General features: G+C 33.6%; 104 protein-coding genes and 2 tRNA genes. 56 read left to right on the top strand and 50 right to left on the bottom strand.

Annotation, left to right across the window (positions count from 1 at the left end):
* Positions 1-43 precede the first annotated feature (43 nt).
* The 11 genes from BUB42_RS09930 (at position 44) to BUB42_RS09885 (ending at position 7,122) form a co-directional block, all read left to right on the top strand.
* Positions 44-571: a hypothetical protein gene (locus BUB42_RS09930; protein WP_073019737.1), complete on the top strand. Its 528-nt coding sequence runs from the start codon at positions 44-46 to the stop codon at positions 569-571.
* On the top strand, positions 568-780 hold the full coding sequence (locus BUB42_RS09925) for a hypothetical protein (protein ID WP_073019727.1): 213 nt from the start codon (positions 568-570) through the stop codon (positions 778-780). Before BUB42_RS09930 ends, BUB42_RS09925 begins: the two co-directional genes overlap by 4 nt.
* Positions 780-1,481: a hypothetical protein gene (locus BUB42_RS09920; protein WP_073019735.1), complete on the top strand. Its 702-nt coding sequence runs from the start codon at positions 780-782 to the stop codon at positions 1,479-1,481. Before BUB42_RS09925 ends, BUB42_RS09920 begins: the two co-directional genes overlap by 1 nt.
* A 73-nt stretch (positions 1,482-1,554) precedes the next feature.
* Positions 1,555-1,695, top strand: coding sequence for a hypothetical protein (locus BUB42_RS16430; RefSeq protein WP_170857215.1), 141 nt, complete (start codon positions 1,555-1,557; stop codon positions 1,693-1,695).
* Entirely contained in the window at positions 1,695-2,396 is a 702-nt protein-coding gene (locus BUB42_RS09915) for a hypothetical protein (RefSeq protein WP_073019733.1), read from the top strand. The genes BUB42_RS16430 and BUB42_RS09915 overlap by 1 nt, the downstream gene beginning before the upstream one ends.
* A 216-nt stretch (positions 2,397-2,612) precedes the next feature.
* The gene (locus BUB42_RS09910) at positions 2,613-3,314 is read left to right on the top strand and encodes a hypothetical protein (RefSeq protein ID WP_073019731.1); all 702 of its coding nucleotides are present in this window, start codon (positions 2,613-2,615) and stop codon (positions 3,312-3,314) included.
* A gap of 367 nt (positions 3,315-3,681) precedes the next feature.
* A complete protein-coding gene (locus BUB42_RS09905) occupies positions 3,682-4,179 on the top strand; it encodes a hypothetical protein (RefSeq protein WP_073019729.1) in 498 nt (165 codons plus the stop codon).
* Positions 4,176-4,388: a hypothetical protein gene (locus BUB42_RS09900; protein WP_073019727.1), complete on the top strand. Its 213-nt coding sequence runs from the start codon at positions 4,176-4,178 to the stop codon at positions 4,386-4,388. The genes BUB42_RS09905 and BUB42_RS09900 overlap by 4 nt, the downstream gene beginning before the upstream one ends.
* Entirely contained in the window at positions 4,388-5,089 is a 702-nt protein-coding gene (locus tag BUB42_RS09895; RefSeq protein WP_073019725.1) for a hypothetical protein, read from the top strand. Before BUB42_RS09900 ends, BUB42_RS09895 begins: the two co-directional genes overlap by 1 nt.
* Positions 5,090-5,690: 601 nt before the next feature.
* Complete coding sequence (locus BUB42_RS09890) at positions 5,691-6,695, top strand: virulence RhuM family protein (RefSeq protein ID WP_073019724.1); 1,005 nt, start codon at positions 5,691-5,693, stop codon at positions 6,693-6,695.
* Between the two features lie 205 nt (positions 6,696-6,900).
* Positions 6,901-7,122, top strand: a complete 222-nt coding sequence (locus BUB42_RS09885; protein ID WP_139257341.1) for a hypothetical protein — start codon at positions 6,901-6,903, stop codon at positions 7,120-7,122.
* A gap of 127 nt (positions 7,123-7,249) precedes the next feature.
* Here BUB42_RS09885 and BUB42_RS09880 read toward each other — a convergent pair.
* A tRNA-Leu gene (locus BUB42_RS09880) sits at positions 7,250-7,329 on the bottom strand.
* A gap of 218 nt (positions 7,330-7,547) precedes the next feature.
* Here BUB42_RS09880 and BUB42_RS09875 point away from each other — a divergent pair.
* Positions 7,548-8,999 (top strand): ATP-binding protein, encoded by a 1,452-nt coding sequence (locus BUB42_RS09875; protein ID WP_073019720.1) that lies wholly within the window; start codon positions 7,548-7,550, stop codon positions 8,997-8,999.
* Between the two features lie 130 nt (positions 9,000-9,129).
* On the opposite strand, the gene BUB42_RS09870 is transcribed toward BUB42_RS09875, so the two are convergent.
* A tRNA-Leu gene (locus BUB42_RS09870) sits at positions 9,130-9,209 on the bottom strand.
* Positions 9,210-9,498: 289 nt separating this feature from the next.
* Between BUB42_RS09870 and BUB42_RS09865 the strand changes: the two genes are divergently transcribed.
* From BUB42_RS09865 to bioB, 7 genes are all read left to right on the top strand, one after another.
* Positions 9,499-10,440, top strand: a complete 942-nt coding sequence (locus tag BUB42_RS09865; RefSeq protein WP_073019718.1) for a ribose-phosphate pyrophosphokinase — start codon at positions 9,499-9,501, stop codon at positions 10,438-10,440.
* A gap of 177 nt (positions 10,441-10,617) precedes the next feature.
* A complete protein-coding gene (locus BUB42_RS09860; RefSeq protein WP_073019716.1) occupies positions 10,618-11,229 on the top strand; it encodes a 50S ribosomal protein L25/general stress protein Ctc in 612 nt (203 codons plus the stop codon).
* Positions 11,230-12,198: 969 nt separating this feature from the next.
* Complete coding sequence (pth, locus tag BUB42_RS09855; RefSeq protein WP_073019715.1) at positions 12,199-12,825, top strand: aminoacyl-tRNA hydrolase; 627 nt, start codon at positions 12,199-12,201, stop codon at positions 12,823-12,825.
* 149 nt (positions 12,826-12,974) lie between these two features.
* A complete protein-coding gene (locus BUB42_RS09850; protein WP_170857214.1) occupies positions 12,975-15,029 on the top strand; it encodes a M43 family zinc metalloprotease in 2,055 nt (684 codons plus the stop codon).
* A gap of 98 nt (positions 15,030-15,127) precedes the next feature.
* Positions 15,128-16,054 carry a bifunctional riboflavin kinase/FAD synthetase gene (locus BUB42_RS09845; protein ID WP_073019711.1) on the top strand — a complete coding sequence of 309 codons (927 nt, stop codon included), beginning with the start codon at positions 15,128-15,130 and terminating at the stop codon, positions 16,052-16,054.
* Between the two features lie 100 nt (positions 16,055-16,154).
* Entirely contained in the window at positions 16,155-16,619 is a 465-nt protein-coding gene (locus tag BUB42_RS09840) for a hypothetical protein (RefSeq protein ID WP_073019710.1), read from the top strand.
* Positions 16,620-16,879: 260 nt separating this feature from the next.
* A complete protein-coding gene (gene bioB / locus BUB42_RS09835; protein ID WP_073019708.1) occupies positions 16,880-17,968 on the top strand; it encodes a biotin synthase BioB in 1,089 nt (362 codons plus the stop codon).
* A gap of 120 nt (positions 17,969-18,088) precedes the next feature.
* Here bioB and BUB42_RS09830 read toward each other — a convergent pair whose 3' ends face one another.
* Together BUB42_RS09830 and BUB42_RS09825 are read right to left on the bottom strand one after the other, a co-directional pair.
* Positions 18,089-21,955: a T9SS sorting signal type C domain-containing protein gene (locus tag BUB42_RS09830; RefSeq protein WP_084118317.1), complete on the bottom strand. Its 3,867-nt coding sequence runs from the start codon at positions 21,953-21,955 to the stop codon at positions 18,089-18,091.
* A 217-nt stretch (positions 21,956-22,172) separates the two neighbouring features.
* Positions 22,173-26,750 (bottom strand): T9SS sorting signal type C domain-containing protein, encoded by a 4,578-nt coding sequence (locus BUB42_RS09825; RefSeq protein WP_170857213.1) that lies wholly within the window; start codon positions 26,748-26,750, stop codon positions 22,173-22,175.
* A 305-nt stretch (positions 26,751-27,055) separates the two neighbouring features.
* Here BUB42_RS09825 and BUB42_RS09820 point away from each other — a divergent pair, with 305 nt between their 5' ends.
* Entirely contained in the window at positions 27,056-27,526 is a 471-nt protein-coding gene (locus BUB42_RS09820; protein ID WP_073019704.1) for a regulatory protein RecX, read from the top strand.
* Between the two features lie 3 nt (positions 27,527-27,529).
* Here the strand turns inward: BUB42_RS09820 and BUB42_RS09815 are convergent, their stop codons facing one another.
* From BUB42_RS09815 to BUB42_RS09775, 10 genes are all read right to left on the bottom strand, one after another.
* Complete coding sequence (locus BUB42_RS09815) at positions 27,530-28,702, bottom strand: beta-ketoacyl synthase N-terminal-like domain-containing protein (RefSeq protein WP_073019702.1); 1,173 nt, start codon at positions 28,700-28,702, stop codon at positions 27,530-27,532.
* 101 nt (positions 28,703-28,803) lie between these two features.
* On the bottom strand, positions 28,804-30,075 hold the full coding sequence (bioA, locus tag BUB42_RS09810; protein WP_073019699.1) for an adenosylmethionine--8-amino-7-oxononanoate transaminase: 1,272 nt from the start codon (positions 30,073-30,075) through the stop codon (positions 28,804-28,806).
* Positions 30,076-30,134: 59 nt separating this feature from the next.
* The gene (locus tag BUB42_RS09805) at positions 30,135-30,722 is read right to left on the bottom strand and encodes a Uma2 family endonuclease (protein ID WP_073019697.1); all 588 of its coding nucleotides are present in this window, start codon (positions 30,720-30,722) and stop codon (positions 30,135-30,137) included.
* A 233-nt stretch (positions 30,723-30,955) separates the two neighbouring features.
* Positions 30,956-31,543: a Uma2 family endonuclease gene (locus BUB42_RS09800; protein ID WP_073019695.1), complete on the bottom strand. Its 588-nt coding sequence runs from the start codon at positions 31,541-31,543 to the stop codon at positions 30,956-30,958.
* Positions 31,544-31,580: 37 nt separating this feature from the next.
* Positions 31,581-32,198, bottom strand: coding sequence for a dethiobiotin synthase (gene bioD, locus BUB42_RS09795; protein WP_073019693.1), 618 nt, complete (start codon positions 32,196-32,198; stop codon positions 31,581-31,583).
* A 52-nt stretch (positions 32,199-32,250) separates the two neighbouring features.
* Positions 32,251-32,865, bottom strand: coding sequence for a hypothetical protein (locus tag BUB42_RS09790; RefSeq protein ID WP_073019692.1), 615 nt, complete (start codon positions 32,863-32,865; stop codon positions 32,251-32,253).
* Positions 32,855-33,358 carry an RNA polymerase sigma factor gene (locus BUB42_RS09785; protein WP_073019690.1) on the bottom strand — a complete coding sequence of 168 codons (504 nt, stop codon included), beginning with the start codon at positions 33,356-33,358 and terminating at the stop codon, positions 32,855-32,857. Before BUB42_RS09785 ends, BUB42_RS09790 begins: the two co-directional genes overlap by 11 nt.
* 7 nt (positions 33,359-33,365) lie before the next feature.
* Positions 33,366-34,061 (bottom strand): TraB/GumN family protein, encoded by a 696-nt coding sequence (locus tag BUB42_RS09780; RefSeq protein ID WP_073019688.1) that lies wholly within the window; start codon positions 34,059-34,061, stop codon positions 33,366-33,368.
* Positions 34,062-34,112: 51 nt separating this feature from the next.
* Positions 34,113-34,313: a hypothetical protein gene (locus BUB42_RS16425; RefSeq protein ID WP_170857212.1), complete on the bottom strand. Its 201-nt coding sequence runs from the start codon at positions 34,311-34,313 to the stop codon at positions 34,113-34,115.
* A 73-nt stretch (positions 34,314-34,386) separates the two neighbouring features.
* Positions 34,387-35,523: an aminotransferase class I/II-fold pyridoxal phosphate-dependent enzyme gene (locus BUB42_RS09775; protein ID WP_073019686.1), complete on the bottom strand. Its 1,137-nt coding sequence runs from the start codon at positions 35,521-35,523 to the stop codon at positions 34,387-34,389.
* A 402-nt stretch (positions 35,524-35,925) separates the two neighbouring features.
* Here BUB42_RS09775 and BUB42_RS09770 point away from each other — a divergent pair, with 402 nt between their 5' ends.
* From BUB42_RS09770 to BUB42_RS09755, 4 genes are all read left to right on the top strand, one after another.
* Complete coding sequence (locus tag BUB42_RS09770; RefSeq protein ID WP_170857211.1) at positions 35,926-36,492, top strand: hypothetical protein; 567 nt, start codon at positions 35,926-35,928, stop codon at positions 36,490-36,492.
* Positions 36,493-36,988: 496 nt separating this feature from the next.
* A complete protein-coding gene (locus tag BUB42_RS09765; RefSeq protein ID WP_139257337.1) occupies positions 36,989-37,705 on the top strand; it encodes a transporter in 717 nt (238 codons plus the stop codon).
* Positions 37,695-39,251 carry a vanadium-dependent haloperoxidase gene (locus tag BUB42_RS09760; RefSeq protein WP_073019683.1) on the top strand — a complete coding sequence of 519 codons (1,557 nt, stop codon included), beginning with the start codon at positions 37,695-37,697 and terminating at the stop codon, positions 39,249-39,251. The genes BUB42_RS09765 and BUB42_RS09760 overlap by 11 nt, the downstream gene beginning before the upstream one ends.
* Before the next feature lie 308 nt (positions 39,252-39,559).
* Entirely contained in the window at positions 39,560-40,102 is a 543-nt protein-coding gene (locus tag BUB42_RS09755) for a GNAT family N-acetyltransferase (RefSeq protein ID WP_073019681.1), read from the top strand.
* A 52-nt stretch (positions 40,103-40,154) separates the two neighbouring features.
* Here BUB42_RS09755 and BUB42_RS09750 read toward each other — a convergent pair whose 3' ends face one another.
* The 7 genes from BUB42_RS09750 to BUB42_RS09720 all read right to left on the bottom strand — a co-directional run bounded on the left by BUB42_RS09750 (position 40,155) and on the right by BUB42_RS09720 (position 51,638).
* The gene (locus BUB42_RS09750; RefSeq protein WP_073019863.1) at positions 40,155-40,436 is read right to left on the bottom strand and encodes a F0F1 ATP synthase subunit delta/epsilon; all 282 of its coding nucleotides are present in this window, start codon (positions 40,434-40,436) and stop codon (positions 40,155-40,157) included.
* Between the two features lie 76 nt (positions 40,437-40,512).
* Positions 40,513-42,024, bottom strand: a complete 1,512-nt coding sequence (atpD, locus tag BUB42_RS09745; protein ID WP_073019679.1) for a F0F1 ATP synthase subunit beta — start codon at positions 42,022-42,024, stop codon at positions 40,513-40,515.
* 256 nt (positions 42,025-42,280) lie between these two features.
* Positions 42,281-43,807, bottom strand: coding sequence for an SGNH/GDSL hydrolase family protein (locus BUB42_RS09740; protein WP_073019667.1), 1,527 nt, complete (start codon positions 43,805-43,807; stop codon positions 42,281-42,283).
* Between the two features lie 26 nt (positions 43,808-43,833).
* Complete coding sequence (locus tag BUB42_RS09735) at positions 43,834-46,650, bottom strand: TonB-dependent receptor (RefSeq protein ID WP_073019666.1); 2,817 nt, start codon at positions 46,648-46,650, stop codon at positions 43,834-43,836.
* 639 nt (positions 46,651-47,289) lie between these two features.
* Positions 47,290-49,137 (bottom strand): glutamine--fructose-6-phosphate transaminase (isomerizing), encoded by a 1,848-nt coding sequence (glmS, locus tag BUB42_RS09730; protein WP_073019664.1) that lies wholly within the window; start codon positions 49,135-49,137, stop codon positions 47,290-47,292.
* Between the two features lie 9 nt (positions 49,138-49,146).
* On the bottom strand, positions 49,147-50,811 hold the full coding sequence (locus BUB42_RS09725; RefSeq protein ID WP_073019663.1) for a BamH family beta-barrel-assembly machinery protein: 1,665 nt from the start codon (positions 50,809-50,811) through the stop codon (positions 49,147-49,149).
* Positions 50,812-50,831: 20 nt separating this feature from the next.
* Positions 50,832-51,638, bottom strand: a complete 807-nt coding sequence (locus BUB42_RS09720; RefSeq protein WP_073019661.1) for a glycogen/starch synthase — start codon at positions 51,636-51,638, stop codon at positions 50,832-50,834.
* Positions 51,639-51,746: 108 nt separating this feature from the next.
* Between BUB42_RS09720 and panC the strand changes: the two genes are divergently transcribed.
* The 4 genes from panC (at position 51,747) to radA (ending at position 55,752) form a co-directional block, all read left to right on the top strand.
* On the top strand, positions 51,747-52,595 hold the full coding sequence (gene panC / locus BUB42_RS09715) for a pantoate--beta-alanine ligase (RefSeq protein ID WP_073019660.1): 849 nt from the start codon (positions 51,747-51,749) through the stop codon (positions 52,593-52,595).
* Between the two features lie 14 nt (positions 52,596-52,609).
* Positions 52,610-52,960 carry an aspartate 1-decarboxylase gene (gene panD / locus BUB42_RS09710; protein ID WP_073019658.1) on the top strand — a complete coding sequence of 117 codons (351 nt, stop codon included), beginning with the start codon at positions 52,610-52,612 and terminating at the stop codon, positions 52,958-52,960.
* Between the two features lie 282 nt (positions 52,961-53,242).
* The gene (locus tag BUB42_RS09705) at positions 53,243-54,391 is read left to right on the top strand and encodes an alpha/beta hydrolase (protein ID WP_073019656.1); all 1,149 of its coding nucleotides are present in this window, start codon (positions 53,243-53,245) and stop codon (positions 54,389-54,391) included.
* Complete coding sequence (gene radA, locus BUB42_RS09700; RefSeq protein WP_073019655.1) at positions 54,391-55,752, top strand: DNA repair protein RadA; 1,362 nt, start codon at positions 54,391-54,393, stop codon at positions 55,750-55,752. The genes BUB42_RS09705 and radA overlap by 1 nt, the downstream gene beginning before the upstream one ends.
* Positions 55,753-56,111: 359 nt before the next feature.
* Here the strand turns inward: radA and BUB42_RS09695 are convergent, their stop codons facing one another.
* Positions 56,112-56,468 (bottom strand): hypothetical protein, encoded by a 357-nt coding sequence (locus BUB42_RS09695; RefSeq protein WP_073019653.1) that lies wholly within the window; start codon positions 56,466-56,468, stop codon positions 56,112-56,114.
* Positions 56,469-57,023: 555 nt separating this feature from the next.
* On the opposite strand from BUB42_RS09695, the gene BUB42_RS09690 reads away from it, so the two are divergent.
* Complete coding sequence (locus BUB42_RS09690) at positions 57,024-57,191, top strand: hypothetical protein (RefSeq protein WP_244533917.1); 168 nt, start codon at positions 57,024-57,026, stop codon at positions 57,189-57,191.
* A 92-nt stretch (positions 57,192-57,283) separates the two neighbouring features.
* On the opposite strand, the gene BUB42_RS09685 is transcribed toward BUB42_RS09690, so the two are convergent.
* Together BUB42_RS09685 and BUB42_RS16575 are read right to left on the bottom strand one after the other, a co-directional pair.
* Positions 57,284-57,664, bottom strand: coding sequence for a hypothetical protein (locus BUB42_RS09685; protein ID WP_073019652.1), 381 nt, complete (start codon positions 57,662-57,664; stop codon positions 57,284-57,286).
* An 11-nt stretch (positions 57,665-57,675) separates the two neighbouring features.
* Positions 57,676-58,482, bottom strand: coding sequence for a hypothetical protein (locus BUB42_RS16575; RefSeq protein ID WP_073019650.1), 807 nt, complete (start codon positions 58,480-58,482; stop codon positions 57,676-57,678).
* Positions 58,483-58,754: 272 nt separating this feature from the next.
* Between BUB42_RS16575 and BUB42_RS09675 the strand changes: the two genes are divergently transcribed.
* On the top strand, positions 58,755-60,722 hold the full coding sequence (locus BUB42_RS09675) for a transglycosylase domain-containing protein (protein WP_073019648.1): 1,968 nt from the start codon (positions 58,755-58,757) through the stop codon (positions 60,720-60,722).
* 224 nt (positions 60,723-60,946) lie between these two features.
* Here the strand turns inward: BUB42_RS09675 and BUB42_RS09670 are convergent, their stop codons facing one another.
* Both BUB42_RS09670 and BUB42_RS09665 read right to left on the bottom strand, forming a co-directional pair.
* Positions 60,947-61,126 carry a hypothetical protein gene (locus BUB42_RS09670; protein WP_073019647.1) on the bottom strand — a complete coding sequence of 60 codons (180 nt, stop codon included), beginning with the start codon at positions 61,124-61,126 and terminating at the stop codon, positions 60,947-60,949.
* A gap of 176 nt (positions 61,127-61,302) precedes the next feature.
* On the bottom strand, positions 61,303-61,794 hold the full coding sequence (locus BUB42_RS09665) for a DUF2237 family protein (RefSeq protein ID WP_317614898.1): 492 nt from the start codon (positions 61,792-61,794) through the stop codon (positions 61,303-61,305).
* 318 nt (positions 61,795-62,112) lie between these two features.
* Between BUB42_RS09665 and BUB42_RS16420 the strand changes: the two genes are divergently transcribed.
* Positions 62,113-62,289, top strand: coding sequence for a hypothetical protein (locus BUB42_RS16420; RefSeq protein WP_170857210.1), 177 nt, complete (start codon positions 62,113-62,115; stop codon positions 62,287-62,289).
* 435 nt (positions 62,290-62,724) lie between these two features.
* On the opposite strand, the gene BUB42_RS09655 is transcribed toward BUB42_RS16420, so the two are convergent.
* The 4 genes from BUB42_RS09655 to BUB42_RS09640 form a co-directional block, all read right to left on the bottom strand.
* Positions 62,725-63,171, bottom strand: a complete 447-nt coding sequence (locus tag BUB42_RS09655; RefSeq protein ID WP_073019643.1) for a hypothetical protein — start codon at positions 63,169-63,171, stop codon at positions 62,725-62,727.
* A gap of 475 nt (positions 63,172-63,646) precedes the next feature.
* Positions 63,647-64,684, bottom strand: coding sequence for an aldo/keto reductase (locus BUB42_RS09650; RefSeq protein ID WP_073019641.1), 1,038 nt, complete (start codon positions 64,682-64,684; stop codon positions 63,647-63,649).
* A 159-nt stretch (positions 64,685-64,843) separates the two neighbouring features.
* Positions 64,844-65,785 (bottom strand): OmpA/MotB family protein, encoded by a 942-nt coding sequence (locus tag BUB42_RS09645; protein ID WP_073019639.1) that lies wholly within the window; start codon positions 65,783-65,785, stop codon positions 64,844-64,846.
* A gap of 147 nt (positions 65,786-65,932) precedes the next feature.
* Positions 65,933-66,694, bottom strand: coding sequence for an exodeoxyribonuclease III (locus BUB42_RS09640; protein ID WP_073019638.1), 762 nt, complete (start codon positions 66,692-66,694; stop codon positions 65,933-65,935).
* A 113-nt stretch (positions 66,695-66,807) separates the two neighbouring features.
* Between BUB42_RS09640 and BUB42_RS09635 the strand changes: the two genes are divergently transcribed.
* On the top strand, positions 66,808-68,610 hold the full coding sequence (locus tag BUB42_RS09635) for a GNAT family N-acyltransferase (protein ID WP_073019636.1): 1,803 nt from the start codon (positions 66,808-66,810) through the stop codon (positions 68,608-68,610).
* A 53-nt stretch (positions 68,611-68,663) separates the two neighbouring features.
* Here the strand turns inward: BUB42_RS09635 and BUB42_RS09630 are convergent, their stop codons facing one another.
* Both BUB42_RS09630 and BUB42_RS09625 read right to left on the bottom strand, forming a co-directional pair.
* Positions 68,664-68,942, bottom strand: a complete 279-nt coding sequence (locus tag BUB42_RS09630) for a TM2 domain-containing protein (RefSeq protein WP_073019634.1) — start codon at positions 68,940-68,942, stop codon at positions 68,664-68,666.
* 62 nt (positions 68,943-69,004) lie between these two features.
* A complete protein-coding gene (locus BUB42_RS09625) occupies positions 69,005-69,955 on the bottom strand; it encodes a 2-hydroxyacid dehydrogenase (protein WP_073019632.1) in 951 nt (316 codons plus the stop codon).
* A gap of 143 nt (positions 69,956-70,098) precedes the next feature.
* On the opposite strand from BUB42_RS09625, the gene nhaA reads away from it, so the two are divergent.
* The gene (nhaA, locus tag BUB42_RS09620; RefSeq protein WP_073019630.1) at positions 70,099-71,259 is read left to right on the top strand and encodes a Na+/H+ antiporter NhaA; all 1,161 of its coding nucleotides are present in this window, start codon (positions 70,099-70,101) and stop codon (positions 71,257-71,259) included.
* Positions 71,260-71,475: 216 nt separating this feature from the next.
* Here the strand turns inward: nhaA and BUB42_RS09615 are convergent, their stop codons facing one another.
* From BUB42_RS09615 to serS, 9 genes are all read right to left on the bottom strand, one after another.
* Entirely contained in the window at positions 71,476-71,859 is a 384-nt protein-coding gene (locus tag BUB42_RS09615; protein WP_073019628.1) for a Dabb family protein, read from the bottom strand.
* A gap of 55 nt (positions 71,860-71,914) precedes the next feature.
* Positions 71,915-72,691 carry a pyrroline-5-carboxylate reductase gene (proC, locus tag BUB42_RS09610; protein ID WP_073019616.1) on the bottom strand — a complete coding sequence of 259 codons (777 nt, stop codon included), beginning with the start codon at positions 72,689-72,691 and terminating at the stop codon, positions 71,915-71,917.
* Positions 72,692-73,218: 527 nt separating this feature from the next.
* Positions 73,219-73,626, bottom strand: a complete 408-nt coding sequence (locus BUB42_RS09605; RefSeq protein WP_073019614.1) for a hypothetical protein — start codon at positions 73,624-73,626, stop codon at positions 73,219-73,221.
* A gap of 192 nt (positions 73,627-73,818) precedes the next feature.
* The gene (gene mgtE, locus BUB42_RS09600) at positions 73,819-75,171 is read right to left on the bottom strand and encodes a magnesium transporter (protein ID WP_073019612.1); all 1,353 of its coding nucleotides are present in this window, start codon (positions 75,169-75,171) and stop codon (positions 73,819-73,821) included.
* Positions 75,161-75,940: a 16S rRNA (adenine(1518)-N(6)/adenine(1519)-N(6))-dimethyltransferase RsmA gene (rsmA, locus tag BUB42_RS09595; RefSeq protein ID WP_073019610.1), complete on the bottom strand. Its 780-nt coding sequence runs from the start codon at positions 75,938-75,940 to the stop codon at positions 75,161-75,163. The genes mgtE and rsmA overlap by 11 nt, the downstream gene beginning before the upstream one ends.
* 57 nt (positions 75,941-75,997) lie before the next feature.
* Positions 75,998-76,528 carry an ORF6N domain-containing protein gene (locus tag BUB42_RS09590; protein ID WP_073019608.1) on the bottom strand — a complete coding sequence of 177 codons (531 nt, stop codon included), beginning with the start codon at positions 76,526-76,528 and terminating at the stop codon, positions 75,998-76,000.
* 216 nt (positions 76,529-76,744) lie between these two features.
* On the bottom strand, positions 76,745-77,056 hold the full coding sequence (locus BUB42_RS09585; protein ID WP_073019606.1) for a DUF4286 family protein: 312 nt from the start codon (positions 77,054-77,056) through the stop codon (positions 76,745-76,747).
* An 81-nt stretch (positions 77,057-77,137) separates the two neighbouring features.
* Entirely contained in the window at positions 77,138-78,916 is a 1,779-nt protein-coding gene (locus BUB42_RS09580; RefSeq protein WP_073019604.1) for a tetratricopeptide repeat protein, read from the bottom strand.
* A 93-nt stretch (positions 78,917-79,009) separates the two neighbouring features.
* Positions 79,010-80,281, bottom strand: coding sequence for a serine--tRNA ligase (gene serS / locus BUB42_RS09575; protein WP_073019603.1), 1,272 nt, complete (start codon positions 80,279-80,281; stop codon positions 79,010-79,012).
* Between the two features lie 370 nt (positions 80,282-80,651).
* Here serS and BUB42_RS09570 point away from each other — a divergent pair, with 370 nt between their 5' ends.
* Both BUB42_RS09570 and BUB42_RS09565 read left to right on the top strand, forming a co-directional pair.
* Positions 80,652-82,460 (top strand): DUF1800 domain-containing protein, encoded by a 1,809-nt coding sequence (locus BUB42_RS09570; RefSeq protein ID WP_170857209.1) that lies wholly within the window; start codon positions 80,652-80,654, stop codon positions 82,458-82,460.
* 12 nt (positions 82,461-82,472) lie between these two features.
* Positions 82,473-84,083, top strand: coding sequence for a DUF1501 domain-containing protein (locus tag BUB42_RS09565; RefSeq protein ID WP_073019599.1), 1,611 nt, complete (start codon positions 82,473-82,475; stop codon positions 84,081-84,083).
* 15 nt (positions 84,084-84,098) lie between these two features.
* On the opposite strand, the gene BUB42_RS09560 is transcribed toward BUB42_RS09565, so the two are convergent.
* From BUB42_RS09560 to BUB42_RS09550, 3 genes are all read right to left on the bottom strand, one after another.
* Positions 84,099-84,638 (bottom strand): DMP19 family protein, encoded by a 540-nt coding sequence (locus BUB42_RS09560; protein WP_073019597.1) that lies wholly within the window; start codon positions 84,636-84,638, stop codon positions 84,099-84,101.
* A 75-nt stretch (positions 84,639-84,713) separates the two neighbouring features.
* Positions 84,714-84,893, bottom strand: coding sequence for a hypothetical protein (locus tag BUB42_RS09555; protein ID WP_073019595.1), 180 nt, complete (start codon positions 84,891-84,893; stop codon positions 84,714-84,716).
* Between the two features lie 145 nt (positions 84,894-85,038).
* A complete protein-coding gene (locus BUB42_RS09550; RefSeq protein ID WP_073019593.1) occupies positions 85,039-85,923 on the bottom strand; it encodes a YitT family protein in 885 nt (294 codons plus the stop codon).
* 262 nt (positions 85,924-86,185) lie between these two features.
* On the opposite strand from BUB42_RS09550, the gene BUB42_RS09545 reads away from it, so the two are divergent.
* From BUB42_RS09545 to BUB42_RS09530, 4 genes are all read left to right on the top strand, one after another.
* Positions 86,186-86,638, top strand: a complete 453-nt coding sequence (locus BUB42_RS09545) for a hypothetical protein (protein ID WP_073019591.1) — start codon at positions 86,186-86,188, stop codon at positions 86,636-86,638.
* Between the two features lie 44 nt (positions 86,639-86,682).
* Positions 86,683-88,464, top strand: coding sequence for an adenylate/guanylate cyclase domain-containing protein (locus BUB42_RS09540; protein ID WP_244533916.1), 1,782 nt, complete (start codon positions 86,683-86,685; stop codon positions 88,462-88,464).
* Positions 88,465-88,653: 189 nt separating this feature from the next.
* On the top strand, positions 88,654-89,514 hold the full coding sequence (locus BUB42_RS09535; protein ID WP_073019587.1) for a hypothetical protein: 861 nt from the start codon (positions 88,654-88,656) through the stop codon (positions 89,512-89,514).
* Complete coding sequence (locus BUB42_RS09530) at positions 89,505-90,083, top strand: hypothetical protein (protein WP_073019585.1); 579 nt, start codon at positions 89,505-89,507, stop codon at positions 90,081-90,083. Before BUB42_RS09535 ends, BUB42_RS09530 begins: the two co-directional genes overlap by 10 nt.
* Before the next feature lie 119 nt (positions 90,084-90,202).
* Here the strand turns inward: BUB42_RS09530 and BUB42_RS09525 are convergent, their stop codons facing one another.
* Genes BUB42_RS09525 through BUB42_RS09520 form a run of 3 tightly spaced genes read right to left on the bottom strand, consistent with a single transcriptional unit; the run spans position 90,203 to position 91,047 of the window.
* On the bottom strand, positions 90,203-90,508 hold the full coding sequence (locus BUB42_RS09525) for a hypothetical protein (protein WP_244533914.1): 306 nt from the start codon (positions 90,506-90,508) through the stop codon (positions 90,203-90,205).
* Positions 90,509-90,557: 49 nt separating this feature from the next.
* On the bottom strand, positions 90,558-90,716 hold the full coding sequence (locus tag BUB42_RS16415) for a hypothetical protein (protein ID WP_170857208.1): 159 nt from the start codon (positions 90,714-90,716) through the stop codon (positions 90,558-90,560).
* A gap of 19 nt (positions 90,717-90,735) precedes the next feature.
* A complete protein-coding gene (locus BUB42_RS09520; RefSeq protein ID WP_073019581.1) occupies positions 90,736-91,047 on the bottom strand; it encodes a hypothetical protein in 312 nt (103 codons plus the stop codon).
* A 1,155-nt stretch (positions 91,048-92,202) separates the two neighbouring features.
* Between BUB42_RS09520 and metG the strand changes: the two genes are divergently transcribed.
* From metG to BUB42_RS09480, 8 genes are all read left to right on the top strand, one after another.
* Complete coding sequence (gene metG, locus BUB42_RS09515) at positions 92,203-94,272, top strand: methionine--tRNA ligase (protein WP_073019579.1); 2,070 nt, start codon at positions 92,203-92,205, stop codon at positions 94,270-94,272.
* Between the two features lie 257 nt (positions 94,273-94,529).
* On the top strand, positions 94,530-95,132 hold the full coding sequence (locus tag BUB42_RS09510; protein ID WP_073019577.1) for a transposase: 603 nt from the start codon (positions 94,530-94,532) through the stop codon (positions 95,130-95,132).
* Between the two features lie 56 nt (positions 95,133-95,188).
* Positions 95,189-96,079 carry a DMT family transporter gene (locus tag BUB42_RS09505; protein ID WP_073019575.1) on the top strand — a complete coding sequence of 297 codons (891 nt, stop codon included), beginning with the start codon at positions 95,189-95,191 and terminating at the stop codon, positions 96,077-96,079.
* A gap of 21 nt (positions 96,080-96,100) precedes the next feature.
* Positions 96,101-96,793 carry an HAD family hydrolase gene (locus tag BUB42_RS09500; RefSeq protein WP_073019573.1) on the top strand — a complete coding sequence of 231 codons (693 nt, stop codon included), beginning with the start codon at positions 96,101-96,103 and terminating at the stop codon, positions 96,791-96,793.
* Between the two features lie 279 nt (positions 96,794-97,072).
* Positions 97,073-98,329: an OmpA family protein gene (locus tag BUB42_RS09495; protein WP_073019571.1), complete on the top strand. Its 1,257-nt coding sequence runs from the start codon at positions 97,073-97,075 to the stop codon at positions 98,327-98,329.
* Positions 98,330-98,486: 157 nt separating this feature from the next.
* The gene (locus BUB42_RS09490) at positions 98,487-99,110 is read left to right on the top strand and encodes a chloramphenicol acetyltransferase (RefSeq protein ID WP_073019569.1); all 624 of its coding nucleotides are present in this window, start codon (positions 98,487-98,489) and stop codon (positions 99,108-99,110) included.
* A gap of 94 nt (positions 99,111-99,204) precedes the next feature.
* Positions 99,205-100,584 (top strand): hypothetical protein, encoded by a 1,380-nt coding sequence (locus tag BUB42_RS09485; protein ID WP_073019567.1) that lies wholly within the window; start codon positions 99,205-99,207, stop codon positions 100,582-100,584.
* 3 nt (positions 100,585-100,587) lie between these two features.
* Entirely contained in the window at positions 100,588-101,487 is a 900-nt protein-coding gene (locus BUB42_RS09480; protein ID WP_073019565.1) for a histone deacetylase family protein, read from the top strand.
* A gap of 431 nt (positions 101,488-101,918) precedes the next feature.
* On the opposite strand, the gene BUB42_RS09475 is transcribed toward BUB42_RS09480, so the two are convergent.
* Entirely contained in the window at positions 101,919-102,245 is a 327-nt protein-coding gene (locus tag BUB42_RS09475; RefSeq protein WP_073019563.1) for a single-stranded DNA-binding protein, read from the bottom strand.
* Between the two features lie 182 nt (positions 102,246-102,427).
* Between BUB42_RS09475 and BUB42_RS09470 the strand changes: the two genes are divergently transcribed.
* The 5 genes from BUB42_RS09470 (at position 102,428) to BUB42_RS09450 (ending at position 108,790) form a co-directional block, all read left to right on the top strand.
* Positions 102,428-103,957: a bifunctional GNAT family N-acetyltransferase/carbon-nitrogen hydrolase family protein gene (locus BUB42_RS09470; protein ID WP_073019561.1), complete on the top strand. Its 1,530-nt coding sequence runs from the start codon at positions 102,428-102,430 to the stop codon at positions 103,955-103,957.
* Positions 103,954-104,301: a hypothetical protein gene (locus tag BUB42_RS09465; protein WP_073019559.1), complete on the top strand. Its 348-nt coding sequence runs from the start codon at positions 103,954-103,956 to the stop codon at positions 104,299-104,301. Before BUB42_RS09470 ends, BUB42_RS09465 begins: the two co-directional genes overlap by 4 nt.
* Before the next feature lie 24 nt (positions 104,302-104,325).
* Positions 104,326-106,719, top strand: a complete 2,394-nt coding sequence (locus BUB42_RS09460) for a M28 family peptidase (protein WP_073019557.1) — start codon at positions 104,326-104,328, stop codon at positions 106,717-106,719.
* Between the two features lie 285 nt (positions 106,720-107,004).
* Complete coding sequence (locus tag BUB42_RS09455; RefSeq protein WP_073019555.1) at positions 107,005-107,847, top strand: Rossmann-fold NAD(P)-binding domain-containing protein; 843 nt, start codon at positions 107,005-107,007, stop codon at positions 107,845-107,847.
* Between the two features lies 1 nt (position 107,848).
* Positions 107,849-108,790, top strand: coding sequence for a DMT family transporter (locus tag BUB42_RS09450; RefSeq protein WP_073019553.1), 942 nt, complete (start codon positions 107,849-107,851; stop codon positions 108,788-108,790).
* 54 nt (positions 108,791-108,844) lie between these two features.
* Here BUB42_RS09450 and BUB42_RS09445 read toward each other — a convergent pair whose 3' ends face one another.
* Positions 108,845-110,899 carry a M13 family metallopeptidase gene (locus BUB42_RS09445; RefSeq protein ID WP_139257333.1) on the bottom strand — a complete coding sequence of 685 codons (2,055 nt, stop codon included), beginning with the start codon at positions 110,897-110,899 and terminating at the stop codon, positions 108,845-108,847.
* Positions 110,900-111,161: 262 nt separating this feature from the next.
* Between BUB42_RS09445 and BUB42_RS09440 the strand changes: the two genes are divergently transcribed.
* The 4 genes from BUB42_RS09440 (at position 111,162) to BUB42_RS09425 (ending at position 114,828) form a co-directional block, all read left to right on the top strand.
* Positions 111,162-111,827 (top strand): SCO family protein, encoded by a 666-nt coding sequence (locus BUB42_RS09440; RefSeq protein ID WP_073019549.1) that lies wholly within the window; start codon positions 111,162-111,164, stop codon positions 111,825-111,827.
* Positions 111,828-112,553: 726 nt separating this feature from the next.
* The gene (locus BUB42_RS09435; protein WP_073019547.1) at positions 112,554-113,567 is read left to right on the top strand and encodes an adenine-specific methyltransferase EcoRI family protein; all 1,014 of its coding nucleotides are present in this window, start codon (positions 112,554-112,556) and stop codon (positions 113,565-113,567) included.
* The gene (locus tag BUB42_RS09430; RefSeq protein WP_073019545.1) at positions 113,564-114,646 is read left to right on the top strand and encodes an HNH endonuclease family protein; all 1,083 of its coding nucleotides are present in this window, start codon (positions 113,564-113,566) and stop codon (positions 114,644-114,646) included. The genes BUB42_RS09435 and BUB42_RS09430 overlap by 4 nt, the downstream gene beginning before the upstream one ends.
* Positions 114,643-114,828, top strand: a complete 186-nt coding sequence (locus tag BUB42_RS09425; protein WP_073019543.1) for a hypothetical protein — start codon at positions 114,643-114,645, stop codon at positions 114,826-114,828. The genes BUB42_RS09430 and BUB42_RS09425 overlap by 4 nt, the downstream gene beginning before the upstream one ends.
* Here the strand turns inward: BUB42_RS09425 and BUB42_RS09420 are convergent.
* Positions 114,820-115,343 (bottom strand): transposase (locus BUB42_RS09420; protein WP_244533913.1); only part of this gene is annotated, 524 nt, incomplete at its 5' end. The genes BUB42_RS09425 and BUB42_RS09420 overlap by 9 nt on opposite strands.

Below are 115,343 nucleotides of genomic sequence, written 5' to 3'. Positions count from 1 at the left end.
GAGATAAAATTCTAAATATGCCAGAAAATTAAATGCAGATAACATGAAATTAATAAAAGGATTTGATTGCATACAAAAAGAAATATATGGAAATGGAACAGAAAAAATACTGTCAAATAAGATAGTTAAAATACAAACCGAATTAATAAGACCAAGTTTAATATTTAAAAATAAAGCGAATAAGGTTATAGATTTAAATTCAATAAAACAATTTACATACAGCAAGCAGCTTCGCTCTAACGCTTTATACCCAGACGAATATTTTAGTGCAAACGAATTAAAATTTTTATCCGAAATTTATGCTTTTTCAGTAGTTGAAAGTAATCGGCATAAAGGATTTTTTCATAGCAAATTAAGCATCAATCCATTATACACATCACCAGGGACAATTGAGTTTATAGAATATCAAGATAAAGAATACCTTATTATTAAATTTACTCGATGGCAGCATGATTATCAACCACGTGGAGCGGGCGAAGATCAATTAGGGGAAGACATCACTTACATACACGGGATTTGGGAAGACCCTTTATTAACAGATGAAATCATAAAAAAAATAAAAGCACAATGACAATTATTGATAAAATAACATTTGTTCTACTCTTACAATTTTTTTTTCATCTAGTAAAAGAATTAGGAGAGTGGATTCTTAAAACTGGCCTCAAAGACGCAATTATAGGAAAAAGCATTGTAGCTCTTTTAAAAGATTCTAAAATCATGAAAGACGGTTCTTTGATTAAATTATATTATGAAAACGGTACTCCAAAAACAATTAGATAATGGCAAAAATAGAGCGAATAACATTTGAAAAAATATCTAGATATTTTGAGAATTTATATTTTGTAGATTTATTTTTCGATGAAAATTCTAAAAGTTTTGAATTTATCAAAAGTTGTAATGATATAAAATATTTTATAAGGATTACTTATTTCTTAGATAAAGGTAAAATTAGCTTAAATAGTAGAATACCATATTATATTTTTTCAAACAAAGTTAATTGCATTTTAGAAAAGTTTACATATACAAAAGGCGTTTACGAAGATACATTACTGGCTTTTCCCAATTACAATAAAAACATTGATGACGAAACTCTCAATCAACTCAAAAACCTACCCATACAAACCGAAGAAGATTTTCAGGTTGCGTTAGGCATTATTGCAACACATATAGAAACTTATGTTTTGCCTTTTTTTGCCAAAGTACCCAACCTACAAACCATCAATGATGAAGTTATAAATAAAGTTCCTCAACAAGATTATACTGAATTTATTAAAGGCAGAACAACTTACAAAGTATTAATAATTATGAAATTATGTCATAATACTAAATATGATGAATTTAAAAATTGGGCTTTAGACGCTTACGAAAAAGAAATTCCTAAAAATCCTGAAAAATGGACAGAGGCATTAGCGGATTTAAAATCTCTCGTAATGTATTTAGAAAGTGGTCAATATCACGAATGTTTAACATTAAAAGAATAGGATGTACTACATTAGTTTGAGCAGAACATAACTGTTTGACGATTAATAACAAAAAAATGCTCAAAAATTAGGTGTGTGGATTCTTAAAACTGACCCCAAAGGCGAAATTATAGGAAAAAGCATTGACGCTCTTTTAAAAGATTCTAAAATCATGAAAGACGGCTCATTTAATAAATTATATTCAGAAAACGGTACTCCAAAAACAATTAAATAATGGCAAAAATACAGCGATTAACATTTGAAAAAATATCTAGATATTTTGAGAATTTAGATTTTAAAGATTTATTTTTCGATGAAAATTCCAAAAGTTTTGAATTTATCAAAAATTTTAATGATGTAAAATATTTTGTAAGGATTACTTATTTCTTAGATAAAGGGAAAATCAGCTTAAATAGCAGAATACCATATTATATTTTTTCAAATAAAGTTAATAGCATTTTAGAAAAGTTTACATATACAAAAGGCGTTTACGAAGATACATTATTTGCTTTTCCTAATTACAATAATAACATTGATGACGAAACTCTCAATCAACTCAAAAACCTACACATACAAACCGAAGAAGATTTTCAACTTGCGTTAGGCATTATTGCAACACATATAGAAACGTATGTTTTGCCTTTTTTTGCCAAAGTACCCAACCTACAAACCATCAATGATGAAGTTATAAATAAAGTCGCTCAACAAGATTATACGGAATATATTGAAGGCAGAACGACTTACAAAGTATTAATAATTATGAAATTATGTCATAATACTAAATATGATGAATTTAAAAATTGGGCTTTAGACGCTTACGAAAAAGAAATTCCTAAAAATCCTGAGAAATGGACAAAGGCATTAATGGATTTAAAATCTCTTATAATGTATTTAGAAAGTGGTCAATATCAAGAATGTTTAACATTAAAAGAATAAAGATGTACCACATTAGTTTGAGCAGAACATAACTGTTTGACGATTAGTAACAAAAAGATACTCAAAAATTAGGTGAGTGGGCCCTTAAATCGATTTCAGATAATTCTAAAATTATTGGAAATCCAATTACTAGTTTTACAACAAATATTATTCTAAAGAAAGACGGCTCATTTAATAAATTATATTCAGAAAACGGAATCCCAAAACAGTACAGTAATGAGAAAAGAAATGAAAATTAATTTTGAAAGATTAAAAACCTATTTTAATTCCATAGGGTTTAATGAAAGTATTCATTACGAACATAATTATGATTTTGATTTTTATAAAAAAACGGATGACTTAGTTTACTTAGTAACTCTTAGATATGGAATAAGAAATAGATTTTTTTATGTGGGTAGTACATTTTTTGCATCGATAAATTCAAATAAAGTTAATTGCATTTTAGAAAAGTTTACATATATAAAAGGCGTTAACGAAGATACATTACTTGCTTTTCCCAATTACAATAAAAACATTGATGACGAAACTCTCGATCAACTTAAAAACCAACCCATACAAACCGAAGAAGATTTTCAGGTTGCGTTAGGCATTATTGCAACACATATAGAAACTTATGTTTTGCCTTTTTTTGCCAAAGTAACCAACCTACAAACTATCAATGATGAAGTTATAAATAAAGTTCCTCAACAAGATTATACGAAATATATTAAAGGAAGTACAACTTACAAAGTATTAATAATTATGAAATTATGTCATAATACTAAATTTGATGAATTTAAAAATTGGGCTTTAGAAGCCTATGAAAAAGAAATTCCTAATGATCCTGAAGGTTGGACAGAGGCATTAATGGATTTAAAATCTCTTATAATGTATTTAGAAAATGGTCAGTATCAAGAATGTTTAACATTAAAAGAATAGGGATGTACTGCATTAGTTGGAGCAGAACATAACTGTTTGACGATTAGTAACAAAAATATTTAAAACAGGAGTATAGTAATTTTAAAAGTAAGGAGATAAACATCAAAAATAAACGTCTACATAAACTAAAAACGAAGTGGTTGATGAAAAAAAGAGATATAAAAACTGTAAATGGAAAAAGCAGTATTGCAGTACATGGTCAAAAAATTACATAAAGTTACGCAGTGTTACAATAGCATTTGCATTTTAAAAAGCAACAAAACCTATTCTAGATTATTCCGCTAGCTATCGGAATCGCAAAGCTCTGGCCATTTGCGCAATGGTGAGATAGAATTCTAAATATGCCAGAAAATTAAATGTAATTAAAATGAAAGCAATAACACAATTTGATTGTATACAAAATGAGATTTATAGTAATGGATGTGTAAAAATAATTACTGACGGTATTGCAGATATTAAAACTGAATTGTTAAGACCTCAGCTAAAATTAAATTGGATATTTGATAATGAAAAGACGATTTTCACAAAAGAATTAAGCACATGGACATCTTACTTAGGTCCTCGATTTTCAAAAAAAGAATTTCTTTTTTTAAAAAACACCTACGATTTTGAACTTGAAGAGTTTAAAGATAATTTGTATAGCAAATTAAGCATCAATCCATTATACACATCACCAGGGACAATTGAGTTTATAGAATATCAAGATAAAGAATACCTTATCATTAAATTTAATCGGTGGCAGCATGATTACCAACCACGTGGAGCGGGCGAAGATCAATTAGGGGAAGACATCACCTACATACACGGTATTTGGGAAGACCCTTTATTAACAGATGAAATCATAAAAAAAATAAAAGCACAATGACAATTATTGATAAAATAACATTTGTTCTACTCTTACAATTTTTTTTTCATCTAGTAAAAGAATTAGGAGAGTGGATTCTTAAAACTGGCCTCAAAGACGCAATTATAGGAAAAAGCATTGTAGCTCTTTTAAAAGATTCTAAAATCATGAAAGACGGTTCTTTGATTAAATTATATTATGAAAACGGTACTCCAAAAACAATTAGATAATGGCAAAAATAGAGCGAATAACATTTGAAAAAATATCTAGATATTTTGAGAATTTAGATTTTGTAGATTTATTTTTTGATGAAAATTCTAAAAGTTTTGAATTTATCAAAAATTGTAATGATGTAAAATATTTTGTAAGGATTACTTATTTTTTAGATAAAGGGAAAATCAGCTTAAATACCAGAATACCATATTATATTTTTTCAAACAAAGTTAATTGCATTTTAGAAAAGTTTACATATACAAAAGGCGTTTACGAAGATACATTACTGGCTTTTCCCAATTACAATAAAAACATTGATGACAAAACTCTCAATCAACTCAAAAACCTATACATACAAACCGAAGAAGATTTTCAACTTGCGTTAGGCATTATTGCAACACATATAGAAACTTATGTTTTGCCTTTTTTTGCCAAAGTACCCAACCTACAAACCATCAATGATGAAGTTATAAATAAAGTTCCTCAACAAGATTATACTAAATATATAAAAGGAAGTACAACTTACAAAGTATTAATTATAATGAAATTATGTCATAATACTAAATTTGATGAATTTAAAAATTGGGCTTTAGACGCTTACGAAAAAGAAATTCCTAAAAATCCTGAGAAATGGACAAAGGCATTAATGGATTTAAAATCTCTTATAATGTATTTAGAAAGTGGTCAATATCAAGAATGTCTAACACCAAAAGAATAGGATGTACTGCATTAGTTCAATCAGAACATAACTGTTTAACGATTAATAACAAAAATATTTAAAACAGGAGTATAGTAATTTTAAAAGTAAGGAGATAAACATCAAAAATAAACGTCTACGTAACTAAAAACGAAGTGGTTGATAAAAAAAAGAGATATAAAAACATTAAATGGAAAAAGCAGTATTGCAATACATGGTCAAAAAATTACATACAGTTACGCAGTATTACAATAGCATTTGCATTTTAGAAAGCAACAATACCGCTCCGCAAAGTTTCCAACTTTGAGGATGTGAATTTCAGTTTTAAACTGACCTTAATATTCAAGTACACGAAATGCTTTTTTACTGATACCTTCTTAAAAATTCAAAGACAAATGAAAATTTATGAGCCTTCACGTTGATTATTGTAGACAGCTTTTACTAATTGAAAAATCCAAAAAAGAATTTGTGCCCTTACTATTTTAACAAATTTTCATCAATCCAAACAAATCGCTATGGTACCCATTTAACAATAATATCCTATTTTTACCCAACTTAATATAACCGAATAAATAGAATCTTTTAAAAATGCGTAAAATAGTAAAATCTAAATTATAGTACATTGAGCGAATCGACACCAAATAATAATAACTTTATCTTATATACCGCGCTTGATGGATCTGTAAAGATTGAAGCTTATATTCAAGATGAAACTATTTGGCTCACTCAGCAAAAAATTGCAGATGTTTTCGGAGTCACAAAATCAACAATTAGTGAGCACCTTACCAATGTTTTTGATAGTGGAGAATTAGACAAAGAAGCAACTGTTCGGAAAATCCGAACAGTTCAAAAAGAAGGACAAAGAGAGGTAACCCGAAATTTAGAGTACTATAATTTAGATGCAATTATTTCAGTTGGATACCGCGTAAACTCCAGCAAAGCAACACAATTCCGTATTTGGGCGACCAATACCCTTAAGCAGTACATTATTAAAGGTTTTGCTATGGATGATGAACGTTTAAAACAAGGAGCAACCACATTTGGTAAAGATTATTTCAAGGAACTATTAGATAGAGTTCGTTCTATTCGAGCTAGCGAGCGCAGAATATACCAACAAATAACTGATATTTTTGCAGAATGTAGTATTGATTACGATCCAAAATCCGAAGTAACCAAAAACTTTTACGCTACGGTTCAAAACAAATTCCACTTTGCAATTACAGGCAAAACAGCAGCCGAAATCATTTATTTGAAAGCCGATAGTTCAAAACCACAAATGGGATTAACCACTTTTAAAAATGCACCAGACGGAAGGATTTTAAAGTTAGACACAGAAATAGCCAAAAACTATCTCGAAGAAAAAGAAATTAAACAGTTAGAGCGTACCGTTTCAGGTTATTTTGATTATATCGAAAATCTGATTGAACGTAGAAGTACTTTTACAATGAAAGCCTTGGCAGAAAGCGTAAACAAGTTTTTAAGTTTTAATGAATACAAAGTTCTAGAAGGTTTAGGAACAATTTCTCATCAACAAGCCATTGATAAAGCATCTAACGAATACGATAGCTTTAGTAAAACACAAAAAATAAGTTCTGACTTTGACAAGCAGATTAAAGGATTAAAATAGAATTCAAAAAAAATTGAATGACGTCTTATACATGTAAACAACGATAGTATATCAAAAAACATTTTAGGCAAAAAATGGGCTGAAAAATCAGGAGAGAACTATAAATATTTTATGGTATTTGAGAATAAAAACGTTGAGGGATGTTATACAGCTAAAAACTTTTTGGAGATTATTGGGGCTTTGTAAAAATTTATTAAGGAAGAAAGTGAAAGAAGATGAAGAAATAATTGGAATTACGGGACCAATAGTAGATTTATTCAACAAAGAATTGACACAAGAAGAGTGGAATGCTTTAGCTATAGTTCACAGAATGACTAATAGATTATGCTTAGGGATAAGGTTTGACTGGAAAAGTTCAATTGATGTGAAATCTCAGACGACACCTCAAATAGTTGACGAAAGTGTGTTTTTAGATCGAAAAAAATAAACTAGGACTAAGCTAAAACAGTTTAAATGAAATAAGATTGAAAAAATCTTAAATAAAAATTAGCCCACCTTTTTTGTTCCCCAATAAAAGCAAAAAACCTCTCAATCATACGATTAAGAGGCTTTTGTACACGGAGCCGGAGTCGAACCGGCACGGTTTCCCACAGGTGTTTGAGACCAGTGCGGCCACCAATTCCGCCATCCGGGCTTAGCAGACATGAAATAATAAAACAATTATCAACTTAATATATTATTTAAATTAGAGAGACTAAATAAAAAAGTATAATTTTACTTTGAAAGTTTTTCTTTCAAAAAAAAGTTATTAACAAATCACAATTCTTATTTGATGGTTATTTGACTAAAAGACACTTTTAAAATTTAAAGCCCAATAAAATCAAGGGTTTCTTATTTGATGGTTATTTGATTATGGAAGAAAAAAAGTTAATAAATATTGTAAATGATTTAGTTAAACAGCCTAACGAAAGTGAATGGGTGGAGTTTAAATTGAATTATCATTCCGCTGAGGAAATCGGTGAACGCATTTCTGCTGTAGCAAATGGAGCTTGTTTACATAACCAACCTTTTGGTTATCTAATTTTTGGTATCGAAGATAAAACTCATAAAGTTGTAGGTACAACATTCAAAGCTAAAGTGGCTAAAAAAGGAGGAGAAGATTTAGAGAGCTGGTTAATAAATCGATTAGAACCAAAAATTGATTTTAGAATTCATCAATTCGAATATGAAAAAGACAAACTCCTTTCGTTATTCTGTATCCCAAGTGCAGAAAACAGACCAGTTTCCTTTTTACACATTCCCTATATCAGAGTATCAAGTTATACGAGAAAACTTGGAGACTTTTCAGAGAAAGAAGGCAAAATTTGGAGAAAATCACCAACAAAACCATTAGAAAATCTAATTGCAAAACATAACGTTACTTTATCAGACATAATAAGCTTATTGAATACACAAACTTATTTTGATTTATTAAAACTACCCTATCCAAATACTCAAGATGCTGTAATTGAAAAATTTATAACCGAAAAATTCATAAAAAGAAATAGAGATTTATATGACATAACGAAACTTGGTGCTTTACTATTAGCAAAAAACCTTGAAGAATTCGAAGAGATCGGGAGAAAAGCAGTTCGTGTTATTGTTTATAAAGGAAAAAACAAAGTTGAAACCATACGTGAGCAAATAGGAAAAAGAGGATATGCAATTGGATTCGATGGTCTAATAGAATGGATAAATGGTCAATTACCAGCCAACGAGGAAATTGGGAGAGCCTTTAGAAAAGAAACTAGAATGTATCCTGAAATAGCAATAAGAGAATTGGTAGCAAATGCTCTTATACACCAGGATTTCAATGAAAAAGGATTTCCTATGATTGAAATTTTTTCCGACAGAATAGAAATATCAAATCCTGGCCTACCTTTAATTACTCCTCAACGTTTTATTGATGAATATATTTCAAGAAATGAAAAGCTAGCTGATGTTTTACGAAGATTTGGAATGTGCGAAGAAAAAGGAAGCGGAATTGACAAAGTGATTTTTTACAATGAAATGTATCAACTTCCTGCAGTTGATTTTATTATTTCAGAAAAGAGAACTAGGATAACTATGTTTAGTTACAAAGAATTAAATTCTTTAGATAAAAAGGACAAAGTCAGAGCCTGTTACCAACATGCTTGCTTACGATATGTATCAAATGACATAATGACAAATCAAAGTTTAAGAGAGCGTTTTCAAATAGAAGAGCAAAATTCCGCAATTGCTTCACGAATAATTAAAGAAACTATTGTTGAAGGCTTAATAAAAGACGACGACCCAAATAGTAACTCTCGTAAGTATAAAAAATACATACCATTTTGGGCTTAATATATTCTTTTTAAAAATTGTTAAAGATTATCCATCATATACAATTACAAATTAGGCTTTAAAATTAATCTACAAAATAGTTGTTAAAAGCAAAAAACCTCTCAATCATACGATTAAGAGGTTTTTAATGTACCCGGAGCCGGAGTCGAACCGGCACGGTTTCCCACAGGTGTTTGAGACCAGCGCGTCTACCAATTCCGCCATCCGGGCTTAGCAGACATGAAATAACAACAGCTATTTCAACGCAATAAAAGAACGATTGTATTTAATCAACCATCATTTCCTTTAACACGCTGCAAATGTAAAAAATAATATTAAATGTTCCACTAAAAATACTTAATTATTTCCTTTCAGAGTTGAATAAATTTTATAAATTTGCACCTCGTTAAAAACATAACACACAACTAACTACATTCGAGGTAAATACAAACCTAAAGTTATTGATAATTGATATAGCTCAACAGTTTGCAGCGCAGCGAAATAAAAAACAACAAATTAAATGTCACACCTAGAACCAGAAGCGAAAATTTTTGCTTGTTCACAAAGTGTCTATCTTGCTGAAAAAATAGCAAAACAATACGGAATTCCATTAGGGAAAATCACAATGTCAAAATACAGTGACGGTGAATTTCAGCCTTCTTACGAAGAGTCTATAAGAGGATTACGAGTATTTATTGTTTGCTCCACTTTTCCATCAGCAGATAATTTAATGGAATTATTATTAATGATTGATGCCGCTAAACGCGCTTCAGCACGACATATAACGGCTGTCATTCCTTATTTTGGTTGGGCGAGACAAGATAGAAAAGACAAACCAAGAGTTCCAATAGGAGCTAAACTAGTTGCTAATTTATTAGATGCTGCGGGAGCAACAAGAGTAATGACAATGGATTTGCACGCTGACCAAATTCAGGGATTCTTTGAAAAACCAGTAGATCACCTTTTTGCATCGACTATCTTTTTACCTTATGTGAAAAGTTTAGGTTTAGACAACTTGACTATCGCTTCGCCAGATATGGGTGGTTCAAAAAGAGCTTATGCCTATTCTAAATTTTTAGAGTCTGATGTGGTAATTTGTTACAAACAAAGAAAAGAAGCTAACATTATCGATACCATGGAACTAATTGGTGAGGTAAAAGGAAAAAATGTAATCTTAGTAGATGACATGATTGATACCGGAGGCACTTTGGCGAAAGCCGCTGATTTAATGATCGAAAAAGGAGCATTGAGCGTAAGAGCGATTTGCACACACGCCATTTTATCAGGAGACGCCTACGAAAAAATAGAGAATTCCAAATTATTGGAATTAATAGTTACCGATTCCATTCCGTTAAAAAGAGAATCAAAAAAAATCAGAGTATTGAGTTGCGCACCACTATTTGCAGATGTAATGCACATGGTACATCACAATAACTCTATAAGTGGGAAGTTTATAATGTAATAGTTAAGTCCTTAGTTTTTTAGTACCTAGTCCCTAGTGAACTAAAATCTTTTAAGGATTAAACAAACTAAGGACTGAGCACTAAGAACTAAAATCTAAGGACTAAGGACTAAAAACTAAGGACTAAGTACTAAGAACTAGAAAAATAACAATATTAATAACTATAATAAATTTACAATGAAATCGATTACAATTAAAGGATCAGAAAGAGAAAGCGTGGGCAAAGTTGCGACTAAAGCCTTACGTAATGCTGGATTGGTTCCTTGCGTATTATACGGAGGAAATCAGGCAGTTCATTTCTCAGCAGAAGTTATGGCATTTAAAAACTTGGTTTACACTCCAAACGCACACACAGTTGTGATTGAACTTGGAAACGGTAAAACATTCAGTGCAATTTTGCAAGACATTCAGGTTCACCCGGTGTCTGACAAAATTTTACACATTGACTTCTTTCAATTATTTGATGACAAAGAAATCACTATGGAAGTTCCTGTGAAAATTGTTGGAAAGTCAAAAGGAGTTATGGCAGGTGGAGATTTACGTTTGAACACACGTAAACTTAAAGTAAAAGCGTTACCAAAAAATCTTCCTGATTTTATCGAAGCTGATATTACTCCGCTAGACATGGGTAACAAGCTTTACGTTACTAAAGTTGCTTCGCCTGATTACAAAATCATGCACCCAGACAACACAGTAATTGCTCAAGTGAAGATTTCTCGTGCGGCTATGAAAGCAGCTCAAGAAGCAGCAAAAGCAGCAAAAGCTCCAGTAAAAGGAAAGAAAAAATAATATTTTTTCAAGCATATTTAAAAGCATCAGTTCTTCAACTGATGCTTTTTTTTGTTTAATTTTTACTTCTTTATTTATTAGGAGCAGCTGTTTTGTTTTCATAACAACTATCGTCCCGCTTTTCAGTGCAATCTTTTTGTTCGCCTAGCGGCTTACAAAAAGGATTTTCCTTGCAATCGGGGCTAGTTTAGACGTTCTGTTTTTAAAAAGACTTTTTAGTAAAAACCGAGTCAATTAAGAGCATTAACAAACTACAATTTTACTATTATCGGCTTATTTTTTCACTCCGAAGAACGAGGAATTTCCACAATATTCGACTGCATGTGTTATCCTATATTTATGAATCTTTTTCTAAACATTTGAAGCAGGCGTTTTTGTTTTCATAACAACTTTCGTCCCGCTTTTCAGTGCAATCTTTTTGTTCGCCTACCGGCTTACAAAAAGGATTTTCCCTGCAATCGGGGCTAGTTTAGACGCTCTGCTTTAAAAAGACTTTTTAGTAAAAACCGAGTCAGTTAAGAGCGTTAACAAACTACAATTTTACTATTATCGGTTTATTTTGTCATTCCCTGGAACGAGGAATCTCCACAATATTCGGCTATATTGCTTGAGCTATTTTTGTAAATCATAATTTTATGAGCATAAATTCAATGGCTTATCAATATCTAATACCATTTATGTTTTGAATTTACCGTTAATAAGAATTGAAATTTTTCCGGTTGAGCAGGTCTTCATTATTGTAATGAAGCACGAAACGTTGTTTGTAAATCGTTCGTAATCTCGACTGCGCTCGATTTGACAAAAATAGGACAGTACTTTCAAAGACTATTTGGTATAAACTAAATGGTAGTCGCTCAAAATTTAAAAAACCGTATTCGACTAAAAATCCAATTGTTTTACGGCAGCATCTCAACTGAAATAATGCAAACATATATTCCCACAATAGCTAATTAAGTTTACTTTTGCAGCATGATAAAATGGATAAACAAACTGTTTTCATCTGCAAAAACAGAAGACAATAAATCTAAAATGAAGAAATATTTAATCGTTGGTTTAGGCAACATAGGTGCTGAATACGTTAATACACGCCATAACATAGGCTTCAAGGTGGTAGATTTTTTAGCTCGAAAGGAAGGAGTCTCTTTTGAAACCGTTAAACTTGGTGCTCTAGCCGAATACAAATTTAAAGGCAGAACTTTTTTACTACTAAAACCAAATACCTATATGAATTTAAGCGGTAAGGCAGTTCAGTATTGGATGGAGAAAGAAAAAATTCCGTTGGAAAATATTTTTGTGATTACAGATGATTTGAATCTGTCTTTTGGAAGTATTCGCATCAGACCTAAGGGAAGTGATGGCGGACACAACGGATTAAAAAATATCAATCTAGTTTTAAACACGCAAGCTTATGCTCGCTTCCGTTTTGGTATCAGTGATGAATTCAAGAAAGGAAAGCAAGTAGATTATGTACTTGGAGATTGGGACGATGCTGAAAAAACAGCACTTTCCGAACGTCTGGAAATAGCATCAGAAATTATAAAATCCTTTGGAACAGCAGGCTTAGAAAACACAATGACTACATTTAATGGAAAATAAATTGGCAACAATAACAAACGCTAAAGAAATTTATTTAATTTTATTCGAAATTTGTACTGCAATTATACCCAATTCCTATTAATTAACTTATTTGCGAAATCGTGTGGGAAATCCAACTTCGATTCAACAAGATGCTAGAATCTGATTATATGAAAAAAATTACGTTTTTGTTCTCAATAGTACTGTATTTTTTGGGTCACAGTATTTTCGCGCAAGTAGTTGGTACTCGTGAGGTCAATCTTTTTGGCAAAAAGGAAACAATTAAAAATGGATCTGTAATACGCTGCGCTAGCACCCAGTATGAAGAATTTCTAAAATCAAAAAAGACAAATAGACTTTCAAAAACCGATTTTGAAAATTGGATTACTCCAAAAGTGCTTGAAAGCAAGAAAAAACAAAGCGAATCAAAAGGATTTCGAACTAATGTGCTAATCACTATTCCAGTCGTGGTACACGTAATCCACAACGGAGATGTTATTGGCGGAGATGAAAATATATTTGATGAGCAAGTCATCTCTCAAATACGGGTGCTAAATGAAGACTTTAGACGCAGAGTGAGCACGCCAGGATTCAATTCAGACGCGGTGGGAGCAGATACAGAAATTGAGTTTGCGCTCGCAAAGAGAGATCCAGCGGGAGTTTTATCTAACGGAATTGACCGTGTTAGTCTTACTCAGGAAAACTGGTCATTAGAAGATATTGATGCTATTGTAAAACCACAAACAATTTGGAATCCTGAAAAATATCTAAATATATGGGTGGTTAAATTTAGTGATCAAACAGTCTTAGGATATGCTCAATTCCCAAGTCAGTCAGGTCTTAGCGGAATTAATGCAAATGAAGGAATAGCTGCAACTGATGGCGTGGTGATAGGATATAGATTTTTTGGTTCTTCAAGCTATTTTGCTGCAGGTACTTATGGTGCTGATTATGATAAAGGTAGGACTACAACTCACGAAGTAGGGCACTGGTTGGGATTAAGACATATTTGGGGAGATGGCGAGGTAGGAAAAGTAGACGGCTGTACAGTTGATGACTTTTGTAACGACACACCTAATGCAAAAGAGGCTAATGAAGGCTGCCCAACAAGAATTGTTGACTCCTGCCCAGATTCAGCTGGTGTAGATATGTTTAGAAATTACATGGATTACACTGATGATGCTTGTATGAACATTTTTACGGCCGACCAAAAGTTGCGAATGACAACAGTACTAAACAATTCAGCAAGAAGAGTATCATTGAAAAATTCTGATGCGCTAACTGCTGGAACCGTATTTACAAATGACGCATCTATTTTAATTGTCAAATTAAACCTGACTTCCTGCAGCAACTCATTTGCTCCGGTACTTAAAATAGTCAATAAAGGCAGTGCTACTATAACTTTGGCTACAATCCGTTTTGGTATTGATAATGCGAACTTTCGCACTGTTAATTGGACTGGAAATTTGGCGCCTGGCGAAACTGAAAACATTACTTTAAATAGTTTGACAACAATAGGTGGAAATCATTCTTTTATTGCTGAGATTCTTACGGTAAATGGCACGACAGACCAGAATAATAATAACAATACTGAAACTTTAAAATTTAGCATTGTAAAATCTTATGCAACGACGTCAATAAATTTTGTATTACAAAGAGATTTCTTTGGACAGGAAACAACTTGGACACTAAAAAATACTTTGGGAACAACGGTATTTGAAGGTGGTCCTTACACTAATACCTCAGAAAGCGCTCCTCTTCCTGCTCCATTTCAAACCACTTTTAATTTAATTAATAACGAATGTTACACTTTTACAATTGAAGACACAGAAGAAGACGGTATTTGTTGTGAGTATGGAAATGGTTCTTATACGTTAACAACTCCAACTGGCGAAATTATTGCATCTGGTGGTGAATTTGGCGCAAGCGAATCAACAAGTTTTAGAATTGATTCGTTAGGAAATTCCGAAGTTAAACGTTTCAGTTCATTAATTTTATATCCAAATCCGGCGTCAACTTTCATCAATATTTTTGCCGAAAACAAACTCGAAATTCCAGAAATGTATACCCTAATTAATAATTTAGGACAAATTATAGAATCCAAAACGCTAATCACTTCTGAAGATCTTGAAATAAATGTTTCTGGACTTTCGAAAGGTATTTATTTCTTGAAACTAACTAAAAATAATTTTGAGACAAAGACAATACAGTTTATAAGAAACTAAATGTGGTGTATTCAACTAAAAAGGTTCGAAGTTTTCAATCCTTTTTAAATATTTTCAATTAGGTTCACTTAAATTTGCGCTATTATAAAACAGATACTTTGAAGATTTTTCATTCTATAAACGATTTTAGTTCTACAAAAAAAACTATTATAACCCTAGGCACATTTGATGGCGTTCATATTGGGCATAAAAAAATACTAGATAAAGTAATACAAAATGCGGCTACAAAAGATTACGAAAGTTTAGTTCTTACTTTTTATCCACATCCTAGAATGGTTTTACAAAGCGATTCTGATATTAAATTGTTGAACACAATAGATGAAAAAATCGAATTACTGGAAAAAATTGGACTTGACAATTTAGTAATCCACCCTTTCAACGAAGCTTTTTCAAGATTGACTTCCGAAGAATTTGTAAAAAATATTCTTGTAGATAGATTAAATATTCACAAGATAATAATAGGCTATGATCACCGTTTTGGCCGAAATCGAACTGCTAATATTGATGACCTTATCACTTTTGGACAGCAATATGATTTTAAAGTAGAGCAAATATCAGTACAAGAAATTAATGAAATCTCCGTTAGTTCCACTAAAATTAGAAATGCATTACTGGAAGGCAACATGACCTTAGCTAACGATTATTTAGGATATAATTACTTTTTAACCGGAACTGTAGTCATTGGAAAACAACTAGGAAGAACTATTGGTTTTCCGACTGCTAATGTGCAAATCGAGGAAAATTATAAATTGATACCACTGAATGGTGTTTACATAGTAAAAAGTATTTTTGATCAAAAAACTATTTTTGGAATGATGAATATTGGATTTAATCCAACAGTTTTAGGAAAAGAACGATCAATTGAGGTTCATTATTTTGATTTTGATGCTAATTTATACGATCAAAAAATAAGCGTTTCTGTGCTGCACCGCATTAGATCTGAACAAAAATTCCCTTCAGTTGATCTTTTGAAGGAACAACTTGAGAAAGATAAAAATGCAGCGCTACGCTTTTTAAATTTCTAAACACTTTGATTTTTCAATAGATATTTTCATTTTTTGTCGTAAATTCGGTTTTGATACACTGTTCTTCAATCAATTATTTCTGAATCTTAAAAACATTGCTATGAAAATACCGAAAGAGTTAATAAATGGATTCATAATATTTTTAGGAATAGGAATTTTTTTCTTGGTGCTCGAGGCCTTGGGCTTCGCCGATAATTATTTACTGCGCTTCTTCAATATAATTTTTATATTTTATGGAACGATACGAACGTTACGATCTAATTTCCGTGAAGGAAATAAATCATTACCGTTAAATGCGGTTTCTGCTGTGTATACCTCATTTTCAGGTGTTCTTTTAAGTGTTCTTGGATTGATTATTTTTATCACTATTAAGGGAGGCGATGCTTTTATAGAAACGCTTTCGAGAAATTTCCTTTTTGGAGGAACTCCGTCAGTAGTAAAATATTCTTTTTCCTTACTGCTGGAGGGATTTGTATCAGCAGGGCTCGTTTCATTTTTATTGATGTTGTATTGGGATCCAAAATACAAATCTGATAAACATGGTGCTAAAAAAATAGAAAAGTAGTTAGTAAAATATGATCTAAAATGCAGGTTTTGTGATTATTTTCTAATTTAATTAAAAATACTTGCAAAGCACTCCCATTAATGAACCACATAATACTTTCGATCATCCCCTAGCTTATGAATTTTTTTTTCTACTTCTTTTAACTGAACTCGCACAATCGGCTTACGAGGCAATGAAAATAATAAAAGACGGATTTGCTTAGCGTCTTCTTACTTTTTTAGAACTATTTAATTACTTTTACGCTTCATAAAATCATATCAATGAGCATTACAAGACATAATTGGACAAAAGACGAAATTATCGCAATATATAATAAACCTATGATGGACTTGCTTTATGAAGCAGCTTCTATTCATAGAGAACATCACGATCCAAATGTGGTGCAAGTATCGACTTTACTTTCAATAAAAACAGGTGGATGTCCAGAAGATTGCGGATATTGTCCACAAGCTGCAAGATATCATACCGAAATTGAAGGAAACGACCTAATGTCAGTGAGCCAAGTAAAAGCGCAAGCTTTGCGTGCAAAATCTAATGGTTCCTCCCGTGTGTGTATGGGAGCCGCTTGGAGAAATGTTAAAGACGGTCCAGAATTTGACCAAGTACTAGAGATGGTTCGCACCATAAACAAGCTGGAAATGGAAGTGTGCTGCACACTAGGAATGATTACTGAAAACCAAGCCCATCGATTGGCCGAAGCTGGTTTGTATGCGTACAACCATAATCTAGATACTTCTGAGGAATATTATAAAGAAGTTATTTCAACACGCGGATTTGAAGATCGTTTACAAACCATCGCAAATGTTCGAAAAACAAATGTTACTGTTTGCAGTGGTGGAATTATAGGTATGGGCGAAAGCATTGACGACAGAGCCGGAATGCTTGTCGCGCTTTCTACTTTGAATCCACAACCTGAATCAGTGCCTATAAATGCACTTGTAGCTGTCGAAGGAACACCGCTTGAAGAAGAGAAACCAGTTGAAATTTGGGAAATGATACGAATGGTTGCGACTTCCAGAATCATTATGCCTGAAACTCAAGTTCGATTATCAGCGGGAAGAATGAATATGAGCCGCGAAGGTCAAGCCATGTGCTTTTTTGCGGGTGCCAATTCCATTTTTGCTGGAGATAAATTGTTGACAACACCAAATCCTGATGTCAATGAAGATATGAAAATGTTTGAAATGCTAGGATTAAATCCACAAAAAGCATTTACAAAAGTTTCACAACCACAAACTGTTGAAGCTTCTGACTCCCAGTTTGCACCATTAGGCGAAAAACCAAAATGGTCAAGACCAGAGCACAAAATTGAAAGAAATTTAGAAGCTTCTACAAAAGGAAAATCGTAGTTAATATTTTAAGAAAAAAAATATACAGTAGAAAAGCTAATTAAAAATGCTTCTAGTAAATAATCTAGGAGCATTTTTTTTGGTCAATTATTTTTAATAATACATAATGCTTTACACATTTTATTCATGAACTAAAATTTTCTTTGAAACACTTTCCCCATTTTCAAATCCTATTTTGACAATTAAAACCTGATCATTAGCCATCAATTTAGAATCTAAAAAATCTTTCCCTGAGAGATTATTTTTTTGATAAATTTGCTGGCCAGCTAAATTGTAAATTTGAATTTTATCTAAATTTAACTCCGCTGATTTCACTTTTAATAAAGTATTTTTAATTGAAACAAATACATTGTTTTCTAGATGCTCAAAGTCAGTTACATCTAAAATTTTATTAATATATCGTAGCATAAATCGATCATTAAAAGTTCCAATTTTTGTATCAAATGTATAATCTGAACGCTGTAAATCAACAATTACGTTGTCCAATTTATCTTCCAGAAACACGGGTTGATTTAGAAATAGACCATCGACTTGATCTATCGAAATAGTAAAAGAACCTGCGACGGTAGTTTTATAACCAAGCGAAATACTATCAGATTCATCAAATGGAAGCGCTCTTCCTTGAATTACTAGATTTCTATCTTGAATAATACTATAAAAATCTATGAACTGATTCCCGTTGAAACTCTGACCATCAAATGCACTGTCATATTCATTAGTACTACCTGCTGCGTACCCAATCAAAGTTTGCTTAAATGCTCCTCCAGCATTAGATAGATTTAGCCAAATACGATGTTTTTCAAAAGCGTTAAATTTTAAATTCTTCTGAGCCTTTGTTCTAAAAAAAGTTGAATTTTGCTCAATAATTCTCATACTATTATTAAAAATCACTGATCCATTATCACTGCTACTTTTAGTGAAAAATGCCTGCCCAGAAGCAATTTTCCCTTCTGGTTTATTATTACTAACACCTGAGCTTATAGATGCGCTAGTACCAACACCTCCCAAGAGATTATAAACTGCATAATCATCTGAGGTGTATGCATTATTAGTAATAGGGGTGTTGTGTGTCCAAAAATATAATGTGCCATCTATAACACCAGTATTTCTATTAATGAATGAATCTGCTTCTATTGCTGAGGGGTACGGATTACCAATGAGATTGAATGAATTACTTTGCCCGATGGGACTGGCTATATTTCCATTATTTGGAACACCAATAAAAACAGCTTGAAAAATCGCACGAACTGAATCTGAAAACGTTTGAGGACCACGAATGATGTATCCCTTCGCTGTTTGCATAACATTTGTCATATTTTCTAAAAACCAAGATTGACTTGTAGCAGTAAAAGAATAAAATTTATCAGATAAAGTATTTGGAGATAAATCGATCAATCTTTGGTTTGTAACAGGAGCGGACCAGTAACTATAATCAGTTCTGATGATTGGAGTTGTATTCCTCTTTAAATTTACAATTCCCGAGTTTACGATGCTATCATCTGATTGATAAAGAGACGCATTATTTTCCATTATCAAAGTTCCCGCACCAGAATAATCTAATGACAAGCCTAATGTCACCCCATCATTTATTGTTACTGTACTTCCCGCTCCTATAGTGCAAGAACACGAGCTGATTGTACTTGCAAAGGTGTAATTTCCATTAAACATCAATAATTTACTTGGCGAAGGTCCACCATTGCTCCATGAAGTCCCGTTCCACGCCGAACTATCTGTGCAAATTCTTAATCGTGCAATTCGATGTTTTGTTATTCCAGAAACAGAATTAAAGTTACCTCCAATTATGATCTTAGCATCTTGCGTAAAGCAAATACTAAACAAGGAGGCATTTAAATTTGCGATAAAAGTTCCATCGCGTTGTCCATCTGATAGAAGTCGGACCAAACGCCTTACAGCAATTCCATCGTAGGTTCCAGAAAAAGATCCACCTATCAATAACCGCTGATCTGGCTGAACTAAAATGGATCTAATTTCACCATTACTAAATCCAGCACCAATATTAAAACTAGTATCATGAGCTCCTAAGGAAGATAATCTAATAATTCTTCGTCTCGCTGGAATGCCATTGAACGCTGTGAAGGATCCACCAACAATGATTCTACCGTCTGCTTGAATTGCTATTGCCAAAACATTTCTATCAAATCCCACTCCTATTGTAAAAGTAGGATCTAAGCTTCCATCTGGATTTAATCGAATTAGTTTATTGTGAGAAGCTCCATTGAAATTTGAAAACCGACCGCCTATGAGAATTTTGCCGTCGTTTTGGATCTCTATGGCTTCTATTGTTCCATCGGCACCATTACCTGTGTTGAAACTCGTATCGATAGCGCCATTTGATAATAATCGTACAATTCGGCCGGCCACTGTGCCGTTATAGCTTGTAAAACTACCGCCTACTATTATACTTCCGTCAGCTTGAATTGCCAGCGCATTCACTGTTGCGCTAAACCCTAAACCACTAAAAAAACTAGAGTCTATAGCACCATCAGGTATGATTCTGCAAATTCGATTTATGGTAACGCCATTGTAACTGTTGAAACTACCCGCAATAATAATTTTTCCATCCACTTGCACAACCGCCGCTCGCACAGTGCCACTAGCTCCTGCACCCAATGGATTATAAGTAGGGTCGGATGATCCATCCTCTAATAATCGTGTAACTCTGGCTGTATCTGATCCGTTAAACTTGGTAAAATTTCCAAAAGCCATTGTTTTATTGTCTGGTAATGAAATGACTTTTAAAACGGAATTGTCAAAGCCAACTCCCGATGGCAAAAAACCAATATCTAATGCACCGTCTTTGTCAATTTTGGCAAGCCGACCCTGATTTTGAGAATCAAACGAAGAAAAAGAACCAGCCACCAGCCACGACCCGTCAGTAATGGATGTTAAGGCAAGAACAGTTCCAGAGCCTGCACCGTTGCCAATGTCAAAGGAAGGAATTGCAATTCCATTACCATTTAATAAAATTAAGCGATTGACAGCTGTTCCATTGTAAGTTCCGGTGAAAGAACCGCCCACTAAAATTTCGCCAATCAAATTGACTTTAATGACCGAAACGTTACCGCCACTTACGCCCGAACCTATAATAAAACTGTTATCAATACTTCCATCTTGATTGAGCCGAATTATTCGATTCGCACTAACACCATTATAATTTATAAAATCCCCACCAATGAGAATTTTACCATCAACCTGCAGATCAATTGTTCTCACATCATCATTAAAGCCGGTTCCAATGCTAAAAGTAGTATCTATGGCACCATTTGGGTTTAATCGTACAATGCGGTTAGCGGCAGTACCATTGTAAGTCGTGAACGTCCCGCCAATAATTACCTTTCCATCAACTTGGACTTGCACGGTATTTACAGTACCGCTTGGCATTGCAGCAGTAATAAAGAAAGAATCTAGATTTCCATTTGGCAAAATCCTAGCTATTCTATTAACAGGTAATCCGTTATATGATGTAAAAGTACCTGCGATAATAAGGTTTCCATCGCTTTGACCTGCTATCGAACGAATAACCCCATTTACCGCACCAACTATCGAATTGAATGTTGCATCACGTGAACCATCAGTATTTAAACGAATTAAGCGCCCTGCGGCAGAGCCATTAAAAGAAGTAAAGGATCCGCCTAAGATTATTTTGCCATCAGCTTGGATCAACGAGGAATAAATTATTCCGTTAAAACCACTGCCTTGGATAAAGGAGGTATCTCTGGAACCGTCGGGCAGTAACCGGCATAAATAAGGGCTACTACCACCGTTAAAGTTTAGAAATGTTCCGCCTACAATTAATTTACCATCGGTCTGAGCATGAACTGTGTTTACGGTATTGTCAAAACCATCCCCTAGTACCCCACTATCAAAGGTATTAAAGGTGGCATCAACTGTTCCTTGTTGCGAATACACATTATTTAAAATTAAAGAACTAATGACAATTGCGAAATAAAGTAGTTTTGTTTTCAAATTTTAATAAAATTTAAATTAATACTAATTACTTAATTATCAGGGCTTAATAATTTTTTGATAAAAATATAAACATTCCGTCATTTTTGCAATACCCATATTTAGTGATATTTACATAATTTTAAAAAATTAAATTACAGAAAATCTAAAACGAAAAAATCCCATTTTGTTTTTAAACAAAATGAGATTTTCTAATTTAATAAAATACGAAATTTGACTAGAACGCGACTTTTTTAGTAATTACTATTCCAGTAGTCAACGTAATTTTTACAATTGCGGTTTGATTAGTTAAATTGCTATTGGAAGAGCGGAATTCGGTGCTATTAATACCGTTCTGATCCAACACTTTTTTACCTAATAAGTTGAAAATTGTAATTCGTTGTATTGTTTCTATTTGCGACTTTACTTTCAATTCGTTTCTATCCTTAGATACGATGATAGAACTATCAGCAATATCGAAATTTTCAGTGCTAAGTGTTCTATTAGTGTATCGCAATACAAAACGATCACTAAAAGTTCCTATTGCTGTGTTAAATTTATATGGTGCCACTTTTAAGTCATGAACGGTAGCTAACATTTTGTCCTCAATAAAAACGTCTTGCGATTTTAAAACACCATCAACCTCGTCAATAGCTATCGAAAATTCTCCCGCTAGCTTGGAAACATAACCTAAAGGCACTAGATCACTATCGCTAAATGGTAAAGCCCTACCTTGAATTGTTAAATTTTTATCTGCGGCAAGACTATAAAAATCAATATAGACATTACCGTTATACGTTGTTCCATCAAATGAAGAGTCATATTCATTAGTAGCTCCAGTTATATAACCCACTAACAATTGCTTGAATGCTCCTCCACTATTAGTTAAGTTAAGCCAAATTCTATTTTTTTCTATTCCAGTAGTTGTTTTTGAATTAGTTTTTGAAGTTCTAAAAAACTGAGAATTGGTCCCTGTAATTCCTCCTACTCCAACTCGCATGGTATTGTTAAAAATTATTTTACTTGCACTTGGAACTGCTCTACTGCTTGCAAAAAATCCCTGTCCTGCAGCAATTTTTCCGTTTGGTTTATTACTTTCCACTTGTGCATTATTTACTAAATTTCCTCTTGTAGCAATACTACCAGTTCCATTATATGCCGCATAGTCATTACTTGAATATTGCAAGAATCCTGAACCAGAATTACTTATTTCAGTGGCATGTGTCCAAAAATAGATTGTTCCATTTAATACAGAATTATTCGCTGCTAAAAATGCATCTGCATCTAAAGCTGATGGATATGGATTCCCTAATAGATAAAAATTATTAGCAATAATAGTCTCTGGTAATGTAATCGTTCCATTGTTTGGAACGCCAGTAAATGTTGCTTGTAATAGCGCTAAAGGGGTTGAAGGTACCGTATTAGGGCCTCTAATTATGTATCCTTTCCCCATTTCCATTGTTGTTGATGCTGTTGCAGCTTGCCAGAATCCCGAGGTTGAGTTCGCTGTCCATGAAAAAAATCGGCTTCCTGCATGACTTGAAGGATTATACGCAATTCCTCCAGATCCTGCTAATTTCAAAAGTGAAACAGGTGACGAATAATACGTGTAATCGGTCACACGAACTGCATTGTCTTTCACTCGTACATAATTTATAGCACCTGAATTATTAACAACGTTATTAATTTGTACTAAACTTGCCTCATCGTTAAAAGTTAAAGTACCATTAACAGTGAGCTTATCTTGAAGTTTTAAGGTAATTCCTGAAGCAATTTCCAGATTTTTACCGGCGTTTACAGTACAAGAACACAATTCAACATCACTGGAAATTGTAATAGAAGCCGCAGTTGGTGGATTAATAATACCTATTTTGTCTAAACCAATTCCATTATCCCAAGTTGTTCCGTTATATGTTGTTGTAATAACAGAATTTAATATGGCTGCAGATGAGGGTAGTGAGGAACAAATTCCATTAAAAACAGTAAATGTGTAATTAGTATTTGCTGTTAAACCAGTAATTACTGTTGTTAAGCCTGTACCTGTTAAACCCGTCAGACCTGCAGTGGCTGGATTTGTAGTAATAGTCCACGTTCCTGTTGCCGGTAAACTTCCTAAAGCAACACGTCCAGTTGCAGTAACGCAATTGGGTTGTGTAGTTGCGGTTATAATAGGAACAGGAATTGCAGTATTTACTTTAACTAAAACTACAAACGATGTATTGCTTGTACTACATGAAGTAGCTATTCTTCTAAACCAAGTATCTCGAGTGATTGCACCAGAAATATAATTGATACCAGTACTTGTTCCCGTTGCAGTTGTAAAGCCAGCAGTTGCGCTTGTAGTACTGCTTTGCCATTGATAAGCGTAAGTGCCAGAGCCGCCAGAAGGTGTTGACCCACTAATTGAAACAGTTGCGCCATTGCAAATGGGTTGAACATAACTGGCTAGAATATACAATCTTTTAAAAGTCCCAACACATGGATCCCCAAAAGTACCATTTGTCGCACGAAGTGTTGCTGTACTATTTCCTAAAAGAGCATTTTCAGCAATAGATTGACTTGTTACTGCATTGCAAGCACCAAAGGTAAAATTTGGTGCAGATCCGTTGGGATTTCCATAGCTGGCAAAATTTACTGTTGCAAAATAAGTTCCCGATGGTGCGTTTAATAAGGCGCTACCATTTTCATCGACAACAGCACTAATAGGCCCTGAAATTCCATTAGTAAAGGACAAATTATTATTAATAATAGAGCTATTAACTGTCACGGTGGTTGAAATACATGTTGTTATACCACAACTACCTTCGTATCTCACAAAATACATTGTTGTTGCTGTGGGATTAACTGTAATTGAATTTCCTGTCCCAACTAAGGTTCCGCCACAAGAGGCTGTAAACCAGTTTGCTGTTGCTCCTACTCCTAAATTTCCTCCGCTTACCGTCAATAATGTCGAGCCACCAGCACATATATTTGTTGATCCGGTAATAGCTGTAGGAGAAGTTGATGCGGAATTAACCGTTACAGTTGCAGTTCCTGTCAATGAAGTTGAGCAAGAAGGAAAATCTATTTCATTACCCACGCTTATTAAATTATATACAAAAACACCAGGTACGTTAGTAGGAGCTGTGACAAAATTTATTGATGTGTTTGCACCAACAAATTGAACTAAATTACTTCCACCGTTAATATTGTAAGTAACTCTAACCCCATAATTTTGTGGGTTCGTAAATGTAATAGGTACTGGTGGGGCTCCTACACAAACTGAATTTGACCCGGAAATAGAAGCAGAAGCAGGTAACTGCCGCACTTGTATATTAGTTGTTACATTACTAAAACTCTGTCCGCAACCATTTGAAGCAGATACTACTAGATTACCAGAAGTAGCAGTCGCACTAAATGCAATAGAAACGGAGAGACCGTCAGTTGATGGTATAATTGTCCAGCCAGTCTGTCCGGTCCTCCACTCGTAACTTACAGCATTTGGAACAGCTGCAATACTAAAAGTAGCTGTAGTATTTGTACATTGAGTGGAGGAGCCTATTATAGCTCCAGGCGCATTAGGTCTCGCATCACTTGTTTTAATAGTTATAATATTAGAATTAAAAACACACGTTCCAGTAGTAGCAGTTGATGGCCTAAAAACCCTCCTGAAATAACGAACATTGTTTGGATTTCCAGCTGTAACAGTTACTCCCGGAGCAGTGTAGTTTTGTCCAGTGGCACCTGAAATATCTGTAAAATTTATATTGTTTGTAGAAGACTGCCACTGATAAACCGTATTTGTGTTAATGTTACAGCTGATTAAATTTGAAGCATTTAGAGTGGTAGAAGTGTTTGAGCAAACAGTCACATTTTGAGGACTACTGATATTATTTCCAGAGCCGTCAAATTCAAGCAAACTAAAGCCTAATACATTCTGCCCACCATTCTCATAATAATCTAAAACAATTTCACTATTTGCAGTTAAATTTACTAAATTGTTGCAATAAGTTGTATTGCTTTGCTCCACCCATCGATCAAAAATCAATACACCATCTATATAAACTCGTACACCATCATCGCCATTTACGTTCATTACATAGCAACCTGCTGGCTTGTTAGATCTCATTCGATAACGAACTGCAAAAGTTTCCGTGTTAATAGTAGTTCGAATAGCTCCATTACTTAGAACTGGAAAGCAAACTTGATCTCCTCCAAAATTTTCGTTAAAACTTTCTGTTCCGACATTATAATATCCTACGTAGTTTGATGCGGAAAAAGGATTGATGTTAGAAGGAGAAGCTGGCGAACCACCACCAGGAGGAGCGCTTCCAGTCCAATTATACACATGTCCGATCCAATTACCAGTTCCAAAAGCAGCTTGACTATCTTGAGTATTGCCAATACTATTTAAAGTAACGGTTAAATTATTAGAGAAACTATTTCTGTTATTAACACAATTCGCTCTAGAAATTAAAACATAAATCAAACCGCTAATTGTTGAAGTCCAAGTAATATTTGCACCAGTGGAACTCCGCCCGTTACTAAGAACAATAGATGTATTACTAGCATCAAAAATTGTTAAATTTTCTTCCAAGGGAAAAGTGTCAGGATAAATAAAGGAATATGTAAAACCTCTCACAACATTGACCGCAATATAATCACCCGCAAATAATGAATTTACAGTTGTGATAGAATTATTAATAGGATTGTCACTACAAAATGTAAGAATTTCTCTAGCAGGCGCTTGCGGTGTACTAATCGGAAAACTGCACTGTGCTTGAAATAAATATGCATTGAAAAACAGAACTAGTAGGATAAGTAATTTTTTATTCATTGGGGCGAATTTTTTATATTTTGGCATTAAATACACTTAACAAATTTCGATTTTATTAATAGAAATAGTTAAAATATAGTTAGCCCTGCAAGATAGTTTTCCGTTTTAAATGAAATAAAATCTTTCCGATTAAAAGCTAATAAAGTCGTTGAAATACCTAATGTCCGGAATTAATTTGTTTAACTTCGATGGTGGTAATAATCAAATTATAATTATTTGGCAGTTAAGAAAAAACGCTAGAATGAGACTTACAATAATTTCCTTATAAATTTTTTATTTACTTTGTTTACAAATCAATCCCAAACATGAAAGAGGTCTTTTCAATTAAAGAAGCAGTCCATAAAATAGAACATTATTGCGCTTATCAGGAACGCTGTCATGAGGAAGTAGTTCAAAAACTACGCAGTATGAAAATGGATTCAGATGAAATTGATGTTATTTTAGTCAAACTAATAGGTGATAATTTCCTTAATGAAGAGCGTTTTGCTTGCAGTTTTGCCAGAGGAAAACACCGCATGAAACAGTGGGGGAAAATTAGAATTGTTAACGAACTCAAATTCAAAAAAATAAACCAAAGACTAATAACAACTGCATTAAAACAAATTACCGAAGAGGAATATCTAGTTACATTTCACACACTAGCGGAAAGAAACTGGGAATCCATTAGAGAAACTAACGCACTGAAAAAGAGGAAGAAATTTTGTGATTATCTTTTACGTAAAGGGTTTGAAAGTAATTTGGTTTACGAAAAAGTAAAGGAATTAGAAACAGCATAAATTTTAAAGAGACAACAATATACTCACGGCATTCCCCCCAAAACCCACGGCATTAATCAATACTTTTTTAATGGGTTTAGTTTGAATTTGCGCTTTCACGAAAGGAACGTCGATAAAAGTATTGTTGCGTATCATCATTACAGCCAGTTCCATGCTCAATATTCCCGAGGCGCCAAAAGTATGTCCGATTTTCCATTTATTAGTAGTCAATAATGGCAGGCTTTCGCCAAAAACGCTCTTAATCGCTTTATACTCCGTCAAATCGCCTTTTACCGTTCCGGGAGCATGCATAACAATAACATCAACATCGGATAAGTTAGTGTTTTGTAAAGCCATTTTCATTGATTTTTGGAAACAAGTCGCTTCTGCCGATATCGAAATGTTATGTTCTAAAATTTCAGTGGCATAACCTATTCCTTCTATAAACGCTAAAGCATTTTTAGACTTTCCTATTTCTAAGCAACAAACTCCAGCGCCTTCGCCCAGAATCATTGTCGATTGTTTTTTTTCTAAGTCAAATGCGCGATTTGGCCATTCTATAATTTTACTTTCATCACTTCCAGCGTTAGAATAAATTTTCAGCGCTCGCATTTGACCAATCGTAAAATCAGTAAGTGGTGCTTCACTCCCACCAACTAAAAATTTATCAGCCATTCCTGCGCGAAGCCAAGCTATTCCATTTAAAACAGCATGTAAAGCGGTAGAGCAAGTGATAGAATGCGAAATTTCAGGTCCTGAACTTTGTAAATCGTGAGCGACCCAAGATGAAATATTTCCTAATGTGGTTGTAGGCGATGCAAGGGTTTGTGCTTTTCCAGTTTCTAAATATTCTTTATGGTGTTTTTCAAATAGTTCAGTTGCTCCACGAGAAGATCCTATGTTTATTCCAAACAAATCATTTGCTGTCCAACCTGCATTTTTAATGGCCTTGCGCGACGCTGCAATAGCATACAAAACCGATTTGTCCAGAGCTTTGTATTTTTGATCTGACGCTCGTAAAGCAGCAACCTCATGCGCCGAATCTTTGTCTAGCTTAGCCACAAAAGTTTTACTATGATCTAAAAGATGCTGCGAAAAACAATGATTCTGTTTCAAATAATTTTGCCAAATATTTTCTGGTAAATTACCTAAAGGTGAAATGGAAGCGATGGCGGTTATGGAAATTATTTTTGACAAGGAGCTATTTTTTAGACACAAATTTCACGAATTATAGTAAATTCGAACATTTAAAATTAACAAAGGATACGAAACTAGTAGCGTTTTGATATTTTACAAATTTAAACTTTTTCTAAAGCATCTTCTACCACATCATATATTTTTTGTAATTGTTCATCAGTGATAATGTACGGAGGTAAAATATAAACAATATTTCCCACGGGACGCAAAATTACTCCATTGGCAATAAAAAAATTATAGAGCTTATTGCGCAATGTGCCGTAATAACTCTCGTTAGTCTCGGTTTTTATTTCTAATGCAAAAATAACTCCCAGAACTCTTGTTGTTGCAACTCTGGGATGATTTTCAACCTTTTTTTGGAAATCTAAATGTTTTTGGTTGACTCTGACAAGGTTATCTTGCATTTCATTCGTTCGCAATAATTCTAAACTCGCTAAAGCTGCAGCACAACCTGTTGGGTTAGCAGTGAAAGTGTGTCCGTGGAACAGCGCCTTATTGATATCATCATCGTAAAAAGCATCAAATAAATCTTGCGTAAACGTTGTGATTGCCATAGGAATTGTTCCGCCAGTTAACGCTTTGGACAAGCACATCATATCTGGTTTTTCAACTAAATAATCTGTTGCAAAAGTTTTACCTGTTTTTCCAAAACCTGTCATCACTTCATCGGCAATGGTGAGAACGCTGTTTTGTTTACATATTTGCATTAAAACGTCTAGCGTGTTTGGCTCGTACATTACCATTCCTGCCGCTCCTTGCACTAAAGGCTCATATATAAAAGCTGCGCAATTATTGTTTTCTATAACAGCTTGCAATGCATCATAACTCTCTTGTTCTTGACCTGTTATAGGAACTGGAATTCTAACTACATCTATAAACATTCCTTCAAAAGCTTGCGTATAAAACGAAATTCCACTTGCTGCCATTGCGGCAAATGTATCGCCATGAAATGCATTTTCAAAAGCGATAATAGTTGTTTTCTTTTCTCCTTTATTGAAAAAATACTGCAAGCCAACTTTAATGGCTACTTCTACAGCGGTAGAACCATTATCTGAAAAAAATATTTTTTGTTGGTTTTTTGGTAGAATTTCCATTAGCTTTTCAGCCAAAACTATTGCCGGTTCATGTGTGAATCCGCCAAATAGCACATGCTCTAAAGTTGTGAGTTGTTTGTAAATTGCGTCGGCAATAAATACATTCGAATGACCAAACGGATTTACCCACCATGAAGCAATCGCATCGATATATTCGTTATCATTTTCATCCCAAAGCAATGCACCTTTCCCTTTTTTGATCGCAATGGGTAAAGCGGCAGTTTTGTGCTGGGTATATGGATGCCAAAGGAATTGACGGTCTCTTTCAGTTAAGTTCATTGAGCAAAGATAATAAAAGAAGTTCGAGGTACGAAGTGCGAATTACGAGGACAGAAAATTTAATTGAAAATCTCCTCTAACTTAAAATCGAGTTGTGGGAATAATGGACTTTCAATCTTGTCGTCTTCAATTAACGGATGTTGACCTACAAAAATACCCTCTTTTAAAACAAAAATAAATATCGTTTTGTTTTCTGGATTTACGATCCAATATTCTAAAACGCCTGCTTCCTGATACAAATCAAATTTATAGCGCATTTCTTTTTTCGAATTTCCAGGTGAAAGTATTTCAATCATTAATTCAGGAGCACCAATTGCACCCCGGGCGTCAATTTTACTTTCATCGCAAATCACACATAAGTCTGGTTGAACTACTGTGTAAATATCAGTATCATTTTTTGAGTTTTTAGTACTCAATAAACGAACATCAAATGGAGCTACAAAAAGATTACAAGAATTATTTTTAAATTTGTTACCTAGAATAATCGTCAGGTCTCGTGAAACTTTTTGATGATACATACTCGGAGCTGGACTCATTTTGACTATTTTACCTTTAAAAAGCTCCAATCGCTCTTGAAACATCCACGTTAAATAATCCGCATAGGAATATTTTTTGGCTAAATCTAATTGGCTGATATTTGTAATCATACTTTCTTTTTTACAAATTTAACGAAAATAGTCTTTGTTATAACTTGAATAAATTTTCCTGAAACAATGCTGCATATTCTAAAATGACACGAGCTTACATACGTATTCGCCGAAATCTTCATTTAATACAACTTGCGTGTAATGGAGTAAAATTCAATATTTTCAGTTCTTCCATACCAAGATAAAAGTTCCTCAATCATAAATTATGTGCTATTACAAATACAAAGCAAAACTTAGTTAAAAATCTCTTCTAATTTAAAATCAAGTTGCGGGAATAGTGGACTTTCAATATTATCATCTTCAATTAACGGATGCTGACCTACAAAAATTCCGTCTTTTAAAACATAAATAAATATCGTTTTATTTTCTGGATTTACGATCCAATATTCTAAAACTCCTGCTTCCTGATACAAATCGTATTTATAGCGCATTTCTTTTTTCGAATTTCCAGGTGAAAGTATTTCAATCATTAATTCAGGAGCACCAATTGCACCGCGCGCATCTAGATTATTTTCATCACAAATCACACATAAGTCAGGTTGAACTACTGTGTAAATATCAGTATCATTTTTTGAGTTTTTAGTACTTCCCAACCTAACATCAAAAGGTGCTACAAAAACATTACAAGAATGAGTTTTGAATTTATTCCATAAAATTCCATGTATATTGCCTGCAACTTTTTGATGATACATACTCGGAGTTGGACTCATTTTGAATATTTTACCTTTAAAAAGCTCCAATCGTTCTTGAAACATCCACGTTAAATAATCCGCGTAGGAATATTTTTTCGTTAAATCTAATTGGCTGATATTGGTAATCATGGCTTCTTTTTTACAAATTTAACGAAAATAGTTGTTGTTACAACTTCAACAAATTCTCACGAAACAATGCTGCATATTCAGAGATTACATTTTGATCAAAATAAGGCTCATCTTCAATTCGTCCAATAAAATTTACATTTGTCTTAGAGAGAATAATCGACTCTGTAGCTTTGTTTTCATTTCCATTAAAAATAATTCCGGCAATTTTTATATTTCTGTTTTGTAACGCTTCAATAGTTAATAAAGTGTGGTTGATGCTACCCAAATAATGACGCGAAACCACAATTACTTTATAATCGGGCTGAATCAAATCAATGACACAATCCTGATCATTAAGCGGAACAAAAACACCTCCAGCGCCTTCAACAACTAGATGATTTTGTGTTACTGGTTCGATAATATTTTTGAGATCAATAGAAATGTTGTCGACTGCTGCTGCATAATGCGGACTTGCAGGCGTGTTCAACGCATAACTATTCTCAAAAAAAGTTGATTTACTGTTCGATACATATCGCTTTACTTTATGTGTGTCTGAGTTATCCAGATCACCTGCTTGAATAGGTTTCCAATAATCAGCCTCTAAAGCTTCTGTTACAATAGCTGATGCAATGGTTTTACCAACATCAGTTCCAATTCCTGTTATAAATAGTTTCATTGATTTATGTTTTCACAAAAGTAAAAAACCCATCGTTAAGATGGGCCATTTATTATTCTTCTTTTAATTCGTCTAGTATCTTTCTAATTTCCTTGGCGTATTTTCCGTAGTAAAAATGAACCCACCATTCTGCCATTAATCCGAAAAACAAAATAGTAAGGGAGATTACCACGAATATAGAAATTAATAAAGTGTTACTGATATCTGATATTTGCATGTCTGGCCTCTCAGATAATATGTGAACAGAAAGTCCCACAAAAAACAACACTACAAAAGGTGTTAAAGCAAATGTAAAGGTTTTATACAATTCCATATTTAATCTCACATCAAAATAAGTTTCATACAAACTGTCTTTTGTCCTTAAAGTGATATTATTAAGCCTTTTATAAAATAAAAACAACTTTACCAAATAGTAGACACAAACACCAAAAAACATACTAAACAGTAAATAAAAAGGAGCCCACCATTTTACAGGAAAATCATGTAACACTGGCACAAACCCGCTAAAAATAACAGCTAGCGATTGATAAATAAGTTCTTTTTTAAGATTTTTTTTAATCTTATCCAAAGGCGTATTAGCCTCTTGTATTTTTTGGAAATTATTAGGAAAAGCGATGTCATCTGTCCTCTCATTGTTCCATTGATTTTGTATATCGTTAAAATCCATATCCTTGATTTTTTATAATTTCTTTCAATTTTTCTTTGGCTCTATTTAATTTCACTCTGGCATTCCCCTCTGAAATACCTAAATTGTCTCCAATTTCTTTATGTGAAAATCCTTCCAGTTGATAAAAGATTATTGCTTTGTCAATTTTTCCTATTTTTTGAACGGCTTTATAAAAATGATCTAGTTGGCTCTCTTTAATGTGGGAATCACACTCTTCCTCTTTTATATTGTCTGAGGGAATTTCGTACTTGTCGACTTTCCTCTTTTCTTTCTTTAGAAAAACGATAGCTGTATTAATAGCTACTCGATACATCCAAGTCGAAAACTGACTTTCGTTACGGAAAGAATCATACGATTTCCAGAGCTGACAGATAATCTCCTGAAACAAATCTTGTTGATCGTCAGGATTATCCATATACATTTTGGAAACTTTATATAAAATCCCTTTATGTTTTTCAGTCCGAATTAAAAATTCTTTTTCTTTTTCTTTCAAAATGCAATTAGTTCTTGACTGGCCTTACCGTATAACCTGATTTCCTTAATAATTTAATTACTCCCTGTGCCCCGAGCAAATGAGCAGCTCCAACTGCAAAAAAAGTACTTTTATCTTTCATCAAACATGGCGTCTTTACAAGCCAGTTTTCATTTCTCACATCTAACAGCCATTTTCTGCTTTTTGCATTCGTCTCTTTTTGATCCGTAATGTCTTTATATATTTCTGGAAGGTTTTCTTGAATGTAATCTTGAACCAACTTTTTTGTGTTATCGTCATTTGATTCTTGTAACATTGTAATCATCTCCGAATCAGAATATGCATTGCTTAAGAAATCTATCTGTGCTTGAAGTGTTTCAAATCCAGTAAAACTTCTATTAGGATTTTTAACTATTGCAATAAATTCCATTTCATAAATTTTAATATCAACACGCCCAAAAGATTTCATCATAATTAAACTCATTACGGTCATCAAACTAAACTTGTCAATTTGTTTGACTGTCATTCCTGTTCGCTTTTGTAATAAAGCATCAAGGTCATTAAATTGTTCTGCGCTCAATATCATACTTAATGGTTCTTTTCCATTTGCTAGTTGTTGGGCAGCAGCCATTTCATTTGGATCTGATAAATTAACCTCTAAAACTAAATTATCTGAAGTTGCAAAAGCTTTCTGAGTTTTATCCGATAGAAAATAGTCATTCACAATAATTAGATTTTGATTGACTTTTAGTTTGATGATTGTAACCTTCTTAAATTACTTACTATATTTTGTTCTTAAGACAGAAAATACTCCCGCCAAAAATAAGCATGACCACATAAGTAACATTTCAGAATTTGGTTTATCATAAACATATTGATTTACGAAAGCGTAGCCTAATCCTATTGCACTGATAAAAATGCTAATAGGTCCAAAATAATTTCTTTCGCTAAATTTTTTTGTTGTTGCTGTTTTCACGATGGTTTTGTTTATTTGATTACTACTAGTGAGTAATTAAATAAGCAAAACGTTACAAAAAAAATTAATTTATTTAAAGAAGTGAGTAAATACAATGCATGACAGCCGAGATTTCTTCTTGTGTATTATAACTGTGTAAACAAAAACGCAGACGTTCTTGACCTTCTGGAACCGTAGGCGAAAGTATCGCCTTCACATCAAATCCTTTTTCTTGGAGCTGGCTGGCAATTATTTTTACTTTTTCATTTCCAGGAATAATAGCGGATTGTATCGCCGATTTGCTTCGAACAAAAAGCGGCTTTAATCCCAACATACTCTTTTCCTGATTGAAATGAATGATGTTTTCTCGGAGTATTTCTATATTTTTTTTCTCTTTTTCTAAAAATTGATAGGCAATCAAAATGGTGGCAACCGAATGTGGCGAAAGCCCAGTGGTATAGATAAAACTTCGAGCAAAATTTATTAAATACTCTTTTAATTGTACCGAACCCAAAATTGCGGCTCCGTGACAACCCAAACCTTTTCCGAAAGTCATTATGCGCGCAAAAACGTGATCTTGCAATCCCAGCATTTGAACAAATCCTTCGCCTTTTGAACCAAAAACTCCCAAAGCATGCGCTTCATCAACAACTAAGTAACAATGGTATTTATCTGAAAGCGAAACTAATTCTTCCAGATTTGGACAATCGCCATCCATAGAAAAAACAGATTCGGTGACAATATAAATAACGGTGTTGGGATTGCGTAAAATTAACTTTTCTAAATCTTCAAAATCATTATGATTGAATTTATACGCTTTTGAATTCGACATTACAATTCCATCTCGAATGGAGGCGTGACACAATTCATCATACAAAATAATATCATTTCGTTGCGGTACACAACCAAAAAAACCAACATTAGCATCGTAACCCGAATTAAAAATTAACGCCGCTTCTGACTGGTGAAATTGAGTAATAAAATCTTCCGTTTCTTGATAGAGTTTATGGTTTCCAGATAAAAGCCTGGAACCAGTTGCTCCGTTTTGATAAATCTTTCTACTGATTAAATACTCATGCGTTTGATTAAAAATAATTTCCGACTTGGAAAAACCGAGGTAATCATTGGAAGCAAAATCAACTCTTTCATTAGACAAAGGTAAGTGGCGCAAGGCATTGTTTTTCTTGCGAGCTTCAAGTTTTGCCGATAGATTTTTTGGAAAATGTTTCATATTCAGCAAAAATAAGGATCTTTTTTGATATAAAATTTTTAAGATAAAGCACTTTGACTTTCTTCCAAAATGAGATTATAATTGTTTTTCGACCGCTTTTAATCATCATAACTGGCAAGAACTATTTATTGATGTACTTTATGCCTTAAACTGTAAATTATAACACTTACAATATAGTAGGTAATTTGATAAGAGAGTAAAGCACACACCTAAACTACCTTATGTTTTTTAAAAAATCAGATTATTAAAATCTTCGTTTAAATGTAAATAAATGAGAAAATAATGATTATTTAACAAACAACGACAAACTATTATTAAATATTTTCGAAAACGATTTCGATTTCTGTTTTTTTAAGAATTTGTTAAAAAAAACTTAAAATTTTATAACTTGACGATATTGGAATGAATACTTTTTTACATTCGATAATTATGAAGCAAATCGCATCACTTTTTATATTAGTAACATTGTTTTACAATGCAATGGGATACTACTTGATCTTTGCGTATCACGAAGAACAAGCGTGGGTATTATCGATGGAAAAAAGACACGATTCAGAGTTTCAGATTATAAAATTAAATGCCAGTTTATATTCGTTTGTTGAGGATACAGATTTTGAATACGTCAACGAAAATGTAGTGATAAACAATAAGAGTTACCACATCTTCAAAAAAAGAATTAGAGACAATATTTTAAGCCTTTATTATCTGCGCAATTCACATCATGAATCAATAAATCAAGATGTTAAAGATATTGTTGACAATCAATTATTCAACACCTCTTCATCAAAGGAGTCACCAGTAAAGAAATTACTTAAATCTTTCCTGAAAGACTATGTTGCCAATACAGAATTTTGTTATTCCTTTTCAACCTCGATGCAAAGGACATTTGTAGCCTTTACTAAAAACCCTAAAGAAACTCTACTTTCGGGACACTTTACTTTATTTTACACTCCCCCTGATTTAGTTTGATCTATATTTCAAATCAAAAATATTTATTGTAACAGCTACTCCATTTACGTCAATGTTCTCATGCTACAAAATTTTTGAATCAAAGATAAAAACTATAAAATCAACCATAACGTTGTATGAATGGCATCATATATTAGCATGGAATGTAATTTGAATTCACGAATTTTCTTGATTGATGAATTACTACGGCTATCAAAAACGCAAAATTCTTTACCGTTTTTACGAAGCAAAACAATCAGCAAATACTTTTTGCTTTTATAAAGAGCTACCATTACGACCAAAATCTTTTTTGATGAAAATATTTTATTTAACGTGCTTTTTGTTGGCACCTTTATTTATCAGTGCTCAAACCGACATTGACGGTATTATGATGAGCAAAAATAATTTTTGTTTTGGCGCAATTTACCAACACAGTAGCTGGAACAAGTTCTAGGAAGGGACTTTTAAAAGAGAAAATCTTAATCTTGGTACTGTTTCTACACAATCGGTTGCCCTAATGGGCAACTACGCTGTCTCTGATAAACTGAATGTCATACTAAATCTTCCATACATAGAAACCAATGCGAGCGCTGGATCAATGGGAGGCCAGAATGGTCTGCAAGACATAGCATTAACTGTAAAATACATGCCTTTTAGAAAAATAAGAGGAAAATCTATATATTCATTATTTGCATTAGGAAGCTTTTCAGCGCCAGTATCTAATTATCCAGCCGATTATTTGCCATTAAGTATTGGATTAAGAAGCAAAACAGCAGCCTTACGATTAATGAGTGACTATCAAAGAGATCGTTTTTTTTCCTCATTATCAGGATCTTACGTAAAAAGAGCCAATATTGAAATTGATAGAAATGTGTATTACACAACAAAAATGTACTACACCAGTGAAGTCACAATGCCTGATGCTATTTCAGTTAACCTTAGAATAGGATATCGCACCAGCAACCTTATAGTTGAAGCAATCCTTGATAACTGGGTTACTCAATCTGGTGGATTTGATATCACAACTAACAACATGCCTTTTCCAAGCAATACAATGAATACTGTAAAAATAGGTTTAAACTCGAAGTATACTTTAAAGAAGGCATCTGCATTATCAATTAATGGAGGTTGTAATTTTGTTACCGATGGAAGAAATATTGGACAATCGTCCACCTTTTATTCAGGATTGTTGTACGTAGTTAATTTTAAAAAACACTCACAAAATGAAAAATAAAACACAAAAAATCGCCTGTCATGCCTTTTTGCTTTTGTCACTTTTCTTGAACTATTCTTGCAGTGATGAATTAACAGAACGTAACGACCAATTCCCTCAATTAAATCCCAACAACAATGATGAACTAGCAGGAACTTGGAAACCTTTGTTGTTAACCAAGCCGGATGAATTTTCTTTAGATGCTCCAATAGCCACAAACTCTGCAGCTTTTGCAAGGGAAATTAATGAAATAAAAAGCTATCAAGCAAACCTTACGACTGACCATAAAAAAATAATAAAATATTGGAGTGTAGGAGGTGTTTTAAGGTGGAATGAAATTATGCGAACATTAGTAGCCAAGCATAATCGTCCTCCTTATCAAAATGCGGATGGCACATATCCAGCGCCATCCGCAGCAAATCCTTTTGCAAATCCGCAATTCCCCTTTTCTAATCCGCCCTATGCCGCAAGAGCTTATGCGTATGTAAGCGCTGCACAATATGATGCGTTAATTGCCACTTGGCATTATAAAAAATTATATAATCGAGCCGCACCATTTGCAGTGGATGCTACTTTGCCAGTTTTAGTACCAAAAAGTACCTTGCCTTCTTATCCATCTGAAGATGCTGTTTTGGCTGGAGTTACGGTTGAATTGTTGAAATTATTATTCCCAACAGAAATCGCTTATGTACAAGAAAAAGCAGACGAACAAAAATTATACCGCATTCTTAGCGGGGCTAATGTACGTAGTGATGTTGATGCAGGAATTATTTTAGGCCGAAAAATAGCGGCAAAATTTATTGCTCGAGCTGCTTCTGATGGTAGTGCCGCCGCTATTGGAAATCAAGCCATTTGGACTCAACTGCAAACTCAAACTGCTGCCACCGGAGAAATTCCTTGGCTATCATTGGATATACCTGCTAGACCTCCTATGCTACCTTTGTTTGGTATAGTTAAATCATTTTTAATGACTCCTGAAATGGTCGTAGCCAGCCGGCCAGTTCCACCGCCCTCTACAAAATCGGTTCAGTTTGCAAAGGAATTAGCAGAGGTAAAAAATTATGAAAAGCATGCCACCAGAAAAAGTATGGAAATTGTTACTTTTTGGGCTGATGGAGTTGGAACCTATACACCGCCGGGACACTGGAATGCCATTGCATCTGAAACATTTGTAACACTAAATTATAGTGAAGTACGATGGGCACGAAATCTTGCCTTACTAAATATTGCATTGATGGATGCGGCAATTAGTTGCTGGGATGCAAAATACATTTATTTTAACCCAAGACCGTCGCAAGTAGATTCATCGATAGAAACATTGACAGGAATTCCTAATTTTCCTGCGTACGTATCGGGCCATTCTACTTTTAGTGGAGCAGCTTGTGTGATTTTATCGCATATCATTCCTAGAAAAGCCGCTGAATTTGCAGCCATGGCAAAAGAAGCTTCGGATTCTAGAATGTTTGGATGCATTCATTATAGAAGCGATTGCGAAAAAGGATTTGAATTAGGCGAAAAAGTAGGCAGTTTTGCAGTGGCAAGAGCCCGTGTAGATGGTGCTGAATAAGCACTGCTCTACTGCACCTTATTTTAAGGTCCACTTTTACTGATAATTGCTGACTGATTACTAAAAAATGGTCTGCTCTTAATAAACAAAATACTAATTAAATACCGAAAAATTAAACGAATTTATAAATTCTACTATCAGCCGTGTCGCTGACTACCAGAAAATAAGACGATAAATACTGTTTAGCAATACTTATGAAATTGGGTAACTAAAACAATAATAAAACAGTTTACTCTAATTTAATATTTCTTAATTTTATGTGTATAAAAAGCAAAACTATTACTATATCGATCATTAACAACTACTAAATGACATCTATACTTTATAAAAGAGCGACTACTCTAGACGAACTAGACCAAATCAGAAAGCTACAATTACAAAATAGTCCACAATGTATAAATGCCGTCGAAAAACTTCAGGAGGGCTTTGTTACAGTACAACATAGCGTTGCGCTATTGGAACAAATGAATTTTGCATGTGCGCACATTATAGCCAAAGATAATGACTCAGTAATAGGTTTTGCATTGGTGATGCTTTCCAGTTTTAGAAACGAAATCAAGTTACTCATCCCTATGTTTGAAAAAATTGACGAACTAGTTCCCAAACGTAAAACTTATGTTGTAATGGGTCAAATTTGCATTGCAAAAAATTACAGGAAACAAGGTTTATTCCGCGCACTATATCATTTTTATAAATCAGAATTAGAAGATCAATTTGATTTTCTAGTTACGGAGGTTGATGCTACAAACGTTCGCTCCTTGCAAGCTCACGAAGCCGTTGGTTTCAAAATAATTGACAGTTATGAAGAGGATGGAATTGTTTGGAATATTGTGAGTTGGGATTGGACATAAAAAAAAACCTAACATTTCTGTTAGGTTTTCCTATTTCATATTTGAAATTAGTTTAGTCAACTAATACAATTATTTTATTATTTTTCATTTCAATTGTACCTGAATTGATCGATAACGTATAATTTTGATCATTTACTTTTGTAAATTTACTCGCTACTTCTTTTGCGAAAGCGAAATTAGAAGCGGTAATTTTCACATCTCCTTTTTCCAATATTGAAACTATGGGCGCGTGATTATTCAAAATTTGAAAACTACCGTCAACTCCTGGCAGTGTCACCGAAGTAACTTCTGCTGAAAATAATTTGGCTTCTGGTGATACTATTTCTAAAATCATAATTTTTAAAATTCCAATTTTTAAAATTCCAAATTCCAATTATTGGGATTTGGAATTTGAATATTTGATTTTGTTATTAAGCTTCCGCCAACATTTTTTCTCCTGCTTCGATCGCTTCTTCGATAGTTCCTTTTAGGTTAAAAGCTGATTCTGGTAGGTGATCTAATTCGCCGTCAATAATCATATTAAATCCTTTGATGGTATCTTTAATATCTACTAAAACTCCTTTCAATCCTGTAAATTGCTCAGCAACGTGGAAAGGTTGAGATAAGAAACGTTGTACACGACGAGCTCTTGAAACGGCTAATTTATCTTCTTCAGATAATTCTTCCATACCTAGAATGGCGATGATATCTTGTAATTGCTTATATTTTTGCAGAATTTCTTTTACTCTTTGTGCGCAATCGTAGTGCTCATTACCCAAAATTTGTGGTGTAAGAATTCTTGAAGTTGAATCTAATGGATCCACTGCAGGATAAATACCTAGTTCCGCAATTTTACGAGACAATACTGTTGTTGCATCAAGGTGAGCAAACGTTGTTGCTGGTGCTGGATCTGTTAAATCATCTGCAGGAACGTAAACCGCTTGTACAGATGTAATAGAACCTTTATTTGTTGATGTAATGCGCTCTTGCATTGCTCCCATTTCGGTAGCAAGAGTAGGCTGATAACCTACAGCGGATGGCATACGACCTAAAAGTGCAGATACCTCTGATCCTGCCTGTGTAAAACGGAAGATATTATCCACAAAGAACAATACATCTTTTCCTTGATCAGTTCCAGCTCCATCACGGAAATATTCAGCGATAGACAAACCCGAAAGTGCCACACGAGCACGAGCTCCTGGAGGCTCATTCATTTGTCCGAAAACGAAAGTAGCTTTAGACTCTCTCATTCCTGGTAAATCTACTTTAGACAAATCCCATCCTCCATTTTCCATAGAGTGCATGAACTCGTCACCGTATTTTATAATTCCTGACTCTAACATCTCACGAAGTAAGTCATTCCCTTCACGTGTTCTTTCTCCTACTCCTGCGAATACTGAAAGACCACCGTGACCTTTTGCTATATTGTTAATCAACTCTTGGATTAAAACTGTTTTACCAACACCTGCACCACCAAACAATCCAATTTTCCCCCCTTTAGAGTAAGGCTCAATTAAATCGATAACTTTGATACCAGTGAATAAAACTTCAGACGAAGTTGATAAATCTTCAAACTTTGGAGCTTGACGGTGAATTGACATACCATTTTCACCTGTTTTAGGCAATTCTGGCAAACCATCAATTGCATCTCCGATTACGTTAAATAAACGACCGTAAACGTCAGCACCGATTGGCATTTGGATTGGATTTCCAGTACCTACTACTTCATAACCTCTACTCAAACCATCTGTTGAGTCCATCGAAATGGTACGAACGGTGTTTTCACCAATATGAGATTGTACTTCAAGTACTAATAATGTACCATCTTTTTTTGTGATTTCTAATGAATCATAAATTTTTGGAAGTTCAACATCTTTACCGTTGAAAACTACATCAACTACTGGACCAATGATCTGGGCAACTTTTCCTATTACTTTTGACATTACTTATGTGTTTATTAAATAGCTAATTAGGCTTATGAATGAGTACTAATCGGAACTTTCCGATTGCATGCTTTTTTCAGTTTGCAAAGATAATTTTTTAATATAAAAAATCAACATCTTTTACTATAAAAAAAATGAAATATTACATGATCGATAAAATCGACAAATCCAATAATTTTTCACTTTTATCAAAATAAAAAAAACCACCGCGTAGTAAAAAACGGGTGGTTGATTTAAATATTTTTATAGTCGATTTTTATAAAGAAGCTGGATACAAAATACGATACAATCCAACATTTACGTTTTTAAAGTTGGAACCATACTTTACGTTTATCGCATCTGTAAATAAATTTGCTATAATCGCATAACCTCTTGGACTTGGATGAACTCCATCTAAAGAGAACATTCCGCCAGTTACAAAAGTTGATGTTGTTGTAAATCCATTGTACACTATTCCTCCACTTGCCAATCTATCCGTAACAACTTTTAGTTCAACAAACGCTAATCCTTTAGCGTCAGCCACAGATTTGATTGTTGCATTGTAAGCATCTGTTGCCACTTTAACTTCTAAAAATTCAGCTGCGGTTAATACATGAATATCTTGCATAGGAAAAGTAACGCCAAATACATTTAATGGAGCAGGAACGCCTGCCGGTGCAGAAGCAATTACAGATTGAGCGGTTAAAACAATAAAATCGTCTTTAGTTGCTTGTCTTGCTTGTCCAAAAACTTGACCATAAAATGTTGCAGTTGCCAAACCTAAATCTGGTGTAAAAGCCGCGGTTAATTGAGCCGATAAGTTTGGTAAACTTTCATCTACAATTAACAATGGATTCGATACTGTTGTTGACAATAAGTTAACTCGATCACCTGCTCCGAAAACTGTTAATGCCGCTTTTAACGGTCCATACAACTGAGTATTCACAGCCGAAATTGTCCCATTTCCCACAGCAACATTTCCGCGACCTAAAACTGAAGCTGACAATGGATTAAAAGGAACAGTGGTAAAGAATGGTAATGCTGTTACATAAGGTAGATTAGCAACTACGCCTTTTGCTCCATTTGCAGTCATTGCATTTACTATAGCTGAATAGGCTCCTGCAAAAACAGTAGGATCAGTGATGTCATTACTTGCATAAGTAGCTGGATTCATGTTACCAGTACGATTCACTCCTGAACCGCCAGAAGTAGCATAACCTAAAACATCATTTCCTCCTATCCATAATGAAAAGAAAGTAGGAGTTTGCGCAACTGCGTCAGCAATAACGGTTGTAGCAGCTGTTGAAGCGAACCTTGCAAAATATGGATTTCCTGCTGTGCTTCCATAACCGGCAGTTACTAAATGAAAACTTTTGGCCCCTGGAATCCCAAGGTTGTTAAAAGCACCCGTTAACTTAGCAGTTATACTTGTTGATGGTGTTCCTGGTACCGGAACCGGAGCCACTCCATTAAAAAACAGTCGAGGTCCGAAAACTGGCACACCTGCAAATCCTCCAATATTATCGGCCATAAAAGGTGTTTTAAATTCACCGCCTCCCGCCAAAGCAAATTGTTGCGCTATAATATTAGGATAAGATCCCTTTTGTCCTTCGATGAATAACGCATTGTCACTAAAACCAGCAGCATACGAATCTCCTAAAGCGATATATTTTGTCACCACTGCTGAACCTGCAGTCAATGCTTTCCCGTCAGAGGAAGTTGTGTCAATCAGAACTTCATCATCATTATTACATGCTACAAATGCTACAGAAGCAAATAGTAACCATTTGAAATTTTTTATCATTGTTTTTTGAATTTAGATTTACTGAATTACGGATTGATTGTCCAAGATGCAAAATACTGTTGACCAATAAGTCCCGCTCCTAATACTTGAGCATATTCTATTCCTCCGATATTTGAAGCACCTATTTTAAAAGTCGATTTTAAAGAAGGAAATTCATAATTTACTTGTACGTCAATTACAGTTGCTGCTTCTATAGTACCATCGGCGAAAGAAGATTGCCATAAATATTCGCTATTCCATCTTCCGCTTACATTAAATCCAAAATTTGGGAATAATTTTTCGTTACCAATAGATGCTTTCACACGGTGTTTTGGAGTGTTAAATCCAGCCTCAAAACTTGCATCTTGCGATTGATCAAAACTAAACTCCGCAAAATTATAGTTGGCTCCTATTTCAAAGTCTTTGTATACCTTTCTAGATAATCCCAAACCAAAACCTAATGATTCTATCTCTAAAGCAGTGTTAGTGTAAAGTTGAAAAGCTCTAACGTTACCATTTCCTAAAGCGTGTAATGTTTGAAATCCTAGATCTGTAGGTCCAGCAGCTGGGTTTGGTGCATCTTGAGCACTTCCATATAAAGGCGCAACAACATTTAAATTACCAATAAAATTATTATAAATATTATAGTACCCATTGATGTCTATCGAAGTTTTATTAATAAATGAACGATATCCTAATTCAAAAGCTTTAACAACCTCTGGTTGAACAAGTGGTGCATTGGTTTTACGAAGTAATGCTGGATTTCTTGCTGCAGCAAACGCAGCAACTGAAGAAGCAGTGTAGGAATTATTGTAAGCATTAAAACCATTAATTGTAACCGTGTTACCTCCAGCAAATGCTTGACCTACTGCTGTAGCAATTGGTAAAGTTTCTACAAATCGAGCCAAGTTGTCTGGTGCTGAACCTAATAAAACAGCATTTCCCACATTAAAACCTATGTACTGATCTTGTGTTGTTGGGTTTCTAAAACCGGTTTGAAATGAACCCCTAAAATTGTGTCTTCTGCTTTCACCTCCTGTGTAAACTAAAGATAAACGTGGAGAAAAATTTCCTTCAAAGTTTTGCGCTTTATCATACCTAATAGATCCTGTAAATTTCAAACGATCATCAAGCATTTTTTTCATAACTTGTGTATACGCCCCATATTCATCGTAACGAATAGGTCCAGCTAAGTCAGTGTAAATACGTCCAAAAGAATTCAAAACATATTGTCTGTAAGATCCTCCAACTTGAACTTCAGCAAACTTGATTTGGTCTTTAAAATTATAATTTGCATCGGCATGGTTAATCCTAGAATTATCAACTAATTGCGCCCCTGACAAAACATCTGGATTACTAATAACAGCATTAAAAGCATTTTTAAAAGCTTCAGTTCCTGGTATCAATCTTCCAGTATCAGCAACAGATCTTGCGCGAGCATGTGCATCAGCAGGCAAAGCACCAGCCAAAGTAGATTGTACAAAAGCACCAGCGTATTGACCAAACCATGTTCTGTCAGCTTTCCAGGCTCTATTTACATTAATACCTGAAAATACCATGTCATACGATTGACCACCATCTTCAGTGGTAGTGTATCCTCTTACAAAAAAGTTTTTCCCTTTGAACTCAATTTTATGCTGTTGCATAAAAAAGTTATTTAAATAGTAACGATTGGCTCCTTGATAGACCGTATTACCATAACCAAATTTACTTTGCCAAATCACTTCCAATTTCTCATTCCCAAATGGACGAACATGTAATGCAAAATCAATTTTTGTGTTTGACACTTTGTTATCGGTTAAATCTACCTCGTTGTATCCGGTTCTACTCACCAAGGTACTTGGTAATAAATTTACTGCAGAGGCCGGTATTAAACCTTGAGCTGCTAATGCTTCCCCTACTCCTTTGATATTGGTGGCGACTTCGTCACCAAATACATTAACACCATCATAATTAGTTGTATTTCTATCTACACCTTGGCGTGTTTTATCATCATCATTTACTGCCCACCATTCTGTACCTCTCATATAAGTGAAGTTAACTTTACCTGCAAAATACTTATTAAACGTTTTTGCCATGCGTACGCCGTAATCAAGATAATCATTAGTCCCAGCTGCGCTTTGAGAAGTTTGTCCAAATTTTGCGTAAGCTGTTATCCCTTCATTTACAAACGGACTTTTACTTGTCATAAATAAAATACCATTGAACGCGTTAGCACCATACAAAGCTGAAGAAGCTCCTGGCAATAACTCTACGCTTTGAACATCGATTTCAGAAATTCCAATTAAATTTCCTAGTGGGAAATTTAATAACGGCGATGCATTATCCATCCCGTCCACTAACTGCATAAAACGTGTGTTAGCTACTGTTGCAAATCCACGGGTGTTAATTGATTTGAAAGACATACTTGAGGTATTCATCTGCACTTCTTTCATGTTTTCTATACCATCATAAAAGGTAGGCGATGCTGTTTTCTTAATATCAGCAATACTCATTCTTTCAATAGTAACTGGTGATTCCAAAACACGCTCAGGAGTTCTAGAGGCCGAAACTACAATTTCATTAAGCAACGTTTCTTCGTCAAGAAGTTTAACTGAAATTTTACTGCTATTTCCTGAAACCGCTATTTTTTGGGTAATGTAACCAACGCTAGTAACGTTGATAGAAAACGGCGGCTTTTTTGACGATTTTAGAGTAAAAGCTCCATCAAAGTCGGTCGTTGTACTAGAAGTTTCACCAACAATAGTAATGTTGGCTCCAGGAATAGGTTGGTTATTACTATCAGTAACAACACCTGAAATTGTATTTTGAGCAAAGGCTACGCTGCAAAAAAACAATGTTAAAAAAAGTAAATATACTCTCATTAGTTAAAATTTGTTAGTTTATGAGGCCAAAGTACAAATATTTTTGATATTAATAAAAAAGCGATTTAAAAATTTAATATTTCACAGCTATTTTGGTTAATTTTAACATATTGACTATGCTTAAAAAAGATGTAAATGTTAAAATTTGTGATAAAAAATTAATTTATCACTATGCATGCATATTAAAAATACTGATACCTCAAAAAAAATATTAAATTCTAGCGATATGATAAAAATTAAATAATTGAAAAATTATTTGCTTTATCAGGTAATAATGAAACAAATTTCAAAACTGTCTTTTGTGTGATTCAAAATTTAAAAAGTGCTGTACTTGCGGCCAGCAACCTGCACATTATGTCCAATCGGTTATAAAGAAAAGTTAGAACTGTAACAGCAAATGCAGTTGAGACATAATATCATTGTCAAAATTATAATCCCATTATAATTTTATAATAGTGTCACTTTTAACTATTAGGAATGGTAAGGCGCTTTATGACTTAACAAATCTTACTGTCCTTAATTATTTTATAAAAATTTATAGAATGACTTACTCAGCCATTTTTAGAAATACGTACAAGTTGATACAAAAAAAGCCCCGAAAATTATTTTCGAGGCTTTTTTTGTATTAAACTTATAGTATTACTCCACAGTTACTGACTTTGCTAAATTACGGGGCTGATCCACATTACAACCACGCATTAAAGCAATATGATATGATAAAAGTTGCAATGGAATAGTAGTTATCAACGGAGACAAAGCATCAGAGGTTTCAGGAATTTCGATAATATAATCGGCTAGTTCTCGCACTTGTGTATCGCCTTTTGTCACAACAGCTATAATTTTACCGCTTCTTGATTTGATTTCTTGAATATTACTTACAATTTTATCGTAGTGACCTTGCTTTGGAGCAATTACAAAAACAGGCATTTGTTCATCAATCAACGCTATTGGTCCGTGCTTCATTTCTGCTGCAGGATATCCTTCAGCGTGAATGTATGAAATTTCCTTTAATTTCAACGCGCCTTCTAGTGCTACAGGAAAATTATAACCTCGACCTAAATACAAGCAGTTTGGAGCATCTTTGAAAACTGCTGCAATCTCTTTTGCTCGATCATTTGTTTCCAAAGCTTCTCTTACTTTTTCAGGAATAATTTCTAACTCTTGCAAGTAAGAATGGAATACAGAATGTGAGAGTGTTCCTTTGGCTTTAGCCAAACGCAACGCAATCATAGTCAAAACAGTAATTTGAGTGGTAAATGCTTTAGTAGATGCAACACCTATTTCTGGTCCAGCATGAGTGTAAGCTCCAGCATGCGTTTCTCTAGAAATTGAAGAACCTACAACATTACAAACTCCAAAAACGAACGCTCCATTTTCTTTTGCTAATTTGATCGCAGCCATTGTATCGGCAGTTTCCCCCGATTGAGAAATTGCTATAACGACATCTTTTCTATTAATGATTGGATTACGATATCTAAATTCTGATGCGTATTCCACTTCCACAGGAATTCTGGCGAACTCTTCAAAAATATATTCGGCAACTAATCCAGCATGCCAAGATGTTCCACACGCTACGATAATTATACGTTCAGCATTAAGAAATTTTTCTAAGTTGTCTTCCACTCCAGCCATTTGGACTAGACCTTCATTGGCGTGAAGCCTTCCTCTATAAGTATCTTTTATAACGCTAGGTTGCTCATAAATTTCTTTAAGCATAAAATGATCATAGCCTCCCTTTTCAATTTGCTCCAAGTTCATTTGAAGTTCTTGAATGGTGGGATTAACTAAGGAATCATCTTTTATTTTTCTAACTTTCATAGACTTATGAAGTCTAATATTAGCCATTTCCCCATCTTCAAGATAAACAGCATTAGAAGTATATTCTATAAATGGTGAAGCATCTGAAGCAATGAAATATTCCCCTTCTCCAATTCCAATTGCTAATGGGCTACCTAAGCGCGCAGCTACAATTTCATTTGGATTTTTTTTATCAAAAACAGCGATAGCATAAGCGCCTACTACTTGATTCAAAGCAACTTGTACCGCTTTACCTAATTTTAAATTGTCTTTCTTTTGAACTTCTTCAATAAGATTCACTAATACTTCCGTATCTGTATCTGAGTGAAAAACATAACCTCTATTAATTAATTCAGCTTTTAATGGAGCATAATTTTCAATAATCCCATTATGAATGATTGCAAGATCACCAGAATTTGAAATGTGCGGGTGAGAGTTTACATCATTTGGAACACCATGAGTAGCCCAACGTGTATGTCCTATACCAATAGTTCCATTGATTGTTATTTCTTGTAAGGCTCTTTCTTCAAGATCAGAAACTTTTCCTTTTGCCTTAGCAACTTTCATAGTTTTACCGTCATACAACATTACTCCTGCACTATCATAACCTCGATATTCTAGTCTTTTTAATCCTTTAATTACTATAGGATAAGCTTCTCTATAGCCAATATATCCAACGATTCCACACATAAATTTGACTTAATTTGGTTTTGTAAAATAAATTTCTAATTTCAATTTTTTGTCTGCAGGAACGGTTGCCTTTCCACTAAACAAGATTGTTCCTAATGGATTTTGAACTGAACTCATAGGAACTTTTGAAATAAACGCATCTGGTGTTCGCACGCTATAAAATATAGAATTTGCAATGTTTTCAGTGACAGCTAAACCTAGTTTGACATTTTTAAAATCTTTATTGTTTATAAGGTTTCGGATTTGATCTGTAACTCGTATTTTATAGGTCGAACCCCTTTTCGTTATAGCATCTTTATTAATTATTCCATCAAATAACACCCTTGACCTCTTGGGATCTGTCGTGCTTGTTGTTTGATCTGAAAAATAATCAATTATACCATTGCTATTGATGTAGTCATACAAGTAAATTCGTTGCGGCTCAACACTGTTAGCCATCGCATTAGCATCGATATGAAATACTAAATTAGCCTCATTCACTAATAATTTTTTACCGTTCGCTGGATATCTTAAATCATCTAATTCATCCGAAACACCATTAGCAACGCTTGTCAAATTTCCTTGAGCATCATAACCTTTAACGTCTGTTTTATTAAATAATTCTAAAATAGCTACTGAACCTTCACCACCTTTTAGAAAAAGCCTATCATCACCTTCAGTCGTATTACCCGTTTTTGGAAGCGTATTAAAAGTGCTGCCACTAGCGCTAAAATCATTGTTCAATAAGCTCACTTTATTACCTGACAAGTTAAGAACTAAAGTTTTCTTTTCTCTTGTAGGAGCTCCACCAATCGGCGAAGCTAAATCCTCCTTGTACGTAATTGTTATTTTTCCTTCGTTAAAATTAAGCATAGCCAAATTACCCGCCCTGTTGCCTGATTTTTCCATCTTAAAATATAGTCCTCTAAAATAATTTTTAAAGACGTCATTGGATGCTAGTTTGCCAGTGCTTACCTCATCTAAAATTCGAGTCTTAAAATAACTTTTATTTAACTCTAATCGCATTTCCGGCTTTATGTAGGTTGTTCTTCGTGCGGTGGTAATAGAATCAACAATTACAACAGCACGTTCAGCTGCATCAAAGAAAAACTCTTCATTTTGAGATTTATTAGGACTGTCATTTAAAATAGTCGCAAATTTTCTACTATCAAACAAATTATTTTCGTCACTATAAAACTGTTGCTGTTGTTGAAATCCAGTTATCGGATCTGAATCTCTCATAAAATAACCCGATTCATATACACCTAATTTCATTATAGCTTTCTCAGCACCATAAATGGAATCTAATACATATAAACTACTGCCATCAACATTTAGCTTGGTTTGTCTAGGATCAGTAAAATAAGGAATCGTTAAAATAACACTTTCAACAAAAAGACGACCTCCTATACTTGACAAGGGCGCGGACAATGATACTTGGGTATTAATATTAGCAGTTGTTTCACCATAATTTGAGTCACTATAAATTCCTAATGGATTTATATCCATATTATTAGATTGAACTGCACCCGTTTTTTGAGTGTATGCAAGAACGTCATAAGATACTTTAGTAAGGTCGAAATTGTTTCCCCCTATTATAGCTCCGCCGATTTCATTATAGTCTTTATCGCAAGAATACATAAATAGAACACATAACGAAAGCAGCATTTTATTAAAAAAAGAATTGGTATTCATATTTACTTTAAAAGTTTAATTTACAAAACGTCATTGCGATAGAAATTAGTATATGCCTCTGCAAATGCGTCTTTTGGGGCGAAAGGTAAAAAAGGTTTTCCCGATGATTCAATATATTTTGTTAAACTTGGCGAGAGGTTTTCAGAAGCAATAATCACTGCATCAGAATGATTTATCGTAGATTTGATAATATTTTCGTAATCTGGAAATTCTAGATCCGCGATTGAATCAGCTGGAATTCCGTCAAATTTAACTTTGTTGATCATTCCTTTGTTCAATGTACCGTCAAAAGACTGCGCATAAACGGAAGTTACGATCTTAGTTTCAGAGAATAAAGCTTCATTTTTATAATAATGCTTCATGTAAATAGGTAACATTGCCGCCATCCATCCATGCACATGAATGATATCAGGAACCCAATTGAGTTTTTTTACCGTTTCAACCACGCCTTTTGCGAAGAAAATAGCGCGCTCATCATTATCTGGATACATCACACCTTCTTCATCAGCGAATGTAGCTTTCCTTTTAAAGTACTCGTCATTGTCTATAAAGTAAACTTGAATTCTTTCTTTTGGTATCGAAGCTACTTTAATAATAAGTGGCATATCTAAATCATTTACTACCAAATTCATCCCTGAAAGTCTAATTACTTCGTGCAATTGGTGTCTTCTCTCGTTAATATTTCCATATCTCGGCATAAAAATTCGGATCTGTCCGCCTTGATCATTTATCATTTTAGGAACGTCGTAAGACATTAGAGAGACCTCGTTTTCAGCGAGATAAGGTACCACTTCAGATGATACGTATAATATCCTCTTATCTTTCATATTATAATTTACTTAATTTATTGGCGTTAAAAACCATGCAAAATTACAAAAATTTATGCAGTTATTAACTAAAATAGTAAGTTTGCATTTAATTTTAATAATACCACCATGCCTATTTTCTACGGAAAAGCATTTTTAATGGACTATTTGAAATCAATAAAAACAGCCAATTCTACTATTGGTTTTGTCCCTACCATGGGTGCTTTGCATCAAGGACATCTTGCCTTGATCAAAAAATCCCTTTCAGGAAATGTGAATACAGTTGTAAGTATATTTGTGAATCCCACACAGTTCAATAACTTAGAAGATTTAGCAAAATATCCAAGAACACTGGACGAGGATATCGAAAAACTTAATACTTTAGATCCAAAAATTATTATATACGCACCTTCAGTAGATGATATTTACGAGGGCAATGTTTCTTCTCAGCATTTTGACTTTGACGGATTAGAAAACCAAATGGAAGGCAAATTTAGACCTGGACATTTTGACGGCGTTGGCACTGTTGTCAAAAGACTTTTTGAAATTATTGCGCCTACAACAGCCTATTTTGGCGAAAAGGATTTCCAACAATTGCAGATTGTAAAAAAAATGGTCGCCATGCAGAATTTACCAGTGCTAATAATTGGCTGTCCTATTCATAGGGAAAATAATGATCTTGCAATGAGTTCTAGAAATGAACGTTTATCTGAGCAAGAGCGAACTGAAGCCGCCATTATTTATAAAACACTGACCTCTGCAAAAGCAAAATTTGAAAAACAAAGTTCGAAAAAAATTACAGTTTGGGTCAAATCTTTCATAGAAAAAAATCCTCATTTTAAGGTTGAATATTTTACAATTGCTGATGAAACAACGCTATTGTCTTGTTCCCGAAAAAATAAAAATAAAAAATATCGCGCGTTTATTGCCGTTTTGGTCAACAATATTCGTTTGATCGATACCATTTCACTAAATTAATTTACTTTTGTAGCATGCAAATACAAGTTTTAAAATCAAAAATTCATCGCGTTAAGGTAACGGGTGCCGACTTAAACTACATCGGAAGTATTACAATAGACGAGTCGCTATTAGATGCGGCGAATATTATTGAAGGTGAGAAAGTGGCTATTGTAAATATTAATAACGGAGAACGCTTTGAAACTTACGCTATAAAAGGCGAAAAAAATTCAGGGACAATAACACTAAATGGTCCCGCTGCGCGAAAAGTGCAAAAAGATGATGTAATAATAATCATTTCTTATGCAACAATGGAATTTGAAGAAGCTAAAACTTTCAAGCCATGGGTTATATTTCCAAATGAAAATGACAATTCTTTAACCTAACTACTCGCAGGAAAAGTTGTTGATTTATATGCTGACAACATTCAGAAAATACAAAGAAATCTAAAGTTATTAAAAAAACTCCCGTTATACGTTGCAGTATAGATATTGTTGGCTTTTTTCGAAAATTTAATTATTAGTATCAATTAAATTAATTCGTGTTTTACGAAGTTTCTTTTTTTTTCCATTTCTCATAAATATTTCGTTTTACTTTAATTGCAGGCATTATTATCTTATATTGCTTGCATTATTCAGCTATACAAGTAACGATAAAAAGGAAAATAAATGAAAAAACTACTACTATTATTATTAATTTCTGCATCAGTATTTTCACAAAAGACCGTTATATCTTTTGACTCAAAAGTCTTAGGCGAAAGCAGAGAAATTACTATTGGTCTTCCCTCTTCTTTAACAAAAAACCCTAATAAGAAATACCCAATACTCATTCTACTTGACGGAGATTATCTATTTGATCCTTTCTACAGCGCTTTAAAATATGGCTCCCACTGGGATGAGATGCCAGAGACTATTATAGTTGGCATAAGCCAAAACAAAAATAACGATCGATATAAAGATTGTACTTTTGATCAAGAAGACGGAGTTCCTTCAGGAAAAGGTGCTCAATTTTTCGAGTTTATTGGTGCAGAATTGTTACCTTATATCGAACAAAAATATCCCGTTGCACCTTTCCGAATAATCGCTGGGCACGACACAACTGCAGGTTTCTTGAACTTTTTTTTATACAAAGACAATCCTATCTTCGATGGCTATATTGCATTGGGTTCAGAATTAGCGCCCTACATGGATGATAGAATTCCAGAGAAACTTTCAAAGCTCAAAAAACCCATATTTTATTATCATTCTAACGGTGGAGGAGATATCAAAGAAATACAAAAATCTCTAAAAAATTTAGATTCTAAAATTAAGCAGGTAACCAATCCTTTATTGAATTATAGGTTTGACAATTTTGCTGGCGCAACCCATTTTTCACTTGTTTTGCATTCAATTCCTAATGCACTATATCAAATTTTTGATTCTTATAAACCTATATCAGCTATTGAATACAATGAAAAAATTGCTATTCTTTCATCGGGTTATGTAGACTATCTAAACAATAAGTATGATGTTATATATAAAAATCTAGGCCTAAAAATCCCTGTTAGAATCAATGATTTCAAAGCCATTGAAACTGCTATTTTAAAAAATAAATACTACTCTGATTTGGATAAATTAGCCGAAATTGCTAACACTCATTATCCAAAATCCATGCTTGGTGATTATGAATTAGGCTTGATGTATGAAAATATGGAAGATTTTAAAAAAGCAGCAAAACGCTACCAAACTGCATCTCAATTAGAAGAAGTGGGAGATCTTACCAAAAATATGATGATGGAGAAATACGAAGACATGACCATTAAAATTCCAAAGAAATAATGTCTAAGGTAAAAACAACTTTCTTTTGCCAAAATTGTGGTGCACAATATGCCAAGTGGCAGGGCCAATGTAATTCCTGCAAGGAGTGGAATACCATTGCCGAAGAAATTATTCAGAAACAAGAAAAAATAGCTTGGAAAAGCGAAACCACTTCCAATAATAAGGCACCAAAGCCACTTCGAATTGACGAGATCGACTCTGCTCAAGAAATTCGGATGGACACAACGGATGCAGAACTCAATCGGGTTTTAGGCGGTGGCATAGTCCCAGGTTCTCTGATTCTTCTTGGCGGCGAGCCAGGCATTGGAAAAAGTACACTTTTACTTCAAATATCATTAAAGTTGCCTTATAAAACCCTTTATGTTTCGGGCGAAGAAAGCCAAAAACAAATAAAAATGCGTGCCGAAAGAATTACGCCTAGTAGTGCCAATTGTTATATTTTAACGGAGACCAAAACCCAAAATATCTTTAAGCAAATTGAAGCTATTGAACCTGAAATTGTTATCATAGATTCGATTCAAACCCTTCATACTGATTATATCGAATCTACCGCAGGAAGTATTTCTCAAATTAGAGAAACAACGGCTGAATTGATCAAATTTGCCAAAGAAACGAATATTCCGGTGATCCTTATTGGTCACATTACTAAGGACGGAAACATTGCAGGGCCAAAGATTTTAGAGCATATGGTTGACACCGTTCTTCAATTTGAAGGCGATAGAAATCACGTGTATCGAATATTGCGATCGTTGAAAAACCGTTTTGGCTCTACCGCTGAAATAGGAATTTATGAAATGTTAGGAAGCGGTTTACGCGAAGTTTCCAATCCATCAGAGATTTTAATTTCGCATAAAGATGAGGAATTATCCGGAACAGCAATAGCCTCAACGCTAGAAGGCATGCGTCCGCTGATGATTGAAATTCAAGCATTGGTGAGCACAGCGGTTTACGGAACACCACAACGAAGCACCACTGGATATAATGCTAAAAGATTGAATATGATTCTGGCAGTTTTAGAGAAACGTGCCGGCTTTAGGCTTGGCGCCAAAGATGTTTTCCTAAACGTAACGGGCGGAATTTCAGTTGACGATCCTGCGATTGATTTAGCGGTTGTTGCGGCAATATTATCATCTAATGAAGATATTGCTGTCAATAAAGATTTTTGTTTTGCTGGCGAAGTAGGACTTTCCGGCGAAATCCGTCCTGTAAACCGCGTTGATCAACGCATTCAAGAGGCAGAGAAACTTGGGTTTTCAACCATTTTTGTATCAAAATATAATAAAATCGCGTTTAAAAATAGTGGAATAAATATTAGATTGGTGGCCAAAATCGAAGATGTTGCAGGAGAATTGTTTGGGTAGAAAATCAAAGTCTTTTATAAATTTATAAACTGCGATCACCAGTTATATATTGGCTGTACTTAACTGTACTCTTTAATCAAAACTTAGTTTGTAAAAATTGCCAGCTACCCTCAACAATGACAGTTCAACTGAAAAAGAAATCCTATAAAATGGAAACTTTTTGGAGCGGAGCTTATTAATTCCTAAATTCACTATAAGTTAAACAATACAAAACCCATAAGCTAAAAGTTTATGGGTTTTGATTTTAAATGTCCGAGACAAAGAAATTCAACAGAGATCTTATTAAATATTCTTAACTTATCAATTGTATAATTTTCTTTTGCTGAAGCGAATATTTAAAAATGAAGAAAAATTAATTTTTAAGAAAATTTCGCAACCGCTTTTGAAGCAGTTGTCAAAGCTTTCCCTAAATGTTTAATTTTTGTCGCTTCAGTACCGTTTGCCTTTTCAGCAGCTTTAGTTGTTTCCTCGCCTAAGGTAGCTAAAAGTGAAACTATTTTATCAGCATCTTTGCTTTCAATAGCATCTTTTAATTTGCTTAGGTTCCCAGCAATTGTTTTAAATCCTTTGTGGTCTTCAAGGATGTCAATCCATTTGTTGATTGTTCCTGATAATCCTGTGATAGATTTTTTTTCAACATGACTCTCAATAGTGCTTACCGTTGTGTCAATTTGAGCTTCATAATTGTTCTCCGTTTCTTTTACTTTAGTTTCCATTTGAAATAATTATAAGTTTATAATATTACAAATTTCAAATATTTGATCTAAAGTAACTTATACAATTATTTATAAATGTTGTACTATTTACGCATGATAGTTTTCTGCTACAGGAATAAACGATCTATAAATCCTTCTCATGATCTTAATCTAGTCACAGAAATTCCCGAGAGGATCTTTCCGATATTATTTCGATAGCAAATAGCAGTCTTTTTTTAAGATTATAAGCTGGGATCGTCTATCAATATCCTGTTATAGTTTTATTAGATTTTTTCTGTTTTTTTAAATAGATAAAGTAAAATTAAAGTGGGATTTTATAAATTCAATGATTCAAACAGAGCAAGTGCAACAGCGACATTTATGAATCGTTACGTATAAATAAGTAACGATACCTTCGATATATCTTCAATAACACCAGTTTAAAACTGAAACAGACAGCATCAAAGTTGGAGCCTTGGCCGCGCGGCGTAGACAAATCAGCTTTATAGCAAGATTGAAAAAGGTTTACGATCCTTAACCGTCGATGATCTTCAAAAAATTGCGCAAATCTTTAATTTGACCACTGACCAAATTATTAATTACGATGGCAAAATTGCAAGCGAAGTTGTACTTGAAGATAAAACAGCCGTTGAGCAAATTAGACTAATTCCACAGCTTGTAGACGATGACAAACAAACTATCTTCAAGCTCATCGATAAAATGCTCACCAATAAAAACTTTTAAAGATTTTTTTAATACAAATGTAACAATGTTATAAATAAATAAACCCGAGCGATGCTCGGGTTTTGTGTTTATAGTAAATTCAAAATTAATACTTAATTTGATAATAGTAATGAGATTTTGCTTTCATCTTTTTCAATAAATATAGTGTCAGTGTTTTTGTTTTTATAAATTTTGAATGGAGCACTAATGTCTGATATTCTTGGCATATGTTTGCTTCCTTCAGGTCGCCAAATAGCATCATCTTTTATTTTAATTGTCCCTTTTCCAATTATAAATGTAGCACTATTCAGATAATATTTATCGTTTAATATGTAAATACCTCTTTCATTATAAGCATTTTTGACTTCCAAACTCAAATTATCTTCAAATCTTATTTCCTTTAATTTCGATTGATAAGATTCATTAATAAATACTAGATATATAAAAACTATTAATCCAAGAATGAGCATCACGACAAAAAACGGCTTTTTCATAAAGTAAATTTTTATTTTTTATTGACTAAATTTGGTATCATATTATTACCATTTGTTTGTGTTCTACCATAATTAATATTTCCAGAAAATATCGTAGCACTAAAACCAACTCCAATCGTAATACCATAACCCCAAACCATATTACCGTCCGCCATTGGTGCGTAAACACCTGTAAATCCTATATGTCCTAAAGCATCAGCTCCAAAGTTAGCTTCATATCTATTACCATAGAAAACGTCTTTTGTAACCGTATCGCCTGAATAATATAATTTTACAGCCTCCAGAGATAAAGAACCTGATGCGGTGGACAAACCAATTCCAAAATCATATGCTGGATAAATCCCTGCATCTGGACCTCTTAAAATAATGATTGCGCCTTGTTCAAAACCAACACCTAGTCCAATTCCTAAATCTTCTGCACCTGCTACATAGACAGCATCTGGACCTAGTAAATGTCTCAATCGAAATTTTGGAGGTTTAGGTTTTCCGTAGTCACCACCCATCGAGTGCATTGCGTGATTTAGTCCACTAACAATCCCACCAGCGACTGCTCCTTGCCAGAAATTACCACCACTAAGTTCTGCACCCACGCCACCAGAGAGTGCTCCAAAAGCTATAGTTCCTACTGTGCTACCAGCATATTTACCACCTAGACCTCCCCATTTTCCTCCTGCGCCACCCCAAGCCGTTGCGCCTAGGCTACCAAAAAAACCTCCCGCAGCTCCACTCAAAAATCCTGCACCGTTGTTTTGCATCATTGCAAGTGTGCCTTGAGATATACCGTGAGCATCTAATACATAATATAAATAAATGTACACTTAAAACAAGTGACTTTTACATCTGTAAATATAAATACTTGCCAATTAATGCAATTTACCTTTTATAAAATCAGTCTAAAACTGAAAAACACATCCTCAAAGTTGGAAACTTTCAGGAGCAAGTATTAATCCCTACTTTTGAAAATCTGCGTTAAACAAAAAATAGTAGCGATAATTAAAACAAGACGAATACTAATATCTAACTCTGAACACTTTTCATTTATTTCCTTACCTCGTAAAACTAAAATCTTTAAATAAACGTTTCCTAATTAATGAAAACCGTAAAACAAAAAATCCTGTTGTTTTTAAAACTGCTTACTGTATTCTTTATAGTAGTAGCAATATCACTTTATTTTCTAAGAGATACTATATTAAATCAAGCCATTGCAAATATATCATCCAAAATGGAACTCAAATATGACAGCAATTTTACAGTTAAACAAGCTAACTTTGAAGGGTTTTCAGGTTTACGTTTAACTGAAATTACATTAAAACCAAAAAAAGCAGATACTTTAATTAATATAAAAAAATTAACAACAAGTATTAATGTTTGGAAATTAATAGTAGGAGAGTTTCAAGTAGGAACGCTTGAAATCCAAAACGGATTTGTGCAACTCGTACAAAAAGGCGACATAAAAAACTTTGCTGCTTTCCTAAAAAAAGACAAAAATGAATTAGTTAATAGTCGCAAAAAAGATTACGCCGAGTTGGCTTATCGCATTATTTCGAGAATACTTAATCTGGTTCCAACAGATATGAATGTTGAAAACCTAATTTTTAAATTGGACGACAATGGCAAAAAGGCAACCATCAAAATTGATAAATTAGTACTTCAGAACAAAAAATTAGAAACTTCCTTAAATATAAAAACAAATTCCTTTACGCAACGATGGAAAATCAAAGGATTCGCCGATCCACGGGAACAAAAAGCTGATATTCGGTTTTTTAATCTTGATACTGGCGCAATTAAAGTCCCGTATCTAGATGAGCGTTATAATCTCATTTCCAGCTTTGACTCGATCCGCTTAAAAATTGACAATATAGATCGAACCGGTAATGAACTGCGCATTGATGGCTTCACTTCGATTGCCAATTTAAAAATAAATCATCCCCGAATTGCTCGAAAAAATGTCATTATAAAAAATGCGAGATTCGATTATCGTTTTTTATTGGGCTCTGATTTCATTTCTGTTGATAGTACTTCTACTTTACAACTAAATAAAATAAAAATTCATCCTTATATTGCCTACGAAACTGCACAAGATACCGTTTATAAGCTCAAGGTGGCTATTCCAAAAACCAAAGCTCAAGATTTTATTAATTCACTTCCTGATGGACTATTTACAAATTTTCAGGGTATGGAAGCCGACGGAACTTTCGATTATTACTTGGATTTTCAATACAACATAAATAAACCCAAAGAATTAGTTTTTGACAGTAAACTCAAAAAAAAGAATTTAAAAATAACAAAATACGGCACAGCGAATTTAAACAAACTCAATAGTGAATTTGTTTACCGCGCTATAATTGAAGATGTTTTGCAACGCCCAGTTTTAGTTGGAAACGCAAACCCAAATTATATTTCTCTGGAACAAATCTCGCCTTATTTACAAAAAAGCGTTTTAACAACTGAAGATCCTTCCTTCTTTTCGCACCGTGGTTTTATCAATGAAGCTTTCAAGCAGTCTATTATAAAAAACATAAAAACCAAGAAGTTTTCGCGTGGCGCGAGCACCATCAGCATGCAGTTAGTCAAAAATGTTTTTTTGACTCGAGAGAAAACTTTGTCGCGAAAATTAGAAGAAATATTGCTCGTATACGTCTTAGAAAACAACCGAATTGCAAGTAAGGAACGAATGCTCGAAGTGTATTTTAATGTTATTGAATGGGGTCCAAATATTTATGGAATTGGCGAAGCGAGTCGGTTTTATTTTAATAAAAACCCTTCTGAGTTAAATTTAAAAGAGTGTTTATTTCTTGCTCGAATTATTCCAAGTCCTAAAAAATTCATGTATCAATTTAATGATGAAGGAACGCTCAAAGAATTTGCTGTACAACAAGAATCTTTTTTAACAAACATTATGACTCGACGAGGTCTTTTAAGTAGTAAAGACACAATCTATAAACAGCAAAAGCTCCTTATTTCAGGACCAGCAAAATCCTATCTCCGTCTAAAAGTTACACCTTCTTCACCAATAGATTCTATTCCGTTTTTGCCAGACTTTGAGTTTGATCTTTAAGATTTACTCAACGATTATAAAATAATAATTTTTATATAAATCGCGTCTGTTCGCGAATTAAATTTTATGCTTAATCAGTTATTTAATAGTTTTTATTGATTTAATAATACTCAATTTATCGTCTTTTAATATCTAAAAAAAGCGCTGAGCCACCAATCCATATTTAAATTTCGCACTGTGGTGCCTTGGTAGCAAATGTAAAAAATGAAAAAAAAATTGAGTATTTACGGCGAACGATCTGGAATGATTGCGTGAACTTTAATAATTTCAGCAATTATTTCATCAGAAAGTGACACGTTGATTGTATAAATTTTTTCTTTTAATTGAGCGACACTTGTTGCTCCGATAATAGTACTTATAACAAACGCTTGTTGCTCGGTGAATGTTAATGATAATTCAGTCAACGTCGAATTTTTATCAAAGTTGCCAATTTTGGTAAAACTTCAAATTTATTGAGTTCACGATTACATTTTGAATAATTAGTAATTTACAATTTATAACTCGTGACTAGTACTTCGCACTCCGAACCTCGTACTTCGCAACTTATACCTTATACTTCGCAGCTCAAACCTCGGACCTTTTACTTTACAACGTGTGACTTTAAATCATCTAATGAAATAATGTCCAACGCTTTTTCATTTGTTGCTTTTAAAATTACAGGTGGCGCAACGCCAGCTTTTAAAGCTTCTTTCCATCGGTTAGCACACAAACACCAAACATCGCCCGATTTTAATCCCGGAAAATTATAGTTTAAATTGGGCGTAATTAAATCATTGCCTTTTGATTTAGAATAGTTTAAAAATTCGGCCGTTAATACTGCTGCAACAACATGAATTCCAGTATCAGCGTCACCAGTTGAACAAAAACCATCTCTGTAAAATCCTGTTAGCGGTTCTAAACTCGCCATTTCTAAAGCTGTTCCGAGCACGTTTTTTTCTTGCTTTTTCATCTTGTTTTTATATAATGTAGAAGTAGTAGTTTCATTAGTAATTAAACAATTTTTTTGCACTTCTTCATTTTGTCCCAATGTTATAGTTGACACAAATAAAAATAGTAAAATTGATTTTTTCATGATGCTTATTTATAAAATTTTCGCGCCTTGATCATTTATTTTTGAAATATGAATATCCAAAGAAATTCCGGTATCTAAATAGGCGTCACTCATACTGACGGATACTTTATCAGCGATGTTTTGTCCTTTACACAACGCAAAAATAAACGGACCTGCACCAGAAATTAAAATTAGGGATTAATAATTTACGCATCGGTTCAATAATCACATCATGTAACGAACGGCCAATGAGCTCATAACCGTTGTTGAACTAAACGTCCTGTAGCGTCTTACCGTAAAATGTTAGTACTTTGTAAAATTAATTAAAAATTATTTACAATGACAAAAAAAGGAGATGATTTAGCTGTAGCAACTTCAATGATCCATCGTGCAGTTGCTGAATTGCCCGGATTTGAGGCATTACTTTACAGATCTAAGCGCAATATTTCGGTTTTAGGAAGGAGCGAGATAATTGGACAAAAATTCAATTGGCAGATGAAACAGAAGGTTGGATAAAAGCCGATGCGATTAAGGAGTTGAGGTCAGCGTGATAGCTAACGGGGACTGAAGAGCAATACCATCGAAGAGGAATTATGTTTTTTCATGAATACTTCGGGGAGCTGGGTTTTTTCATGGACAGCTCGGAGCGCTGGTTATGCCTTGATCAAAGCGACTTTTTTAAGCTCATGCGATTTCAAAATTATCAGACAATTATTTCGATCTCTAAAAACCGACTCGCTTACAAGCGATTTTTGTGCGAACAGGAAAGAAGTTACGGAGTTAATTTGTGCAAAAGTGGGGTAAATTCACAGCCTGACGTTTTGCAGCTACAAGAAGTTGGCGAACTTCGTAACCGCATACTTCCGGCTAAAACAAAAATTTTTGCGAAAGAAAAATCTGATTTAAGCAGATTTCACGCAATTTCTTGAAATGGCTGTTAGCGGTCCGGTTTTATTTTCTTTTCGTTAATCTTTCGGTTTCTGTATTGTATAAATCTTTTCCTTTCGTGATTTCTTTAGCGTTTATAAAATCATCAACACTTATATAAATTAGTCTATTATCATCTTGCAGATTTTCGTTTTCTTTTTCAGCCCGTTCAACACTTCTGTTTCCTTCGACTAAATACAAATAAATTTTTTTCTCAAAGTTTAATTGAGCAAGTTCTACAATTCGTTTATAAATTATTTCATTTATTTCTGGATAACTTATTCCTCTGAAGCATTTTTTAATTGAACACAATTCATTGGTTGCAAAATATGGATAAACTTCTGACTGTACTAATTTGCTTAAATTTTGGTGGCAATATTCATAATATTTATCCTGAACTCTTCCTTTCGGAATTTGTCCAAAAGAAAGATGAGTTAGAATAATAGTAATAATAAAAATTATGCTTTTCATTTCTAATATTTCTTTGTTTTTGCAGTTTTCCCAAACTGACCGCTAACTTGTTTACATGTCTAATAACATCAGACTAATACAACGCATTTTGCGTGAATAAGTCTGACAACAATCAGAAATTAATGAATTGTAAATATATAATTTTATCCGCACCAATCTCTCCTGTCTTAATACTTAATACTCTAATCTTAATACGCTAGCATCCCTCAACAACCCCAATTTCTTCCTCACTCAAATCCTATAATTCATAAACCATCAAATCAATTTCTCGTTCTAAAAATGAAGTGTAAGCGGGAAACCATTTTAAATACCTTCGAATAAATCTTAACTAAATCAGTTTAAAACTGAAGAACACATCCTCAAAGTTGGAAACTTTGCGGAGCGGTGACAGAAGAATTTTCATTGTAACTTGATTCAAGAAAATAAGCCCGATAAAAAAATTTATCAGGCTTTAAGATCAAATTACTTTTACAAATTAAGGTGCAGGATCAGGAATGATTGCCTGCACTTTATTAATTTCAGCTATTACTTCATCAGAAAGTGACACGTTGATTGTATCAATATTCTCTTTTAATTGTGCAATACTTGTTGCACCAATAATAGTACTTGTTACAAATGCTTGTTGCTCGATGAATGCTAATGATAATTCAGTCAACGTCAACCCGTTTTCCTTTGCGATTTCATCATACAATAAAGTCGCCTTGGTACATTGGTCGCTATTGTACCTAGAATAGTTTGGAAACAACTTAATTCTAGCTTTGGGATGACTTTCCCCTGTTAAAAACTTACCAGATAATACGCCAAAAGCCATTGGCGAATACGCTAGCAAACCCACATTTTCATGCATGCAAATCTCTGACGATCCCACTTCAAAAAGTCGGTTAAGCAATGAATATGGATTTTGAATGGTTTTAACTCGTGGCAAATTATTGTATTTACTTTCTTCCAGAAAACGCATAATTCCCCAAGGAGTTTCATTAGAAAGTCCGATATGTTTAATTTTCCCTTCTTTGACAAAACCGTCTAAAGTTTGTAAAACGGCATGAATATTATCCTGCCAAGAATCATCTTGTATTTTAAAACCGCGTTGACCAAAACAATTGTTTTTTCGCTCAGGCCAATGCAATTGATACAAATCTAAATAATCAGTTTGTAATCGTTGTAAACTTTGATCTAATGCAGTCTTGATGCTCGCTGGCGAGAAATCATTATTGTCCCGCATGTAATTAAAATTTGGATTGGGTCCCGCAATTTTAGAAGCCAAAACTATGTCTTCTCTTTTTGATGATTTTTTAAACCAAGTTCCAATGATTTTTTCGGTGCTTCCATACGTTTCTTCGCGCGCCGGAACCGAGTACATTTCAGCGGTGTCAAAAAAATTAACTCCGTTTTCAAATGCATAATCCATTTGGGCGTGACCCTCAGCTTCTGTATTTTGTTCCCCAAAAGTCATTGTGCCAAGGCATATTTTACTCACTTTTATATCCGTATCCGGCAAAGTCGTATATTTCATTTTTTTGTAATTGTAGTTAGTGTATAAAAATAGTTTTCCTAAAACTTTTAATTTTCTCCTTAAGATCTTTTTAACAAACCTTTAAAATCAAAATCCAGCAAACAAAAAAGGCTCAAAAACTAAACTTTGAACCTTTTTTGATATCATTATTTTTTCAATTTAATTGATTTCTTTAAGCATTTCAGCGATTTCGTCTAACCTTGGAGTCAAAATAATTTCTATTCTTCTATTTTTTGCTTTTCCATCTGCAGTTGAATTACTTCCTAATGGTGCATATTCACTTCTACCTGCGGCAGTAAGATTTTGCTTATTTATATTTCTGTTTTCACCTAAGATCCCAACGATTGCCGTTGCTCTTTTTGTAGATAAATCCCAGTTATCAGCAATTGGACCTGAAGCTGTAAAAGCGTCATTGTCAGTATGACCTTCAATAAGGACGGCTATTTCTGGATTATCACCAAGAACTTTACCAACTTCAATTACCGCTTTTTTACCCTCAGAACCTACAGCATAACTGCCAGAATTAAATAATAATTTGTTCTCCATGGATACATATACTTTTCCATTTTTTTGCTCAACCGTAAGTCCTTTTCCTTCAAAACCATTCAACGCATTTGATAACGTTTCTTTCAGTTTTTTCATGCTTGCTTCTTTAGCAGCAATTAAGTTTTCAAGTTCTTGCAAGCGCTGTGCATTTTTACTCAGTCGTTCTTGTTCGAGTGCTAATGTTTTTCCTCTTTCATCTAATTGCTCTAGCAAGTCACGATTTTTCTTCATGTTACTTTGCAAAGCATCACTGCTGTTTTTTTCCAAAGCGGCATAAGAATCCTCTAGCACTTTATACTTATTTTGAGCAGCTGCATAATCTGCTTTTAGTTTATTGAGCTCAACTTTAGCTTTAGTTAAATCTGATGTTACGCTATCTCGATCTAATTCTAATTGATTTTTAGCTTTTAACAAATCCGCATTTTCATCAGCAATACTTCTGTTTTCTTTTTTTAGATCGGCAAATTTATTTTCTAAATCATTGTATATTTTTTTGGAAACGCAGGAAGATGACAGCGCCAATACAAGTAATCCGATAGAAATCTTTTTTATCATTTTGTTTATTTTTTTATAAGTTATGTTTAACTAAAAGTACTCATTATACCGAAATGTCCTAGCCCTGATAGCAGTGAAAATCCTTGTTGCTTTTTTTAAAAAAGCAACAAGATTGTAGCGGATAGCAGGATAAAGCTCCTAAAAAAATTATTCGATTTCCACTAGAATTGGACAATGATCAGAGTGCATCGCATCAGATAAAATAACGGCTCTTTTTAATTTATGTTTCAACGAATCACTAACTAAATTGTAATCGATGCGCCAACCTTTGTTATTGCCTCTCGCTCCAGCGCGATAACTCCACCATGTGTATTGATGAGGCTCACTGTTAAAATGGCGAAAACTATCTACAAACCCAGCTTTCATAAATGTATCAAGCCACGCTCTTTCCTGAGGTAAAAATCCAGAAACATTTTTATTGCGAACGGGATCGTGAATATCGATTGCTTCATGACAAATGTTATAGTCACCACAAATTATCAGGTTCGGAATCGCCATCTTTAGATCGTTTACATAATTTTGAAAATCGTCCATAAACATGAATTTGTGATCTAAACGATCAATATTAGTTCCTGATGGCAAATACAAGCTCATTACAGATACATCATTAAAATCAGCTCGTAGATTCCTGCCTTCAAAATCCATGTGGGCAATACCAGTTCCATAAACAATGTTATTAGGTTTAGTTTTAGAGAGTATCGCTACTCCGCTATAACCTTTTTTTGTTGCTGAATAATAATATTGATAGGGATAACCAGCGGCCGTGATTTCATCCACTGGGATTTGGTCTTCAGTAGCTTTAATTTCCTGAAGGCAAATAACATCTGGATTTGCTTGTTGTAACCAGTTAATAAAACCTTTAGAAATGGCGGCTCTGATTCCGTTAACGTTGTATGAAATAATTTTCATTGAAGAGAGTTTTGATTTTCAAAAGTAATAAAAAAGTAGAAGTTTGATTTAGAAAAACAAAGAAAATGGACTTTTTTGCTATCTTTGTTTTTCGCTTTAAAAATAATAAATAAATGGGTTTAGTAACCGCCAAAGAAGTTGCGAAAGCGATAAATGTTGATAAATACGGATTTCTTGGAACTTTTTCCGGGTGGATACTAATGAAGATTCTTAAAATTTCAAATTTAAACAAGGTTTATGACAGAAATAGACATTTAAAAGATGTCGCTTTCTTGAACGGAATTTTAGACGATTTGCAGATAAAATTTGAAATACCAGAAGAAGATCTTAAACGTTTGCCAAAAGACGGTGCTTATATAACGATCTCAAATCATCCATTAGGCGGAATTGACGGCGTTTTATTGCTGAAATTAATGCTTGAACGAGAACCCAATTTTAAAATTATTGCCAATTTTTTGTTGCACCGTATTGAACCCCTTAAAAAATACATAATGCCGGTAAATCCTTTTGAAAATCATAAGGATGCAAAATCAAGCGTGGTGGGAATAAAAGAAACGTTGCGTCACTTAAGTGATGGAAAACCATTAGGAATGTTTCCTGCAGGAGAAGTTTCTACCTATAAAGATGGAAAATTAAAGGTGGACAAACCTTGGGAAGAAGGAGCGATTAAAGTAATTAGAAAAGCCCAAGTTCCTGTTATTCCAATTTATTTTCACGCTAAAAATAGCAGGTTGTTTTATTTACTTTCTAAAATAAGCGGAACTTTTAGAACTGCAAAATTACCTTCGGAAGTTTTTAGTCAAAAAAAACGGGTGATCAAAGTCCGAGTTGGTAAACCAATTTCAGTTATTGAGCAAAATGAATATAAAACGATTGACGAATACTCGGAGTTTTTAAGAAAGAAAACCTATATGCTGGCCAATCCTTTCGAAAAAGAAAGCCCTTTTTTGCCAACACCATCCTTAAAACTTCCTAAAAGCCCGAAAAAAATTGTAACGGGAGCTAATCAAGAAAAAATGATTGCTGAGGTTGAGGTTGCTAGAAACAGCGATTGTCGTCTTTTACAAAGCAAAAACTATGAAGTTTTCTTTAGCGAAGCTACCAATATTCCTAATATTTTACATGAAATAGGACGACTACGAGAAATTACTTTTCGCGAAGTAGGCGAAGGAACAAATGAAAGCATCGATTTAGACAAACATGATAAGTATTACCACCATTTATTTTTATGGGATAACGAGGCAAATAAAATTGCTGGTGCATATCGAATGGGTTTAGGTTCTAAAATATATCCTAAATACGGTATAAATGGCTTTTATTTGAATGACCTTTTCCGTTTTGAACCTGAATTACACGATATGATGCACAAATCTATAGAGATGGGTCGTGCTTTTATTATCAAAGAATACCAACAAAAACCAATGCCACTTTTTCTGCTTTGGAAGGGAATTATGCATACCACACTGCGCTATCCAGAACACAAATTTTTATTAGGAGGTGTAAGTATCAGCAATCAATTTTCTGATTTTTCTAAATCATTGATGATTGAATTCATGAAATCAAATTATTACGATCCCTACATAGCGCAATACATACACCCCAAGAAAGAATACAAAGTAAAATTGAAAGACGCCGATAAAGACTTCATTTTTAATGAAACCGAAGCGGATCTAAATAAGTTTGATAAAATAATTGACGAACTTGAACCAGGAAGCTTGCGTTTGCCAGTACTGATTAAAAAATACATTAAGCAAAATGCAAAAGTGGTCGCCTTCAATGTAGATCCACTTTTTAATAATGCTGTTGATGGATTAATGTACATCAGGATCTCAGACATTCCTGATAGCACTATGAAACCAGTAATGGAGGAATTTCAAAAAGAGCTAGAAAGAAAATTAACGGAGAAAGAAGATTAGCCTTACCAAAATTTAAAAGCCCGTTGATTCTAATCAACGGGCTTTTTAAAAAACTAGAACCATCCTTTTTTATTCACTTGATAGGTTTGGTAAAATTCTTCATCCGACTTTGTAAGATAAATTATTCCTTCAATTAGTCCAATAATGCTTCCTATTCCGCATGTTATTACAGATATAACAAGCTGAATAATCCCTTCAGTAGTGTAACCTAATATAAATTTATGAACTCCTAATGAGCCCAAGAGGATTGCTAATACTCCAGCAACAATTTTTTTGTTTTCTTGTCGTACAGGTTGAGGATTGTTCCATTGTTCTTCTTTTGAATTTTCCATTTTTTTTAGTTATTTATTTAGTTATTTATTTAGTTATTTAGTTAAGTAATAATTTGCCCTATTTACAAGTAGTTGTATTTTAATTTTATCTTATCCACTATAACCTGTGCCAATCGCTCATGACTTTCAAAGGTCCAGCCAGCAATATGAGGCGTTAAAATCACATTTTGAGATTGCATCAAATACTGAAAAGCTTCGGGAGTGTTTTTATCGTTAAAAAGCGTTTCAAAAGATAGTTTTTCATATTCCAAAACATCCAACCCAGCACCAAGAATTTTGCCAGATTGCATTGCAGCAACTAAATCAGCGGTAACGATATTTTTCCCTCTCGACGTATTAATGATCCAAAAAGATTTTTTAAAATCCTCAATAAACTTAGAATTGATCATTTTATCTGTTTCTGGAGTCCACGGAATATGCAAACTAAGTACGTCTGTTTTTTGTTGTAATTCTTCGAGTGAGACTTGTTCCGCATTTGCGTCGGCCACGTTATTTAAAATATCATAACACAATACTTCTACATCAAAACCCTGTAACTTTTTGGCGAAAGCCTTTCCCATATTTCCATAACCGATGATACCTATTGTTTTGCCATCCAATTCATGACCCCGGTTAATTTCCCGATTCCAATTACCTGATTTTATTTCAGCGTCAGCTTGATTCAAATTATTAAAAAGAGACAAAATCATTCCTAAACTATGCTCGGCCACGGCATTCCGATTGCCTTCTGGAGCTGCAATAAGCGAGATGTTTTTTGAAATTGCATATTCGCAATCGATACTTTCTAATCCCGCTCCTACTCTAGCTATAAACTGCAAATTAGTAGCTTTATCTAAAAAACTCTTATCGATTTTAAAACGACTGCGTATCACAATTCCCTGATAACCTTCGATTATAGCTTCGACTTCTTCTTTCGAAGATTTAAAATCGCTGTGATTTATAAATCCAGCCTTGTTTAGTTGATCCCAAAGCAAAGAATGATTACTATCGATGTGGAGGATTTTTATATCCATAAATTTGAAATTTTAGCACTACCAAAATAACAAAAAAAATACGGTTTATGATTTTAAAAGGCAAAATTAAACTCGAAATTCTTAAATTAGCAATTCTAAAATTTTGTTGCAGCTATTTACGCCGTAATAAATAAAACACAAAAATGAGATTAACAAAAACTTTTAATGCTTTTTTTGAAAGCGAAAAATCTGGCGGTCTTCTATTACTTTTTGCTACAATAGTTTCTCTTTTATTAGCAAACTCAGCCATTTCTACTGATTACATTGGGTTTTGGGAAACCAAGTTAGGAAGTCATTCAATAACTGAATGGATTAACGACGGTCTAATGGCCATCTTCTTCCTTTTGATAGGTTTAGAATTAGAACGTGAAATCTATCAAGGCGAACTATCAAGCATTAAAAATGCTTCATTACCCATTTTTGGGGCACTTGGAGGCATATTAATTCCTGCTGGAATCTTTTTACTTTTAAATTATGGAACAACTACTCAAAACGGTGCTGGAATTCCTATGGCAACCGATATTGCTTTTGCAATAGGTATTTTATCACTTTTAGGGAATCGTGTACCTACATCTCTAAAAGTATTTTTAACTGCTCTTGCTGTAATTGACGATATTGGTGCTATACTAGTAATTGCAATATTCTACTCTGATGGAATTGCTTTTATGAATTTGTTTATCGCATTTGCCATCATGGGTGGATTGTTTATTTTAAACCGGAGAAAAGTTCACAACTTAATTCCGTACTTAATTGGTGGTGCTGGAATGTGGTATTTTATGTTAAATTCAGGTGTTCACGCGACAATTACTGGAGTTTTATTAGCTTTTGTAATTCCGTTTGGTAATGGCAGCAAAAAAACTTCTTCTTATAAATTACAGCATTTCTTACATAAACCAGTAGCTTTTTTCATTCTTCCGTTATTTGCAATAGCTAATACTGGTATTGCGATAAGTTCCGATTGGAATGAAGGCTTAAATCATCCAAATACCATTGGAATTATATTAGGATTAGTTGTTGGAAAACCGCTTGGGATCTGGCTATTTTCATTCCTTGCTGTTACTGTAGGTGTATGTACATTACCAAGAGATTTGAAATGGAAAAATATTTTAGGCGCAGGAATGCTTGGCGGAATAGGTTTTACAATGTCTATTTTTATAACGTTATTGGCTTTCAAAAATGACGGAGCAGAAGTAATTAATTATTCTAAAATAGCCATTCTTATTGCATCCTTTATTGCAGGAACCGTTGGGTTTTTATTTTTAAAATTTACCTTAAAACCAGCTAAAGTAAAAAAGGAAAAATAGTAGTCTTATTTTTAATATACAAGAAATAGCCACGTTCAAAATAATTTGAACGAGGCTATTTTTTTACAAAAGATGACGTAATAAACATTTAAAAAATGTTTTTTCAAGTTCTATCCGATGATTCCTTAAGTAGATTGTCTCTTAATATTTTAATCAGTATTTTACTCGAATAAAATAGAATATAAATACTTTTTTTGTTAGATCAAAAAAAAAAGTCTACCTAAATGCCCAATAATCAACTACCGTAATTTTTGCCGGCGCGGGATTCAGCAACGCTACAAAGGCTTTATGATCTGGATGGATAAGATAAGCATCTCTATCAGCTTCATTTTTAAAAGTAATTGTGAAACAGTGCGACAATCCATTATTGAGGTTTTCGGGACTGCTATTAATACCATATTCATATTCTTTAATGACTTTAATTTTATTCTTTAGTTCTCCAAAAGCTGTCACTATCTTATCAATTACTGCAGGATCAGTTCCTTCTTTCCATCCAAATAAAACAACATGTCTCAGCACTTCTTTTTGATTTTTTTGTTGTGCATTAGCACAGTAGTTACTTGACATCACAACCAACAATATTAAAATTAATTTCTTCATTACGCTAAATTTGATTTCAATTAATTTTTAAAAATTAATAGCACTACTTAAAAACCTATCCTTTAATTTGTTTCAAAGAAGTTTTAATTCCTCTAATTAACGACGAACTGAATCCGTGCATTTCCATTTCGTTTAATCCAGCAATAGTGCAGCCTTGAGGTGTGGTAACGCGATCAATAAGTTGTTCTGGGTGGACTTTTTCTTCTAACAGCATTTCAGCTGCGCCTTTTACAGTTTGTGCTGAAATAGCTAGTGCTGTTTGCCAATCAAATCCAATCTCGATTCCCGCTTGCATCGATGCTCGAATATACCGCAATGCAAAAGCAGTACCGCTGGCCGCTAACACAGTTGCTGCGTCCATCAATTTTTCATCAATTATAGGAGCAGTTCCTAAACTTTGAAATAGAGAAACTACACTTTGTGCTTTGTCTTTATTTTGTTCTTGAAATGCAATACAAGTCGCCGACGCGCCAAATTGTGCTGCAATATTAGGCATAATTCGAACTGCAATATTCGAACCTCCAATTTTGTTTTGTAAAATATCAATTGATAATCCACTCACTGCTGAAGCGATAATTTTATTAGAAATTGCTGGTAGGATTTCGCTCAGCACTGTATCTACTTGATAGGGTTTTATCGTTAGAATAATAATATCAGCCTCTTGGATAAGATGCGTATTATTTGTGGAAACTGTAGCACCTAATTTTTCAAGATAAAGGATACTTGAAGTATTTCTGCGTGTTATTGTAATTTGATTATCCATTGAAAATTTAGATAATCCTAATGCGATTGAAACACCTAGGTTGCCGCCGCCAATAATGTGTACTTTCATGCGCTGGTTGTAAAATTTCTTATCCTGAACCCTCTTCAAAGAAATAAGCCGAGAAGGATGTGTTAGCTGTTTCGTTTTTTTCCAGACTGTTTCTCAAGAATTAATAAATTGAATTATGGAGTATCAGTTGTTTAGTTTCCAAAAATAGTTAAAATCAGCAACTAATACATAGGACTTCAATACTTAAATAGATCGAGGTTTTTAAAAAATTAAAAAGATTACGTAAAACACTAAGGAATCAAGAAAAATTAAGGTTTAAAATAGTTTAATAAACTACATTTTATTGAGTTTATAGAGTAACTCCGTTTGTGGGACCATTTTAAAAGGCAGTTCGCAAATTACTTTGAGGTCATTAATTATCGTCTATGCTTTACATTCTGTGACTAATGAATGCGGATTGAGAACTTTCGGCAAGCAAAATGTTTTCACTAAAAGAAATTTTCTGGCTAGAAGAAATTTAGAAATGGCACTTAGCGTGTGTTACTTATGGACAAAAAAAGGACAAGATTGTTCTTGTCCTTTTTTAATTAATTTAAAAGTAATGCTCCAGTTTTACTTTCGCCCTTATTAAATGTAATAGTTATAACTTTCGTTTTTTTCACCCCTTTTAACGAATAGTGGGCAGAAAACCTCATGTTATTTTGATTATTATTAATCTCATTAAAGATATTTGTATATTCTAAATTTGAAAAGGTAGCAATACCCTGCTTATCAGTTGATACTTGACCATTCGCAAAATTAGGTTCGTCTCCAATAACTCCCCATGTACTTTGATCATATACGTAAACCACCATTCCTGAAACTGGTCCGTTTGCGTCAGTTACCGTAATTTTTGCGTTTGTTTTAGAATCTGTACTTTCATCGTCATCTTTAGAACACGAATTTAATGATAGAATTAAAGCTACAGCTACTACTGATTTTAAAAAAAATTTCATTTGTTTTAGTTAATTATTGTTAAAAATTGGTCGCAAAGATAAAAATTTTTACTTAGCATGCACGTTCTTTTTAACAAAGTTTGGGTTACTTGCAGGTAACTATTATCTATTAAGCATTTTGAATAATAAACCTATAAGATCGTAACTGATACAGTGTGTTTTACATTATAAAATTTAGTTTTTGGTTTTAACTTAAAACCCTAAAATTATCTTAGCAATAGAAAAATAAATTAGAATTCCACATATATCATTACTAGTTGTAATAAATGGACCGGTGGCCAGCGCTGGATCAATACCAAATTTATCCAACAACAATGGAATAAAAGTTCCAATCAATGACGCAATAATAATTACTGAGATCAATGCTGTGGTAACAATTACGCCAATAATAACCTCAACATCTAATAGGAAATGGCTACCAAGAAATAAGATCGTGGCTAGAATAACTCCGTTTAATAAACTTAATGAAACTTCTTTAACTAATCTGCTAAACAATGATCCGCTCAATGTATTGTTTGCCAAACCTTGTACAATAATTGCTGAGGATTGCACGCCAACATTTCCAGCCATGGCAGCAATAAGCGGCGTAAAAAAGAACAGATTGCCATGCTGCAGCATTGCACCTTCAAATAACCCAAGCACTTTTACTGAAATAAAACCGCCCAACAGTGCCAAAACCAACCAAGGTAATCTTGCTTTTGTATGTTCAAATATACTGTCATCAGCTTCAACGTCCTGCGAGATACCTGCCGCTAACTGGTAATCCTCATCGGCTTCGTCCTTGATTACATCAACAATGTCATCAATGGTGATTCGACCTACTAATCTACCTAATTCGTCTACTACTGGAATGGCCTCTAGATCGTATCGTTGCATGATTCTAGCAACCTCAACATCTTCAGTGTCGACTTCTACAAAATTTAGTTTTCGAATATAAACATCACTGACCGCTGTTCTAGAAGAGGTAGTCAATAAATCTTTCAGTGATAAACGGCCTTTCAAGCGGTCTTCATCATCCACCACATAAATAGAATGAACTCTAGAAATGTTTTCAGCTTGAAGTCGCATTTCTTTTACGCAAGTGAGAACGTTCCAATTTTCATTGACTTTAACCAATTCCTTGTGCATCAATCCACCCGCTGTGTCTTCGTCATAACGCAGCAAATCAACAATATCCTTTGCGTGTTCAACGTCCTGCAGTTCTGATATTACTTCGGCTTTCAAGTCTTGCGAAAGTTCCGCAATAATATCGGCCGCATCATTAGTTTCTAGTTCGTCTAACTCCTCAGCGATTTCTTTTGGCGAAAGCCTGCTTAATATATTTTCACGCAAATCGTCCTCTAATTCAAGAAGAATTTCAGCCGTCTTTTCACTATCTAAAACTTTGAAAATATAGGTTGCTTCATTAAAATCAAGCTCATCAAGAATTTCAGCAATATCAGCATGATGCAAGTCATTCAATAAAAGTTCCAATTGCTGGTCGTTTTTATTGAGAATGAGTAGCTCTAATTCCTGAATTAATCCTTTGCTGATTTTAAATTCCATCGGCTTCTATTTTTTGAGTAAGTTCTATGAACTGTTCTACATTTAATTGCTCTGGTCTAAGATTGAAGACTTCATCTTCTCTTAAAGCATCTGACAAATTTAAGGTTTTTAAACTATTTCTTAGCGTCTTTCGTCGCTGCTGAAAAGCAGTTTTAACTACTGTAAAAAATAATTTTTCACCGCATGGCAAACTATAATCTTGCTTTCTGCGCAAACGTAAAACTCCCGATTTTACTTTTGGAGGTGGAATAAATACATTTTCATCAACCGTAAATAAATATTCGGCATCATAAAAAGCTTGCACTAGAACCGAAAGAATCCCGTAAGCTTTAGTTCCTTTTTTTTCACAAATACGTTGTGCAACTTCTTTTTGAAACATCCCTGCAAATTCAGGAATTTGATGGCGGTATTCTAATGTTCGAAAAACGATTTGGGTTGAAATATTATAAGGAAAATTACCAATTATTGCAAATTGCTTTCCTTCAAAAATCTCGTTGATGTTGTACTTCAAGAAATCTTTAGAAATAATTTTATCCTTTAATTTTGGATAATTTTGATCTAAATACGTTACCGATTCTGTGTCTATTTCAATAACGTAGGTATTCACCGGTTTATCCAATAAATACTTAGTCAAGACACCCATTCCTGGTCCAATTTCTAGGACATCATCGTATCCTTCTAAATTTAGAGTGTCGGCAATATCTTTTGCAATGCTTTCATCCTTTAAAAAGTGTTGTCCGAGGTGTTTTTTAGCTGTTACTTTTTCCATTTTATTGTATTTTGCCAACACGGCAAGAAGTTTTTTTATTTTATCTAAGTCGTTGGACTATTTTTTATAACCTATCTTTTCTCGTTCTGGAATAATTTCTTTCTTTTCCATTAATTCATCAACATATTGAAACACGAGTTCTATATTCTTACCTTGATTTTCAATTTTCTTTTTCATGATTTCAAATTCTATACGCAAATCAGAATTATCAGATAGCAACTGTCTTGTTTTAGTAAATATCCTCATTATCTGAATATTAGCTTGAATTGCTTTTCCACTGTTTAAAACACTCGATAACATCAGTACTCCATGTTCTGTAAAAGCCATTGGTGCATAACGCAAACCCATCTTGACGGCATTTGACATCTCTATTTGTGACCTCCAATTTTCAAATTCCATATTTGTCAATTCAAACATAAAGTCCTCTGGAAATCTGTCTAAATTTCTTTTAACCTGTTCCTTTAACCTTTTAGTTTCAACACCATAAAGCGCTGCTAAATCACGATCAAGCATTACTTTTTGATTTCTAATGAAATAAATCTTACTGATGACAATATCATCTGGAATTACAGAAAGTTTATTATTCATAAGATAAGATTTTTATGTTTGTTATATTGGAGGTCGCAATTTGCGACCTCCAATAGCACTTCAACGTAATTTACAATATTTGTACAAAAAATCGAAAATTAATATACTGTAATTTTGCTACATTTAAATTATTTACAATGTCTCTCGATATATTCTTTTATTAGAAAGTGCTCTCTGAGGTGTTTATTATTTGTTTGAAAATTGACTTTCATCTGTTTAATAATCAGCGATTAATTCTAATTCCGTTCTAAAAGCGAGCATTTTATCTCCAAATAATTTTAATCCCTCTTCTCTAAAACCTGGCGCATCCTCTTGGTAATATTTTTCTAAAGTTTCTTTACTATCTGTTGTGTACTGGACTGAATAAGTAACTCCACCCATTTCCTCCTCGATTAAAACGCGCACTAATCGCGCCGATGAAAATTTACCTGTTGCTAAAATTTCTGGAATGTGCTTGTGTTGCATCCAAATCATCCAATGATCGTGCACACTTTCGTGTATGTTTGTGGTAACGTTATATATAATCATTTTTGTAAAGTTGATTATTCGGTTATTTGTTTAAGCTGTTACTTGTCTAACCGATTAAACAAATAACCATTTAAACTATTTTTATAAATTTGTATCGCCTCTTAATTGTCTGAATTTTTTTCTAGCCTCGACAAAATGGATGCTATCCTGATGATTGAAAATGATTTTTTCATACAAAGGCTTTGCTTTTTCTGGTTCTTGCAACCGTTTATTGTAAATTTCTGCTGAAAAATATAAGGCTTCATCTATATAAATCCCGTCACTATGTTGTTCAATAATTGCTTGATATTGGCTTAAAGCCAAATTATAATCGGTTAACTTTTCATAAATAGTGCCGAGTCGCAACAATGTCACTGCTTCAATTTCTTCTCCTTTATGCGTTTTTAAAATGAGTTGAAATTGCGTCACAGCCTCCTCGTTTCTGTTTTGATACAGCAAATAATCGCCTTTAGCAAATTGTTTTAATGCAGTTTGCGTCGAATCGGCAACTGTATTATCATTTATTAATAAAAAATATTCTAATGCGTCATTAGCAATCAATTGTGTATTTGCTGATTTTAACTCTTTGAATTGTTTCAACGCATATTCAAAATCAGTTTTAAAATAACTTGTTTTTGCCGCTTTCAATGTCGCCTCATGCGCTAAAACATCATTTTTCAAATCCACTTCAATTTGAGAATAATACAATAAAGCTTGATTGAACTTCTCCTCATAAAGCAATATATCCGCAAGTTCCATTTTGGCTGTAGCCAAATCATATTCATTCAACTGAAGCTCTAACGCTTTTTTTACTATTGCTTTTCCTTCCTCTGGCTTTTTTAATTTAAAAGCAACAAAATGTGCCTGAATTAGCTGCAAAGATAACGTAAAAGGACTAATCTCAAATTCTTTCAAAAGCGTGGTAAGTTCCTCGTTTATTGCTGCAAAATCTTTTTCGGATGCTTTTTCAATTTTGATTTCCACTAAATAGGCATTTGCTTGAATAAGCAATTGTAAATCCTTACTATTTTCCAATATAAAACCTAAAATTTCTTTGGCAGCTTCTTGGTTATCTTCTTCAATGGCCAATTGCCCCAAATTTAAAATCGCAGAAAACGATTCGGGATTTCGTTTATATATTGCTTTCTCTTGAATAAAAGCTTTTTCAAATTCTTTTTGCTGTACATAAAACCAACTCAAAAAGCGATTCCAATAAATATCTTGAGTCTTTTGCGTTCTTAAAACCAGCGCTTTGCGCAATTGTTCGTTGAAACTAACACCGCTATCATCATCCATAAACCGCAGCAGCTGATTCTGGATCATCACTGAATTTTGCGGATTTTCAACTGATTCATCTAAAAAAACAGTAATCATCATATCTACATTACCAACTTGACCGTAAAGCAACGCCATTTGGTAATTGAAATTAAAATTGGGATCTAATTCAACTGCACTTTGGTAAGACTTTAATGCATACTCTAAAAGAACTTTTTTTTCGAAAGAATTCGCAATTGCATAAACTTCGTTTGGATTATTCTTAATCCGTTCTAATGCTTGATCGTATAAATTTTTAGCTTTTAGATCGTTTTTTTGTAACTGATAATTATAGCCTAATTCCACAACAAGATTCCCTTGTTTGTATTTGTCTAATCGCTGTTGGATCGCTTTTTCGGCAATATCAAATTGCTTTAGTTGCTGATAACAGTCAATAGTTTTTAAAAAATACTGCGAGTTTTGTGGAATACTCTTTAATAATTCTTCATAACCAATTCGGGCTTTTTCAAAATCGCCTTTTTCATAATAATATTGCGCTAATTGTTCATTTTGTGCGAACGCAAAAAGCGAAAATAATAAAGTGATATAGAGAAAAAAGTGCTTCATATAATAAGTGTTCGGTATTCGGTGTTCAGTAATTCAAAAAGTGTGTTTTCCAAAAAGCGAACCGAACACTGAGAACTGAAAACTAAAAACTAGTTAATCAATAATATCAAATCCGCAATACGGACGCAAAACCTCCGGGATTACAATTCCTTCCGGAGTTTGATAATTTTCTAAAATTCCAGCCAAAACTCTTGGCAATGCCAAAGCACTTCCGTTCAAAGTGTGTGCCAATTGATTTTTTCCGTCTTTATCCTTGAAACGCAATTTCAAACGATTGGCTTGAAAAGTTTCAAAATTTGAAACAGAACTGATTTCTAACCAACGATCTTGGGCTGTTGAAAACACTTCAAAATCATAAGTTAAAGAAGCTGTGAATCCCATATCTCCGCCACAAAGACGCAAGATTCTATATGGTAACTTCAATTCTTGCAGAATAGATTTAACATGTTCTACCATTCCATCCAACGCTTCATAAGATTTATCAGGATGTTCCACACGAACAATTTCTACTTTGTCAAATTGATGCAAACGATTTAATCCGCGTACATGTGCACCGTAAGAGCCTGCCTCACGACGGAAACATGGCGTGTAAGCCGTAGTTAAAACGGGTAATTCATTTTCGTTCAAGATGACATCCCGAAACAAATTGGTTACCGGAACCTCAGCCGTTGGAATTAAGTACAAATCATCGGTTTTGTCATGGTACATTTGTCCTTCTTTATCTGGCAATTGTCCCGTTCCATAAGCCGAAGCTTCGTTTACCATGTGTGGCACTTGTACTTCATTGTAACCTGCTGCGGTATTTTTGTCCAAGAAATAATTGATTAAGGCACGTTGCAATTTGGCACCTTTACCTTTATAAACTGGAAATCCTGCGCCAGCGATTTTTACACCTAATTCAAAATCGATAATATCGTATTTTTTTACTAATTCCCAGTGCGGCTGCGCACCTTCATGTAAAACCGGAATATCGCCTTCCTGAAAAACGTTTAAGTTTTCCTCCGGTGTTTTTCCAACAGGCACAATATCTGCAGGAAGATTGGGCAATGTATATAATTTCTCTAAAAGATCTGCGGCAAGAATATCAGCAGTTTCTGATAATTTTTTGCTTTTGTCTTTTAATAAAACTGTTTTTTCTTTTAAAATTGCGGCTTTGGATTTCTCACCACTTTTCATTAATTCACCAATATCTTTGGATAATTTATTAGATTCCGATAAAATTCCATCTAGCTGCACTTGCGTAGCGCGACGTTTTTCATCTAGTTGTACCACTTCTTGAACAATACCTTTGGCATCCATATTCCTTTTTGCCAAAGCATTGATTACTTTTTCCTGATTTTCTCTAATAAATGCGATTTGTAACATAGCTTGATTTTTTTTGCGCTGCCTTTTATAATAATGGAAGCAAATTTAAGGAAATGTTTGAGACTTATTAGACAAAGTTTTGAGGAAAAAGAGAATATACTTCTTGCAACCTATTGCACTTTTTTATGACAGCAGCGGCTTTGCAAAAATTACACTACCAAAGAATTGTGTAAAATTTTATTTCCACGTGTTTATGTTTCCCGTAATCATAAAAAACAATTAAATATTAGAATGTAACTACCCAACAATTAATACGTTGGAGGTATTATAAAAAAACATATTTTTGATTAAGTTTTATGTTAAGATTAACATTTTAAGGCTTTTAGGCGAATTATAAACATCAAATGTAGAAATCTATATGGGTAACATTATGAATCGTAGGAATTTATTTAAGTTGGTATTGAATAAATTTAAAATAAATCAGGATTCCAAGGATCCTTTATTTGAAAAATATTCCAGAAAAATATTTAATGGAAGAAAGTATCAAAGCAATACAAACACTAAAAATTCTAGCTTTACAGATAGAGTTGTTCCAGTTAGCAGTGGCTTGAATCCCTACACTGGCACTTGGGGAAAAACGGAAGTGTTGCATTTATTGCGGCGAACTGGTTATGGGTTTAAAAAAGCCGATGTTGATTCCTTGCTTGCCACAAGTATGAATAATGCAGTCAATGCCATACTAAACGTAAACACAACTCCACCTTCACCTCCAGTAAACTCTTATAATAATTATTCCCCTGATGAAAACAACTTAGCTTACGGAGCTGATTGGACAAATGACCCTTTGCCTTCGGGCGCAAATACCACTAATTCAAGAAGAAATGATTCCCTCTCGCAATGGAATTTTGGTTTGGCTTGTAACCAAGACCTCACCATTAAGGAGAAAATGACTTGGTTTTGGTATCATTTTATTCCTGTTGATTTTGAAACTGTCCGCACCTCCCCATTTTCGTTTGCTGGAACCAATTCTTGCCGAATTTTACACACCTATTTGAAGATGTTTCGGGACAATCCTCTTGGAAATTTCAAAACTATTATTAGAAAAATGGCAACGCAGCCCGCTATGATGTATTATTTGAACAATCAAGCAAATACTAAAACATCTCCTGATGAGAATTTTGCACGTGAAATAATGGAGCTTTTTACGTTAGGAAAAGACCCATTAAGCCAGTTTACAGAAGTTGATGTAATTCAAGCTGCTAAAGTATTGTCAGGATGGAGAGTTGTCAATTTAAATACTGTTAACCCAATTACCAATTTTGATTCAAGCCTTCATGATACAAGCAACAAACAATTTTCATCATTCTTCAATAATACCATAATCAACAATGCTGGAGCATCAGAATTAGACGCTTTTATTACGATGATTTTCTCGAAATCACAGGTAGTATCAGAATACATTTGCCGTCGTTTATATCGTTATTTTGTTTATTATGATATTGATGCTACGATAGAATCTACTATAATTACGCCACTTGCCCAAACATTTGTAGCTAACAATTGGGAAATAGCACCGGTGTTAAACCAACTTTTTAAAAGTCAACATTTTTTTGACATGGCAAATAGAGGCGTTTATATCAAATCCCCTTTTGACTTGGTAATTGGTAGTTTACGAACTTTTAACCTGAATTATAATGTTGCTAACCCTGCAAATCATGAAGCGCAATATCGAGTTTGGAACTATTACAACAATACTATTTTAAGCGGGTTAGAACAAACGATGGGGAAAATACCGAACGTCTCGGGATGGGTTGCATTTTATCAAAATCCTTCCTTTCATGAATATTGGATAAACTCTAGTACCACCCAAAAAAGATTTGATTTCTTAAATAAAATTTTTAGCGGTTACAATCTTGTTTACAACGGATTAACGACTCGTATCGAAGTTGATTTAATTGCCTTCATTCAACAATTTGACCCTCCAATTTGTTTAAATCCTGATTTATTGGTAGCTGAATGTGTAACGTTTTTATTGCCGATAGACCTCAGCGCTATTCAAAGAAACGAGATAAAAACACAAACTTTGCTCTCTAATCAAACGACAAATAATTATTGGACCTCAGCATGGTCGCTTTATCTTAGTGACACTTCCAATACCACCAACAAAAATAGCGTAAAAACAAGGCTGAAATCCTTACTTGTAACTCTTACCCAACTTGCCGAATACCAACTCATGTAACCTTTTGAAGAAATGAAAAGAAGAAATTTTATAAAAACAAGTGCTTTAGTCACGATCCCATTAGCTTTAAATGGCATTCCGGTTATGGCTTCCTCTTCTATTGAAAGCAATGCGTTAGACATATTGGCAAATGCTGCAGTAAATTGCGGAAAAATATTAGTTATCATTCAAATGAATGGTGGAAACGATGGATTAAATACTGTTTTTCCGTTAGATAAATGGACTAATTTAAACAATGCTCGCGCTAATATTTTAATGAATCAGAACGCCGTTTTGCCATTGGCTAATAACGACACAACTGGGATACATCCCGCCATGAGTGAATTAAAAAATTTACATGATAATGGCAAATTAATGATCATTCAAGGGGTCTCCTATCCCAATCCAAGTTTTAGTCATTTTAGAGCAACTGATATTTGGTTTACCGCTTCTGGCAGTAATCAAACCTTAGATAGTGGCTGGCTTGGTAGATCTCTGGATACAATATACCCTAATTTTCCTAACGATTATCCAACGACAGAAATGCCTGATCCATTAGCGATTCAAATAGGTTCTACATTGCCATTTTCCTTGCAAGGACCCAATATTAATATGGGTTATAATGCCCCAGATCCAAATGCCCTTTTGAATGTAATTAATCAAATTACAGATCCAGCTCCAAATTCTGATTATGGAACTGAGCTCACCTTTTTGCGTTTAATGAAAGACCAGAGTAATGTGTATCGAACAGCAATTCAGAAAGCCTATAACACCGCACAAACACAAACAACTACCTATCCAAGTTTGAATAAATTAGGAGACCAGTTAAAAATTGTTGCCAAGTTAATAAACGGAGGACTGCAAACCCCTATTTACATTGTCAATCACCCTAATACTTCTGACTTGCATAGCGGTCAAGTAAACATTACAGACAAAACACAAGGCGCTCATGCTGCTAATTTAAGTATTTTATCTAAGGCAATAAGTGCCTTTCAACAAGATTTAGAGCTTATGGGAAAATCTAATTTGGTAACCGGAATGACTTTTAGTGAATTTGGTCGCCGAATTAAAAGCAACGGAAGTTTAGGCACCGATCATGGATCTGGAGCACCAGTAATTGTGTTTGGAGCTGCATTGAATACGGGAATTAGTTCTATCAATGCCCAAAATCCTGTTTCTGGAATGATAGGAAGCTCGCCAAACTTACCTTTGAACGCAACCGTGTCTGACCAAGTAGCGATGCAATTCGATTTTAGACAAATTTATTCTTCCATCATGCAAGATTGGTTATGCATGAGTGAATCTCAAACTACAGATGTTTTAGGAGGAACTTTTGCAAAAGTGGCGCTATTCAAAACTAGTACTGTGGGCAACGATTCTTTTGAAAACCATGCCTTTTTCTCCGTTTATCCCAATCCGGTTACGGAGAACACGATTACCATTACCTTTAATGATAGTTTAAATGGGTATGTAAACGCGCGCTTATATTCTATTCAGGGAACACAACTCTTTAACAAAGCCTATAGAGTAAACGGAAATCTTTTAAAGTTTTCTCCTGATACAATTATCACACCTGGAATTTACATTTTAGAAATAGAGTTTAACAACTATAAATTTCACAAAAAGGTCATTGTTTCTAGATAAAAATAAAAAAATGTTTTATTCCCTTTTTATTTCGTGACCCACAAATTCTTCTACAGCCGCAAACATATCATCAACCGAAAGTACTTCTAGATCTGGATGTGATTTTAAGAAATCAGCGTTAAGTTGTATCAGGTTTTCTTCAATTTCATAAAAAGCATCGTTATTCATTGCATCCCGAATTGGATTTACGCCTTCCAATTTCCCTTTGAAGAATTTATCTCGTTTCACAGAGCTCATTAATTTAACTTTCTTGCATTGTTGTTGAAATAATTCCAAATGTTTTTCGGCACCCAGCAAAGTTAAACCTTCTTCAATTAGTTCGTTTAATTCCGTATCCCATCTAGAATTGTAAACAAATTGTGCAAAATTACCTTCGGTATATTGAGAAGTGTAATAATCCAAATAATAACTCATCAATGCATCTTCGTGAATCAAATCATCATCAATTTTTTCCTCACGCATTAAATTAATCACCGAAATATTTGAGTTTATAATATCTTGTGGGTTTCCGCTAGCGGCAGCGGTTTCTGAAATTATGATTCGACCGAATTCCATTTTAGTTTAATTTAGGGTATTTGGGCAAATTTCGTGTAAAATATTGAGGGATAAAAATGTTTTTAAACACCGATTTTAGAGATTAGGAAGATTATTCGAATCATCACTACTTTTTTTCTGATTCATTCTTGTAACCAAAGTTTTCAAACGCAATGCTTTTTCTTTTTTCTCGTCTTGCAGTTTAGCCTTTTTACGATTGACCAATTTGGTGTGCAACGCCTTGTTTTTGGTGTTTTTTTCAGGTCCTTTGGGCATAATTAAAATTTTGATACATTTTGTTTACAAATTTAATGAAACTCATCATTGTATTGAGTACATAAAGATTGATTGTCAATTTCTTTTATTTAAAATGCATTAGTTTATTACGGTATTAATGCGCTAAAAAAATGGTGATAGAGATTTAATGTTTGTTTTTATTTCGAAGTATTCCACCACTAGCGTCTTTTGTGTACTGAATAAACATAAAAGCCTCGCTGTCTATCTCGGTAATTTTCTCTTTAATTCGGAGTATTTCCAAGCGAGTAACTATAGTAACAATAATATCACAATCTTGTTTTTGATCGAAACTATCAGGCAAAAAACCGCGCTCGCCTTTTATTATGGTAATTCCTTTGCGAAATTTATTCGAAATTAAAAATTTGATTTCTTCACTCTTTGCGGAGATTATATGCAGTGATGTGTAATGTTCAAATCCATTTGTAACATAATCAAGTGCTTTAACAGCCGAGAAGTAAGTTACAATGGAATACAAAGCAGTACTTATACCAAAAAACCAAGCAGCAGCTAAAAAAACGGCACTGTTAATACCAAAAATTACTTCTGATACATTTAAACCAATTTTTCGCGTGGTTAATAAAGCGAGAATTTCTATCCCATCTGCAACAGAACCACTGCGAATGCAAAGTCCCATTCCAACACCGATTAAACAGCCTCCAAATAACGCGATCAAAAGACGATCTGAAGTCACAGCATCAACTTGAATGAAAGTCATGCTTGCGGCAATTAAAATAAAAGTGAATAAGCTTTGTACAGCAAAGGTATTACCTAAAATTTTTTTTCCGATGTATAAAAAAGGAATGTTAAGTACTAGTACTAAAATCCCAAAAGGAATGTGCGAGATTTCATGAAGTAAAATGGAAATACCAGTCACACCGCCATCTAAAAATTTATTAGGCATCATAAACCCTTTTAAAGCTAGAGTTATAAAAGCAACACCAACTAGGTTCAAAGTAATGTTTTTAGGCTGAAAGATTTCTTTCCAGTTAACACTTTTCAAATGTCTCATAATTGCATTTTATTTTACATTAAAAGTTTTACAAACCTTGACCACAAATGAAATTTGAGTCAAAATAAAGAAATATAAGTTCGTTTTTTTGGCTAAATTCTGATTTTTTATACTTTTTCACATTTAAATTTTCAAAATTACAGTGTCATTAAAACATTATTATTAACTTTGAGTACCTCAGATGCAATATACTAAAAATCAAATTGTTACACAACTATAATTATATTGAAACACTCACTTTAAACTTTAAAAAAAATAGATTATGAAAAAAAATGTGCAGATAGTGCTAACTGTTGATGCAGAAAAGCTTTATCATATGAAAAATTACAATCAAGATGATATTGATTCTTATTGTACAATGACAGACGACAATGATGGTAAAACAGATAATGGAAAGGTTCAAGATTTTCTATCCAATGTTTATCTATCAAAAAGCGTGGAATGGGTTGGGGCATCTTCAAACAAAGATTACGATGTTGCGATAGATCGAATTGTTTACGATTTTGACCTCAATGATCCTGCAGACATCTACTTTTTAGAAGACGATGAAAAAATTTATGGCACCGGAGGGAACCACAGTAAAGTGGTAGCAACTGTTAAAGATCAACAAGAAATCGTCGATACACAAAATATTTACAAAATTAACTTTAGCATTTATCATAAAAAAGAGCGGAAAGAATTCTTGGTAGACCCTAAACTTAAGGCAAATACTTAATGAATAAAAAAAGGCAACTTTTAATCCTGATTAAACATTCCTTTTTGGCAATCTTATGTATGCAATTTTATCAAAGCAATGCTCAGAATCAACAGGTCGCCGATAGTCTAAAAATCATTTACGAAGCGAACAATTTTTCTGGTACAGAAAAAATGGAAGTGCTTAGGAACCTATCGTTTAATGAAATAAACGATATAAAGTTGTCATTGAATTATGCTAATGAGCTAATCAAATTATCAAAAAAAGATAAAAATTATATTTATTTACATAGAGGATACCTTCAGCAAGGTAATGCTTTCAGACTATTGGGTGATTTAAATAAAGCTTTAGATGCCTTTTTTAAAAGTAATGCTGCAGCAGTTAAAATAGATTTCGATGCCGGACAAGGATCTGCTACTATGTCCATTGCTGATGTGTACTCTGACATCGGTAATCCAATTAATGCTCGAATTTACTACGAAAAGGCAATCACAATCCTACGTAGAACTGCCGACACAATTTCGTTGGCCACAGCATTATTAAATGCAGGAGAAGAATACGCTAATAGTCGTAATTTCAAAAATGCGCTGGCCTATTATAGGGAATCTGGAGTTTTATTCGAAAAAGTAAATTACGAAATAGGCACTGCCTATAATATAGGAAACATCGGGATGCTTTATGCAGAAACTGGCGAGGATGAAAAAGCAATGATTTATATTAATAACGCTATTAACATTCTAGAAAAAAATAAAGACTATTATGCTATTTCAGACTACCTTACCTACATGTCTGATATCTATACTAATCGAAATAACACGAAAAAAGCACTAAAATATGCAAGTCAAAGCTTAAAATTGGCTATCAAACATGGACTCAAAAAACAAATAAGTATTTCAAATGAAAAGTTAGCAGAGCTATATCAAAAATCTGGAAATTATGAAAAGGCTTTACAATTTTATAAAAAACATATTATTTATAAAGACAGTTTAAAAAGTATAGAAATTGTTCAAAAAATAGCAGACACTAGAACAAATTATGAAATTTCACAAAAGCAAATAGAAGTAAACCTACTTAATCAGCAAAAAACAAATCAAAAAATCATTATAATTTCATCATTGATTTTTCTTTTTTTAACGCTATTACTTGTTATTGGCCTATACAGACGCTATGTTTTTATTAACAAAACAAATAAAATAATTGAAAAAGAAAAAAACCTTTCTAACAGCTTGTTGCTTAATATTCTCCCTGCGGAAACTGCGGTAGAACTTAAAGAAAACGGAAAAGTTTTAGCTAAAAAATATGAATTAGTTACCGTTTTGTTTACTGACTTTGAAGGTTTTACAAATTATTCTGAAAATTTGTCTCCAGAACAATTGGTAGAAAGCATAGATTATTATTTTTCAAAATTTGATGAGATAATTGAAAAATATGATTTAGAAAAAATTAAAACTATTGGCGACTCTTACATGTGTGCTGGCGGAATTCCTTTCAAAACTGAAGATCATGCTTATCAAATAATCCTGGCGGCCGTAGAAATTATCGATTTTGTCGAAAAATCAAAAAGTAGGTTACTTGACAATCAAATTAACTTTAAGATTAGAATAGGAGTAAATTCTGGCTCTATAGTCGCAGGGATAGTAGGTACAAAAAAGTTTGCTTACGATATTTGGGGCGACACTGTTAATATAGCCTCCCGAATGGAATCGAATTCTGAAACAGGAAAAATAAACATTTCTGAAAATACATATCAATTAGTAAAAAACCAATTTTCTTGCACATATCGCGGTGAAATCGAAGTAAAAAATAAAGGAATGATGAAAATGTATTTTGTTGAAAACCTAATGTAATGGCAAGGTAAGAATTCTCAATTCTAAAATTATTAATAAATTTAAAACTTACTGAACAGATCATTGAGAATAAAAAAAGTAAAAGCACATTTCCCAAATTTTATAATCCGTTTTATTTCGAATTAAATGATCACACTGTTTGCACAGTAGAGTATTACCGCGAAGATTTTATTTTTTAAACTAAATATTATGAAATTACGTGTTTTTATCCCGTTTTTACTAACATCATTTATCACTTTTTCGCAACATGAACAAAAAGAGATGATTAATCTTTTTGATAGCATTCAGGCTATTGAACCCTATGAGCAGCTCTACTCTAAAATCAATAAGCTATCATCCGAAAAGAAAAATCAGCAAAATGAATTACATCAATTACTTGAAAATTACCAAACACTTAAAGAATTTTTTTTTCGCCAAGTCCTATACAGAAAAGTATTTGATCAGTTAGAGTTAGGAATTATCCCTGATTCTTTAGAAATAGAAACCTATTTGAACTCCGCAAAAAATGAGAGTTGGATAGATTATCATTGGACACTTTTTGAAATACCAAAATTAAATAGTAAAGCTCCAATTATTATTTTTGTTGATTCTAATAGCGATACTATCTTGAAAGAATATTCAATATTTAAAGGATATCCTTTTACTGATTTTGGATTAGCTTTTTACAAAGAAGATACATTACTGCTCAAACAGTATCCCAAAGTAGCAGCAAGGATAAAAACAGGAAAAATTGTTTTTAGCATGCAGTCATTTGCATCACCAATTCATCTAAAAATGCAAATTATGATGCTAGAATTTCCTTCGAAATTATTTACAAATACTAACAAATCGATCACTAGTAAAAATATGTTAGCAGATAATTTACTTTCTTGGATCTCTGATCAAGCTGCTCTTGTGATCAAACGTTATTATCCAAAAGGAGATATAGTTGCTAATTATTTAAAACTTGAAAAAGAAAAACTCGCTAATGCATCAATTGATAAAAAAATTGATTTGCGAATAAAATTCATCGAATTCCTTAAAATAAAATACCCAGAATTATGGAAATAAAATCATTACACAGCTATATTATTATTTTGTTATTGATTTTGAGTTCAGTTGTTTTATATGCTCAAAAAGAAAAAACTACTAATGATTTAGTTAATGAATTTAGTGCCTCGCTGGATTCTTTATCAAAAAATGAAGCCCATAACACGAAATTAGTTCAAGATGACCAACAGAAATTTACTTTAGGCAATAATGCTTACGACTCCCTACAACTTGACAGGCAATTAAAACAATTTGATTTTACAGCAATGCATCAAAACCGTTGTTTTACATGGCAATTTTACAGTAGTATTTTTATTTTTATAATAGTAATGTTTATTGTAGGAATGGGTCTTGTGCTTTCCTACAAACAGTTTCAACTCTTGGAAATTCAGGTAAAAGCTAATGTTTTAAAACCAAAATCAGAGATAACTACAATAGAAGCTGAAAACACTAATATTGAGATTTCACAAACTGGTCTTAAAATAAATACGGGTGTAATAGGACTTGCCATATTGTTTCTTTCGCTGGCCTTTTTCTTTCTTTATTTAAAATATGTATATCAAATTGAAGTAATGGCAACCACCAAATAGGATTTTTACTTTTTTGTGTTTAAGGAAATTTTAGTTTGCATGGTCTCCTTTAAATTTCTTAATATTTTAATTAGAATCTGTTTAAAACGCTTACAGGTCTAAATTGCTTTTAAAAACTACTATCGACAAATTCTTGCCTTTTTATGTTTTTCACTAAAGTAAAAAGTTAAACCACCAGCAAAATATAAAATCACATCAATCCAGTCTGCAGTATATCTTGGATTAACTGTAGGAAGGTAATATTCAAAATAAATAGAATAATAACTTGCTAAAAAAATTACGAAACCTACTGGGAACTTAAAATATTTATCTTTTTTGAGTCGCTTTATTATAAATTCCATAGCAGCAAGCAACAGCGGCAGACATAACAAATCATTAACATAGTTATTGATTACAGCTGGTAATGGAAAGTGTAATCGCTGCATTATGTAAATTAACAGCGCTATTCCAAACATTCCTATATAAATTGATTTTCTAAACATATAATATTCCCGCTGTCCAAGCCGAAACTGCTGTTATAATTGCTCCGATACTCCATGACGAAGTCAATGTTTGAATTACTTTATTTATCGAAATTATCGTTCTATTTGCGTTTCTTTCTAAATCACTTTTGCTCTGATTTTGTATTTTCATATTCCTTAATTTACTTGATTTATCCAGCTGCGGCTGCGGTAACAGCAGCGATAATTCCCCCAATAATTACAGCAAAAAACAACCAAACGGCATAACCTGCTTTAAAAAAAAATCGAATTATAACGTTCGAGTGTTTTAGTCCATTTTTTAAAAAGACTTCAGCTTTATTAGGTTCATTGCTTCTTTCTTGTTCTATTTTTTGCTGAATTTTATTTTCACTTTCAATTCGACGCTTTAATGCAATATCTAGTAACGCATTACAATTGCTACAATATTCGTTGTTGTAATTTACAGTGCCACATTCTGAACATTTTATATACGATTTACTCATTGAAGTTTTACTCTTAATTATCTTTTAAAGTAATTTGTCTTACAGGTAGATTACTTAAAACAAAAAAATTTAAATTGGGGCTATACAAAGACTAACAGGCAGTTTTGTAGATTTAATTATTTAAATTCAAAGTTACGGAAATTATCTGTTTTTAAGGGTGAGATTCCTTTGGAATGACAAAGTAAAAGACAAACTATAACTTGGTTTCTCATTAGTCTAGTTTGTCACGCTGGAAGCGTCTCAATTCTTGTTACTAACTCAATAGTGTTGAGATTCCTTCGGAATGACAAAGTAAAAGCAAACTATAACTTGATTTCTCATCAGTTTAGTTTGTCACGCTGGAAGCGTCTCAATTTTTGATACTAACTCAATAGTGTTGAGATTCCTTCGGAATGACAAAAGGATGAAATAATTTTATTACTATAGTTTTCCAGTTTAGTTTGTCACGCTGGAAGCGTCTCAATCGTTGATCTAAATCAATAGCGTTGAGATTCCTTCGGAATGACAAAAGGATGAAATAATTTTATTACTATAGTTTTCCAGTTTAGTTTGTCACGCTGGAAGCGTCTCAATTTTTGATGCTAACTCAATAGCGTTGAGATTCCTTCGAAATAACAAAGTAAAAGCAAACTATAACTTGGTTTCTCATCAGTTTAGTTTGTCACGCTGGAAGCGTCTCAATTTTTATACTAACTCAATAGTGTTGAGATTCCTTCGGAATGACAAAGTAAAAGCAAACTATAACTTGGTTTCTCATCAGTTTAGTTTGTCACGCTGGAAGCGTCTCACCCTTTGATACTAACTCAATAGTGTTGAGATTCCTTCGGAATGACAAAAGGATGAAATAATTTTATTACTATAGTTTTCCAGTTTAGTTTGTCACGCTGGAAGCGTCTCACCCTTTGATACTAACTCAATAGTGTTGAGATTCCTTCGGAATGACAAAGTAAAAGACATAGCGTTGAGCTTCCTTCGGAATGACAAATAGGATGAAAATCCCAAATGCCTAGCCGCGATAGCAGTGGAAATCCTTTTCTTTTTTTCTTTAAAAAAGAAAAGATTGTAACGGATAGCGGGAAATAGCTCAAAATAAAAATTCTATTTCTTATTTTTGCACCTCGTTTTGAATTAATTTCAAAACCCAAAAATAATTTTATGACAAACAATCCAAAAAGATATACCATTACAGCGGCATTGCCTTATACTAACGGACCTATTCACATTGGCCATTTGGCGGGTGTTTACGTGCCTTCCGATATTTATTCCCGTTACTTGCGTTTGCAAGGTAGAGATGTTTTGTTTGTTTGCGGAAGCGATGAACACGGTGTTGCCATATCAATGAAAGCCAAAAAAGAAGGCATTACACCACAGCAAGTTATCGATAAATACGATGGAATTATACGGAAATCGTTCTCTGATTTTGGAATCTCATTTGATAATTATTCTAGAACTTCGGCCAAAATTCACCACGATACGGCTTCGGAGTTTTTTAGAACTTTATATGAGAAAGGTGATTTTATTGAACAAGTAACGGAGCAATTATATGATGCAAAAGCAGATCAATTCTTAGCAGATCGTTTTGTAATAGGTACTTGCCCAAAATGCGGTAACGAGGAAGCTTATGGAGATCAATGCGAAAAATGTGGATCGACTTTGAATGCTACTGATTTAATCAACCCAAAATCTACAATTACTGGAGAGACACCAATTATGAAATCAACGAAACACTGGTTTTTGCCTTTGGATCGTTACGAAGATTTCTTGAAAGAATGGATTCTTGTAGGTCATAAAAATGACTGGAAACCTAATGTTTACGGTCAAGTAAAATCGTGGATTGATGGCGGATTAGAACCTCGTGCCGTAACGCGTGACTTGGATTGGGGAATTGATGTCCCAGTCGAAGGCGCCGAAGGGAAGAAATTATATGTTTGGTTTGATGCGCCAATTGGTTACATCTCCTCTACTAAAGAATGGGCTTTGCGCGAAGGAAAAGATTGGGAACCGTACTGGAAAGATCAAGACACGAAGCTGGTTCACTTTATAGGAAAAGATAATATCGTTTTTCACTGTGTCATTTTCCCAGCAATGCTAAAAGCCGAAGGAAGTTATATTTTACCAGATAATGTTCCCGCAAATGAGTTCTTAAACTTAGAGGGAAACAAATTATCTACGTCTAAAAACTGGGCGGTTTGGTTGCATGAATATTTAGAAGATTTTCCAAATCAGCAAGATGTTTTGCGTTATGCATTGACATCAAACGCGCCAGAAACTAAGGATAATGACTTTACTTGGAAAGATTTTCAAGCAAGAAATAACAATGAATTGGTGGCGATTTATGGTAACTTCATTAACCGTGTGGTGGTATTGACTAACAAATATTACAGTGGAGTTGTTCCTGCGCCACAAGAGTTATCTGAGGTTGATCAAGCGACTGTAACCGAATTGAAAGCGTATCCAGCGGTGATTTCGAGTTCGCTTGAACGCTACAGATTTAGAGAAGCATTAGGAGAACTAATGAATGTGGCTCGTCTTGGAAACAAATATTTAGCTGATGAAGAGCCATGGAAAGTGATTAAAGACAATCCAGAACGTGTGCAAACACAAATGTACGTTGCACTTCAAATTGCAGCAGCTTTGAGTTCGCTTTGTGAACCGTTTTTGCCTTTTACAGCTATCAAATTATCTCGAATTTTAAAAATAGCATCTCCATTGTCTTGGGCTACCATTTCAGAATCTTCAGATTTGATTCCGGCTGGACACCAAATAGGAGATCCCGATGTTTCGGGAGAATTACTTTTTGCTAAAATTGAAGACGAAGAAATTCAAAAACAAATAGATAAGTTAGAGGCCACCAAAACAGCTAATAAGGCAGAAAACAAAGTAGTAGAGTCTCAAAAAGAAGCGATTCAATTTGATGATTTTGCTAAAATGGATTTGCGTGTGGGGACAATCCTTGAGGCATCAAAAATGCCGAAAGCCAACAAGCTTTTGATTCTAAAAGTAGATACGGGAATTGACGTTCGCACGATTGTGTCGGGAATTGCAGAGAGCTTTAAACCAGAAGATATTATTGGAAAAAAAGTGACTGTGTTAGTGAATTTGGCACCAAGAAACCTTCGTGGAGTGGAAAGTCAAGGAATGATTTTGATGACAACAAATGCAGAAGGAAAATTGGTGTTTGTAAATCCAGACGCTGAAGCTGCGAATGGAGAGACTATAAATTAAAGATTTTTATATTATATTCGGTAGAGACGTTGCAATGCAACGTCTCTTTTGTTTTGATTAAAAATCAGACATGGCAAATTCAACATCTATATTTTACAATGCAAAGGTGTTTTATAAAAAAAGATATGAAAATTTCTTATATTCGTATGTGTAAAAACACGGCAGACGTTGCAATGCAACGTCTTTACATTAATTACCAACATGATTAAAAAACAGACGTTGCAATGCAACGTCTCTACATTAATAACCAACATAATATGATTAACAAATTCCAAAACAAATATCGTGTTTCTTCTAGCCGGTTAAAAAATTGGGATTATGGGAAAAACGGCGCTTATTTTATAACAGTATGTACTAAAAACCGTGAACATTTTTTTGGTGAAATTGTGTCGATAAATAATGAAAATGAAATGCAACTTAATGAAATTGGTGTCTTAGCCAATCAATTTTGGTCAGAAATTCCGAAACATTTTCCATTTGTTGAACTAGGAAATTGTCAGGTAATGCCTAATCATGTTCACGGAATATTGATTATTGACAAAAAAAATATTGTTGATAATATTGTTGTAGATATTGTTGCAGATATTGTCGTAGAGACGTTGCAATGCAACGTCTCTACTGAAAACGGGATTAAAAACGACAAAATGTCAAAAATTTCACCAAAACGCGGAACAATTTCTACCATCCTACGTTCCTATAAATCAGTGGTAACAAAAAACAGTCATTACTTGAACACAAATTTTGAATGGCAAGAACGATTTCACGATAATATAATTCGCGATTCGGCTTCGTTTGAAAGAATTCAAAATTATATAGAAAACAATGTAGCCAGATGGAAAGAGGACAAATTTTACAATTAAATAATAAAAAAACAAAGCTATCTGAAAATGAAAATTGTTTATAACCAACATCAACAATGATTAACACAAAACCCAGATTAGCTCTAGCATTCGGGATCCTCTGCATTTCTATTTTCCCAATATTGGTTAAACTGAATCTAACTGGTGGCTTAATCTCGGCGTTTTATAGAATGGCAATTGCGGTAGCGTTGCTTTTACCCTATGTTTTAATTACCAAAAAATTTAAATTACCGAAAACCAATGTTTTACTTTTAGCTGTTCTTTGCGGTATTTTGTTTTCATCAGATGTTGCAGTTTGGAACATCGCGATTCAAACTTCAAGTGCGACACAAGCTTCTTTACTTACTAATTTATCGCCTTTATGGGTTGGCATTATTTCTTTTGTTTTTCTCAAGAATAAACCAGCCACCAATTTTTGGATCGGAACCGTTGTCGCATTGTTTGGAATGGCAATGCTGGTGGGTTTTAAGTTTTTTCTCGAATTAAATTTTGATACCGCTTTTCTTTTGGCAGTATTGTCTGGAATATTTTACTCGATTTATTTACTAGTTAGTAAAAAAGCACTTTCTCATATTGATGTGCTTTCTTTTATGACCATTAGCTTGCTGGCATCAACTGTCTATTTAGGAATAATTTGTATAGTAGTACACGAGCCTTTCTTTGGTTTCTCAAATATGGGCTGGTTTGTTTTATTGATTCAAGCTGTTGTATGTCAATTAGCGGCTTGGCTCTCCATCAGTTATGCTACCCAACACATGAAACCTACTCGGGTTTCGCTTAGTTTATTGGCGCAAGCTATATTAACATCAATTCTAGCTTGGCTTTTTTTAAATGAACAAATTACTGTAAATATGATTGTTGGTGGTTTTATTTTACTTTTAGGTATTCGAATTACATTTTACACCAAAACGCTTTCGATAATTAAACTGCGAGTGAAAAATAAATAGGATTCAAATTAAAAAAAATATATGAAAAATCTAAAAGTAATTGCTTTCGATGCTGACGATACCTTATTTATCAATGAAACATACTTTGATGAAACTGAAAAGAAATTCTGTGGTTTAATGGAAGATTATTTATCGCATCAAGGAATTTCAAAAGAACTATTTAAGGTCGAAATAGACAATTTAAAATTATATGGCTACGGAATAAAAGGATATATACTTTCGATGATTGAAGCTGCAATGACCATTTCTAATAACACACTTCCTGTAGAAATTATTGAGAAAATTATTGAATACGGTAAAGAATTGCTGGAAAAACCTATTGTGTTATTAAATGGGGTCGAAGAAACTTTGAAAGCTTTGCATGGAAAATATAAATTAGTGGTTGCCACCAAAGGCGATTTACTAGACCAACGGAGAAAACTTCACAATTCTGGATTGGGTCATTATTTTCACCACATCGAAGTAATGTCAGACAAGCAAGAAATTGATTATTGTGACTTATTACAAAGACTTGAAATCCAACCATCGGAATTTTTTATGATTGGAAACTCTTTAAAATCGGATGTGTTACCAGTTTTGGCTATTGGTGGTTATGCGGTTCACATCCCTTTTCATACTACATGGGCACATGAAAAAATTAATCATAAAGTAATACATAAAAATTTTAGCTCATTTGAAAAGATTATTGATGTTTTAGAAGTGCTAAAAAAGTAATTTTTCGACCTACTCGAGAGTTCGAAATGAATGTTATTTTAACCAAAAGTACATTTTCACTCCAGCAAACGCTAAAAATCTAATTTTATTTGAAAAAAAAAATCACAAATATTTTTTATATTTTCTTCTTTTTTGCAAAAATCATGCTCATAATGGCATAAAATAGCAAACCCACAAACATTTTTTGTAAAATAAAAGTTATCTTTTATATAATTAACCGATTGAAATTTCTTATCTAATAATATGTTTTACTTTTGCACAAAATTAAAAATTAGAAAAATGAAAAATTTAATGTGTGCATTAGTTTTAGTAGCGTCTGCTTCAACTGTAAATGCTCAAACTGCAACGGATACGAATTCAGCGGTTAAATATAATAAATGGTCTGTCGAGTTGGCTGGTGGTTTAAATAAACCTATGAGACCGTTGACTGCTGGTTACCGAACTGCAGTTGCAAGTGCTTATGTAGCTGATCTTGGAGTTAGATACATGTTTAATAACAAATTTGGTTTAAAAGCTGATTTTGGATACAATAGCTTCAAAGAAGGAGAAAACTCAGTAGGATTTGACTCAAAATATTACAGAGCAAATTTACAAGCAGTTGCTAACTTAGGAAGAATAATGAGTTTTGAAACTTGGACTAACACAATTGGATTATTAGGTCATGCAGGTGTTGGTTTAGGTTTTGGAGAATCTGAAAATGTTACAGGAACAGATAGAATGGGTAACTTTATGGCTGGTTTAACAGGTCAAATCAAATTAACTGATAGAGTTGCTTTAACTGGGGATTTCACAACAATTCTTAATGCTAAACAAAATCGCACTTTTGATGGTGCAAGTGTAGCGGGAACACCAGGATTTGGAGGAGTACTTTTTAATGGTACAGTAGGTTTAACTGTTTACTTAGGTAAAAACGAAAAACATGCTGACTGGGTAGTAGACAACTATAGTGAAATCGACAACTTAAGAAAACGTATTGCCGATATCGAAACTTCAATGTTAGATACTGACAAAGACGGAGTTGCTGATTACCTAGACCAGGAGCCTAACACTATTGGTGGTGTAATGGTTGATTCAAAAGGTAAATCAATTGACATAAATAACAATAACGTTCCTGACGAATTAGAAAGCTATTTGCTTAAAACTTACGGTAACAATACTGATAAATCAGCTATTTTAAATAATAGTACTTTAATCAAAAACTTGATAAACGAAGGGTATGTAAGTACTTATTTTGATTTTAACAAATCTACTCCAACTAACGTATCTACTGAAGGAATCGATTTTATCTTGACTTACTTAAGAAACAATCCAACTGCATCAGTTGATATTATTGGTCATGCTGACGAATTAGGAAGATCAGCTTACAATGATAAATTAGCTAACGCAAGAGCTACTAGCGTAAAAAATACTTTAGTTAAAGCTAATATTGCTGACTCAAGATTGAATATTATTTCTGCAGGTGAAGATACTTCAGTAAATAAAGATTCAGACGTTGCAAGAAAATTAGTTAGAAGAGTTACTTTCATGGTGAAATAATTTTTTAAACAAATAATTTAAAAGCCTTAAAGAATTTTTCTTTAAGGCTTTTTTTATGCCCTATTTTTTCTGCCAAATAAAAATTCTAAAATTCTAAAAAATAAAGCTACTGATTTTATACAATCGAAGTACTTTTGACAAAAATAATTTTACCATCTTGAAAACTATTATAGATTTAGCAAATTGGAATAGAAAAGAACATTTTGAATTTTTTTCCCAATTTGAAGACCCTTTTTTCAGCATTACTTGCACGATAGACATGACACTGGCTTATGAAAAAGCAAAACAGTTAAGCATTCCTTTTTTCATTTATTATTTGCACAAAAGCATCTCAGCAATCAATAATGTAGAAAATTTTAGATATAGAATAGAAGACGGAAAAGTGTATTGCTATGATGAAATTCACGCCTCAGCAACTATTATGAGAGCCGATAAAACCTTTGGATTTTCACTGATGAATTTCATTGAAGATGTTCAAGATTTTAAAATAATGGCTCAGGTGGAAATGGAGAGAATCCAGCAAACACCTGGACTTTTTACTAGGGAATTTCCAAAAAATGTGATTCATTTCTCAGCAGTACCTTGGATTAATTTTACCGCTTTAACTCACTCACGAAGTTTTAGCTTTCCAGATAGCTGTCCTAAAATATCTTTTGGCAAACTTATTTCTGTTGGAACTAAAAAAGAGATTTCAATGACCATCGCTGCTCATCATGGTCTAGTAGATGGCTACCACATGGGCTTATATGTTGATGAATTACAACGACTGCTAAATGAATAAGCTTGCACTTAAAGATGATTTATTTCATTTATTTTTAATTTCTTTAACGTTTCAGTTATCACTTTTAAATTATATTTGAAGTAAAATCATCTCTATGAAAAAGAGTCTCTTGCTGTACTTTCTCCTTTTAAGTTTTCCTTTTTTTTGCCAAATTAAATTGAGTGATGTTCCTTTAGAACTAAAAAAGAAGATGGACTTTCATCAAATGATTACAACTGTAAATCCAACAACTAATGAAATTTATACTTTTGCTGCAGACAAAGAAAAACTTTTTGGAGCAAAATTTAATAGTATCGTTTTCTTTCGAGACAGTTTGACTGTAAAAAGACCTTTTAATTTTCGCTATTTAGTAGGTACAAGTTTTCTTGACAATAATAATCCCGTTGCTTATTTTGCCACCGAAGATCTTAGCAGAGTTATCGCCGTTGAGTATGATTTTACCAGTAGAACAACCCCAATTAAAGATTTAGGTTTAAATCTAAAAGAGGAAAGTATCTTGACAGAGTTTTCTGAAAAAGGGAATTTTTACTTTATTACAAAAGGCAAAAATGAAAATGCATTACAATTAATAAAATTGGAAGGTAATACTTTGCAAAAGACACAACTTGATTTTAAATCATTCTCTTTTGAAATTAATTCAGTCACAAAACCTAGTATTGGGAATATAATAGACGAATTTGGGTTAACAAAAATTGAAAAAAAAGGATTTAATTCCTTTCTCGATGGAAGTCAAAGAGTAAAATATTACGTTGATAATAACAAATTAATTATAACATTTAATCACGCTACAGCAAAAACTTCGGTGTTTGAAATAGATTTAGACACTTTTTCAATAAGGGAAACTGTTATTAACAATAGCAGCTTGGTTAATGTGAAGCAATCTAATTCTTTATTTTTTGAAAATAATTTGGTTACCATATCTTCCAATAGCAGTGCTGTAGAATTACAATTTATCAAGTACGAAGATAAATCCATTGTTAAAAGTTATATAATTGATAGCGCAAAATCTAGTCCTTTCACTACTCCTTTTTACAGCGTTAGCGGTAATAATTCACCTAGAAATATTAAAACAGCAAAGAAATTTATAAATACCATTTTAGATTCTGATTTAGGTATCTCCATTTATAATTTTGACGGAAAGTATGTTGCTTCCTTTGGAGGCTTGCAATATCGAGGCAGTACTAATGATTTATTTTTCGAATTAGGAGCTATTGGAAATTTATATGGTGATAGTTCTGGCAATTACACCATTCAAAATAACTTGGTAGATATAGTATTAGATTCGAATTTTAAACAAATCGAACAAATTAATCAACCGCTATTTATTGACAAGATCGCTCAATTTACATTTGAAAATAAAAATATGAAACTCGAAAATTACTTTGCTTTCAAAAACTTTTACATTTTAAGCTATTATGATACTTTTTCTAAACAAATCGTTTTGAGAAAATTTATAGACGGTTTTGATTATTAATTTATGTTTCCAATAGCATTTCATCCCATTTATCAGCATCCTTTACCAGAAGGACATCGCTTTCCTATGTTGAAGTACGAACTGATACCTCAGCAGTTGATTCATGAAGGAATCGCTAAAGCATCTGATTTTTTTGAGCCTACAGTATGCGATTTAAAACATGTATTAGCAGTTCATAAACAAGAATATGTCGATGATCTACTGAATCTGACATTAAATCCAAAAGCGGCTCGCAAAATAGGATTTCCACTTTCAAAAGAACTTGTACAACGGGAATTGATAATTGCTCAGGGAACAATCACAGGAGCTCAAAAATCGTTTGAAACCAAAGTGTCTTTTAACATTGCCGGTGGAACGCATCATGCTTATTCCACTCATGGAGAAGCTTTTTGTTTATTAAATGATCAGGCCATTGCTGCTCAGTTTTTATTGGATAATAACTTAGCTAGAAAAATCCTAATTGTTGATTTAGATGTACATCAAGGAAATGGAACCGCCGAAATTTTTCAAAACAATCCAAATGTATTTACTTTTTCAACACACGGAAAAACAAACTATCCATTTAGAAAAGAAACCTCTGATTTAGACATTGCTTTTGATGATGGTACAAATGATGATAAATTCCTAAAAACAATTGGAGATATAATTCCGAAATTAATCGAAACGGAAAAACCCGATTTTATCTTTTATTTAGCCGGCGTTGACATTTTAGCGTCTGATAAATTAGGCAAGTTAGGCTGCTCGATAGAAGGCTGTAAAAAAAGAGACGAACTTGTTTTTGAACTTTGTAATAAACATCAAATTCCCGTTCAGGTTTCAATGGGAGGCGGTTATTCTCCAGACATAAAAATTATTCTTGAAGCGCACGCAAATACATTTAGAGTAGCAAAAGATATTTTTTGAAATTAATATAAATTGTCCTATAAAGTTAAAATAGTATCATGCATTTTTTTAAAAAACGATCGAAGTAACCCAAATATTAAACCATTAAGAAAATTAAGATCGTTAAGTCATATTTCAATTAAACAATCTAAATGCTTGAAAAAAAGTAGTGCCAAAAAGGATAATGCAGTTGTTTTTATCATATTAGAAACGAAAGACGAATTTACCTTTTGCTGTAATCATTTATTAGATGACAAACACCTTACTTATTTTAACTAAAAGTCTAAGTTGATGAATGAGAAAACAAATAATTCTTGCAGGTCATATTTATAATTGTACAAATATGTAATGACAAAATACAAATCCAAAAAAAAACACGAACTTCTAAGGTAGAAATTCGTGCTTTTTTATAAAATAATTCTCAAGGCATAAACCTTAAAATACAAATGGTTTTATTGTTTTCCTAACAAAAGAACTTCATTAGCAACCACTTCTGTAATAAAACGTTTTACACCATCTTTGTCATCATAACTACGATGGGTTAACTTACCTTCAATGGCAATTTCTTTTCCTTTAGTTACGTATTTTTCGATAATTTCAGCAGTTTTTCCCCAAGCGGTAACGCGGTGCCATTCGGTTTTTTCTACTTTATCTCCGTTTTCTTTATAGTAAACTTCATTAGTAGCGATGGAGATATTCGCTAATTTTTTTCCACCTTCAAGTGATTTTACTTCTGGATCTTGTCCTACATGTCCGATTAATTGTACTGTGTTTTTCATGGCGTGTAAATTTAAATATTAGTGTTTATAATTTTTGTCAAATCGTTCGTTCGAATCAACAGGGCAAAGATGCGACGACTTCAAAACTCTAATCGGTTGCTAACTAATTACTTTCGGTTGTAACTATTTGTAACCGTTTGTAAATGGATTTAAAATCGCTACATTTGACCAAAATATAATTTATGCAGACCAAAATAAACAAAGTAGAATTACGCAATTTAGAATTTGATGATTACAAAGAATTAAAAAACTCAATGGTGGAGTCCTATCCAGAAATGGTAGGTTCTTACTGGAGGGAACATCATATTGAAAAATTGTTAAGTATTTTTCCAGAAGGACAATTAGTAATATTAGTTGATGGAAAAGTGGTTGGTTCAGCATTGTCATTAATTGTTAATGAAAATTTGGTTGACAAAAACCACAATTATTCTGATATAACGGGAAAATATACGTTTTCAACGCACAACCCAAAAGGTGATGTTTTATATGGCATAGACATATTCATACACCCTAATTATAGAGGACTTCGCCTTGGTAGAAGATTATATGACGCCCGAAAGGAATTGTGCGAACAACTAAATCTAAAAGCAATAGTTTTTGCTGGAAGAATTCCTAATTATGGTCAGCATGCAGCAACACTAACTCCAAAAGTCTACATTGAAAAAGTAAAAAGAAAGGAATTGCACGACTCCGTCCTTTCTTTTCAACTAAGCAATGATTTTCACGTGATTCGAGTGATGAAAAATTATTTAGAAGGTGATACTGACTCCAAGGAATTTGCTGTTTTATTAGAATGGAACAATATTTATTACGACGAAAGTCCAAAATTAATTAACCTAGAAAAAAGTGTAATTAGATTAGGATTAGTTCAATGGCAAATGCGACAATTAAATAATCTCGAAGCTCTTTTTGAACAGTGCGAATTTTTTGTCGATGTAGTTTCTGGATATGGCAGTGATTTTGCATTATTTCCGGAACTTTTTGCGGCTCCGCTGATGGCTGATTACAACCATTTATCAGAAGCAGACGCAATAAGAGAGTTAGCTAAACATTCAGAACCGATACGCAAACGCTTTCAAGAATTAGCAATTTCATATAACATCAATATTATTACCGGAAGCATGCCTTATCTAGAAAAAGGCACTTTGTATAATGTAGGTTTCTTATGCAAGAGAGATGGAACTTCTGAAATGTATTCTAAAATTCACGTAACGCCAAATGAGGTGCAACACTGGGGAATGACAGGAGGTTCAAAAATCAGGACTTTTGATACTGATTGCGGTAAAATAGGGATCATGATTTGTTATGATGTAGAGTTTCCAGAGCTCTCTAGATTAATGGCTGATGAAGGAATGAATATCTTATTTGTCCCATTTTTGACGGATACTCAAAACGCTTATACCAGAGTAAAACATTGCGCACAAGCCAGAGCAATTGAAAATGAATGTTATGTTGCTATTGCAGGTTGCGTGGGGAATCTACCAAAAGTAAATAACATGGATATTCAATACGCACAATCAGCAGTTTTCACACCTTCGGATTTTGCTTTTCCAAGCAACGGAATCAAAGCTGAAGCAACAACTAACACCGAAATGACACTTATAGTTGATGTAGACTTAGATTTATTAAAAGAACTTCACGAGCATGGAAGCGTACGGATTCTAAAAGATCGTAGAAAAGATTTGTACGAAATTAAAAAAATCAATACGTGAGGGTTTGCTTAGAATGCGAGGAAAAAATTGTAGGTCGCGAGGATAAAAAATTCTGTAGTGATGGTTGTCGCAATGCTTACAATAACAAAATAAACAAGGATAGTACTAATTATATGCGCAATATCAACAATAAGTTGCGCAAAAATTACCGTATTCTGTTAGAACTTAATACTGAAGGAAAATCCAAAACGACGCGAGCAAAATTGTTAAGCAAAGGATTTGACTTTGAGTTTTTTACCAATAAACTACATACAAAAACAGGAAATACCTACCATTTTCTCTATGACCAAGGTTATATGATTTTAGAAAATGACTTCCTTATGTTAGTGAAAAAAGATATTTAGCAATCCCCAAATTATGTAAATCCAATGAAAAAAGATTATTCATCTATTCCTTCGACATTAATTTTACTTTTAATCCTAGGTTTAATTTTCTTCACCATGATGCCACAATGGACCTCTACTGATGAAAGTACACTAACTGAGTTTTCAACAAAAAGAGCCCTAAATCAAGTAGCCGAAATTTCAAAAGAACCCCATTATGTAGGGTCACAAAATCATCAAGTAGTGGCTACTTATCTTCAAAAAGAGCTCACACGATTAGGCCTAGAAACTTCATTGCAAGAAGGTTATACGTTAAGTGATTGGGGAAATTTAGTAAAATCAAAAAACATTCTAGCTCGTATAAAAGGTACTAATAATTCAAAAGCGCTATTATTGCTCTCTCATTATGACAGTGCGCCACATTCATACTCACCAGGAGCGAGTGATGCAGGATCAGGAGTTGCAACAATTTTAGAAAGTGTTCGCGCTTTTATATATAATAAAAACCCCCATAAAAATGACATAATTATCATGTTTTCCGATGCGGAGGAATTGGGTTTGAACGGCGCAGCGCTATTTGTAACAAAACATCCTTGGGCCAAGGAAGTTGGTTTAGTATTGAATTTTGAAGCGCGCGGTTCCTCTGGACCAAGTTATATGTTGATGGAAACTAATAATGGAAATGCAGGGTTAGTCAAAGAGTTTGCTGCCGCAAAAGCTACTTTTCCAGTATCAAATTCATTGATGTACAGTATTTATAAAATGTTGCCTAATGATACTGACTTAACCGTCTTCAGGGAACAAGGTAATATTCAAGGTTATAATTTTGCCTTTATCGATGATCATTATAATTATCACACCGCTCAAGATGACATTAATCATTTAGACAAAAACACTTTAGCGCATCAAGGATCATACTTAGTGCCTCTTTTAAGTTACTTTTCCAATGCTGATTTAAATGCTACAAAAGCGAACAACGATTATGTCTATTTTACAATTCCATTTACATTTATAAGTTATCCCTTTAGTTGGGTTTTACCTATGACAATTCTCGCTTTAATCCTCTTTCTAATATTAGTTGTTTCGGGAGTTGCCAAACGTGTTTTGTCATTCGATAAGATATTACAGGGATTCATCCCTTTTTTAATTTCCATAATAACTGCTGGATTAATTACTTTTCTTGTTTGGAGAGGATTACTAATTTTATATCCACAATATAATGATTTACTCAACGGTTTTACTTACAATGGTCATTCTTATATCGCTGCATTTGTACTTTTGGCTATTGCGATCAGCTTTGCTACGTACCAGCGTTTCTCTGTTAGAAAGCTAACCCTAAATCATTTTGTTGCCCCTCTATTTATTTGGATTGTTATCAATTACTTTTTGGCGTTGAGTTTGCAAGGGGCTGGATTCCTGATAATCCCTGTTTATTTTGCGCTAATTATTTTTGGAGTTTTTATTATTACTCAAAAATCGTATAAAGCTTTAAATCTTATTCTTAGTGTTCCTGCTTTAATAATCATTGCACCTTTTATCCAGATGTTTCCCGTTGGTTTAGGATTAAAAGTTTTATTTGGAAGCGCAATTCTTACCGTTTTAGCTTTTACTTTGATGCTACCCATTTTTGGGGCTTACGCCAAAAAGGGAGTCTGGGCTTCAGTGTTTTTAATATTTTCACTCGGATTTTTTACAAAAGCGCATTTAGACTCGGGTTATGAATTAGGAAAAGCAAAATCGAATAGTTTATTATACATCTATAATGCTGATACTGACAAAGCCAATTGGGCAACATACGACACTAATTTAGATTCTTGGACAAAAGCCTATCTAGGTGAAAATCCTAAAGAACCAACGCCTTCTAATACACTACCGTTGTTTAGCAAATACAATTCAGGTTTTACATACGTTGTTGAGGCATCTAAAAAAGAAATAGCAAAACCCACTATTGAATTTCTAGAAAATAGAATCGCAGCAAATCAAAGGTATTTGAAGATCAAAATTTCCCCAAATAGAAATGTAAATCGATATGATATTTTTGCCAATGAAAAAATGGCAATTCATGATTTTAGAGCAAATGGCGTAAAAGCTCTAGGTCAAAAAAATGCTTTTTATAAACGCAAAGGGAAAAAAATATTGAGTTATTATGTCGTGGATAATCAACCATTAGAAATGGAATTCCGAGTTAATTCTAGTTCGGTAATAGAAATGGAATTGCTTGAGAGCTCTTTCGATTTAATGACTAATCCCATTTTCAACATGCAAAAAAGAGAAAATTGGATGATGCCAACTCCCTTTGTATTGAACGATGCAGTAGTAATTAGAAAACAAATAAAACCGACGCCAGTTGTTGTTGTAAATACGGTAATTCCAATTGTTACTAAACGCTACTCTAAACCGAAAAAAGCAGTAGTGGTAGATAGCTTGCAGATTAATTAAATATGTCACTACAAATTGTGACCTTTATTTTATTTTACTTCTCAAATTTTACTGTTATTAAGGATTTTTTATAGCTATTGAGAAATCGAATGTCTCTCTGAGCTTGCAGAAGAGATCGTAGTATATTACTGATGACCAAAAGAAGCATTTCGGCAAGCTCAATGTTACAAACTGCACATAATTGCTACAGGAATTAACATCACAATTTAATTTTCATCTCATCAAAAAGATAATCCAGAAACGAGTCAAAAAAAGCGAAAGCAAATCGACCATAATAATCAAAAAATGAAAAAAATTAGCATTCTAGGTTGCGGTTGGTTGGGTTTGCCTTTGGCGAAAGCCTTACTTGAAAATAAGCATCAAATAAATGGATCGACCACAACACACGAGAAACTTATAACTTTAGAAAATGCGGGAATCCAACCGTTTTTGATTGATGTCCCAGTGAATTTAAACGAAGATTCGCTCGACGCCAAAAAGTTTTCAACTACAATGCACCATTTTTTAGCTGGAAGCGAAACCTTAATTATTGATATACCGCCGCAATTACGGGCTTATTCAGACACGTTTGCTGCAAACACATTTGTCAAAAAAATAGCTATCCTGATTCCATTTATAGAGAGATCAACTATTGAAAATGTATTGTTTGTCAGCTCTACCTCAATCTTTGGCGAAGGCCAAAAAACAGTAACAGCCACCTCATTTCCAAGTCCGGATACCGAAAGTGGGAAACAATTGCTTGAATCAGAACAGCTGTTGCAAAGCAATAAAAATTTTAAAACAACCGCTATTCGTTTTGGCGGATTAATTGGCGCAAATCGGCAACCAGCAAAATTTTTAGCTGGCAAAGAAAATTTGGCAAATCCTGACGCGCCCGTAAATTTGATTCATCAACAAGATTGTATTGGCATTATTCTAAAAATTATAGCAACTAATTGTTGGGATGAAACTTTCAACGCAGTTACCTCTTTCCATCCTACTCGTGAACAATATTACACTCAAAAAGCAGCCGAATTAAATTTAGCTTTGCCCAAATTTGATCATTCCAAACCATCTATTGGAAAAATTATCGAGAATGATAAAGTTGTGCAGCTTTTAAAATATACTTTTGCGCAACCAAATTTGTAAAGTGAAAACTAAAATTAAGAATGCTGTTTCGTCTAAAATTAATTTGATTGGTTTACCCATCTTAGCATTGTGCTTTGTTAGTTTTTTTTGGGGAACCACTTGGATCGCCTCTAAAATAGGAGTCAAACACATGCCAGCATTACAACTTGTTGCCATTAGACAATTTATAGGAGGTTTGCTTTACATCTCTTTTTTTTTATTTAAAAAAGCAGCTTGGCCAAAGGGAAAACAGTGGAAATCGATCTTGATTCTTAGCGCTCTAAATTTCGTTTTGAGCAATGCCTTAAGTACTTGGGGAGTAAAGTATATTAGTAGTGGCCTAGGAGCTATCATTGCAGCTTGTGTTCCATTGTGGATCGTTATTATTACTTTTTTTAGAGGTGAGCGTTTATCTAAATTTTCTGTGCTGGGTCTTATAATCAGTTTTGGTGGTGTTTGTATTATTTTTTATGATCATCTGCATGATTTTTTGATTCCTAATTTTAGATTTGGAATTATAATTTCGATAATTTCGACCTTGACTTGGGCTTTCGGCACATTGTATACAAAGAAAAAGGCAGCGACTTTTAATCCCTATTTTAGTTTGGGATTGCAAATGTTTCTATCGAGCATTATCGTTTTTGCGTATATTGGCGCCACTGGAACAGCAGTCAAATTCAGCGAGATTCCGGCAGTATCCTGGTGGTCAATTGCCTATTTAGTTATATTTGGATCAGTACTAACTTTTATAGCTTTTATTTATGCTCTTCAAAACCTTCCTGCTGAAATTAGTACAATCTATTCGTATATAAACCCAATTGTTGCCATTTTATTAGGAGCGTTACTATTTGACGAAACTCTAAATACTGCAATTATACTTGGTGGAACGGTTACTTTATTTGGATTGTACTTGGTGAATTACTCGCTACGAAAATCGCGAAAAAAAAATCCTGAACCTTCTTAAAAAAAAAATCCCATTTGCTCAGGCAAATGGGATTTTTAATTTCTTCTGAAACTATTACCAGATTCTAACTCGTTTTTCTGGAGCAATGTACATTCCGTCATTTGCTTTAATGTCAAAAGCTTGGTAGAAAGTATCTATGTTTTGCAAAGGTACATAAGCACGGTACATTCCAGGAGAATGCGGATCCGTTTTTACTTGGTTTTTCAACGCTTCATCACGCATTTTTGAGCGCCAAATTGTTGACCAAGAAATAAAGAATCGTTGTTCTGGTGTGTAACCATCAATTAATCCTGGGTTTCCATTTTCTTTTAAATAAATTTGTAAACCATCATACGCAGCATTTACACCACCTAAATCGCCTATGTTTTCACCCAAAGTAAATTTACCATCAACAAAAGTTCCTGGCAAAGGTTCCAATGCGCTGTATTGTGCGGCAAGTGCTCCTGTTAAAGCTGAAAATTGTTTTAAATCCTCAGCTGTCCACCAGTCCACCAGATTTCCATCAGCATTGTAACGCGATCCTGAATCATCAAAACCATGTGAAATTTCATGACCAATAACGCCTCCTATTCCACCATAATTTACCGCTTCATCAGCTTGGTAATTGTAAAAAGGCGGTTGCAAGATTGCTGCTGGAAATACGATTTCATTATTAGATGGATTGTAATACGCATTAACTGTTTGCGGCGACATTCCCCATTTGTCCTTATCTACTGGTTTATTCAACTCAGCGATATTTTCATCAAAACGCCATTGCGCCATATTTTTAGCATTCTCAAAATAAGTTCCACCTTCTGCTGGACTTTTAACAGTCAAAGCTGAATAATCTTTCCATTTGTCAGGATAACCTATTTTTATTCTTGATTTATGCAGTTTAGCAAGCGCACTGACTTTAGTTTCTGCTGACATCCAGGACAAGTTGTTAATTCTGTTTTCGAAAGCTGTAAAAATATTTTTGATCATTTTCTCCGCTTTCACTTTGGCTTCAGCCGGAAATTTTTTCTCTACATATAATTTTCCTAAAGCTTCGCCTAAAGTGCCGTTGATAGTTTGAAGTGCATTTTCATCACGTGGTCTTGGCTTGACAGCACCTGTTAATGTTTTTCCGTAAAAGTCGAAATTTGCATTTTCAATGGTTGTAGACAACTGACTTGAAGCTCTATTTAATAAACTCCATCGCATGTACGCTTTCCAATCGGCTACTTTATTTTCTTTAAAAATAGTTTCTAAAGCAGTCATGTATTTTGGTTGAGAAACAATTACGGTATCTGCTTTTGCCAATCCAATTTTAGTAAAATAAGTATCCCAATTGATTGATGGCGTCAATTTGCTTAACTCAGCCAGAGTCATCGGATTGTAGGATTTACGACGATCTCTACGCTCTACTCTATCCAATCTTGGTTTAGACATTTCAATCTCAAGCGCAAGAATTTTTTCAGCATTAGTTTTGGCAACCGCTGGCGAATCTCCTAGAAATTGCAACATCTTAGCAACATGTAACACATATTTAGCACGCTTCTCTTTAGAATCGGCATCATCAGAAACATAATAATCTCTGTCTGGAAGTCCAACACTGCCTGGCCCTAGATTAATAACATTACGACTACTGTTTTTAGCATCGGTTCCTACGCCAGCGCCAAAAAATCCGATACCACCAAGAGGTTCCATTTCGATAAGTAATGCTTGTAAATCTTTAGTAGTTTTAACTGCATTAATTTTAGCTAAATAAGGTTTTAATGGAGCGATTCCCGCTTTATTTCTTCCCACAGTGTCCAAGATTGTTTGGTATAAGTTTACCGCTTTCCCTTGATCAGTGTTAGATTTGTAACTTGGATTTGTAGTTGCCTCTTTTAAAATTGCCAATGCATCAGCATCGGTTCTTTTGCGCAATTCATCAAAACTTCCCCAGCGAGTTCTATCATTTGGAATTTCAGTATTGTCCAACCAAGTGCCATTTACATATCTAAAGAAATCGTTACTTGGTTTCACTTTCTTATCCATGTAATTTACATTAATTCCTGGTTCCTTAGTAGCAGGAGCATTTTGGGCTTGACCCAAAGCAAAACCCATAATTGCAGGAATGACAAAAAGCAATTGCTTATTTTTCATTTTTTTGATTTTTATTAATGATTCAGTTATAATTACAAAGCTATCAATAAAACTTTTAATTTTTTGTTAAAAATTGCATACCAAAAATTTAGTAAAACAGTACAATTGATTTTCTGGCTGACGAAGTAAATTTATTTCCTTAAAATCATTTAAATATTTACCAAATGATAAATTATAAAGTGACAATCAACACGGACTAAGATTCTGTTAATAAAAATTAAAAACAAATCATGTTGTTGTACTTTTGCATAAAAATAGCATTATGTCACGATTTTTAAAAAAATATGGCCTCTTTTTAGGGATTTTCGTTGTTTTCTCCATTGTTGTATTATCCTTATTTTATTCGGCTCTTAAGCCAAAAAAAACATTGCCAATTTACAATCCTGCTGATGTAAATCCAGAATTAGTAGACAGTACAATTCAGTACAAAAGCAAGTATCATACAATTGCTGATTTTTCATTTACCAATCAAAATGGGAAAACGATAACCCAAAAAGATTATGAAGGTAAAATTTATGTTGCTGACTTTTTCTTTACGACTTGCGCTACCATTTGTCCAAAAATGACCACCAATCTCTCTGAAATTCAAACGGCTTTTGCTAATAATCCAAAAGTAAAATTGCTTTCACATACTGTTTTCCCAGAAACGGATAACGTTGCTGTGTTGAAGGCTTACGCCAAAAAACACAATGTTGATGACTCCCAATGGAATTTAGTAACCGGCGATAAAAAGGAAATTTATGCGATGGCGAGAAAATCATATTTGGCTGTAAAAATGGGAAAACCAGAAGAATTATATGATATGGTTCACACTGAAAATTTTGTTTTGGTCGATACCAAAAAAAGAGTTCGCGGTTTTTATGACGGCACTAACAAAGAGGATATGAAGCGATTAATTGAGGATATAACTTTTTTAAGTAATCAGTGAAAATAATGGCTCTTCGACTAAATTAATTCAAAGCTAAATTACCTTTTTGTAGACTAAAAGTAAAACGAAGATTAGGACTTATTCTAGAGGATAATTTGTAATGATTTCTAATTTACTTCTATTTTGTTTCTAGTCTTTTTAGACTTTCAAACTAATCATTATAGATCTCAACTTTTGAGTTTTAAATTAAATGGCTTTACTTTCAAAAATTGTAATTTATTATTCTTCGTACAAAAATTACACCCTATCGAACTCTTTGTTTCGATACCAATTTACCGTTATTGCAATTGTCAGAAATCTATTTTATAGATCATGACTACTTTCGCTTGTGACTTGATTTAGTAGAACTAATCATAAGTTTAAAAACTCCACACTACTAGGCACAACTGTTACTACTAAGCGTTAACAAAATATATTACAATTACGATTAGTAGTAAATAATAGTACCAAAATATTGAAAATATAAACTCTTGCAGCTACGATAATTATTTTCAAAATAAAAGTCCTGTTGATGATTTGTAAAGAATTATTTATATATTTGATTTTAGAATTAAGTCTGATTTTATCAGCCTTATCCACCCGAATCAAGGTAGATAAGTCTGATTTTATCAGACATATATACTAGTTACAAGCAAGTGCAGGACGACCGACAACCGACAGACAAACCGACAAGAAACAGAAATTAAAATTGTAATTTTACGACCTTAACGAACAGACATAATATTGATGGCAAAATCTCTTAACAACAATCTTAAAAAGGCGAAAGCAGGTAAAAATGACGAGTTTTATACCGAGCTGACTGACATTGAAAAAGAGCTTCGACATTACAAAGACTATTTTAAAGGGAAGACTGTTTTTTGCAATTGTGACGACCCAAGAATTAGTAATTTCTTTCACTACTTCTCTCACAAATTTGAAGATTTAGAACTTAAACGACTAATAACGACTTGCTATAAAAACCAAGAAAGAGATTTATTCAGCAAACACAAATCTGAAAGTGCGATTTGGCTTGAATACAATGGCGATAAAAATGGCGACAGAGTTCCAAATCCCGAAGAAATTGGAATACACGAATTAAAAGGCGATGGAGATTTTAGAAGTCAAGAAAGTATCGACTTGCTAATGCAAGCCGATATTATTGTTACTAATCCGCCTTTTTCATTGTTTCGCGAATATGTGGCTCAACTTATTGAACATGACAAAAAATTTCTAATCATTGGCAATCAAAACAACTTAACCTACAAAGAAATTTTTAAACTTGTAAAAGAGAATAAAATTTGGACGGGCGTTGATAATGGCGGAACAAAATGGTTTAAAGTGCCTGACCATTACGAAATAGAAACCGAAACACGAATTAAAATTGTAAACGGGCAAAAGTATTTCAGTATGGGTAGTGTTTATTGGTTTACCAATTTAGATACTCGTAAACGGCACGAAGATATTATTCTTTACAAAACCTATTACGGAAACGAAATTGAATATCCCACTTATGACAACTACGAAGCAATTAACGTAAATAAAGTAGCAGACATTCCAATGGATTTTGCTGGTGTTATGGGAGTTCCAATTACGCTTATTGACAAATACAACCCTGAACAATTTGAAATTATAAGTTCTAATGATGTTAGGAAAAATGAAAATATTCCAATCAAAGAACACGGTTTAATAAAAGATAAAGAAGGTGCAATAAATGGTAAACCTACATATGTCAGAGTTTTAATAAAGAATAGAAAACTATGAAAATTGAACTTAAAGAAATAAAAATTAAAGAAGTTGCCAACGGCTACTTTAACGACAACGAAGAAGGCGTTGTTGGTTTTGGTGGCAACCTAAACATACGACCAAAATATCAGCGTGAATTTGTTTACAAAGACAAACAACGTGATGCTGTAATTGAAACTGTTCAAAAAAATTTTCCATTAAACGTAATGTATTGGGTAAAAAACGAAGATGACACTTACGAAGTTTTGGACGGACAACAAAGAACAATTAGCATTTGCGAATATGTAACGGGTAGTTATTCTTTAAACTCTATGTATTTCAACAACCTTACAGACGTTGAACAAAACCAAATTTTGGATTACAAACTTATGGTTTACTTCTGCGAAGGCAACGACAAAGAAAAATTAGATTGGTTCAAAACCATAAACATTGCAGGAGAAAAACTAACTCAACAGGAATTACGAAACGCAATTTATACAGGAACTTGGCTGACAGAAGCAAAAAAATATTTCAGTAAAACGGGTTGTCCAGCTTACAATATCGGCAACGACTTTATGAATGGTTTGCCAATACGACAAGACTATTTAGAAACCTCAATTAGTTGGTTAAGCAATGACAAAATTGAGCAGTATATGGCAGAAAACCAACACAAACCAAACGCAAGTGAATTGTGGTTATATTTTACAAGTCTAATGACTTGGATAAAAGTTGTTTTTCCAAAATACCGAAAAGAAATGAAAGGTATAAATTATGGTTTTCTATACAACAATTACAAAGACAAACAATTTGACGCAAAAAAATTAGAAGAAGAAATTACCGCTTTAATGCAAGACGAAGACGTTACAAGAAAGTCTGGCATTTACGAATACGTTTTGACACGAAACGAAAAGTATTTAAGTATTCGTGCTTTTACGGATAAACAAAAAAGAGAAGCATTTGAAAGACAAAAAGGAATTTGCCCAAAATGTAAAGTAACTTTTGAACTAAACGAAATGGAAGCCGACCACATTACACCTTGGCACAGTGGTGGAAAATCGACAGCAGATAATTGCCAAATGTTATGCAAACACGACAACAGAATTAAAAGCGGAATATGACGACAGAAAGAACACCAGCTTGTAACAGCACCTACCCAAAAGGCGGGGTTTCGTGTTCCAAAGACACATTTGTGCAAGCCGAAAATTCAGTGCTCCGATTGAAGTTTTGTGGTAAAAGTCCCGCCCTTCGGGTAGCTGCAAAACGTCAGGCTGTGAATTTACCCCACTTTTGCTCAAATTAACTCAATAACGCCTTTCCTATTCGCACAAAACTCGCTTGTAAGCGAGGCGGTTTTTGGAGATAGAAATAATTGTTTGATATTTTTGAACTCGCACAAGAGCTTAAAAAAGGTCACTTTGATCACGGCATACCCTTTTGGTGGGTATTTTGCATTCCATTTCTGGATTTTATCAATTAAATCGGGAATTCCCAGAATATTCATCGTGCGTTTGATGTTGTACACTAACATTATCAAACTGTGTTCGCCATTTACTTTTTCAAGTCCTGTTAAATTGGTGTGATTGTAGCCCCATTGACGTTTAATAGTGCCAAAGATGTGTTCATTAATTTCCTGTCGTGTGCGGTATAACTGTGGGTTTTCTTGATAGCGTTTGTTGTTTTCTTCAACAGCATCAGCATATTGGCTGCGATCAATCTCCCTTCCCCCTGTTCTACTAGTGCAAAGGTCTTTCATTGGACATTCTTTGCAGTCTGGTGTACGGTATTTCTTGAATTTATAACCACTACTTTCTGACC

This window comes from Flavobacterium micromati (genome assembly GCF_900129585.1).
GTDB lineage: Bacteria > Bacteroidota > Bacteroidia > Flavobacteriales > Flavobacteriaceae > Flavobacterium > Flavobacterium micromati.
The sequence above is the reverse complement of the archived record's forward strand: the minus strand, read 5'-3'. Positions and strand labels throughout refer to the sequence as shown.

Excerpts from the sequence above, each read along its gene's own strand:
- BUB42_RS09685 (WP_073019652.1), bottom strand. The coding sequence starts at position 57,664 with ATGAAAAAGCCGTTTTTTGTCGTGATGCTCATTCTTGGATTAATAGTT.
- BUB42_RS09910 (WP_073019731.1), top strand. The coding sequence starts at position 2,613 with ATGAGAAAAGAAATGAAAATTAATTTTGAAAGATTAAAAACCTATTTT.
- BUB42_RS09485 (WP_073019567.1), top strand. The coding sequence starts at position 99,205 with ATGAAAAAGAGTCTCTTGCTGTACTTTCTCCTTTTAAGTTTTCCTTTT.
- BUB42_RS09920 (WP_073019735.1), top strand. The coding sequence starts at position 780 with ATGGCAAAAATAGAGCGAATAACATTTGAAAAAATATCTAGATATTTT.
- BUB42_RS09615 (WP_073019628.1), bottom strand. The coding sequence starts at position 71,859 with ATGAAGAAATTAATTTTAATATTGTTGGTTGTGATGTCAAGTAACTAC.
- BUB42_RS09905 (WP_073019729.1), top strand. The coding sequence starts at position 3,682 with ATGAAAGCAATAACACAATTTGATTGTATACAAAATGAGATTTATAGT.
- BUB42_RS09675 (WP_073019648.1), top strand. The coding sequence starts at position 58,755 with ATGAAAACCGTAAAACAAAAAATCCTGTTGTTTTTAAAACTGCTTACT.
- BUB42_RS09805 (WP_073019697.1), bottom strand. The coding sequence starts at position 30,722 with ATGATTACAAATATCAGCCAATTAGATTTAGCCAAAAAATATTCCTAT.
- BUB42_RS09775 (WP_073019686.1), bottom strand. The coding sequence starts at position 35,523 with ATGAAACATTTTCCAAAAAATCTATCGGCAAAACTTGAAGCTCGCAAG.
- nhaA (WP_073019630.1), top strand. The coding sequence starts at position 70,099 with ATGAGATTAACAAAAACTTTTAATGCTTTTTTTGAAAGCGAAAAATCT.
- BUB42_RS09860 (WP_073019716.1), top strand. The coding sequence starts at position 10,618 with ATGAAATCGATTACAATTAAAGGATCAGAAAGAGAAAGCGTGGGCAAA.
- mgtE (WP_073019612.1), bottom strand. The coding sequence starts at position 75,171 with ATGGAATTTAAAATCAGCAAAGGATTAATTCAGGAATTAGAGCTACTC.
- bioA (WP_073019699.1), bottom strand. The coding sequence starts at position 30,075 with ATGAACTTAACTGAAAGAGACCGTCAATTCCTTTGGCATCCATATACC.
- BUB42_RS09585 (WP_073019606.1), bottom strand. The coding sequence starts at position 77,056 with ATGATTATATATAACGTTACCACAAACATACACGAAAGTGTGCACGAT.
- BUB42_RS09475 (WP_073019563.1), bottom strand. The coding sequence starts at position 102,245 with ATGAAAAACACAGTACAATTAATCGGACATGTAGGACAAGATCCAGAA.
- BUB42_RS09640 (WP_073019638.1), bottom strand. The coding sequence starts at position 66,694 with ATGAAAATTATTTCATACAACGTTAACGGAATCAGAGCCGCCATTTCT.
- BUB42_RS09755 (WP_073019681.1), top strand. The coding sequence starts at position 39,560 with ATGACATCTATACTTTATAAAAGAGCGACTACTCTAGACGAACTAGAC.
- glmS (WP_073019664.1), bottom strand. The coding sequence starts at position 49,137 with ATGTGTGGAATCGTTGGATATATTGGCTATAGAGAAGCTTATCCTATA.
- BUB42_RS09865 (WP_073019718.1), top strand. The coding sequence starts at position 9,499 with ATGTCACACCTAGAACCAGAAGCGAAAATTTTTGCTTGTTCACAAAGT.
- BUB42_RS09705 (WP_073019656.1), top strand. The coding sequence starts at position 53,243 with ATGAAAAAACTACTACTATTATTATTAATTTCTGCATCAGTATTTTCA.
- BUB42_RS09925 (WP_073019727.1), top strand. The coding sequence starts at position 568 with ATGACAATTATTGATAAAATAACATTTGTTCTACTCTTACAATTTTTT.
- BUB42_RS09915 (WP_073019733.1), top strand. The coding sequence starts at position 1,695 with ATGGCAAAAATACAGCGATTAACATTTGAAAAAATATCTAGATATTTT.
- BUB42_RS09440 (WP_073019549.1), top strand. The coding sequence starts at position 111,162 with ATGTCACGATTTTTAAAAAAATATGGCCTCTTTTTAGGGATTTTCGTT.
- BUB42_RS09530 (WP_073019585.1), top strand. The coding sequence starts at position 89,505 with ATGGAAATAAAATCATTACACAGCTATATTATTATTTTGTTATTGATT.
- BUB42_RS09550 (WP_073019593.1), bottom strand. The coding sequence starts at position 85,923 with ATGAGACATTTGAAAAGTGTTAACTGGAAAGAAATCTTTCAGCCTAAA.
- BUB42_RS09535 (WP_073019587.1), top strand. The coding sequence starts at position 88,654 with ATGAAATTACGTGTTTTTATCCCGTTTTTACTAACATCATTTATCACT.
- BUB42_RS09570 (WP_170857209.1), top strand. The coding sequence starts at position 80,652 with ATGAATCGTAGGAATTTATTTAAGTTGGTATTGAATAAATTTAAAATA.
- BUB42_RS09565 (WP_073019599.1), top strand. The coding sequence starts at position 82,473 with ATGAAAAGAAGAAATTTTATAAAAACAAGTGCTTTAGTCACGATCCCA.
- BUB42_RS09425 (WP_073019543.1), top strand. The coding sequence starts at position 114,643 with ATGACGACAGAAAGAACACCAGCTTGTAACAGCACCTACCCAAAAGGC.
- BUB42_RS09500 (WP_073019573.1), top strand. The coding sequence starts at position 96,101 with ATGAAAAATCTAAAAGTAATTGCTTTCGATGCTGACGATACCTTATTT.
- BUB42_RS09820 (WP_073019704.1), top strand. The coding sequence starts at position 27,056 with ATGAAAGAGGTCTTTTCAATTAAAGAAGCAGTCCATAAAATAGAACAT.
- BUB42_RS16420 (WP_170857210.1), top strand. The coding sequence starts at position 62,113 with ATGACAAAAAAAGGAGATGATTTAGCTGTAGCAACTTCAATGATCCAT.
- BUB42_RS09560 (WP_073019597.1), bottom strand. The coding sequence starts at position 84,638 with ATGGAATTCGGTCGAATCATAATTTCAGAAACCGCTGCCGCTAGCGGA.
- BUB42_RS09545 (WP_073019591.1), top strand. The coding sequence starts at position 86,186 with ATGAAAAAAAATGTGCAGATAGTGCTAACTGTTGATGCAGAAAAGCTT.
- rsmA (WP_073019610.1), bottom strand. The coding sequence starts at position 75,940 with ATGGAAAAAGTAACAGCTAAAAAACACCTCGGACAACACTTTTTAAAG.
- BUB42_RS09740 (WP_073019667.1), bottom strand. The coding sequence starts at position 43,807 with ATGATAAAAAATTTCAAATGGTTACTATTTGCTTCTGTAGCATTTGTA.
- BUB42_RS09900 (WP_073019727.1), top strand. The coding sequence starts at position 4,176 with ATGACAATTATTGATAAAATAACATTTGTTCTACTCTTACAATTTTTT.
- panD (WP_073019658.1), top strand. The coding sequence starts at position 52,610 with ATGCAAATACAAGTTTTAAAATCAAAAATTCATCGCGTTAAGGTAACG.
- BUB42_RS09435 (WP_073019547.1), top strand. The coding sequence starts at position 112,554 with ATGGCAAAATCTCTTAACAACAATCTTAAAAAGGCGAAAGCAGGTAAA.
- BUB42_RS09665 (WP_317614898.1), bottom strand. The coding sequence starts at position 61,794 with ATGAAAAAATCAATTTTACTATTTTTATTTGTGTCAACTATAACATTG.
- BUB42_RS09605 (WP_073019614.1), bottom strand. The coding sequence starts at position 73,626 with ATGAAATTTTTTTTAAAATCAGTAGTAGCTGTAGCTTTAATTCTATCA.
- BUB42_RS09840 (WP_073019710.1), top strand. The coding sequence starts at position 16,155 with ATGAAAATACCGAAAGAGTTAATAAATGGATTCATAATATTTTTAGGA.
- bioB (WP_073019708.1), top strand. The coding sequence starts at position 16,880 with ATGAGCATTACAAGACATAATTGGACAAAAGACGAAATTATCGCAATA.
- BUB42_RS09930 (WP_073019737.1), top strand. The coding sequence starts at position 44 with ATGAAATTAATAAAAGGATTTGATTGCATACAAAAAGAAATATATGGA.
- BUB42_RS09525 (WP_244533914.1), bottom strand. The coding sequence starts at position 90,508 with ATGCAGCGATTACACTTTCCATTACCAGCTGTAATCAATAACTATGTT.
- BUB42_RS09495 (WP_073019571.1), top strand. The coding sequence starts at position 97,073 with ATGAAAAATTTAATGTGTGCATTAGTTTTAGTAGCGTCTGCTTCAACT.
- pth (WP_073019715.1), top strand. The coding sequence starts at position 12,199 with ATGATAAAATGGATAAACAAACTGTTTTCATCTGCAAAAACAGAAGAC.
- BUB42_RS09695 (WP_073019653.1), bottom strand. The coding sequence starts at position 56,468 with ATGGAAACTAAAGTAAAAGAAACGGAGAACAATTATGAAGCTCAAATT.
- BUB42_RS09645 (WP_073019639.1), bottom strand. The coding sequence starts at position 65,785 with ATGATAAAAAAGATTTCTATCGGATTACTTGTATTGGCGCTGTCATCT.
- BUB42_RS09655 (WP_073019643.1), bottom strand. The coding sequence starts at position 63,171 with ATGAAAAGCATAATTTTTATTATTACTATTATTCTAACTCATCTTTCT.
- BUB42_RS09770 (WP_170857211.1), top strand. The coding sequence starts at position 35,926 with ATGAATACTTTTTTACATTCGATAATTATGAAGCAAATCGCATCACTT.
- radA (WP_073019655.1), top strand. The coding sequence starts at position 54,391 with ATGTCTAAGGTAAAAACAACTTTCTTTTGCCAAAATTGTGGTGCACAA.
- serS (WP_073019603.1), bottom strand. The coding sequence starts at position 80,281 with ATGTTACAAATCGCATTTATTAGAGAAAATCAGGAAAAAGTAATCAAT.
- BUB42_RS09720 (WP_073019661.1), bottom strand. The coding sequence starts at position 51,638 with ATGAAAGATAAGAGGATATTATACGTATCATCTGAAGTGGTACCTTAT.
- BUB42_RS09555 (WP_073019595.1), bottom strand. The coding sequence starts at position 84,893 with ATGCCCAAAGGACCTGAAAAAAACACCAAAAACAAGGCGTTGCACACC.
- bioD (WP_073019693.1), bottom strand. The coding sequence starts at position 32,198 with ATGAAACTATTTATAACAGGAATTGGAACTGATGTTGGTAAAACCATT.
- BUB42_RS09750 (WP_073019863.1), bottom strand. The coding sequence starts at position 40,436 with ATGATTTTAGAAATAGTATCACCAGAAGCCAAATTATTTTCAGCAGAA.
- BUB42_RS09735 (WP_073019666.1), bottom strand. The coding sequence starts at position 46,650 with ATGAGAGTATATTTACTTTTTTTAACATTGTTTTTTTGCAGCGTAGCC.
- BUB42_RS09875 (WP_073019720.1), top strand. The coding sequence starts at position 7,548 with ATGGAAGAAAAAAAGTTAATAAATATTGTAAATGATTTAGTTAAACAG.
- BUB42_RS09800 (WP_073019695.1), bottom strand. The coding sequence starts at position 31,543 with ATGATTACCAATATCAGCCAATTAGATTTAACGAAAAAATATTCCTAC.
- BUB42_RS09520 (WP_073019581.1), bottom strand. The coding sequence starts at position 91,047 with ATGAGTAAATCGTATATAAAATGTTCAGAATGTGGCACTGTAAATTAC.
- BUB42_RS09760 (WP_073019683.1), top strand. The coding sequence starts at position 37,695 with ATGAAAAATAAAACACAAAAAATCGCCTGTCATGCCTTTTTGCTTTTG.
- BUB42_RS09445 (WP_139257333.1), bottom strand. The coding sequence starts at position 110,899 with ATGAAAAATAAGCAATTGCTTTTTGTCATTCCTGCAATTATGGGTTTT.
- BUB42_RS09630 (WP_073019634.1), bottom strand. The coding sequence starts at position 68,942 with ATGGAAAATTCAAAAGAAGAACAATGGAACAATCCTCAACCTGTACGA.
- BUB42_RS09625 (WP_073019632.1), bottom strand. The coding sequence starts at position 69,955 with ATGGATATAAAAATCCTCCACATCGATAGTAATCATTCTTTGCTTTGG.
- BUB42_RS09765 (WP_139257337.1), top strand. The coding sequence starts at position 36,989 with ATGGGCAACTACGCTGTCTCTGATAAACTGAATGTCATACTAAATCTT.
- BUB42_RS09455 (WP_073019555.1), top strand. The coding sequence starts at position 107,005 with ATGAAAAAAATTAGCATTCTAGGTTGCGGTTGGTTGGGTTTGCCTTTG.
- BUB42_RS09505 (WP_073019575.1), top strand. The coding sequence starts at position 95,189 with ATGATTAACACAAAACCCAGATTAGCTCTAGCATTCGGGATCCTCTGC.
- BUB42_RS09460 (WP_073019557.1), top strand. The coding sequence starts at position 104,326 with ATGAAAAAAGATTATTCATCTATTCCTTCGACATTAATTTTACTTTTA.
- BUB42_RS09510 (WP_073019577.1), top strand. The coding sequence starts at position 94,530 with ATGATTAACAAATTCCAAAACAAATATCGTGTTTCTTCTAGCCGGTTA.
- metG (WP_073019579.1), top strand. The coding sequence starts at position 92,203 with ATGACAAACAATCCAAAAAGATATACCATTACAGCGGCATTGCCTTAT.
- BUB42_RS09480 (WP_073019565.1), top strand. The coding sequence starts at position 100,588 with ATGTTTCCAATAGCATTTCATCCCATTTATCAGCATCCTTTACCAGAA.
- BUB42_RS09825 (WP_170857213.1), bottom strand. The coding sequence starts at position 26,750 with ATGAATAAAAAATTACTTATCCTACTAGTTCTGTTTTTCAATGCATAT.
- BUB42_RS09650 (WP_073019641.1), bottom strand. The coding sequence starts at position 64,684 with ATGAAATATACGACTTTGCCGGATACGGATATAAAAGTGAGTAAAATA.
- BUB42_RS09580 (WP_073019604.1), bottom strand. The coding sequence starts at position 78,916 with ATGAAGCACTTTTTTCTCTATATCACTTTATTATTTTCGCTTTTTGCG.
- BUB42_RS16415 (WP_170857208.1), bottom strand. The coding sequence starts at position 90,716 with ATGAAAATACAAAATCAGAGCAAAAGTGATTTAGAAAGAAACGCAAAT.
- BUB42_RS09430 (WP_073019545.1), top strand. The coding sequence starts at position 113,564 with ATGAAAATTGAACTTAAAGAAATAAAAATTAAAGAAGTTGCCAACGGC.
- BUB42_RS09790 (WP_073019692.1), bottom strand. The coding sequence starts at position 32,865 with ATGGATTTTAACGATATACAAAATCAATGGAACAATGAGAGGACAGAT.
- BUB42_RS09590 (WP_073019608.1), bottom strand. The coding sequence starts at position 76,528 with ATGAATAATAAACTTTCTGTAATTCCAGATGATATTGTCATCAGTAAG.
- panC (WP_073019660.1), top strand. The coding sequence starts at position 51,747 with ATGCCTATTTTCTACGGAAAAGCATTTTTAATGGACTATTTGAAATCA.
- BUB42_RS09635 (WP_073019636.1), top strand. The coding sequence starts at position 66,808 with ATGGGTTTAGTAACCGCCAAAGAAGTTGCGAAAGCGATAAATGTTGAT.
- atpD (WP_073019679.1), bottom strand. The coding sequence starts at position 42,024 with ATGTCAAAAGTAATAGGAAAAGTTGCCCAGATCATTGGTCCAGTAGTT.
- BUB42_RS09725 (WP_073019663.1), bottom strand. The coding sequence starts at position 50,811 with ATGAATACCAATTCTTTTTTTAATAAAATGCTGCTTTCGTTATGTGTT.
- proC (WP_073019616.1), bottom strand. The coding sequence starts at position 72,691 with ATGAAAGTACACATTATTGGCGGCGGCAACCTAGGTGTTTCAATCGCA.
- BUB42_RS09895 (WP_073019725.1), top strand. The coding sequence starts at position 4,388 with ATGGCAAAAATAGAGCGAATAACATTTGAAAAAATATCTAGATATTTT.
- BUB42_RS09470 (WP_073019561.1), top strand. The coding sequence starts at position 102,428 with ATGCAGACCAAAATAAACAAAGTAGAATTACGCAATTTAGAATTTGAT.
- BUB42_RS09850 (WP_170857214.1), top strand. The coding sequence starts at position 12,975 with ATGAAAAAAATTACGTTTTTGTTCTCAATAGTACTGTATTTTTTGGGT.